This is a genomic window from Paenibacillus diazotrophicus (assembly GCF_042610465.1).
The window spans coordinates 1-84,822 of record NZ_JBGJZN010000012.1 but is presented as its reverse complement, the minus strand read 5'-3'; the positions used below and the strand labels follow the sequence as shown (position 1 = coordinate 84,822).

General features: G+C 50.7%; 70 protein-coding genes, 15 tRNA genes and 1 rRNA gene. 65 read left to right on the top strand and 21 right to left on the bottom strand.

The annotated features are described in order from the left end of the window. The 17 genes from rrf to ACAN54_RS28350 form a co-directional block, all read left to right on the top strand. Window positions 1-82 (top strand): 5S ribosomal RNA (gene rrf, locus ACAN54_RS28430); the annotation flags it as partial. Between the two features lie 55 nt (window positions 83-137). Then, a tRNA-Ile gene (locus ACAN54_RS28425) sits at window positions 138-214 on the top strand. A gap of 3 nt (window positions 215-217) precedes the next feature. Further along, window positions 218-293, top strand: a tRNA-Asn gene (locus ACAN54_RS28420). Window positions 294-297: 4 nt separating this feature from the next. Beyond that, window positions 298-387 (top strand) — tRNA-Ser (locus ACAN54_RS28415). Window positions 388-436: 49 nt separating this feature from the next. Further along, window positions 437-526 (top strand) — tRNA-Ser (locus ACAN54_RS28410). Window positions 527-572: 46 nt separating this feature from the next. Next, a tRNA-Glu gene (locus tag ACAN54_RS28405) sits at window positions 573-647 on the top strand. Window positions 648-674: 27 nt separating this feature from the next. Continuing rightward, a tRNA-Val gene (locus ACAN54_RS28400) sits at window positions 675-750 on the top strand. A 30-nt stretch (window positions 751-780) separates the two neighbouring features. Continuing rightward, window positions 781-857 (top strand) — tRNA-Met (locus tag ACAN54_RS28395). A 4-nt stretch (window positions 858-861) separates the two neighbouring features. Further along, window positions 862-939, top strand: a tRNA-Asp gene (locus ACAN54_RS28390). A 97-nt stretch (window positions 940-1,036) separates the two neighbouring features. Further along, window positions 1,037-1,111 (top strand) — tRNA-Gln (locus tag ACAN54_RS28385). Between the two features lie 40 nt (window positions 1,112-1,151). Next, window positions 1,152-1,227, top strand: a tRNA-Lys gene (locus ACAN54_RS28380). Between the two features lie 17 nt (window positions 1,228-1,244). Next, window positions 1,245-1,328, top strand: a tRNA-Leu gene (locus ACAN54_RS28375). A 7-nt stretch (window positions 1,329-1,335) separates the two neighbouring features. Further along, window positions 1,336-1,410, top strand: a tRNA-Gly gene (locus ACAN54_RS28370). A gap of 10 nt (window positions 1,411-1,420) precedes the next feature. After that, window positions 1,421-1,497: transfer RNA gene (locus ACAN54_RS28365), tRNA-Arg, on the top strand. Window positions 1,498-1,524: 27 nt separating this feature from the next. Next, a tRNA-Pro gene (locus ACAN54_RS28360) sits at window positions 1,525-1,598 on the top strand. Window positions 1,599-1,610: 12 nt separating this feature from the next. Next, window positions 1,611-1,681, top strand: a tRNA-Gly gene (locus ACAN54_RS28355). A 166-nt stretch (window positions 1,682-1,847) separates the two neighbouring features. After that, the gene (locus ACAN54_RS28350) at window positions 1,848-2,801 is read left to right on the top strand and encodes a helix-turn-helix transcriptional regulator (protein ID WP_379163749.1); all 954 of its coding nucleotides are present in this window, start codon (window positions 1,848-1,850) and stop codon (window positions 2,799-2,801) included. 148 nt (window positions 2,802-2,949) lie between these two features. On the opposite strand, the gene katA is transcribed toward ACAN54_RS28350, so the two are convergent. Beyond that, entirely contained in the window at window positions 2,950-4,407 is a 1,458-nt protein-coding gene (gene katA, locus ACAN54_RS28345; RefSeq protein ID WP_379163746.1) for a catalase KatA, read from the bottom strand. A gap of 218 nt (window positions 4,408-4,625) precedes the next feature. Here katA and ACAN54_RS28340 point away from each other — a divergent pair, with 218 nt between their 5' ends. After that, on the top strand, window positions 4,626-5,867 hold the full coding sequence (locus ACAN54_RS28340) for a GGDEF domain-containing protein (protein ID WP_379163743.1): 1,242 nt from the start codon (window positions 4,626-4,628) through the stop codon (window positions 5,865-5,867). Between the two features lie 162 nt (window positions 5,868-6,029). Here ACAN54_RS28340 and glgP read toward each other — a convergent pair whose 3' ends face one another. Beyond that, the gene (glgP, locus tag ACAN54_RS28335; RefSeq protein ID WP_379163740.1) at window positions 6,030-7,646 is read right to left on the bottom strand and encodes an alpha-glucan family phosphorylase; all 1,617 of its coding nucleotides are present in this window, start codon (window positions 7,644-7,646) and stop codon (window positions 6,030-6,032) included. 365 nt (window positions 7,647-8,011) lie between these two features. On the opposite strand from glgP, the gene ACAN54_RS28330 reads away from it, so the two are divergent. The 3 genes from ACAN54_RS28330 (at window position 8,012) to aroD (ending at window position 10,849) form a co-directional block, all read left to right on the top strand. Then, the gene (locus tag ACAN54_RS28330) at window positions 8,012-8,941 is read left to right on the top strand and encodes a stalk domain-containing protein (protein ID WP_379163737.1); all 930 of its coding nucleotides are present in this window, start codon (window positions 8,012-8,014) and stop codon (window positions 8,939-8,941) included. A gap of 168 nt (window positions 8,942-9,109) precedes the next feature. Next, on the top strand, window positions 9,110-10,042 hold the full coding sequence (gene rbsK, locus ACAN54_RS28325; RefSeq protein WP_379163767.1) for a ribokinase: 933 nt from the start codon (window positions 9,110-9,112) through the stop codon (window positions 10,040-10,042). Window positions 10,043-10,084: 42 nt separating this feature from the next. Beyond that, window positions 10,085-10,849: a type I 3-dehydroquinate dehydratase gene (gene aroD, locus ACAN54_RS28320; protein ID WP_379163734.1), complete on the top strand. Its 765-nt coding sequence runs from the start codon at window positions 10,085-10,087 to the stop codon at window positions 10,847-10,849. A gap of 177 nt (window positions 10,850-11,026) precedes the next feature. Here the strand turns inward: aroD and ACAN54_RS28315 are convergent, their stop codons facing one another. Then, entirely contained in the window at window positions 11,027-11,416 is a 390-nt protein-coding gene (locus ACAN54_RS28315) for a carboxymuconolactone decarboxylase family protein (protein WP_379163732.1), read from the bottom strand. Between the two features lie 103 nt (window positions 11,417-11,519). Here ACAN54_RS28315 and ACAN54_RS28310 point away from each other — a divergent pair, with 103 nt between their 5' ends. Further along, on the top strand, window positions 11,520-11,906 hold the full coding sequence (locus tag ACAN54_RS28310) for a MerR family transcriptional regulator (protein WP_379163729.1): 387 nt from the start codon (window positions 11,520-11,522) through the stop codon (window positions 11,904-11,906). A gap of 80 nt (window positions 11,907-11,986) precedes the next feature. Beyond that, the gene (locus tag ACAN54_RS28305) at window positions 11,987-12,352 is read left to right on the top strand and encodes a nuclear transport factor 2 family protein (RefSeq protein WP_379163726.1); all 366 of its coding nucleotides are present in this window, start codon (window positions 11,987-11,989) and stop codon (window positions 12,350-12,352) included. 38 nt (window positions 12,353-12,390) lie between these two features. Here ACAN54_RS28305 and ACAN54_RS28300 read toward each other — a convergent pair whose 3' ends face one another. After that, on the bottom strand, window positions 12,391-13,158 hold the full coding sequence (locus tag ACAN54_RS28300) for a MerR family transcriptional regulator (protein WP_379163764.1): 768 nt from the start codon (window positions 13,156-13,158) through the stop codon (window positions 12,391-12,393). Between the two features lie 240 nt (window positions 13,159-13,398). After that, window positions 13,399-14,151, bottom strand: a complete 753-nt coding sequence (locus ACAN54_RS28295; RefSeq protein ID WP_379163723.1) for a 3'-5' exonuclease — start codon at window positions 14,149-14,151, stop codon at window positions 13,399-13,401. 257 nt (window positions 14,152-14,408) lie between these two features. Between ACAN54_RS28295 and ACAN54_RS28290 the strand changes: the two genes are divergently transcribed. The 7 genes from ACAN54_RS28290 to ACAN54_RS28260 all read left to right on the top strand — a co-directional run bounded on the left by ACAN54_RS28290 (window position 14,409) and on the right by ACAN54_RS28260 (window position 23,907). Then, the gene (locus ACAN54_RS28290) at window positions 14,409-16,532 is read left to right on the top strand and encodes a LuxR C-terminal-related transcriptional regulator (protein WP_379163720.1); all 2,124 of its coding nucleotides are present in this window, start codon (window positions 14,409-14,411) and stop codon (window positions 16,530-16,532) included. Window positions 16,533-16,829: 297 nt separating this feature from the next. After that, a complete protein-coding gene (locus tag ACAN54_RS28285) occupies window positions 16,830-18,404 on the top strand; it encodes a methyl-accepting chemotaxis protein (RefSeq protein WP_379163717.1) in 1,575 nt (524 codons plus the stop codon). Window positions 18,405-18,416: 12 nt separating this feature from the next. Next, window positions 18,417-18,845, top strand: coding sequence for a chemotaxis protein CheW (locus ACAN54_RS28280; RefSeq protein WP_379163715.1), 429 nt, complete (start codon window positions 18,417-18,419; stop codon window positions 18,843-18,845). A gap of 22 nt (window positions 18,846-18,867) precedes the next feature. Beyond that, a complete protein-coding gene (locus tag ACAN54_RS28275) occupies window positions 18,868-21,399 on the top strand; it encodes a chemotaxis protein CheW (RefSeq protein ID WP_379163712.1) in 2,532 nt (843 codons plus the stop codon). 2 nt (window positions 21,400-21,401) lie between these two features. Next, on the top strand, window positions 21,402-21,743 hold the full coding sequence (locus tag ACAN54_RS28270) for an STAS domain-containing protein (protein ID WP_379163710.1): 342 nt from the start codon (window positions 21,402-21,404) through the stop codon (window positions 21,741-21,743). After that, window positions 21,740-22,156: an ATP-binding protein gene (locus ACAN54_RS28265; protein ID WP_379163706.1), complete on the top strand. Its 417-nt coding sequence runs from the start codon at window positions 21,740-21,742 to the stop codon at window positions 22,154-22,156. Before ACAN54_RS28270 ends, ACAN54_RS28265 begins: the two co-directional genes overlap by 4 nt. Then, a complete protein-coding gene (locus tag ACAN54_RS28260; RefSeq protein WP_379163703.1) occupies window positions 22,156-23,907 on the top strand; it encodes a SpoIIE family protein phosphatase in 1,752 nt (583 codons plus the stop codon). Before ACAN54_RS28265 ends, ACAN54_RS28260 begins: the two co-directional genes overlap by 1 nt. On the opposite strand, the gene ACAN54_RS28255 is transcribed toward ACAN54_RS28260, so the two are convergent. The 6 genes from ACAN54_RS28255 to ACAN54_RS28230 form a co-directional block, all read right to left on the bottom strand. Beyond that, window positions 23,904-24,650, bottom strand: a complete 747-nt coding sequence (locus ACAN54_RS28255; protein WP_379163700.1) for a spermidine synthase — start codon at window positions 24,648-24,650, stop codon at window positions 23,904-23,906. The genes ACAN54_RS28260 and ACAN54_RS28255 overlap by 4 nt on opposite strands. A 5-nt stretch (window positions 24,651-24,655) precedes the next feature. Then, the gene (locus tag ACAN54_RS28250) at window positions 24,656-26,152 is read right to left on the bottom strand and encodes a response regulator transcription factor (RefSeq protein WP_379163697.1); all 1,497 of its coding nucleotides are present in this window, start codon (window positions 26,150-26,152) and stop codon (window positions 24,656-24,658) included. 26 nt (window positions 26,153-26,178) lie between these two features. Continuing rightward, window positions 26,179-27,936 (bottom strand): cache domain-containing sensor histidine kinase, encoded by a 1,758-nt coding sequence (locus tag ACAN54_RS28245; RefSeq protein WP_379163694.1) that lies wholly within the window; start codon window positions 27,934-27,936, stop codon window positions 26,179-26,181. An 88-nt stretch (window positions 27,937-28,024) separates the two neighbouring features. Then, window positions 28,025-28,858, bottom strand: coding sequence for a carbohydrate ABC transporter permease (locus ACAN54_RS28240; protein ID WP_379163691.1), 834 nt, complete (start codon window positions 28,856-28,858; stop codon window positions 28,025-28,027). Between the two features lie 2 nt (window positions 28,859-28,860). Next, complete coding sequence (locus ACAN54_RS28235) at window positions 28,861-29,754, bottom strand: carbohydrate ABC transporter permease (RefSeq protein ID WP_379163689.1); 894 nt, start codon at window positions 29,752-29,754, stop codon at window positions 28,861-28,863. 106 nt (window positions 29,755-29,860) lie between these two features. Next, on the bottom strand, window positions 29,861-31,207 hold the full coding sequence (locus ACAN54_RS28230) for an ABC transporter substrate-binding protein (protein ID WP_379163686.1): 1,347 nt from the start codon (window positions 31,205-31,207) through the stop codon (window positions 29,861-29,863). Window positions 31,208-31,490: 283 nt separating this feature from the next. Here ACAN54_RS28230 and ACAN54_RS28225 point away from each other — a divergent pair, with 283 nt between their 5' ends. From ACAN54_RS28225 to ACAN54_RS28145, 17 genes are all read left to right on the top strand, one after another. Next, the gene (locus ACAN54_RS28225) at window positions 31,491-34,040 is read left to right on the top strand and encodes a beta-mannosidase (protein ID WP_379163683.1); all 2,550 of its coding nucleotides are present in this window, start codon (window positions 31,491-31,493) and stop codon (window positions 34,038-34,040) included. Between the two features lie 32 nt (window positions 34,041-34,072). Then, entirely contained in the window at window positions 34,073-36,226 is a 2,154-nt protein-coding gene (locus tag ACAN54_RS28220; protein ID WP_379163680.1) for an alpha-galactosidase, read from the top strand. Window positions 36,227-36,535: 309 nt separating this feature from the next. Then, window positions 36,536-36,880 (top strand): DUF2294 domain-containing protein, encoded by a 345-nt coding sequence (locus ACAN54_RS28215; protein WP_379163677.1) that lies wholly within the window; start codon window positions 36,536-36,538, stop codon window positions 36,878-36,880. Window positions 36,881-37,181: 301 nt separating this feature from the next. Further along, window positions 37,182-38,282 (top strand): ABC transporter substrate-binding protein, encoded by a 1,101-nt coding sequence (locus ACAN54_RS28210; protein ID WP_379163674.1) that lies wholly within the window; start codon window positions 37,182-37,184, stop codon window positions 38,280-38,282. Between the two features lie 2 nt (window positions 38,283-38,284). Further along, window positions 38,285-39,247, top strand: a complete 963-nt coding sequence (locus ACAN54_RS28205; protein WP_379163671.1) for a nucleoside hydrolase — start codon at window positions 38,285-38,287, stop codon at window positions 39,245-39,247. A gap of 1 nt (window position 39,248) precedes the next feature. Next, window positions 39,249-40,067, top strand: a complete 819-nt coding sequence (locus ACAN54_RS28200) for an ABC transporter permease (protein WP_379163668.1) — start codon at window positions 39,249-39,251, stop codon at window positions 40,065-40,067. Between the two features lie 4 nt (window positions 40,068-40,071). Further along, window positions 40,072-40,860 (top strand): ABC transporter permease, encoded by a 789-nt coding sequence (locus ACAN54_RS28195; protein WP_379163665.1) that lies wholly within the window; start codon window positions 40,072-40,074, stop codon window positions 40,858-40,860. A 34-nt stretch (window positions 40,861-40,894) separates the two neighbouring features. Then, the gene (locus ACAN54_RS28190) at window positions 40,895-41,959 is read left to right on the top strand and encodes an ABC transporter ATP-binding protein (protein WP_379163662.1); all 1,065 of its coding nucleotides are present in this window, start codon (window positions 40,895-40,897) and stop codon (window positions 41,957-41,959) included. Window positions 41,960-41,980: 21 nt separating this feature from the next. Next, on the top strand, window positions 41,981-43,702 hold the full coding sequence (locus ACAN54_RS28185; protein WP_379163659.1) for an adenine deaminase C-terminal domain-containing protein: 1,722 nt from the start codon (window positions 41,981-41,983) through the stop codon (window positions 43,700-43,702). A gap of 269 nt (window positions 43,703-43,971) precedes the next feature. Continuing rightward, window positions 43,972-44,517 (top strand): hypothetical protein, encoded by a 546-nt coding sequence (locus ACAN54_RS28180; protein WP_379163656.1) that lies wholly within the window; start codon window positions 43,972-43,974, stop codon window positions 44,515-44,517. 69 nt (window positions 44,518-44,586) lie between these two features. Further along, on the top strand, window positions 44,587-45,081 hold the full coding sequence (locus tag ACAN54_RS28175; protein ID WP_379163653.1) for a CYTH domain-containing protein: 495 nt from the start codon (window positions 44,587-44,589) through the stop codon (window positions 45,079-45,081). A gap of 197 nt (window positions 45,082-45,278) precedes the next feature. Continuing rightward, complete coding sequence (gene thrC / locus ACAN54_RS28170) at window positions 45,279-46,667, top strand: threonine synthase (protein ID WP_379163650.1); 1,389 nt, start codon at window positions 45,279-45,281, stop codon at window positions 46,665-46,667. 261 nt (window positions 46,668-46,928) lie between these two features. Next, window positions 46,929-47,915: a Gfo/Idh/MocA family protein gene (locus tag ACAN54_RS28165; RefSeq protein WP_379163647.1), complete on the top strand. Its 987-nt coding sequence runs from the start codon at window positions 46,929-46,931 to the stop codon at window positions 47,913-47,915. Window positions 47,916-47,953: 38 nt separating this feature from the next. Further along, complete coding sequence (locus ACAN54_RS28160) at window positions 47,954-48,829, top strand: radical SAM/SPASM domain-containing protein (protein ID WP_379163644.1); 876 nt, start codon at window positions 47,954-47,956, stop codon at window positions 48,827-48,829. A 38-nt stretch (window positions 48,830-48,867) separates the two neighbouring features. Then, window positions 48,868-49,542 carry a response regulator transcription factor gene (locus tag ACAN54_RS28155; protein WP_379163761.1) on the top strand — a complete coding sequence of 225 codons (675 nt, stop codon included), beginning with the start codon at window positions 48,868-48,870 and terminating at the stop codon, window positions 49,540-49,542. Next, window positions 49,539-50,906, top strand: a complete 1,368-nt coding sequence (locus ACAN54_RS28150) for a sensor histidine kinase (protein WP_379163641.1) — start codon at window positions 49,539-49,541, stop codon at window positions 50,904-50,906. The genes ACAN54_RS28155 and ACAN54_RS28150 overlap by 4 nt, the downstream gene beginning before the upstream one ends. Before the next feature lie 231 nt (window positions 50,907-51,137). Continuing rightward, on the top strand, window positions 51,138-52,076 hold the full coding sequence (locus tag ACAN54_RS28145) for an alpha/beta hydrolase (RefSeq protein WP_379163758.1): 939 nt from the start codon (window positions 51,138-51,140) through the stop codon (window positions 52,074-52,076). 110 nt (window positions 52,077-52,186) lie between these two features. Here ACAN54_RS28145 and ACAN54_RS28140 read toward each other — a convergent pair whose 3' ends face one another. Beyond that, on the bottom strand, window positions 52,187-53,098 hold the full coding sequence (locus ACAN54_RS28140) for a DUF1963 domain-containing protein (protein ID WP_379163638.1): 912 nt from the start codon (window positions 53,096-53,098) through the stop codon (window positions 52,187-52,189). Between the two features lie 219 nt (window positions 53,099-53,317). Here ACAN54_RS28140 and ACAN54_RS28135 point away from each other — a divergent pair, with 219 nt between their 5' ends. Further along, complete coding sequence (locus tag ACAN54_RS28135; RefSeq protein ID WP_379163635.1) at window positions 53,318-55,441, top strand: class I SAM-dependent methyltransferase; 2,124 nt, start codon at window positions 53,318-53,320, stop codon at window positions 55,439-55,441. Between the two features lie 148 nt (window positions 55,442-55,589). Next, complete coding sequence (locus tag ACAN54_RS28130; RefSeq protein WP_379163632.1) at window positions 55,590-56,030, top strand: hypothetical protein; 441 nt, start codon at window positions 55,590-55,592, stop codon at window positions 56,028-56,030. A gap of 138 nt (window positions 56,031-56,168) precedes the next feature. On the opposite strand, the gene ACAN54_RS28125 is transcribed toward ACAN54_RS28130, so the two are convergent. Continuing rightward, window positions 56,169-57,053 (bottom strand): AraC family transcriptional regulator, encoded by an 885-nt coding sequence (locus ACAN54_RS28125; protein WP_379163630.1) that lies wholly within the window; start codon window positions 57,051-57,053, stop codon window positions 56,169-56,171. 126 nt (window positions 57,054-57,179) lie between these two features. Here ACAN54_RS28125 and yicI point away from each other — a divergent pair, with 126 nt between their 5' ends. The 3 genes from yicI to ACAN54_RS28110 all read left to right on the top strand — a co-directional run bounded on the left by yicI (window position 57,180) and on the right by ACAN54_RS28110 (window position 61,289). Further along, window positions 57,180-59,501, top strand: a complete 2,322-nt coding sequence (yicI, locus tag ACAN54_RS28120) for an alpha-xylosidase (RefSeq protein ID WP_379163627.1) — start codon at window positions 57,180-57,182, stop codon at window positions 59,499-59,501. Between the two features lie 225 nt (window positions 59,502-59,726). Next, on the top strand, window positions 59,727-60,893 hold the full coding sequence (locus tag ACAN54_RS28115; RefSeq protein ID WP_379163623.1) for an SGNH/GDSL hydrolase family protein: 1,167 nt from the start codon (window positions 59,727-59,729) through the stop codon (window positions 60,891-60,893). A gap of 72 nt (window positions 60,894-60,965) precedes the next feature. Next, window positions 60,966-61,289, top strand: a complete 324-nt coding sequence (locus ACAN54_RS28110) for a hypothetical protein (protein WP_379163613.1) — start codon at window positions 60,966-60,968, stop codon at window positions 61,287-61,289. A 61-nt stretch (window positions 61,290-61,350) separates the two neighbouring features. On the opposite strand, the gene ACAN54_RS28105 is transcribed toward ACAN54_RS28110, so the two are convergent. The 3 genes from ACAN54_RS28105 to ACAN54_RS28095 all read right to left on the bottom strand — a co-directional run bounded on the left by ACAN54_RS28105 (window position 61,351) and on the right by ACAN54_RS28095 (window position 64,992). After that, a complete protein-coding gene (locus ACAN54_RS28105; RefSeq protein ID WP_218619217.1) occupies window positions 61,351-61,446 on the bottom strand; it encodes a YjcZ family sporulation protein in 96 nt (31 codons plus the stop codon). A 142-nt stretch (window positions 61,447-61,588) separates the two neighbouring features. Beyond that, a complete protein-coding gene (locus ACAN54_RS28100; RefSeq protein WP_379163610.1) occupies window positions 61,589-63,220 on the bottom strand; it encodes a helix-turn-helix domain-containing protein in 1,632 nt (543 codons plus the stop codon). After that, window positions 63,217-64,992: a sensor histidine kinase gene (locus ACAN54_RS28095; protein ID WP_379163607.1), complete on the bottom strand. Its 1,776-nt coding sequence runs from the start codon at window positions 64,990-64,992 to the stop codon at window positions 63,217-63,219. The genes ACAN54_RS28100 and ACAN54_RS28095 overlap by 4 nt, the downstream gene beginning before the upstream one ends. A 199-nt stretch (window positions 64,993-65,191) precedes the next feature. On the opposite strand from ACAN54_RS28095, the gene ACAN54_RS28090 reads away from it, so the two are divergent. The 4 genes from ACAN54_RS28090 to ACAN54_RS28075 all read left to right on the top strand — a co-directional run bounded on the left by ACAN54_RS28090 (window position 65,192) and on the right by ACAN54_RS28075 (window position 70,428). Next, window positions 65,192-66,073: a carbohydrate ABC transporter permease gene (locus ACAN54_RS28090; protein WP_379163604.1), complete on the top strand. Its 882-nt coding sequence runs from the start codon at window positions 65,192-65,194 to the stop codon at window positions 66,071-66,073. Then, window positions 66,073-66,906, top strand: a complete 834-nt coding sequence (locus ACAN54_RS28085; protein WP_379163601.1) for a carbohydrate ABC transporter permease — start codon at window positions 66,073-66,075, stop codon at window positions 66,904-66,906. The genes ACAN54_RS28090 and ACAN54_RS28085 overlap by 1 nt, the downstream gene beginning before the upstream one ends. 56 nt (window positions 66,907-66,962) lie before the next feature. Further along, window positions 66,963-68,270, top strand: a complete 1,308-nt coding sequence (locus ACAN54_RS28080; protein WP_379163598.1) for an ABC transporter substrate-binding protein — start codon at window positions 66,963-66,965, stop codon at window positions 68,268-68,270. 154 nt (window positions 68,271-68,424) lie between these two features. Then, complete coding sequence (locus tag ACAN54_RS28075) at window positions 68,425-70,428, top strand: beta-galactosidase (protein ID WP_379163595.1); 2,004 nt, start codon at window positions 68,425-68,427, stop codon at window positions 70,426-70,428. A 23-nt stretch (window positions 70,429-70,451) separates the two neighbouring features. Here ACAN54_RS28075 and ACAN54_RS28070 read toward each other — a convergent pair whose 3' ends face one another. After that, window positions 70,452-71,288, bottom strand: a complete 837-nt coding sequence (locus ACAN54_RS28070) for an AraC family transcriptional regulator (RefSeq protein ID WP_379163592.1) — start codon at window positions 71,286-71,288, stop codon at window positions 70,452-70,454. Between the two features lie 119 nt (window positions 71,289-71,407). Here ACAN54_RS28070 and ACAN54_RS28065 point away from each other — a divergent pair, with 119 nt between their 5' ends. After that, window positions 71,408-73,435 carry a beta-galactosidase gene (locus tag ACAN54_RS28065; RefSeq protein ID WP_379163589.1) on the top strand — a complete coding sequence of 676 codons (2,028 nt, stop codon included), beginning with the start codon at window positions 71,408-71,410 and terminating at the stop codon, window positions 73,433-73,435. Between the two features lie 163 nt (window positions 73,436-73,598). Next, window positions 73,599-74,156, top strand: a complete 558-nt coding sequence (locus ACAN54_RS28060; protein WP_379163586.1) for an SLOG family protein — start codon at window positions 73,599-73,601, stop codon at window positions 74,154-74,156. 106 nt (window positions 74,157-74,262) lie between these two features. On the opposite strand, the gene ACAN54_RS28055 is transcribed toward ACAN54_RS28060, so the two are convergent. The 4 genes from ACAN54_RS28055 to ACAN54_RS28040 form a co-directional block, all read right to left on the bottom strand. Continuing rightward, the gene (locus ACAN54_RS28055; protein ID WP_379163583.1) at window positions 74,263-75,720 is read right to left on the bottom strand and encodes an amidase family protein; all 1,458 of its coding nucleotides are present in this window, start codon (window positions 75,718-75,720) and stop codon (window positions 74,263-74,265) included. A 198-nt stretch (window positions 75,721-75,918) separates the two neighbouring features. Then, window positions 75,919-76,407: a hypothetical protein gene (locus ACAN54_RS28050; protein ID WP_379163579.1), complete on the bottom strand. Its 489-nt coding sequence runs from the start codon at window positions 76,405-76,407 to the stop codon at window positions 75,919-75,921. Between the two features lie 79 nt (window positions 76,408-76,486). Then, entirely contained in the window at window positions 76,487-77,932 is a 1,446-nt protein-coding gene (locus tag ACAN54_RS28045; RefSeq protein ID WP_379163576.1) for an ATP-binding protein, read from the bottom strand. Further along, complete coding sequence (locus ACAN54_RS28040; RefSeq protein ID WP_379163755.1) at window positions 77,920-78,600, bottom strand: response regulator transcription factor; 681 nt, start codon at window positions 78,598-78,600, stop codon at window positions 77,920-77,922. The genes ACAN54_RS28045 and ACAN54_RS28040 overlap by 13 nt, the downstream gene beginning before the upstream one ends. Before the next feature lie 164 nt (window positions 78,601-78,764). On the opposite strand from ACAN54_RS28040, the gene ACAN54_RS28035 reads away from it, so the two are divergent. The 7 genes from ACAN54_RS28035 to ACAN54_RS28005 form a co-directional block, all read left to right on the top strand. After that, entirely contained in the window at window positions 78,765-79,487 is a 723-nt protein-coding gene (locus ACAN54_RS28035; protein ID WP_379163573.1) for a YceI family protein, read from the top strand. A 148-nt stretch (window positions 79,488-79,635) separates the two neighbouring features. After that, the gene (locus ACAN54_RS28030) at window positions 79,636-80,022 is read left to right on the top strand and encodes a (deoxy)nucleoside triphosphate pyrophosphohydrolase (protein WP_379163569.1); all 387 of its coding nucleotides are present in this window, start codon (window positions 79,636-79,638) and stop codon (window positions 80,020-80,022) included. 49 nt (window positions 80,023-80,071) lie between these two features. Beyond that, window positions 80,072-80,401, top strand: a complete 330-nt coding sequence (locus ACAN54_RS28025) for a phosphoribosyl-ATP pyrophosphohydrolase (protein ID WP_379163752.1) — start codon at window positions 80,072-80,074, stop codon at window positions 80,399-80,401. Between the two features lie 47 nt (window positions 80,402-80,448). Next, window positions 80,449-80,799: a DUF1648 domain-containing protein gene (locus ACAN54_RS28020; RefSeq protein ID WP_379163566.1), complete on the top strand. Its 351-nt coding sequence runs from the start codon at window positions 80,449-80,451 to the stop codon at window positions 80,797-80,799. Between the two features lie 86 nt (window positions 80,800-80,885). Then, a complete protein-coding gene (locus ACAN54_RS28015; protein WP_379163564.1) occupies window positions 80,886-81,884 on the top strand; it encodes a Gfo/Idh/MocA family protein in 999 nt (332 codons plus the stop codon). A gap of 96 nt (window positions 81,885-81,980) precedes the next feature. Then, complete coding sequence (locus tag ACAN54_RS28010; RefSeq protein ID WP_379163561.1) at window positions 81,981-82,907, top strand: ADP-ribosylglycohydrolase family protein; 927 nt, start codon at window positions 81,981-81,983, stop codon at window positions 82,905-82,907. A gap of 360 nt (window positions 82,908-83,267) precedes the next feature. Beyond that, a partial coding sequence (locus tag ACAN54_RS28005) for an FG-GAP-like repeat-containing protein (RefSeq protein WP_379163558.1) occupies window positions 83,268-84,822 on the top strand: 1,555 nt, incomplete at its 3' end.

Genomic DNA, 84,822 nt, shown 5'->3' with positions numbered 1-84,822 from the left:
CATCCCGAACACGACCGTTAAGCCCTCCAGCGCCGATGGTACTTGGACCGAAGGGTCCTGGGAGAGTAGGACGCCGCCAAGCGGACAACCACACTCTGTGGTATTTTTTTTGCCCATAACAATTACATGCGATAAAAGGGCCTTTAGCTCAGCTGGTTAGAGCGCACCCCTGATAAGGGTGAGGTCGGTGGTTCGAGTCCACTAAGGCCCACCATTTTCCCTGATAGCTCAGTTGGTAGAGCACTCGACTGTTAATCGAGTTGTCACAGGTTCGAGTCCTGTTCGGGGAGCCATTATGGAGAGGTGTCCGAGTTTGGCCGAAGGAGCACGATTGGAAATCGTGTAGGCGCCATAAGCGTCTCGAGGGTTCGAATCCCTCTCTCTCCGTAGCAATACCTCCCTGAAAAGGGATGAGAATTAATTTACACAGTNTTATGGAGAGGTGTCCGAGTTTGGCCGAAGGAGCACGATTGGAAATCGTGTAGGCGCCATAAGCGTCTCGAGGGTTCGAATCCCTCTCTCTCCGTAGCAATACCTCCCTGAAAAGGGATGAGAATTAATTTACACAGTATGGCTCGTTGGTCAAGGGGTTAAGACACCTCCCTTTCACGGAGGTAACATGGGTTCGAATCCCATACGAGTCACCAATTTATTTTTTTGAATGATTTACTTATGGAGGCTTAGCTCAGCTGGGAGAGCATCTGCCTTACAAGCAGAGGGTCGGGGGTTCGAACCCCTCAGCCTCCACCATATTTTTTACAAGAATATTATTTTTACTGACGCGGGGTGGAGCAGCCCGGTAGCTCGTCGGGCTCATAACCCGAAGGCCGCAGGTTCAAATCCTGCCCCCGCAACCAATTTGGAACCGTGGTGTAGTTGGCCTAACATGCCTGCCTGTCACGCAGGAGATCGCGGGTTCGAATCCCGTCGGTTCCGCCATTATCATGGCAGCAAGGTAAGGTATCAGGGATTGAGAATCCTATATCTCGAAGTATAGAGTATCCACCCGATTCCGTGATTTTGCTAATTATAATATTGGGGATTAGCCAAGCGGTAAGGCAACGGACTTTGACTCCGTCATTCATAGGTTCGATTCCTATATCCCCAGCCATCTTCACACCACAAGGTGAAGTTAAGATTCATTGTATTGAGAGCCATTAGCTCAGTTGGTAGAGCACCTGACTTTTAATCAGGGTGTCGAAGGTTCGAGTCCTTCATGGCTCACCATTTTTCTTCTAAAGTGTGCGCGTGTGGCGGAATGGCAGACGCACCAGACTTAGGATCTGGCGTTTTACGACGTGGGGGTTCAAGTCCCTTCACGCGCACCATGTTTTTGCGGACGTGGCTCAGCGGTAGAGCATCGCCTTGCCAAGGCGAGGGTCGCGGGTTCGATTCCCGTCGTCCGCTCCATATAGATTTTGCGCCCTTAGCTCAGCTGGATAGAGCGTTTGACTACGAATCAAAAGGCCGGGAGTTCGAATCTCTCAGGGCGCGCCATTTATACTTTCAATATCATTCTATTAACGGGATGTAGCTCAGCTTGGTAGAGCACCTGGTTTGGGACCAGGGGGTCGCATGTTCAAATCGTGTCATCCCGATTTTACACCTATGCGGGTGTAGTTCAATGGTAGAACTTCAGCCTTCCAAGCTGATAGCGTGGGTTCGATTCCCATCACCCGCTTAATTGTTAACGATTAAACCCTTGTGAAGCAAGGGTTTTTTTCTGTTTTTCAACTTGTTTTTCACCTTGTTGTGTTTTTACACGCAGTCTGAAGTGAAGAGAACTGATATTATTATGATGGCGAGCACAATAGTATGAATACCATGAAATTAAGGGGCTTATATCAATGACTGACAAAGTAATTCGGATCTTCAAAATCATCAACGCCATTCAGTCCAATCCCGGGGTTACAGCCTCGGATCTGGCGATAAGATGTGATGTCAACCTAAGAACCATTTACAGGGATTTAGAGATGATTAGCCATTTTGCACCTGTAACCAACGAGGGCAGAGGTACGGGCTATAGGTTTATGGGGAAGTTTTTTTTGTATCCGCTTGATTTCTCCGAGCAGGAAGCAGTGGCTTTTTCACTATTACCTTCAATCTTGAATCCGGATAAAATCCCTCCAGGTTTCCATACAGCCTATGATAAGGTCATGGGCACCCATCTGAAGGAAAAATCCAAATCCAATGGAATACTTGAGAACATAGCCGATATTATTCAAATGGGCAAACCTGCTTACCGCAAAGAAAGCCGAAACTTCCTGCAGCCGATAATCGGAGCGATTGTGGAGCAGCGCAGCATTCGGGCTATCTATCATTCCCAGTCGCGCAATGCTGTTACTCAGCGTGAGATTGATCCATATTACTTGATTCCGCGGGATCAGCGTTTTTATCTGATCGGCTACTGTCATCTTAAGGAGGCTATCCGAACGTTCCGTATCAGCCGTTTTCAGGAGGTAGAGGTGACCGATAAGGGCTTTGATAAAGGTGATTTTAATATAAAAAAATATCTGAAGAATACCTGGTCCATTAACCGTGGACATAAAAGTATTAAGTTCAAGGTGCGTTTTCATGCTGAAATTGCCCGATACATAAAAGAAGAAGAGCTCTTTGTTCATCCATGGATGAGCGATATGCAGGACGGCAGTCTTCTGTTTGAAGTGACTGTCAATAATGAAAAGGAATTTACCAAATGGATTCTGCAATATGGACCACACGCAGAGATTCTGGAGCCGGCCTCGGCCAGAGAAGGGCTGAAAGTGCAGCTTACCCAGTGGATGGAGCTTTATCAAAAGTGAGCTGCGATGCTGACAGAAATTATTGAGTAGAATTCACCTTGGAAACGGTGTTGCCCCGAAGAGCATGTATAGCATTCTTTGAATAATTCAATTGTTAAAATAACCCCGGCCTCATGGCCGGGGTTTATTCATGCTGAAGGAGGCGGTCTTACTCGCCCTGTGGGACAGTCAGTCCCAAGCCTTCAGCTACGCGCTGGCCAAATTCGGGGTCTGCCTTGTAGAAGTGCCCAATCTGGCGGAGCTTGATCTCATCTTTATCAACTGGGGTCATGGCGCCTACAATATTTTGGATGAGACGGGCACGTTCTTCTTCACCCAACAAACGGTAGAGGTCACCTGGCTGGGTGTAGTGATCGTCCTGATTATAGGGTACACTGTCGGCTTTTCCGGTCACTTCAAAGGCTGCCGGCCGATGCTTTGGTGATTCTGCCGCGCCACCAAAGCTGTTCGGCTCATAGTAGACCGAACCGCCGCCGTTATTGCCGTGAATCATGGCACCGTCACGCTGGTTATTGTTCACTTCGGCAACAGGCCGGTTGATCGGCAGCTGGTTATGGTTCGCACCTACACGGTAGCGGTGGGCATCGCCGTAGGCGAAGAGACGGCCCTGCAGCATTTTATCAGGGGAAGCCTCAATCCCGGTGACAAACGAGCCAGGAGAAAAGGTAGCCTGCTCCACTTCCGCAAAATAATTCTCGGGATTACGGTCCAATACCATGCGGCCGACTTCAATGAGCGGATAATCTTTTTGCGACCATACTTTGGTGACATCGAAGGGATCAAAACGGTACGTATCCGCATCTTCTACAGGCATAATCTGAACATGCAGTCTCCAGGCAGGGAAATCTCCTGTATCAATCGCATTGAACAAATCCTCTGTATGATAATCCGGGTTTTCACCGGCGATTTGCGCAGCCAGGTTCACATCTAGATTCTTTACGCCCTGCTCTGTTTTGAAGTGGTATTTAACCCACACTGCGGTTCCTTCGGCATTTACCCATTTGAAGGTGTGGCTCCCAAAGCCGTGCATATGACGAAGTGTTGCCGGGATGCCACGGTCGGACATCAGAATCGTAACTTGATGCAGCGACTCCGGGGAAAGGGACCAGAAGTCCCAGACGGCATTGGGGTTTTTGAGATGGGTCTGCGGATGGCGTTTCTGGGTATGGATGAAGTCCGGAAATTTGATTGCGTCACGGATAAAAAAGACGGGCGTATTATTGCCGACCAGATCGTAATTGCCTTCTTCTGTATAAAATTTCACGGCGAAACCACGCGGATCACGTACGGTATCTGAAGACCCTAGTTCTCCGGCTACTGTCGAGAAGCGGATAAACGTCGGCGTACGTTTTCCTATCTCTGACAAAAAAGCCGCCTTGGTATATTTGGACAAGTCCTGAGTGACTTCAAAATAACCATGGGCACCGGCTCCTTTGGCATGAACCACACGTTCGGGTACGCGCTCCCGGTTGAAATGCGCCAGCTTTTCCAGCAAATGCACATCCTGCAGCAGTGTAGGTCCACGGGTACCGGCAGTCATAGAATTCTGGTTATCCCCTACAGGGGCACCCCAGCTTGTTGTAAGTTTATTATGGTTCTCATTCATGAACAATTCCACCTCGAATTAGGATTTGGTATTAGATTAAGTATAAATACTATAATATCAAAAGAAAAAATAATATCAATCCTAAATTATAATTATTTTAAATAAGCTGAAGAAATGAGCGGGGAAATCTACCTTTTTCTGTTGTGCTATGGGTAAAGAATGAACGATAATGATTCTGTTAGATTTTCATGGAGTTAAAGCGACTAGGAGGATACAACATGCTGGATCGACTGATTAGGCTGCCGTTCACGATGACGGACGAGGAGTGCCGGGAGCTGCGTATACATAGGTTTAGTGAGAATGTTTCCAGAGGCAAGCTGTTTGCCAAGATTTTCATAGGCATTGAATCGGTTTTGGCCGCGATTGACCTGACAGCTTCCATTACCAAAGTACACGAGAGCTTTCATTTCAGCTTCTATTTTGCAATGTATGTCTTCATGATCGGATTGAATGTAGCCTTTCTGCTGGGGGCGGCCGCCTATGAGAGAGAAGCCAAGTCGCTAAAGGGAAATCATCGCCTGTATGAGAAGCTGTTCACGTTATATACGTATATTTTTGTGCTGTGGGGTTGCGTCGTAACATTGTCGGATCAGTGGCTCTATGGGCAAGTGATGGCTTTTGTAATCAATCTGGTATGTATATCCGTCATTTTTTATTTCGATAACAAGGTGATGCTGAGGCTGTATGGAGTGTCAGCGGGGCTGCTGTATATTGGGCTTCCCTTTTTTCAACTGTCACTGAACGTGCTGATTGGGCATTATGTGAATCTGACGTTGTTTCTTTTCTTCACTTGGGTGGCGTCAAGGATTCTGTATGTGAACTATTGCAGCAATCATTATAACCAAATTCTGTTAAGAGGCAGCCACCGGAAGCTGGAGGAACAGATTACAAGAAATGAAAAAGTATATCAGGAGTTAGCACGGGCCAACGGAGAACTGCAAAGGTTATCACTCATTGATGCGCTTACGGAAATTCCGAACCGCCGTGCCTTCGACCAAAGAATGCAGCAGCAGTTACGCTTAGACGAAGAAGCAGGTAAGAGGGTTGCCCTGCTAATGATTGATATTGATTATTTCAAAGCTTTCAACGATAACTACGGGCATGCTGAAGGGGATCGGATTATTAAAGAAGTGGCTCAGGTGATCCAGTCGGAAATGGAGGGGGAACTGCAGTTTGCAGCCCGGCTTGGGGGGGAGGAGTTCGTAGTTGCAGCTTTTGATACCGGAGTGAACGGGGCAATGGAGCTTAGTGAAAGAATCCGTGTGCGTGTTCAGCAGATGTCCATTCATCATGATTATTCCGGAGTCAGCTCCTATATTACGGTGAGTATTGGCGCCGCCACAGGTGAGGTGACGAATCCGGAGGAGATTGCGGGACTAATGGAGCTTGCAGATCAGGGGTTATATTTGGCAAAAACGAGCGGCCGCAACAGAGTATCTACCGCAAGCACCAGCATGTAAGTATAAACAGCTTTGTTGTTCCTGGAAGAACATAAGGTTCCAAGTAGCGATACGATACATTACTTTCAGGAATATTAAGCAGATAGACCCTGGGGGAGAAACTATAAAAAATCCCGCCTGCAGCACAGAAGCTGGAGGCGGGACAGTTACATAACCAACCTGTTAACCTTTGATATACATCCGGTTGTAATATTCCTCAAGCATCCGTTTGCTCGCGAATTCGGTACGGGTAGTCTCGATGCTCTTACGCATCATCTGTACCCACTTCTCCTTATCCTCATAGAAGGTTGGGAGGACGCGGTTCAGGAGAGTATCGTAGAGGGCATCGCTGTCATGCTGGTCAAGCACAGCAAAATCGTCCGTCTCGAAGCCATCACCAATCTGCCAGCCATTCTCGCCGTCGATGCAGGCTTCCGGCCACCAGCCGTCAAGGATGGAACAGTTCAGGACTCCGTTCATCGCGGCCTTCATGCCGGAGGTGCCGCTGGCTTCCAGCGGACGCCGCGGATTGTTAAGCCAAATGTCCGAACCACGTGTAAGCATCGCACCGATCGTCATATCGTAATTTTCGAGGAAGACGACACTTTTCGGATACTTCTTCATCATCGACACGAGGTTGCTGACAATCTTCTTGCCGTTGTCATCCAGCGGATGGGCTTTGCCGGAGAATACGATTTGGATGCGGCCGCTCTCCAGGTAAGGCTCGATAATCTCGGGCTGGGAGAAAATCAGGTCGCTGCGTTTATAAGGGGCAGCCCGTCGGGAGAAGCCGATCAGCAGATTGTCCGCGTTCAGTGAAATACCGGAGCGTTCTTCAATAAAGGTGATCAGCTCGTCTTTGATTTCTTTGTGTGTTGCCCATAGATCGCTGTCTTCTTCATAGGCCTGGATCATACGTTCATCGACCCAAGTCGGTGTATGAATAGCATTGGTGATGCCGATGATCTCCGAACGGCCGGCGACTTCCTTCCACATTTTATTCGCGGTATCGGCATGAAGCTGAGCCACAGCATTGGAGATACGCGACAGACGAAGGCCAGCTACCGTCATATTGAACGGATCGCCGCCGATGCGCTCCATCTGATCACGGGTCAAGCCGTTAAAAGCGCTCATATACTCCAGACGATCCAGCGGATGTGTCTCATTGCCTTCCTTAATCGGTGTATGTGTAGTGAACACAACCTCTTCCCGGGTAGCTTTCCAGGCTTCTTCAAAGGTGCTGCCGCCGGACATTTTTTCACGGATCAGTTCGATGGCTGCGAGCGCCGCATGCCCCTCGTTGAAATGGTAGACGTCAATCGGAATCTGCAGCGCACGCATGGCTTTTACCCCGCCTATCCCGAGGACAATTTCCTGCGCGATCCGCTCTTCCCCAAACCAGCCGTACAGCTGGCCCGTAATCCAGGCATCGCCATTCTCGGGAATATCCGTATCCAGCAGATACAGGGGATTGTTGCCGAAATGATCGGTTTTCCAAACCTTGCAGACTACATCGATCTTGCGGACCTTAACGGTGACCTTCACGCCTGTATCCTCCAGGAAATCATAGACGTAATTGTGGTAGGAGTCGTAAGGATTGCCGTTAGCGTCAATCTTCTGGTCCGTGTAGCCCTGCTTCCATTTCAGGCCAATGGGGATAATCGGAGCGTCGATATCCTTGGCACCCTTGATATAGTCCCCGGCTAGAATGCCCAGGCCACCGGCGTACATTTTGAAGTCGGAGTGCAGCCCGTACTCCATGCTGAAATAAGCTACTGACGGTAATGGATTCTGGTTCACTTGATAAGCCTCCTAAATACATAGTAGATTAAAAACTGGCGTTACTGCAGGCTTAATCTAAGGTGCAAACGTTTGCCCAAACGGGCAAAAAAAACTTTTCGTGGAAGCGATTGCACACTTATTCTAGCACATTTGCAGAAAAAAAACATACTGAAGTTTAGAAAAAATACATGCTCCGATGAAAGGAATAATTATCCTTATAACTTGGATGCCCCCTTGAAGTAGGTCCGGTTAGCTAGGACTAGGGTAGCGTTGCAATCTTCGGCCCGAGCTGTTTATCCTAAAAACTTTTTTTCACTCATAAAATGAGGATCGGCAGCCGAAATAAATAAAGAATTATTACAACCTAAGGGGGAACCGAACACATGAAAAAAATCTTCAGTATCCTTGCAAGCTGCTTTCTGGCCATCAGCATGATGTCAGGAGCGGTACAAGCCAAGCCCGCAAACAATAATGGTAAGGGTAACGGTAAAGCAGAAGCTACAACTGCGGTACCTGCTAATGGACCAGCGCCAACAGACAAAGACAAAGACAAGGATAAAGACAAGGATAAAGGTAAAGAGACTAACAAAGGTAAAGAGACTAACAAAGGCAAGGATAAAGAAACCGTTACTACAGTTACATATGCTACATATGGAAATAAGGGTCACAATGGTTACAAAGGTCTTCTGAATGCTATCGAAAACGTGAAGGACAAGCCGGCAGGGGCAGTGATCGCGGAGCTTCTGTTGACCAAATATAATACTGAACTGACACCAGAAATGAAGGCTGAGCTAGAGGCCATTCAAGATAAGGATGCAGCGTTGTCGGCGCTAGCGGAAATGCTGAACGAAAAAGGCAGTGTAACCGATGCAGTATACGTTCAGAAAGAAGCGATTCTGGCTAACGTAAAAGATCTGAACTCATATAAGAAGCTTGGCAAGCTATATGCGCAAACCGGCAAAAAAGGAGTGAAGCTCTACGTTAACGGCGAAGAGTCCACCTCTGGTGTTGCTCCGATTGTTACAGCCGGCAGCACATTGGTACCATTCAAAGCGATTGCTGAATCCTTGCAGGCTGAAGTGGTCTGGAATGGTAAAGAGCGCTCGGTTACCATGACCCGCGACGGGATTACGGTGAAGCTGTATATTGATAAAAAGACGGCTTATGTCAACGGTCAGGCTGTCACTCTTCAGGTTGCGCCGACTATCGTGAAGGGCAACACAGTTGTACCTGCCCGGTTTGTCAGTGAAGCTTTGAGAGCTACTGTGAAATGGGAGCCGGAATCCCAATCGGTTGTCATCTACGAAGAGTAGTAGTCTTCAGGAGCACCGGGCTGTATCGCAGTACTTTTTCACAATAGAGTAAGCTCGTATGAAGGAGAAGACACGGCAATCACTGCTGTGTCTTTTTTGGTTAGGGAGAACTGGGGTTTGATAAAACCGGGTAAACCCGAGTAAGATAGAGTGGAACAAGTTAGGATGGTGAACAAATTGGGTATAGTGATAATCGGCAGCCTGAACATGGATATGGTGGTACGCACCAATCGGGCTCCCGATGCCGGAGAGACGCTATTCGGAGAGGACTTTACCTTGTCTCCAGGCGGGAAAGGCGCAAATCAGGCAGCAGCGGCAGCGCGCCTTGGTGCAGAGGTAACGATGATCGGAAGAGTGGGGAAAGATGCTTTCGGCAGTGAGCTGCTTGAGGTCATGCGCCAGGAACAGGTCCATACCGGGTATATTGGACAGAGTGAAACACTTGGTACAGGGATTGCTTCCATCGTTGTGGACGGAGAAGGAGAGAACCGTATTATCGTTGTGCCTGGGGCGAATATCGAGATGAGGCCAGCAGATATTGCCGCACTTGAACCGGTAATCAGCCAGGCGGAAATGCTAGTCATGCAGCTGGAGACGGATCTCCCGATGTGTGCACATGCTGCTGCCATAGCTGCTAGACAGGGAATTCCGGTGATCCTGAACCCTGCGCCGGCCCGGGCTCTTGAGGATGAATTTCTCCAGCATGTTACCTACCTGACTCCCAATGAGACGGAAGCGGGCATCCTGGCAGGAATGGCCGTAAACAGTATTGATGATGCAGAGCAAGCGGCGCGAATACTGTTGCAAAAAGGCGTTCGGAACGTTATCGTGACTCTTGGCCCCAAAGGGGCGCTAATTGTGAATCATGCCGGAAGCCTGCATATTCCGGGTTTTCCTGTACAAGCTGTTGACACAGTAGCCGCCGGTGATTCTTTTAACGGTGCTCTGGCCTGGCAGCTTACCAAAGGCAAGACACTGGACGAAGCGGTCCGATTCGCGAATGCTGTCGGTGCGCTTGCTGTAGGCAAGCAGGGTGCGATTCCATCGCTTCCGTACCTGGCAGAGGTTGAACAATTTCTTCAGGGTGCTGCTGAACAGTAAGTTAATCATAGCTGCACGTTATTACATAAGGAGCTGAAGGAAATGAGCGGCACAGTAACCGTTAGAAATGTAACCCTCGGTGAGGGTGTTCCCAAGATTTGCGTTCCCCTGGTTGGAGCTACAGTGTCTGAGCTAGTGACAGAAGCAAAGTCACTGAAGGAGCTGGCACCGGATCTGGTGGAATGGCGGAGCGACTTTTTTGCACAGGTGGAGGATCTCGCGGCTGTACAGCAAACCTTGTCCGAACTCTCCTCTGTCCTTCCTGACATTCCGCTGATCTTCACGTTCCGCAGTAAACAGGAAGGCGGCGAGCGGGCGATTACGGAGGAAGATTATATCCGGCTGAATCAAGCGGCTGCCGAGAGCGGCCACGTAGATATTATAGATGTGGAGCTGTTCAAGGGAGACGATCTCGTTCGTGACTTAATTGCTGCAGCGCATGCCTGCGGTGTGTTCGTAATCGTCTCAAATCACGATTTCCACGGCACGCCCTCCCAGGAGGAGATTATCTCACGGCTGTGCAAAGCTCAGGAGCTTGGCGGTGATCTGCCCAAAATCGCTGTTATGCCGCAGCATGCGGGTGATGTGCTTACTCTGCTTGCTGCTACCCATACGATGCGTGAGCAATATGCAGACCGTCCGATCATTACAATGTCCATGGCCGGAGAAGGGGTAATCAGCCGTCTGGCTGGTGAAATCTTCGGTTCGGCGCTTACCTTTGGCGCCGCACACAAGCCATCAGCTCCGGGACAGGTGGCGGTAACCGAACTGCGAGGTGTACTGGAGCTGCTGCACCGAAGTCTGTAGAGCTGTAACTCCGCAAGAGACAAGCAAGTTATTCCAAACTCCCCGGCTGCTGGCGTATGGAGTCTTTTGTAAGTGGTAGCTATAAGAAAACCGTCATCCATTCTGCTGGAATCCTCAGAGGATATTCCGGGCAATGGGTGACGGTATTTTTTTGGATAAGAAGAGAGTTGCCTCGGCCTAGTCCTGTGCCGTAATTCCCCGGGACTGAAACACATCCTTGGCCACAAAGGTTGCATTCAGCACACGCGGAAATCCGGCATAAGGGGCGCAGTGCAGGATGGCCTCCACGATTTCTTTAGGAGCAAGTCCAACATTAAGTGCTGCATTGATGTGAACAGTGAGCTGTGGTTCACAGCCGCCAAGAGTGGTAAGCGAGGATATGGTGATGAGCTGGCGCTGCCGCAAATCCAGTCCACCACGGGTATAAATATCGCCAAAGGCAAACTCGATTACAAACTTGCCCAGATCGGGAGAGATGTCTTTCAGCGATTCGATTACTTTTGCTCCCCCGGTACCGTCTACCTCCATCAGCTTCTCCCAACCGCGATCATACCGTTCCGTTGTCATGAGTTAAACCTCCATTAGAATTTTGATTTTATGCTCTATATCCAGACTACAGCTTAGAGCGCGCTCTAATGCAACGGTTCATTTGCTGTGGTATGATTTCAGCATGAATAACCTACTTACAATTCAGGAAATGTCCCGGCTGACGGGACTGTCAGCACATACGCTGCGTTATTATGAGAAAGTCGGTATGCTGGAGGGCGTGTCCAGGAATGAGCAGGGCTATCGTACTTATTCGGAAGCCGATGTATCTTGGGTACAATTCCTGGTCATTCTGAGGGAGCTGGATATTCCTATCCGCGAAATGAAGCGTTATTCCGACCTGCGCAGCCAGGGTCCCTCCACCGTCCATGAGAGAAGACTGATGCTGGAAGCCCACGAGAGCAGAGTCCAGCAGCAGATGCGAAAGCTTGGTGAGAACCTCGGGAAGATTGCCGACAAGATTCAGTACTATAAAGGAATGGAGGAAGAGGCGGAAGCAGAACTAAAATAGAGCGGCAGCGGGATGACCCGCTACCGCTCGAGGGCTTGCCAGGTGTTGACCTAAGAAAGAAGACTAGGAGGATCATCGTTATGCCAGAAAAGGCTTCACTGAAAAAACAGATCTGTGAGCTGGAAAATCGGCTGCTTAGTGCGGAGGTCCGGACCTCACGTGAAAAGCTGGCGCTTTTGCTCACGGATGATTTTATTGAATACGGAAGCTCCGGAAGAGTATGGCATAAGGAAGATATGACTGGAGAAGGAGGGGCGGGTGTGGTAGAGATGACTCTGAGTGAGTATGAGTTATACCCGCTGTCCGAAACTTCTGCGCTTGCCACATACAAGACCCTCGATGCAACCACTGGAAGGTATACCCTCCGCAGCTCTGTGTGGAAGTTCAGGGAAGGGCGCTGGCAAATGTTTTTTCATCAAGGGACTCCAGCCTGGATCAACGATTGAATAGAAGCGCCCGCTGATCCTTAGATCCGCAATCAGGTTTACTCGTGCTCCGTCCCGGTATACACATGAACCGCATCCCTCAGGAATGTGGCCGCGCCGGGACGGGTTTTGTCGTAGTAGGCGGTGAACCTCTCATCATCGACATACATTTGCGCTACTCCGGCATGGGCTTCCTTGGTATAGGTATCCCAGTAGAAGGTCAGCCATTGACGGTGCAGATCGGCGGCTTTCTGGGCCAGCACGCTTGCCGGATCACCGTCCTCCATGGCCTGCTCCAGTGCGGCGAACATCTCTGCTTCGAGCTGTTGTACCCTGTCGTGTTGCTCCTCCGTCATATCTCCCAGCTTGCGGTTCGATCTGTCTACAGTCTCATCGCCATATTTCCCGCGGATTTCTTGCCCATACTTCTGCTCGTTATCTTCGATCAGCTTTTGCTTAAAGCCTGCGAATTTCTCTTCATTGCTCATGGTTATTCTCCCTTCGGTTTGTGCCAATGTCCGCTCGACGTTCTGGATCAGTCTGTCCAACTGCTGTCTCCGCTGAAGGAGCTTCCCATGATGCTCGCGCAGGGCCTGGGCGCCGTCAAAGGACGGTGCGGTTACAAGCTCTTTGATCCCTTCAAGGCTTAGACCCAGCTCCCGGTAAAATAGAATCTGCTGCAGCCGGTCGACCTCGGCCTGGCCATAGATACGGTATCCCGAGGAGTTGATTCTCGCCGGCTTAAGAATTCCAAACTCATCGTAATACCGCAGGGTCCGAGTGCTGACTCCCGCAATCGCCCCTAGCTTCTGCACTGTATACTCCATCTTTTCTTCAGCCTCCAGCTCATTCTCAGCATGTATTTGAATGGATCGCATCACGTCAGCGGTTTGCAATTTTGCAATACAGCTGCTTGCAGAATTAATGTACACCTTTACGCAGCGGCAATGTCAAACATTAATTACCGGAAGCATCCCCATGCCTTTAGTTGAAAAAAAACAGCGGAAGTCTCCCTAGTATACCCACTAAGGGAACTGCCGCTGTCGTGTGACGATCACGAAAGGATGTTACTTTTTACCGAGCTGTGCCGCGAAATAGGCCTGCAGCTCCGCCAGCTTGCGTGGATCAGCCAAAGCGTCTTCGGCCGGGAAATAGTGCTCGGCAACGAGCTCCCAGGTGGGAACAACCTTTTGTGCGTTCATCGCTTTGATCGCGATCTTAACCGTCTTGCGTTCTCTGGCGTTGGAGAAGGTGTCCACATAATGCTGGGAGCGCCCAAAGTCGAGCTCCGGGAAGACGGCACGGAATATTTCCGCGGTCATCTTGGCATCGTCCAGTGCGCGGTGCGCAGATCCGGAAGGCTCCAGCTCGAAGAGGGCCATCGCCCCTTCAACGCTGATATCGTTGCTGAGGCCGCGGGCGCGCAGCACACCTTTGAGCAGATCGAAATAGGTGGCAGACAGCCAGTAGGCATCGTCCATTTTGTGCATGCGGATATCCTGAATGATCCGTTTCATATCCTCACCGCCCCAGGTCAGAAGCAGCACGCCGTCCACGCTCTGATCCAGCCAGGATCGAAAGGCCGTAATCACCTTAGGGAACCGGTCGGCTACGTCGATATCCTCTTGGGGAATTCCGGTTTTTTTCTTAATAAATGAATTCAGGGTAGAGAAGTATACAGGTTTGATCAAAGCTGAGAATTCATCCTTATATTGCAATGAAGCGTCTAACCGGACGGCTCCAATCTCAATGACCTCCATAGGGTGCTCGCTGGCAAATTTGCGGCCGTTGAATTCGATGTCCAGAATAATATAATCCACAGGTAATGCCTCCGTTTCAGTGACTGGCGCTAGGATTGCCTTAAAATACGCCGACTATTCTATTTTAGCAAAAAAAACGCAGGAATGGGGGGTTCAGAGGGAATCCGCTAGTTGCAACACCGTTCTTACGTATTCATGCATGTTTCTTTCTGAAGATCAGGCAAAAACACTAACTTTGTAAAAATATAAGAGGGAAAATGCAGGAGAAAAGTCGCGGTACGGCGAATTTCCAGGGAGAAGGAAGAAAGGAATACAACATGAAGAACAAGCTGAAATTGGATTTGCAGACATTACAGAACGCTTACTCTTCTTTATGCGGATTATCGATTATAATTACCAACCATGCGGATGAACGGTTAACAGAACCCTCAGGTTTAACGGATATGGCACGACTTCTATTGGGTTTTGAGAGTAAGTCTGCGGAAGATACAATTGTTAGAATTATTGAAAAGGTTAGTGGCATTCCAAAGCCGATCGTATATGAAACCGCCTCTGGATTTAAGCTGCTGGTTGCCCCTGTAAATCTGGATAAGCAGTCTGGCTATTACATTATAGCAGGTGTATGTATAGAAGAAGGCAGCAAGGATCTTATCTCAGCACGAATATATGAAATGATTGATCCCAGGGAATGTGAGCGCTGGATTCATGCTCTGGACAGTGTGGCAACGTATAATATAGAGCACACTGCAAGTATACTTCACCAGTTGGAAACTTTGGCAGATACGATTAGTATTCTTCTGGAACGGGAGAGGCGGGAAAATAATACTGCATACAAATTGCAGTTGTTGAACCTTACCCATCTGATTGACTCGAAAAGCCCGGACTGGCTTAAAGGCGTGTTGGGTATATTCGCACGTGTTATGGGGCTTGAATATGCAGGATATGCCGGCAGGATCGACGAACAAGGACAATTTACGATCATGGAGACAACTGGCATGCCGGAAGAACACTCCTTAACAGGCGCTTCCTTTTTCCCGGGTGAAGGTTTCCTGGGGCGGGTGGCGCTTACCAAGCAGATGGGGTATTGGGAGAATTCTAACCGGGACCCGAGAAGCTACTTCTTTACGATGCGCGGAGTCCAGCTCAAAGTACTCATTTGCTATCCTATTAAATATAAAGATCAATTCTTCGGGTTATTATTTGGCGGAGATGCTTCAAGAACGGAAATATCGGAAGACGAGGCGGATATGGGGTTGCTGGCAGCCCATCAAATCTCATCTTCTATGTACTACTTGGATGGTGAAAATGTTATCGAACGGCGCAGTCAGCGGATTAAGGCTTTTCAAGAATTATCTCAGGCATTTGTTGCTGTCCAGGACTGGGAAGACTTTCTGCATATGTTTCTTGAATTCATACAGCAGCAGATTCACAGCACTTTTATTTGTCTGTTGCTGCATCAACCCGAAAACGATGGAATGAAAATATATACTTCGCTCACTGCTCCCAATGAACTGTACTCTGGATATGCTGCAGAGGCGGAGAATGCCTATTTCGGCGATGGGATGCCTGGTTTTAGCATGCTGCATAGACCATTGGAACGTGAATGGGAAGGCATGGATGTAGTGGAATACCCTTTGGTTTCCGGCCAAAAACTGCTGGGAATCGTTACTATCCATTATAGAGATGATAGACAGCACCAGGAATATGATACGTTCATACAATCAATGAATAGTTTTATAGTAGCAAAATCACTGGTCTCGCAACAAGCGGCACCGTTAATGAATATAGACATCATTCACCTGCTTCAGGATGCTTTGTTCATGTGGAAACCGGAAGCGCATCAAAAGGCGATTCAGATAAAGGAACTCGCGGCTGGATTGTTACAAGAATTAAAGCGTGATCCCGAAGAGATTGAACTGAGCGCACAGGCAGGCCTGCTCTTCGAGTTTGACAAGGATTTGCTTGCCGGCTACTTTGGGGAGGCCCCGCTGGTTATACTATTGCGTCAACTGCAAATGTACAGGTCAGGCCTAGATGAGGATATAGGAGAAATTTCCTATGCCTTACTGGGAAAAGTGCTGTTGATCGTTATTATGTTTTTGGAAAAGGGGTACAAGGAGTGGAAGGAAGCTCTTCCTATTCCTGTAGATGAGTCAATCCTGAGCACTGCGGAACAATTCTTACACACCCGGAGTTTATCCGCGGCTGCCCAGGTTCCGATGGAGAATAAAGAAAGTCTGACTTCAAGAGAAGAAGATATCCTTAGTTATTTGGTGCAAGGAATGAATAACAAACAAATCGCTGAGAAGCTGTTTATCAGCACACATACTGTCAAAAATCATATCACCAAAATATATGAAAAGCTTGGCGTAACCGGCAGGGCCCAGGCAATTTCACAAATGTATCAAACCTCCATAAGCCGCACGATGAAAAAGCAGTGATCCCATATTTTAGGGGTTCATTGCTTTTTTTTTGCTCGGAAAAGGGAAGGGATTCCTGTGGAAATTAGGAATAATTTGTCGATAAATAGGAACTAGGAACCATAGGCACAAGGAACTAGTCCGCTCATAATGAAAGGGAAATATTTCACAAACATCTTCATTTAGAGATAAGGAGTTTTCCGAATGCAATGTATATAGGGTGGAGGATGGAACTCGGGGAATCACATATCGGGGAGAGTAGTCTGCGGAGGGTCTGAAAGCGCACATTATCAGCAATCACTTAAAGGAGTGTTTCAATTGAAATTAAATATCCGAACCAAATTAACAGGCAGCTTTCTGCTGGTTATAGCGTTGCTATTGTTTATTAGTGGCTTGTCCATTGTTAAGATGGGGCAAATGAATGACAATTCGTTGCAGATGCGCGAGTATAACTTCCCTGGATTAGTTCAAATGGAGAATATTCGTGCTGACCTGTATAAACTCCGGGGCGATCTGATGAAAATTATCCTGGAAACGGATTCTACTGAATTCGACAAGATTAAAGCAACGATCCAGGAAGATCAGGAGAATCTTGCCGTCAATATTAAGGCCTACGGAGAGCTCTCACTGGATACCGAACAAAGGGCTTCCCTGGAGATCGTCAAACAAAATGTGGAAAACTATAATACAGCGGTTCCTAGCATCATTGAGCTCGGAATCAATAATGAAAGTGAAAAAGGATACAAAGCAATGCTTGATGCCGTTCCTTATCTGCAAAAGGCGCAGGATACGGTGAACCATGAAGCCCAGAATGTAGTGAATGACGCGAACAAAAATATAGAGGCCAATATTGACAGCTACACCTCCGGGAAAAATACTGTTATCGTCTCTGCGTCAGTAGCTACAATAGTGGCCCTTGTGCTCTCCTTCTGGATCTCGCAGAGCATCGTTGGTCCTGTGTCCAAAATTCTGGCGGTCATGGTCAAATTAGCCGGGGGGGATCTTAGAGAGCAGCTTACCCTGAAAAGCCGGGATGAGCTCGGCAAGCTTGGCACTGCCGTAAATGAGATGATCATCAGCTTAAGGAATCTCATTGGCGGGACGGCTGAATCTGCTCAAAATGTAGCGGCTTCCTCCGAGGAAATTTCGGCAACCACTGAACAAATCGCTTCCGGCAGCCAGTCTCAGGCCCAGGCGGCACAAAATATCAATCATTTGATTCAGGATCTGGTCAAAGGTATCGATGAGGTTGCAAAGAATGCTGAGCAAGTCTCGGAGCTATCCATTCTGACACGTCAGGGTGCTGAAGAGGGAAGTAATGCCGTAAGAGAATCCAGTCTGGGTATGAACGATTTGTCGGAAAAGATGGAACTTCTTGAGCAGGACTCCCAAAAGATCGGGGAAATTATTGAAGTCATTGACGAGATTGCCGAACAGACGAATCTGCTTGCCCTAAATGCGGCGATCGAAGCGGCGCGTGCAGGAGAGCAGGGAAGAGGTTTTGCCGTTGTGGCTGATGAAGTACGCAAGCTGGCAGAACGGAGCAGTGAAGCCACGAAGCAAATTGCTCATATAATCCGGGGGATGCAAAAGAATACAGTACTCAGCGTGCAGGCAGTTAGCGAGGTATCAGCACTGTCAGACCGGACAGAGGGGCTGATCAAGGGAATCGTTGATCGTGTGAATGAAACCACCCAGCAAATTACCGGTATTGCTGCGGCATGCGAGGAGCAGGCAGCGCAAACGAATGAGGTCCTCTTCTCCATTGAGACTATAGCAGCAGGAAGCGAGGAGTCAGCAGCAGCAGCGGAGGAAACAGCAGCGTCCTCGCAAATGCTCGCCGGATTAGCCGACGAATTAAATAACTCCATCTCAGCCTTCAAGCTGGCGTAGGGAGGATCAACTATGCAGGCAACGAGTACTGAACAATATGTAGTATCCCGTCTGGGCAGCGAGAAACATGCTATCAATATTCGTGATATCAATGAAATCATCAAAATGGAGCATATCACAGGAGTACCCAACAGCAAGCCATTTATTAGAGGCGTTATTAATTTGCGGGGCAGGATTGTTCCGGTGATCAGCCTGTGCATGAGATTTGGCATTCCCGAGACGCCTATGGGCGCACAGTCACGTATCATTGTGGTGCGGTATAAGCAGGAGGCGATCGGCATTATTGTCGATGCGGTAGAAAAGGTGACTTTTTTTCAGGAAATAGAGCCTCCGCTCGAATCCCACGAAGTGCAAGGTGCCCAATATTTGGAGGGGATAGGCCAGAGTCCGGACGGGTTGATCAGCATATTGAATGTAGAGCGGTTGTTTGGTGAAGGGTGAGGCATGAAGGAGAGCGAAAACGATGAGTGAGTTTCATAATTCTGCATATTTGGGCGTTTTTTTAGATGAGATGGAAGAGCAGCTTCAACTTTTGGATGACTCCTTGCTGGTCCTGGAAAGCGTGGGTTGTCAGCAAGATACCATTCAAAAAATTTTCCGGGCTGCGCATACCTTAAAAGGATCTTCGGCCGTAATGGGTTTTAAGCAGCTCAACGGGCTAACCCATCAGATGGAAAGTGTATTTGAGCTGATCCGCTGCGGGCAACTGGAGGTGACCTCCGAATTATTGAACATTCTATTTGACTGTATTGATTTCATTAAGGAGCTTCGCCGTTCCATCCTTGGCGGTGTAATGGAGGAAGGAGACACAACGATTCTAATGGACCGGCTGGAAGGAATCCGGGATTCGGCTTCCAAGATTCCGCCACTTCATGAACAGTCAGTCAAAAAGCCCGCACCAGCGCTGCATATTGTCTTTGATGATAGTCAGAAAGGGAAAATACAAGCAGCCTTGGACAACAGCTACGAGGTTATGGCGATTCATGTTCATATGGCAGAAGAAGAATCCATGAAATATGTTCGGGCCAAGCTCGTGGAAATCAATCTGACAGAGCATGGGGAAATCGCTGCCTGCTTCCCGAAGCTGGAGTTGATCGAGAAGGATGACTTGTTTGCCGGAACTATAGTGTATGTTCTGATCACAAAACAAATTCAGCAGGACATTATCCGCAGTCTGACACAAATCTCCCAAATCGAATCCGTACGGATTGAATATATTACAAAATTGAATCTGGTCGGAACGGCCCCTGAGCCAGAATCCCGAAAGGCTGCAGCCAAAACCAAACAGGTCCCGGTAATTTCCGAGAAAAAGGTACAAGTGGCGCAGACGGTTCGCGTGGATGTGGAACGCCTAGAAAGTCTTTTGAATCTGGTGGGGGAATTGATCATTGATAACACCAGGCTTCGGAGTATACGCGCGAAACTAAGCGAACAGTTCAAAAATAATGGCGATATTAATGTCCTGAATGACATTGCGGGCCATTTAAACATGGTCGTATCTGATCTCCAAGAAGGAATGATGAAGACACGGATGATGCCGATTGAGCATTTGTTTGGCCGCTTTCCGCGAATGGTCCGTGATCTGGCCCACAAATCGAAGAAAGAAATCGAATTCATCATTGAGGGCAAAGAGACTGAACTCGACCGTACCCTGATTGAAGAAATCAGCGATCCGCTCATTCATATCCTGCGTAATTCGGTAGATCACGGACTGGAGCTGCCGGAAGAACGTAAGGCTATGGGGAAACCGCCCAAAGGAAGCATAGTGCTCCGGGCCAGCCACCAAGGGAATATGATCGTGATTACCATTGCAGATGACGGTAGAGGCATAGATGCGGATAAAGTGAAAGAAATGGCGGTTCGCAAAGGATTCGTTACTGCCGAAGAGGCCAGCCATATGACGGAAAAGGAACTTGTAATGCTGATTTTCCGTTCAGGCGTTTCCACAGCCCAGAAGGTTACCGATCTGTCCGGGCGCGGTGTTGGAATGGATATTGTGAAGTCGCACATTGAGAAGCTAAACGGGGTTATCGATATTGAAACGACCCGGAATGAAGGGACCGTATTTACCATAAAGCTTCCCTTAACCCTTGCCATTATCCGGTCGTTGCTGGTGAAGCTGGGTAAAAGTACATTTGCGGTTCCATTAGTAAATGTGATTGAAATCTTCAGATTGAAGACAGAAGATATACTTACTGTACAAGGGAAGGAAGTCTGTAAATTCCGCAACCAAGTGCTGCCTCTGGTGCGTCTCCACCGCAAATTGCAGGTGCAGGAGGAGATGGAACCGGTTAAGGACCGCTTATTCGTGGTGATCGTCGGATTGGCGGATAAACGGGTCTGTCTGGTCGTCGATCAAACCATTGGCAATCAGGAGATCGTAATCAAATCGCTTGGTAATTATATTGGCAATGTTTCCTATATTGCCGGATCAACGATCCTGGGGGACGGCCATGTAGCACATATACTGGATGTTGGCTTCATTGCCCGTGAAACAGGTTCCTTTTATGAAGCATTGATGCCTGTAGACACAGATAGTGAACAGGTGGATGCCGAAAGTGAGAAATATGTGACCTTCAGGCTGTCGGGCCTGGATTTTGGAATTCCGATTGTGAAGATGAAAGAGATTGTTCCTGTACCTGAGATTCATCCTCTTGCCTCAGCGCCTTCACATGTACTGGGGATGATTCATCTGCGGGGAATCCTGTTTCCGGTGTATGATCTACGGCCCCAGTTGGGAATGGACTCCTATGAGCGAACTGCCGGCTCACGGATTATGATCTGCGAAGTAGCAGGGCACGAGGTAGGAATTGTAGTCGATGAGGTTGCGGAGGTATGCCCGCTCTCCAGAGCATACATGGAAGAGACACCGGATTATATGCGTCTGAATTCAGATATGCTTGATGCCATATACAAACAAAACCAACAATTTATCCATTTGCTGAATTTGGAAAGAATGCTGAATTTAGAAACTAAACGGAAAGAGGTTGGTTGACTATGGAGGATGTCTTGAAGAACCAGGTACAGCTGCTCCACTGGAGTACAGATGTAACGTTAAAAAACGTGGACGAATTCCGCGGAGCAGTTCAGAAGCTGGTCGATGGGGAGAAGGCGAAGCTTATACTTGAGCTCACAGAGGTAGCTTATCTGAATAGCGCGGCCCTTGGTGTTATTGCGGATGCCGTACTTGGCGCGGGGCGCACAGGCAAAGAGCTCATTATTGCAGGAGTACAATCAACAGTAGGTGAAATATTCGAAATTGTCCACTTCAGTTCACTGATGAAAATATTTACGGAAATAGACGAAGGCTACATCTATTTTGCAGGTGAAATGGAATGAACAAGCTGAACGATAGGACTTACGGGCAGATCCTGGTCATTCATACAAGAAGCGATATTGCTCTTGCTATGGAGACAACCAGAAGGATTGCACTGCTTACAGAATTTTCAGAGCATGAATCCATACTCTTACAGTTGGTCACTGAAGAAGCCTGCATGAATGCATTTGAGCATGGTTGTCCCTCCGGTAACTGTGAATTTAGAGTGTCGTGGCTGGTTGAATCCGATATCATGGAGATCAGGGTTTGTCAGAATGGAGAGTCCTTTGAACTGGAGAATGAACAAGCCCAGCCGGTCAAAATAGGATCACGTGGTAGAGGACTGGTCCTGATTCAAGGCATTATGGATGAAGTGCGCTTAATTCCTACGGGTCCTTACATAACTCTCTCTATGCGTAAGAAAAGGAAAGTGTAATGAACAAAAGAATATTTGGCTTTGGTTTGTGGAGAGAAAAGACCGCCAAAAAATGGGCTTTTGTTATTCTTATCCTTCTTGTCGTATTGAATGTATATAATCTTGTATTTGTTGATAAAAAATTCGGGTATGAGTTTATCGTCGATCTGCTGACACAGTGTGTTATTCTAACCCCGCTGTACATCATGTTTGGACAGCAGAAAGGCCATACGAAGAAACTTAGAGAAAGTGAGCAGCGGTATGAATCGTTATTTCTCTATAATAATGCCGGGATATACGTCGTTGACCTCAGTGGTTACATCAACAGTGTAAGTCCCAATCTTCTGGACCTTCTCGGATATACAGAGGTGGAGATTAAAAAGATTACATTTACTGATCTGTTTCATCCTGCGGATATCCCGTTGATTCAGGAGACCTTTCTCGATATTATGAACGGGACTATTTTGTCCTCCTCCAGAAAACTGCAGATGCGTCATAAAAAAGGAAGATATCTTATCTTTGAATTGTCGAGTGTTGCCCTTATGGCCGATGGGGAAATCCGGGGCGTTATCGGTTTTGCCAAGGATATTACGGAATTTCAAAAGGTACAGGACAAACTCGGGGAAATCCAGACACAGCTCAATAATATTTACGGGAGTATTGATATTATTTTATGGTCGTTTGATGTGCCACAGAATAAGCTGCTTACCATCTCGCCGGCTTGTGAGAGAGTACTCGGCTACTCTGCAGAAGAATACTATCAATATCCTGATTTATGGTCAGCACAAGTCTATGATGAAGATAAGGATTTGGTGAATGGCAGAATGTCCTCCGTTGTTGAAGGACGCCCCTATAATCCTACGCTTGAGTACCGGATTGTTCATGCAAGCGGAGAAATCCGCTGGGTGGAGAGCCGGATGTTTCCTTTAGTGGACTCCAGAAATGGAATCACGGGTGTAAACGGAGTAGTGCTGGATATTACCGATAAGAAACAGATTGAAAAGGATAAGCAGATCGACCTTGATTTGGCCAGAGAGGTTCAGAAGAGCGTACTTAGCCAACCGATCGATACCCCTTCTTTATCTATTAACGCGAAGTACGTTCCCTGCCGGAACCTTGGAGGAGATATGTACGCCTGGTACCGCTTGAATGAGCACCGCTACGGAATTCTGATCATGGATGTCATGGGACATGGGGTTTCTTCAGCACTCATTTGTATGTCCATCCGTTCTTTGCTGAGGGGGATTATTAAGGCCCATCTAAGTCCGGAAGAAGTCATTAATGAATTAAATCATCATATGAACAAGCTGTTCAGTGTGTCCAAGGGAACCACGAATTTCTTTTTTACAGCCATTTATTTGATTGTGGACACAGAGAACCAGACGGTTGAATATATCAATGCGGGACATCCCAGCGGACTGCTTATTGATGAGAGCGGAGAAGTATTTCACATGAAATCATCCAGTCTTCCTATCGGCTTGATTCCCCAAATGAATCCTCAAACGCAAACTCTTTCTTTCAATGGAACAGTACGGATACTCTTATATACCGACGGGTTAATTGAAAAAACGGGGAGTTTACTGAAGGATCAGGTAGGTCTATTGCTTCAGGTTATGGAAGCAAGCAGACTTGAGCCGATTTCGGCGGTTATGGACAATCTGCTTGCATTCAATAAAGTAAACCAGCAGGGGGAGCAGGAGGAGCAGGATGATATCTGCCTCATCTGCATGGAGGTACGCGGTAATACAGCCGTGACAACGGATATACCTTAATCCCGGATCAAATGGCCCTGTCCCAGTGTGATCTCCACAAATCCGGCCATGTGCCGGGCTTGATAACGGATGGGCTTAACGCTGCCCATGATGAGGATATTGCGGACATCGGCTGTGCCTTCAGAGGGAAGAGCGAAAGCTTTGATATAGGGGAACTGCCCGCTAAGGGTCGTGTGGATGGCGCCCATCAGGCGGTCCTTTTCGCTTCTGCCCATCAGGTTCATAATCATAGAGCCGCGGCTGTTCAGCTTGGAAAGGACCAGAGCGAAAAACTCGCTGGAGAGCAAATGCCGGGGAGTACCTTCTGCCGTAAAGGCATCCAGGAGGATGTAGTCATACCGGTGGTCCGGCTCACCTTCCAGAATGCTGCGCCCATCCCCGACAATAACATTGTCCTGGCTGCAGCCAAAATGCTGCCTGCTGAGCGCTACAATCTCTGCACTGATCTCTGCGGTCTTAAAGCGTTTCTCTGCAAAGTAACCGGCAATCGTCCCGATGCCATGTCCAATGACAAACACATCTTCGAACAACGAACCGCCCGCCTCCATTAAGTGGATCATTGCCCTTGGATATTCGAAGACCACCCGGCGGGGGTGGTTCAGATCAAGCGCGCCCTGAATGGCGTCTCCCGAAAACTGCAGCACGCGGAATCTACCTCTCTCGCCATACAATTCTGTGGTGTCGTAAACCTGGATTTCATGCCCTTCTCCGGTGGTGCTTAATCTTGGCTCCAAAGCGATCATTCTCCTTAAACAAGTGAAATACGTTTATATTCATTCGGCGTGATGCCGACCATTTTTTTGAACAGCTTATTGAAATAGGCGGGGTCCGGGTAGCCGACCTCGGCTCCAATCTCGTGGATCTTCAAATCATGCGCATTCTTCAGCAGCTGCTTGGCCCTGCGGATACGGATTTCAATTACATATTCGGTCAGGGTCAGCCCGGTTTCCTGCTTGAAGAGTTTGCTCAAATAGCTTGGTGTCAAAAAAACCATCCCTGCCAGCATATTCAAATCGGCGTGCTGATTATAGTGGGCCGATACCCAGCGCTTCACGGTTTCGACGGCGGTGCTGGGCAGCTCCAGACGGTGGGTGCGGATTATGTCTAATGCGTCCGAGAAGGCGGAGATGAACATCTGCTCGATCTCTCCAAAGCTCATGCAGGTCTCGATCTGTTCCTCGAGAGAAGGTCTGCTGCCCACTCTGTATACGGCTCCGAATTCCTGCAGTTCCTTGCGTGCTGTGTCCTCAACTTCCCGGCAAGCCCGCAGAATAAGTTCTGGGCAAGCCCGCTGCGATTCCAGCAAAGAGAACATGGAATGGATGTGTTCCAGAACGCCGGACATATTCAGAATCTGTAGTTCGTGGATGAGCGGCTCGCGCACAGGCGGAAAGGGATCACTCAGGCATAGATCCGCAGCCGTAAGCTCCTGAGCAGTAATATAATGCAGAGGCTGCGAATTGTAAATCCCCGCATCACAGGCCAGCTTGGCTTCCAGATAGGCGAATCTAAGTTTGGAGGGAGTGCTGTACGAGCCGCTGACTCCGGCATGGAGGGGTTGTCCGCAGCTTGCCGCCCGGATAGAACCGCCGATACGATCCAATTCCGCAGCAGTTAAAGGCTCGGCAGAATACCAAATCCAGACATATAGACCCTTTCGGATTTCCAGGGGGTCAAGCAATGATTCCTTCTCTTGCCGCAGACTGTCTGAGCAGGCGCAGACGGTTTCCGGGGGGCTCCCTTTAAGTACAAATACGGAGAAGTAAGGCTGGGGCAAGGTAAGGCTGCTTAGAAGGATCTCGGATGGCTGCTCGACATGCAGCAGCGAGAGCAGAAGCCCGGTACGCTGGCGTTCTTCTTTTTCCCGCAGCAGCTTCTGCTCTTCATCCAGACGATAGAGCACTTCAAAAAGCTGCTCTTTATTGATAGGCTTCAATAAATAGTCTACAGCGGAACTGCGGATGGCTTCCCGGGCATAATTGAATTCCACGAATCCGCTCATCAGCAGCGTGCGTATCCGGGGATGACTGCTTTTGAGCGCTTTGATCAGCTCCAGACCATCGACATGAGGCATCCGGATATCTGTAATCACCACATCAATCTGAAGGGACGGTAAGGCGTCGAGCAGCTGCTTGCCATCGGCATACGTTCCTGTGACAAGAAAGCCGCTGCTCTCCTTGTCAATCATCCGGGCCAGGCCCTCGCGAATCAGAATCTCATCATCTACAATCACAATTCGCAGCACGGAATCCCTCCTTAAGATAACTATTATTATTCCTCCCGGGGAAGGCTTGAGAGCGCATCAATACGCAAGATGACACGAGTGCCTCTGCCGGGTTCGCTGCTTACGCTTAAGCCGAGTTGAGGGCCATAATGCAGGCGAATCCGCTCGTTCACATTCCTTAGCCCTATGCCGAACATTTCACCGTCTGCTCCGCTTCTCAGACTGTCGTTCAAGGCACGCAGCGTGTCCGCATCCATGCCCACACCATCATCCTCTATGCAAAACACCGCTTTACCATCCTCTTCCCACCCGCTGATGCTCAGTGTACCGGGACCTTCCTTCGGTTCCAGGCCGTGGAAGACAGCATTCTCGACGATCGGCTGCAGAACCAGCTTAATGACAGGAAGGGGTAGCAATGCTTCCGGCACTGCAACATCCAGCCTGAATTTGTCCGGAAAGCGGATCTGCAGGAGATGCAGATAATTCCGCACATGGTCCAGCTCGTGGCGGATCGTAACCATCTCTTCGCTGCGGACAATGCCGTAGCGCATTTGCAGTCCAAGCAGATAAGTCAGCTGTGCGACCCGCGGGTCCTCACTGCTCTCAGCCAGCATGCGGATCGATTCCAGGGTGTTATAAATGAAATGCGGGTTGATCTGGTTCTGCAGCGCCCGCATATCGGCTTTCTGTTTTCTTTTCTCCGTCATGGAGACTTCCTGCAGCAAATCTTTGACCCGGACGATCATCCGGTTAAAATGGCTGCCAAGCATACCGATCTCGTCATTGTATTTGGGATGCAGCCAGACCTCCAGATTGCCATGCTGGACCTGCTTCATCAGCCGGACCATCGATTTCAGCGGTTTTGTCAGGGCATGTGAGATGAACGTGGCGACGAACAGAGCAAATGCAATAATCGCGAGTGTGGTAATGATTAACGTGTTCCGGGTTTTCTCGACCGGTGACAGAATACGGTCGAGCGGAATAGAAACAAGGGTCGTCCATCCGGTTTCCTTGGAAACGGTATATACGGCGAGATAATCCTTACCGCCCAGTTGGATCTGAAAATGGCCTGCATCCCCATTCATATGCGGCAGAAATAATTGTATATTGTTCTCCTGCTGCCCGGATTTTTGGTCATCGAGTTCATCACTTGCATAGACCAGTTCGCCCTTGTCGTCCATTATCATCGTATTGCCCTGGGTAACGGTATTGACTGGGTCAACGATGCCCTTGAACAAGCTGATGTCGATATCGAAAACGATAATGCCGATTCTTTTCAGAGTACTGACGGAAGTGACCGTGCGCAGGACGCTGAAAACCTCGCGGTGAGCGCTGGCGCCCACCCGTATAGTATGCCGGCCCTGAACTACGGGAGCAACTCCCGCCGTTTCGCTGAGACGCTGCCATTCCGGCAGCCATTCCGCAGGGAACAATTCATTGATGTTAGGACTTGTGTTATAAAATACCAGCCCGTATTTGTCCACTAAGTATACGGCAATAATCTCTTCCTTCGTATGGCTCAAATAGCTTAGGAACATGGACATGCTCGTATTCTTATCCCAGTCTGTATTTTTCTCCTCCAGGTAGAATTGAACATCGGTGTTATACAGTGGCAGCGTTGTATTGCGCTTAAGATCGGCCACATACCGGTCAACAGTATCTGAGGCGCTGTCAGCCATCTGGCTGGCGCTTGCAGTAGCATGCATCAGTACCGAATTGAAGGTAGTGTGGGAAGAGAGATAGCTGACATAAGTGATAGGCATAGAGATCAAGAAGACGAATACCACAATAAGCTTCCGCTCCATGGGCAGATTGGCCAGAAACAGCCATAGTTGATGCAAGATTCTCCGGATGTGTGAAACCACGATTGTTGTTCCTTTCCGTACATCCGCCTTATTTGACCGCCCCGCTAGTCACGCCTTCAAAGATGTACCGCTGCAGGAAGAAGTATAAAATGACCGTTGGCAGCAGAATGAGCAGAATCGCTGCACAGATCAGGTTCCATTCGCCCGAATTCACCCCTTGGAATCGTATTAGGACAGTCGTCACGACACCAAGACTCTGTTTGGGCATGTATAGGAAAGGGATGTACATGTCATTGTAAATGCTGATCGTTTTCAGTATCACCAGCGTAGCTGTCGCCGGGGTCAGGAGCGGGAAGATGATCGAACGGTAGATTTTGAATAGAGAAGCCCCTTCCACCATGGCACTCTCATCCAGGTCCACCGGAATGTTGCGGATGAACTGCAGGTACAGAATGATCTGGATCACATCTGCGCCGATGTACAGGACAATTGGGGCGCCGAGGGTGTTGTAAAGGCCCATATTTTTAATGATACCAAAGGTGGCAACTTGAGTAGTGATGCTGGGAATAATGGTGGCTACCAGATAAGCTCCGAATACAACCGGTTTCAGCTTAAAAGAGAAGCGGCCAAGTACATATGCTACCATTGTCCCAAACAGAATGTTCAGGGTCAATGTAATAATAATGATGACCAGGACATTGCTAAAGCCGCTGAGGAGATCCCCGCGTTGAAACACTGTAATAAAGTTGTCAAAGTTGAAAAAGCTCTTAGGCAGAGCCATGGAACTGCTGGAGTTGAACTCATCCGTCGACTTAAAGGCATTGACAATGACTACGTACGGAGGAAAGATGACGACAAAGACCCCGATCAGGAGCGAGACGTATTTGATAATATCAACAAAACGAAATTTGGTGTGTGCCATGTTTACTTGTCTCCTCCCCGGTTAAGAACCAGCTGTTGAACCAGCAGTACGATGACGACAAAGAATAGAAGAATGATGCTCATTGCTGAAGCCAGGCCGTAATTGTTATATCCGAAAGCCGTCTCGACCACACGCTGCACATAAGTTTGGCTGGCACCCGCCGGTCCGCCTTTGGTGAGTACGAACGGAAGGTCAAATACTTCCAGCGCTCCCGTAACAGTCAGGAACAGATTCAATTGAATAACGGGCTTCATATTTGGCAGGGTCACTCTCCACAGGGTCTGAAAAGAGCTGGCGCCGTCGATCTTGGCCGCTTCATAAATATCGCGCGGAATGGCCTGCAGGGAAGCGATGTAGATAACCATGTTGTAGCCCATGAAGCGCCAGAAGCCGGTGGACGCGAGGGAATAGTTAACGAGCCCTTCAGTCCCGAGCCAGCTGGTCTGTGCCAGAGATGAAAGCCCGATGTTGTCCAGGAACAGATTCAGCGAGCCGTTGGTAGTATCAAAAACATAGCCGAACATAAATGCAACGGCGACCCCGTTCATAATGTAAGGCAGGAAGAGCATAATTCGGAAGCCGTTACGTCCCCGCAGCTTGCTGTTCAGTACGACTGCGAAATAAATAGCAACAATATTCTGGAAGATCCCCATTACGAAGTAGGCAAAGTTATGGGTGAATACCTTGAATATATCGGGATTGCTGAAGACCTCACGATAATTATCAAGGCCTACCCAAGGCTTCTCTGGGCTGTAGCCGTCCCAGTTCGTGAAGCTGTAGTAGATGAGGGTGAGGGCCGGATAGTACGTGAATGTAGCCAGCAGTATTAGCGGAATAAACAGAAAGGATACGATAATGATCGTCTTCTGTTTGTTGTAGGATAACGTTCCAAACATGGCTTGACCTTCCTTCCTTGAGCTGTTGACGGCAAAATGGATTATCCGTAAAGGCGATAATCCATTTTGCGCCATATTTATGGAGTTTATCAGTTACAGCCTGAACTCAATAGCCGAGGTCTTTTTTAGCTTTGGCCCACGCTTTGTTCCATTTGTCGAATACAGTCTGCGGATCTTTGGCAAGTACAAACTCTTGAGCCATTGCCGGCAGGTCGAGCTGTGCTTTGTTCGTTATTTCGATTACTTTTGCATTATCCACAGTGCCCTCTTGAAGCGTTACACCGGTGGACTGGAATTCTTTAAGCTGTGTCAGATTGGATTCTCTGTCTTTCAACGGAGAGATAAATCCGGCGAAGTCTTCATAACCGGAATCCTCAATCATCCATTTGACGAAGGCTTTAGCTGCATCTACATTTTTGCTGTCCTTAGCAACGCAATAGAAGAAGTCAGGACTGAGCGGAGCGGTAAGAGTCCCCGAGTTGTCATATGGCAGCGGGAAGAAGCCGACGTTGTCTGAGGTTCCACCTGCTCCGATGACTTGATTGATGACCCAGTTACCCAGGAAGTACATGGCGAATTTGCCGGATGCGATGTCTTTCTTCGATTGTTCCCAGTTGGTGGAGTTGATGTCTTTTTCCAGGTAGCCTTTTTCGTTAAGCTCTCTCAGGAGGCTGAGTGACTTACCGTATCCATTATCCATAGTAAAAGGAGTGTCCGAGGTAAGTTTCTCATTAGGGAAGTCGGGTTTGCCTTCAATGATACGTGGAACAGCATAGACCCAGTCATTCAGCGGCCATTTGTCTTTGAAGTTGGAAGCGAGCGGAATGATACCTTTAGCTTTGAGTTTTTCACAGGCGGCCAGGAATTCATCCCAGGTTTTGGGAGTTTCCGTGATTCCGGCATCGGCGAACGCTTTTTTGTTGTATACGATACCGGAGGTGGAGTTACCCGTTGTAATTCCGTAGAGCTTGCCATCATAGGATTTGAAATCTTTAAAGGTAATTTGATCGTTCAGGCCAAGATCGTCCAAGGAAGCGAAATATTTTGGCAGATCGGAGTTAGGAATGGCAGGAACGAACATGACATCAGGCAACTCCCCGCTAGCCATTCTTACTTTGGCCTGCTGGTTGTAATCGGTATTGGAGGCTTCGAACTCAACCTTGATGTTGGGATACTTTTCATTAAAACGCTTTGCATATTCGTCATACTCTTTGCCGATCATGTCGGTTCTGTTGGTCAGGAAAGTGATTTTGCCGCTGATGTCGGTGCCGCTTGCGGCTGCCGGTTCAGTGGTTGCTGCTGCATCACCACCGGTACTCTCTGGCGCCGTAGTCGCTGCTGGCTCGTCTGTGGCTGTAGCAGCATTCTTATTGTTGTTGGAGCCGCAGCCTGTCAGGGATAAAGAGAAAATCATGATGATAACAAAACATAACGAAAATAACTTGTTTCTCATTGCGTTGTCCCCTTTTCGTTTAATTGTTAGCGTTTACACGACTTATTATAGCGATAAACCTCGTATCGAGAAATGGATTGAATTATTATTTATTGTCTTTATTTATTCTGTTTAAATGAATATAATTAGCCTGTTGCTAACATTAGGATAACAAAATACAATGGAAATGAACATTATTCGTGAAAGCGCTAGCTTACAATCATTTAGGGTGCATGCTTCTGAAGCGAGTCTTGTACGAGGAGATTACAGGAAGTCTATGCCCACAAAACTTTTAGGAGGTTCCATGAAGCACATACAACTGAATTTGGACCATTGGCAATTTAGAGCTTGTGGAGAGGATGAATGGCTGCCGGCGGTCGTTCCGGGAACGGTGCATACTGATCTGCTCCGCAATGAACGAATCCCACACCCTTTTTATGGTAAGAACGAGCATGAACTGCAATGGATCGATAAGAAAGACTGGGAATACCGGACCGTCCTGCAGCTGGACGGGGAGTGGCAGGACTTGGATTGTACCGAGCTGATCTTCAAAGGACTGGATACCTATGCGGATGTCTATGTAAATGATGTGCATGCGCTCTCGGCGGACAACATGTTCCGGGCCTGGACCGTGGATGTGAAAGGGCTGCTGCGGACCGGGGATAATGAGATTCGCGTAAGATTCCGGTCTGTCGTGAATGAAGATCTGCCGAAGCTGCAGCAGCTGGGCTATGCGCTGCCGGCACCTAATGACCAATCCGAGCTGGGCGGACTTGGGGAACAGCAGATCAGTGTATTTGCCCGCAAAGCCCCGTATCATTACGGCTGGGATTGGGGGCCAAGATTCCTGACGAGCGGCATCTGGCGTGAGGCTGTGCTGGAAGGCAGGGATACTCTTGCTATTACAGATTTGTATATCCGGCAGAATGTGGTGAACCGGGAAGAAGCCCGGGTGACTGTGCTCGTGGAAGTGGATGCCCCCTCCGGCTGGAAAGGTCAAATGCGGATCAGCAGCGGTGGTCAGGAATGGATGCAGTCCGTTACAGTACAGCCGGGCAAGCAGACATTGGAGCAGGAGGTCGTCCTGAACCAACCCCGTCTATGGTGGTGTAATGGCCTTGGTAAACCTGAGTTGACTGCTTTTCGGGCAGAAATGCTGCAGGAAATGAAGGCCGTGTCGCAAGCTGAAGTTACCACCGGGCTGCGGGAGATCAAGCTGGTCCGGAAGCCGGATGACCGTGGCGCTTCCTTTTATTTTGAGCTGAACGGTGTGCGGGTCTTCGCCAAAGGTGCCAATCATATTCCGAATGACAGTTTTTCTACGGAGGTTACGGAGGAGCGTTATCGTCACGAGATTGCTTCGGCAGCAACTTCTCATATGAACATGCTGCGTGTATGGGGCGGCGGCATTTATGAAGAGGAAACCTTTTACCGGCTGTGTGATGAGTATGGGCTGCTGGTCTGGCAGGATTTCATGTTTGCCTGCAGCATGTACCCTGGGGATGAGCTTTTCCTGGAGAATGTGCGTGAGGAGGCTGTCTATAATGTGCGCAGATTGCGCAACCATCCGTGTATCGCTTTGTGGTGCGGCAATAATGAGATGGATTCGGCGTGGTCTCACTATGAGGACAACATGGGCTGGGGCTGGAAGGAAAAGTATAGTCAGGAGATCCGCGAAAAGCTGTGGGAGGATTATGAAGCGGTGTTCCACCGTATTCTGCCGGAGGCTGTGGCCTCCTGTCACCCGGAGGTGGACTACTGGGCATCTTCACCGATGCGGGATCTTACTCATGACCTGAATCAGCATGCCACACGCATTTCCGGGGAAGGGGATGTGCATTACTGGGGAGTATGGCATGCGAGCGAGCCTTTTGAGAACTACAATGTCAAGGTTGGCCGCTTCATGAGTGAATACGGCTTCCAATCCTTTCCGGAGCTGAAGTCTGTACTGAGCTATGCGGAGGAGAGCGATATGGCGCTGGAATCCGAAGTCATGCTGGCTCACCAGAAGAACGGGCGCGGCAATCTGCTCATTAAGGAATACATGGATATCTATCTTCCTGAGCCAAAGGATTTCAGAAGCTTCCTCTATATGAGCCAGATCCTTCAGGCGGAGGCGATGCGGATCGCAATTGAAAGTCACCGGAGAAACAAGCCGTATTGCATGGGTACGCTGTACTGGCAGATGAACGATTGCTGGCCTGTGGCTTCCTGGGCGGGAATGGATTATTACGGCCGCTGGAAAGCGCTGCAATACACAGCTCGCAATAGCTATAAGGAGCTTCTGCTCTCCATTGACAGCTCGGACGGGGACAGCCTCAAGGTCCATGCCGTATCTGACCGTCAGGAAGCGGTTGAAGGCGAACTGCAGGTCCGGCTGCATGACTTCAGTGGTGCTGTGCTGCAGGAATGGTCACAGCCCGTGACCCTGGCAGCGGACTCCGCAGACATCGTATTTACAGCCGGACTTGCCGGACTGCTTGAAGGACGTGAGCCAGGCAATCTGCTGCTGGCTGCATCTTTGCGGGTTGACGGCGAACTGCTGGAGCACAAGTATCATTATTTCGCGTCCGCCAAAGAAATTGTACTTCCCCGGGCGCACTTCACGGTGGAAGAGGTTCCTGGTAGCGGCGGACTAAGCTTCAATGTAACCAGTGATGTGCTGGCGAGAGGGGTATATCTGACTGCAGAAGAGGAAGGGATCTTCTCGGATAACTTCTTTGACCTGCTTCCGGGTGAGGCTATGACTGTTGAATTCTTCCTGCGCGGCAGCGGGGAAGCGGACTTCGTTCCGGCTGCTCCGAAGGGTCTTGAGATCCGCTCGATGGCAGATTATGTGGAACAGCGCCTTTAGTTAAAACTTAGAAGAGAGAAGGAATTAGGGCCATGGCGATATGGATACAGGAAGACAAGGGGATATTCCATCTGCAGAGCAAGGGTATGAGTTACATCATCCAGCTGGTCAATGATTATCCGGCGCATGTCTACTGGGGGAAAAAGCTGCGCCACGGCAGCAATCTGGAAGGATTGCACCCGCTGGTGACCGGTGGCTCGCTTGACCGCCTGCCGCAGGAATACCCGCAGTACGGTACAGGGGATTTCCGCGTTCCGGCTTATCAGGCCAAGCTGGAGGATGGGACCCGGGTTACGGAGCTGCGCTACACCGGTTACCGGGTGCTGGCAGGCAAGCCGAAGATTGCCGGACTTCCTGCGGTGTACGTGGAATCTGAGGAGGAAGCCGATACCCTGGAGCTTATGCTGCGCGACGAGTATGCCAAGCTGAACGTTGTCCTCCGATATACCGTGTATAACGAAATGGATGTCATTGCCCGCTCTGTTGAATTAGTGAATGACGGGCAGGCTCCTCTGCAATTGCTGCGGGCACTGAGTACCTCCGTGGATTTCCCGTCCGCAGATATGGATATGATCTACCTGTCCGGTGCCTGGTCGCGGGAAGGCCGTCTCACCCGCAGACAGCTAGAGCAGGGCAGTATTTCGATTGAGAGCCGCCGGGGGATGAGCAGCCATCAGCATAACCCTTTTGCCGCGCTGGCGAAGCGTGGAACGGATGAGCGCCAGGGCGAGGTGTATGGCTTCTCCCTGGTATACAGTGGGGGCTTTGAAGCCGTGGCGGAGGTGGATTCCTTTGGAATGACACGGCTGGCTATGGGGGTCAACTCCTTTGACTTTTCCTGGTTGCTTGCGCCGGGGGAGAGCTTCCAGACACCGGAAGCGGTAATGGTCTACTCGGCAGAGGGTCTTGGCGAAATGTCGAGAACCTATCACAGGCTATACCGGACGCGGCTCAGCAGAGGCGAGTACAGGGATAAAGAACGGCCGATCCTGGTGAACAACTGGGAAGCGACCTATTTTGACTTCAACACCGACAAGCTGGAGGCGATTGCTGCTGAAGGCGCGAAGCTCGGGATCGAGTTATTCGTGCTGGACGATGGCTGGTTCGGCAAGCGCGATGCCGATAACTCCTCACTTGGCGACTGGGTGGAGGACCTGCGCAAGCTGCCGGGCGGCCTGTCCGATCTGGCAGCACGGGTGAACGGCCACGGGCTGAAGTTCGGCCTATGGGTAGAGCCGGAGATGATATCACCGGACAGTGATCTCTACCGCAGCCACCCCGACTGGTGCCTGCATGTCCCGGGCCGCCGCCGCAGCGAACTGCGGTGGCAGCTGGTGCTGGATTATACGAGAGAAGAGGTGCGGGATTATATTTATGAATCCCTCAGCCGCATCTTTTCCAGTGTACCGGTAGCCTATATCAAATGGGATATGAACCGCTGTTTGACAGAGATCGGCTCGGCGCAGCTTCCGCCTGAACGTCAGGGTGAAACAGCGCACAGGTATGTGTTAGGACTGTACGAGCTGCTGGAACGTCTGACTTCGGCATTCCCGCATATTTTGTTCGAGAGCTGCTGCAGTGGTGGCGGGCGCTTCGATCCAGGCATGCTCTACTATATGCCTCAGACCTGGACCAGCGATGATACGGATGCGGTGGAGCGCTTGAAGATTCAATACGGAACCAGTCTTGTCTATCCGGTAAGCTCCATGGGGGCCCATGTAAGTGCAGTACCGAATCATCAGGTGGGACGAATCACTCCATTGTCCTTCCGGGGAGATGTCGCCATGTCCGGCAACTTCGGCTATGAGCTCGATCTGACCAAGTTCACTCCGGAAGAGAAGGAACTGGTGAAGGTGCAAGTGGCTAAATATAAGGAAATCCGCAGCCTGGTCCAGCAGGGCAACCTGTACCGGCTGCAGAGTCCGTTCGAGGGCAACGAGACGGCCTGGATGTTCGTCTCGGACAATCAGCGCGAGGTGCTGGTCTGTTACTTCCGGGTGCTGGCGGAACCGCACCCGCCGCGCCGGACGCTACTGCTCAGCGGCCTGAACCCGGAGCTGGACTATCGGCTCGCGGACAGCGGGGAAGTCTATGGCGGTGACCGCCTGATGCAGGCGGGGCTGACGCTGCCCGATATCCAGCGCGACTTTGTGAGCGGATGCTTCCGGCTGCAGGCTGAGGCATAAACGGTGTTATAGCAATAGGGGAGGCCAGGGAGACTTGGCCTTCCCTATTCGTGCATATGAGGAAATAGGCAAGGTGATGATTGGGGATAGCTGTTAGAGCGGCTTAGTAACGGCAGAAATGCCGTTGTTGAGGCCCAAGCGGCGGGTTCTGGTACGAACAATCTTTTGGACAAAAAATTGTCATCGTTCGTGTTTGGCGTTACTTTCATGTGAGATGTGGATTTTTTCTTGCCCGAAATACAATAAATATGTATAATAGCAATTACTATCGATGTGATTGTACGATATTCTGTTTCTGAAGGTGGTTTCATGGCAGAACTGGAAAACAACGAGCAGAAGAAGAAGATGTGCCAGATCTACAATGAGATCTCCAAGGAATTGTTTGGTTTTGGTACGACCCTGCTCCGTGTTACTGTTGATTCAAGGGTCATTACCTTTCACGCCAAGCACCGCAGATCTCCCCGATCTACCGCATTGGAAGGCGAGGCGCCGGAGCTTAAGCAGGAAGTGGATTTTCGGATGTCGCTGCTGTTCAAGAAGAGATTCAGGGAGAGGCTTGAAGCAGACATGGGACTGACGATTGAGGTTCTGCTCAGGGATTACGACGCACCGACGGGTTGGGCTTTTACGAACATGATATTAGCCGGAGAATGACAGATTGAACATGATATTCGCGGATTTTCGTTTTTGATCTATCTTAAGCGAAGACCGTCCTTCTATAACGGGTAGCTCTTTTGCTTTGTTTACACAAAGAAAAGTGTTCTTGTTCCTACAAGAATGCTTTTCTTTTTTTTGTGAAAAATAAGGGGATTCATGATTTTATTACCAATAGGAGGTGCTGCGAACCCCGGCTCTGATGCCATGCTATTTTGAAGAGAGACTGAACCTGCACTTCTGGAACCACCGCATTACTGCTGAAATTGTACCGCAAATTAATCTGGGAGGTTATTTACGAATGAAAAAAATGATGACTGCGGGCCTTGCCCTTACACTGACTGCTGTGCTTGCTGCTTGTGGAAATAACACTGCCTCGAACAATGCTGCTACGAATGACGCTGCCACCAATAACGCGGCTGCGCCGGAAGCGACACAAGCGGGTGCTCCCCAGGAGCTGGTGATTTCTACATGGGGCTTCTCAGAGGATTTCTTCAAAGAGTCGGTGTATGCACCGTTTGAGAAAGAGCATAATGTGAAAATCGTTGTGGAAATCGGCAACAACGCTGAGCGACTGAACAAAATCCGCCAGGGCAGCTCCGATGTGGACGTAGTGTATCTGTCGGATTATTATGCGCAGCAGGCAATTAATGAAGGATTATTTGAGACGATTGACCGCAGCAAGATCCCGAATGTCGAAAAAATCTATGATATTGCCAAAGCACCGCTGGGTGCAGAATACGGTCCTGCGTACACAGTAGGCCGACTGGGCATTGCGTACAACCCTGCCCTGGTAAAAGGTGAAGTGAAATCCTGGAGCGACCTGTGGACCCAGTTCGACAAGAACCTTGCGCTTCCGGCTATTACGGCTACAGCCGGTCCGATGATTGTAGATGCAGCATCTCTAGTCGCAGGGGGTACGGAGTTCAATGAGGATCAGGCCTTCACGAAGCTGAAGGCGCTGGACAGCAATGTTGTTAAATATTACAGCCAGACTTCGGAGTATGTGAATATGTTCGGCCAGGAGGAAATTGCCGGTGGTCCGATCATGGAAATGTACTTCAAGGATCTCCAGGCTGCTGTGCCGGATGCCAAGTTCGTTGCACCGTCTGAAGGTGCGTATGCTGTAATGAACACGGTCAACGTGGTCAAAGGAAGCAACAATAAGGAGCTTGCCGAAGCGTTCATCAACTGGCAGCTCAGTAAGGAAGTACAGGAGAAATCCGCCAAAGCCAAGGTTGATTCCCCTGTGAATACTGAAGTGGTGCTGACAGATGAAGAAGCAGTGGGCGTAACCTACGGTGCGGATGTAATCAGCAAGCTGCGCAAGCTGGATATGTCCTTCGTGAACGATCACATTACAGAGTGGACGGACCGCTTCAACCGTGAGATTGGCGGCTAAGGATGACTGGACTTCAAAAAGTCATTCTGGACGTAGATACGGGTGTAGATGATGCCTTGGCGATCATGCTGGCGGTGACAAGCGGGAAGTTTGATATTCTCGGGATCACCACGGTCAGCGGCAACGTCTCACTGGATCAGGCAACCCTGAATACCTGCAAAATTCTTGAACTGCTCGGCGTATCCGGGCAGATTCCGGTCTACCGCGGAGCTGATAAGCCGCTGGTCCGTGATGTGGTGTTCGAGCACCGTGTACACGGATCGGACGGTATCGGGGGAGCCCTGGGTGAATGGACAGTAACGAAGCAGGCGGAGGCCGAAGCAGCAGAGGACTTCATAATCCGCCAGGTGCTGGCACAGCCCGGGGAGGTCACACTGATTATGACGGCGCCGCTGACCAATCTGGCCCATGCGCTGCAGAAATGTCCAGAGCTTGTGCATTATACCGCCGAGGTGATTGTGATGGGCGGTGTGGTGCAGGGCTGTGGGAATATCACGCCAACGGCGGAGTACAACATGTACGTTGATCCCGAAGCCGCAAAACAGGTGCTCGCCGCAGGGTTCCCCCGGCTGACACTGGTGGGGCTGGATGTTACCCGCCAGGCGCTGCTAAGTGCGGAGGATATTCACAAGCTGCGCATTCCTGCGATCCGCGATTATGTGGAGACAAGCACTGCCGGCTACCGGAAGCGTTACTATGAGCGCAACGGTGTCCAGGCTTGTGCCCTGCATGATCCCCTGGCGGTTGGCGTGGCGCTGAACCGTGAATGGGTCACCGTGCACGATTACTACGTGGACGTGGAGACCCGCAGTGAACTATGCGACGGGCAGACGGTCTGCGATTTCCAGAGCCGGCTGAACCGGCCGCCGAACGTCAGTGTCTGCCTGGAGGTGGACGCACCCGCTTTTCTGGAATACTTCATTAAAAGTCTGAATCAAGAGCCGAAGAAGGACGGGAGTCGTTAGAATGAACAAAAAAGCGATGGTTCTCCTGCTGCCGGGACTTCTGTTCCTGGCAGCCTTCATGCTGATACCTATAACGCTGACTATTGCCTCAACTTTCGTGCAGGACGGAAAGCTGACACTGGAAGGATATTTGCATTTTTTTCGTGACGGGTATTTTAACCGCATCCTGCTGACTACGCTCCGGGTAAGTGCCGTAACCACGCTGGTCTGTATGGTGCTTGGATATCCGGCGGCTTATTATATCTCGCGGACGAGTGCGCGCAAGAAGAGTATTCTGCTGGCGCTGTCGATTTTTCCGCTGCTGACCAGTCCCGTTGTCCGCTCCTTCAGCTGGATGATTATTCTCGGCAAAAAAGGGCTGATTAACTCTTTTCTGGTGAATATCGGGCTGATCGATAAGCCGCTGGACATTCTCTATACACCGGCAGCCATGATGATCGGGCTTGTGCATCTGTTCCTGCCGCTGATTATCATCACGCTGCTCGGGGTGATGGAGAATCTGGATCATGAGCTGGTCCGGGCGGCACGCAGTCTGGGGGCCTCCCCGTTCTCGGCGTTCCGCAAAATCACCTTTCCGCTGACCCTGCCGGGTCTGATTATAGGCGGTATTCTTGTTTTTGTCGGCAGTCTGACGGCTTATACTACACCGGCGCTGCTGGGCGGCAAGGAACGGGTGGTCTCGACCTTTTTGTATCAGAACGCCATGACGCTGAACGATTGGCAGGCAGCTTCGGTGATCGCTGTGATCATGATCGTTATTACATTTGTGGTTGTGGGGCTGATGAACGCCTGGGCCAACCGATTAAATCCGAAGGGGTGAGAAGATGAAGGAAGGAAACCGCGCGCTGTCCTTGTACACGCTGCTGGTCTTTATTTTTTTGCTGGGTCCGCTCGTCATTATATCCATTACTTCCTTTGAGCCGGGCACGGTCCTGAAATTCCCCCCGGAGGGCTTATCGTTGCGGTGGTACCGCAATATTTTCGAGGTCAGCGCGTTCATGGAGACTTTTAAAACCTCAATAATGATCTCGCTGCTCGGCAATCTGCTGGCACTGCTCCTGGGGGTTCCCGCTGCTTATGCGCTTAGCCGCTACCGGTTCCGCGGGCGGGATACACTGAATGCAATATTTCTCTCGCCGGTACTGATTCCCGGGATCGTGCTGGGCTTCACACTGCTGCGCTACCTGATTGTGGTGTACCATTTGCCGATTGTGGCAGGACTCCTGATAGGGCATACCGTGATCATGCTGCCTTTTATTATCCGGGTGATTGCTTCAAGTCTGGAGAATTTCGATTTTGCCGTGGAAGAGGCGGCGCAGAGCCTGGGGGCTACAAGATTGTTCACCTTCTTCAAAGTGGTTCTGCCCAACATCCGCTCAGGCATTCTCGCGGCGGTGCTGATTGCTTTTCTGGAATCCTTCAATAATGTGGACATTTCTGTGTTCATGACGGGTCCGGGGATCAGTACCTTGCCCATCCAGATGCTGACTTATGTACAGAATTATTTCGATCCTACGATTGCTGCGATTTCGGTCATTCTGATGGTGCTGACGGCAGCCCTGATGTTCATCATCGAACGGCTGATGGGATTCGCCTATTTCACCAAACGGTAGTGTATTTCACCAAACGATACGGAGGCATAACGCAATGGCGCTCTTAAGTCTGGAACATATATCGGTTGCTTATGACAACCGTCTGATCCTGGAAGATTTCAATCTGTCGCTGGCCAAGGGGCAGCTTCTGTCCCTGCTCGGACCGAGCGGGTGCGGCAAAACAACCACGCTGCGGCTGATCGCCGGATTCCTAGGCGCGGAAGCAGGCAATTTCATGTTCTCCGGAAAGGATTACACCAAGGTTCCGGTAGAAAAACGGAATTTCGGCTTTGTGTTTCAGAACTACGCGCTGTTCCCGCATCTGTCGGTATATGACAATGTGGCGTTCGGCCTTAGACTGCGCAAGCTGAAAGAGGCGGAGGTCAAGAAGCGGGTTACGCGGATGCTGGAGATTGTCAGTCTGGGCGGCTTTGAGAAAAGACTCCCGGCTGCACTGTCGGGCGGACAACGCCAGCGGGTGGCAATTGCCCGGGCGCTGGTGATCGAGCCGGATCTGCTGCTGTTCGATGAACCGCTCAGTAATCTTGACGCGAACCTGAGGGTCAACATGCGGGTGGAAATCCGCCGCATACAGCAGGAACTGGGTATTACGACAGTCTACGTCTCTCATGACCAGGAAGAATGCTTCTCGATCTCCGATCAGGTCGCTGTCATGAACAACGGCAAGATCGAGCAGCTGGACCAGCCGCAGGCGATCTTCAAGTATCCGGCCAGCGAGTTTGTGGCGCGGTTCATCGGGTTCGGGAACTTTATCTCTTTTGACGGAAGGAATGACGAGGGGACGGATATTGAGCTGCGCCGGGGCGCTATGAGTTTTCTTGCGGTCAAACGCCCGAGTGGGGAAGGCAATACCGGACTCCTTGGAGCTATCCGTCCCGATGATCTGCAGCTCCTCAGAAGCACGTCGGATTCCGCTACCACAGGCAACACCCTGCCCGGCACTGTGCAGGTCAGCACGTATCTGGGCCGCAGCTATCAGTATCAGGTAGAGACGGAGCTCGGCGTATTCACCGTCAATCAGGAGATGGAGCATCCTTTTGCGCAAGGGGAGCAGGTCACGGTTTATTTTCCAAAAGAGAAGCTGGTGCTGGTGCAGTAGCGCTTATAAGGAGCATACATGATGATTACAGATCAACTTATATTGAACGCTAAGGTGTATAACAGTTACTATAAACGGTTCGACCCGGCGAATGTCGCTGTGAAGGACGGGCGGTTCCTCTATATCGGGCCGCTTGGAGCGGAGACCTTTGAGGCGAAGGAAATCATTCAGGCAGACGGGCAATATATGGTCCCTGGCCTGATTGATATCCATCTGCATATCGAGAGCACGATGATTACTCCGGAGACTTTCTCTTACGGCATCCTGCGGCACGGGGTAACGACGATTGTCCCTGAGCCTCATGAAATGGCTAATGTATTCGGGGTAGAGGGTGTGCATGAGATGATCCGGGCAAGCAGGGAATGCGCAGTGGATATGTTCTATTCAATACCGAGTTCGGTTCCGGCTACTACGCTGGAGACAACCGGGGGCTCGATTGAAATCAAGGATATCGACGAACTGATGGAGACGGAGCAGATGATCTGTCTGGGGGAAGTGATGAATTATGTAGATGTCATCCGTGATCCCGGGGGCAAAAGCAACCGTATTCTCCAGCATGTCCGCAGCCGTTATCCCGGTCTTGTGATTGAGGGCCACACGCCGAAGCTGCTCGACCTTGACCTGCACCGCCTGATCTATGCCGGGATTGATTCGGATCACACCCATCAGAGCATTGAAGGCCTTAAAGCACGGATTGCAGCGGGCATGTTCATCGAGATTCAGGAGAAATCGATGACCGCGGATGTGGTGGATTACCTGATTAAACATGCTGTCAGCGAGCATTTCTGCTTCGTGACCGATGATGTGATGACGGATTCGCTGGTGCAGACCGGACATCTTGACCATCTGGTGCGCAAGGCTGTCGCCATGGGGATGGCCCCGGAGGACGCGGTCTATGCGGCTACGTTCACCCCGGCCCGCCGGATGAAAATGGTTGACCGCGGCGTGATTGCGCCGAACAAAACCGCTGATTATCTGCTGCTCTCGGATCTGGACAGCTTTGTTATCGAAGCCGTCTACAAACGCGGTGCTCAGGTCTTTGACCGCAAGCTTCAGCTTCCGCAGGCAGAGACCGGTCCGCGGTTCCCGGCACATTTCTATACAAGTGTACAGCTGCCTCCGCTGACTGCCGCTGACTTTGCAGTGCATTCAGAGCTGCCGGATGGCCGTTACGGCTCCAGGGTGATGATGGTCAACAGCATCTCCACCTTTACCGAGGAAAAGCATGGGAAGGCCATGGTTAAAGACGGAATGCTTGAGTGGCAACAGAGCGGGTTCGGCCTGATCGCGACCTTTGAGCGGTACGGCAAGAACGGCAACCGCGCCTATGGCCTGATCGGCGGCGATACGATTAAGCGCGGCGCCATTGCAACGACCTATTCGCATGACAATCACAATCTGCTGGTCGTGGGCCACAACCCTGAGGATATGGCTATGGCAGCTAATACAGTGATTGCTGAACAAGGGGGATTCTGTGTCGTATTGGATGGCAAGATTATCGCTTCGCTGGCTCTGCCCGTTGGCGGCATCCTGACCGAAGCACCACTCGAAGAGACAGCAGAGCGCGTGCTTGGACTGCGGACCGCGATGGAATCGCTGGGCTACAATCATTACAATCCGATTATGTCCATCAGCACCCATTCCCTTCCGGTCAGCCCGGCGCTTAAGATCACGGATCATGGTCTGATCGATGTAGGCAAGGGCTGTGTCGTGCCGCTGTTGTTCCCGCTTGGGGAAGAGTAGGCTGCGTTTGGAGCGAGAATAGGCCATAAATTTTGCAGAGCAGGGTATCCCGGTAGGGGGTACCTTTTTTCTGCATCTGGTGGGGGTTCTTCACGGTTGTAATGGGTTTATGAGCTTCCATACGAAGCCGATCCCATAGCACCCTTGCCCTCCCTTCCCAATCTGCTTACTTTGTCTCAAGTAACCTTCGGTTTCGGCCAAAAAGTTTTTTGTGCTGCCTAATTTGTATATAATGGAAGCATTGCTTGATTTCGGAGGAGGCAGAGCTGATGACGGAGGTGGACCGGATGAACGAGGTGGACCATGTGGAAAAGCTGAGGGAGCAGAAACATCAGGGGAAGAGGAAGAAGCCAAACCTGACGCAAATATTTGTTTTTATTTTCCTGTTAGGATTAAGTGTGTTTGTCGTGGGGACGATCGTGCAGTCCTTCACCTCTTTCGAGAAACGTGTGTCCGGACGGATCCATCTGCAGGATATAACCTCTATTGAAGTCATCCAGTCCCTGCCGGTAACGACAGATGAGGTGACAGTCACTGTAACTGATCAAGCGGAGATTGCTAGCATTATGAATGCTTTTGCCGGGGTGAAATTGATGAGCTCTTACGCTTCCCACGATTTCAGCAGAAGCTACTGGATTAACATCTTTGTAGACGGTCATCCAAGATTCGGGATTAGACTGGATGATCAAAAGTATATCTCCATCCACGACTCGGCCAGAAACGATAAGTACAGCAACGGATCTTTTAAAATCATCAATGACTATGACATGCAGTCTATCGACCGCCTGTTCGACGGAGTTGGCAGATTCCATTGACTTGCGGATGACCCGCACCTATGATGATAAATAATATAAATGTTCATACGAACAGAGGAGCGAGACAGTATGGCTATGGAGATTGAACGCAAATTCCTGCTGCCGGAGTACCCGGAGCGGTTAATTCAGGAAGGTCATGTGCAGGTACTCACCCGGCACAGCATCGACCAGACGTACCTTGCGATTGAGGACGGGCAGGAGCTGAGGGTGCGCAAGATCACCGACCTGGATTCGGGCGAAATCACGTATACCCACACCTTCAAGGACGGCAAGGGGATCAGCCGCCAAGAGATTGAATATAACATTTCGGAAGGTTTGTATACTCAGATGATCGAAGTGGTACAAGCTGTGCCTCTGGTCAAGACGCGCATTACCGGTATTTGGAATGGCACGACTGTGGAGATTGACTTGTACACTCAGCTTGAGCTTGCCGTGCTGGAGGTTGAATTCGATTCACTGGAGGAAGCGGAGAGCTTCACGGCCCCCGAATGGTTCGGCAAGGATGTAAGCGTGGAGAAGAAGTATAGTAACAAGACTGTCTGGAAAGAGCTGCAGAACCGCTAAACGCCAGGCGACGGACCCTACGGATTTTATCACAAAAGTTGACACAGAAGTAACGGACTTTAACGCGTAAACGTGTTAATATAGAGTGAGTTTACAGCTGGTTCAGTACGGCTTCATTATCAGCATATAGAATGTGAACTTATAGACCAGCCTGTATGAAGGATAACTAAAGAGGGGTTCAGGAGGATGAGAGAGGTATGGAGTATATAAGCACAAGAGGCAATGTGAAAGCTAAGGGCTTTATTGATACGGTCCTGATGGGGCTGGCGGATGACGGCGGGCTGATGGTGCCTTTTCAGATTCCGGTGATTTCCCCCGAGAAGCTGGCAGAGTGGAGAAGTCTTAGCTTCCAGGAGCTGTTCCTTGAAATTTTTTCTTACTATACCAATGATGAAATTCCCTATAATGATCTGAAAGAAATGGTCTACACCAGCTACGGCAACTTCCGCGCGCCGGAGGTGACGCCGCTGCACCAGGTGAATGATTCGCTATATGTGCTGGAGCTGTTCCATGGTCCTACCTTTGCCTTTAAAGATGTGGCCCTCCAGTTCATGGGTGAGCTGTATTCCTATATTGCCAAGGTGCGTGGCGAGATCATCCATATTCTCGGCGCAACCTCAGGGGATACGGGAGCGGCGGCGATTCAAGGGGTGCGCGGCAAAGAAGGCATCAAGATCTGTATTCTTCATCCGCACGGCAAGGTCAGCAAGGTACAGGAGCTGCAAATGACGACAGTCGACGACAGCAATGTGCTGAATCTATCGGTTGAAGGCAACTTCGATGACTGCCAGAAGGTGATTAAGGAGCTGTTCGCCGATCTGGATTTCAAGGGCCGGTATCACCTGCGGGCGATCAATTCGATCAACTTTGTGCGCATTCTGGCGCAGACCGTCTATTACTTCTATGCCTATCTGCAGATTGAGGGCAGCGATGAGAAGAAGATCAACATCAGTGTACCTTCGGGTAACTTCGGTAATATTTTCTCAGGCTATCTTGCCAAAAAAATGGGGTTGCCGATTAACAAGCTGATCATCGCCACCAACGAGAATAACATTCTCGAACGTTTCGTGCTGACCGGCGAATACAAACCAGGCAGCTTCACGGGAACCTACAGCCCGTCCATGGACATCCAGGTAGCGAGCAATTTCGAGCGTTATCTGTATTATCTTCTGGATGAGGACGCGGTAAAGCTGTCCGCATATATGGCGGAGCTGCAGACATCAGGCAAAATCACTGTCGAAGGCGAGGCTTTTGCCCAGGTGCAGCAGGACTTCTCCGCGCTGGGGGTCAAGAATCAGCAGTGCCTGGATACGATCGGCAAATATGAGCGGAAATACGGCTATCTGCTGGACCCGCATACAGCCTGCGGTATTGCAGCCTATGAAGCGTTCAGTGGTCCGCAAGACACGAATATTACCTTCGCTACGGCACATCCGGCCAAGTTCGATGAGGCGATCGCCCTAACCGGCATCAAGCAGGAATTCCCTGCTCCCATCTCGGCCCTGTTCTCCATGCCGCAGTTTATGACTGTGGTGGAGCATGACAAGGCGGAGATTGTGCGTCAGCTGGTGAAATTCTACGAATAGAATGGAAAGAGCAGCGTTGCCGGACATCCTCCAGCAGGCCGCTTGAATGTAACTTAATGCATATAGCCCTGTTCCCGCAAAGGACAGGGTTTTGTTATGTAAACGGCAGGTGCTTTTTTTCACAGCTTTAGGTTTGCGGAATTTGTCGGAAATTACCCTTGAAAAGTAGACATTGCTATCCCGGAATGAGAAAATAGCAGGAAGAGACTCCATATGCTAAGCCGAAGCGGCTTTTATATTAATCAAAGGACGGGATCATTCATGACTATTCGATTCGGAGTCGTAGGGACCAACTGGATTACAGACCGCTTCATTCAAGCGGGTCTAGAGAACGAGGAATTTATTCTCACTGCCGTATACTCCCGTACGGAGGAGAAGGGACGCGATTTTGCTGCTAAATATGCAGGTGCCTCCATTTATACTAATCTTGAGGAAATGGTAACCAGCGGGGAAGTGGATGCGGTGTACATTGCCAGTCCCAATTCGATGCACGCCGAGCAGTCACTCATCTGTTTGAACCACGGGATGCATGTGATCTGTGAAAAACCTGCGGCCTCCAACAGCGCGGAGCTGCGTGCAGTTCTTGAAGCGGCCCGCCGCAACGATGTGCTGTTCCTGGAAGCCATGAAGTCTACCTTCATGCCCAATTTTGGCGTGATCAGAGACAACCTGTACAAGCTGGGCCAAGTGCGCCGTTATTTCGCAAGCTATTGTCAATACTCCTCGAGATATGATGCTTACCGCCAGGGAACGGTGCTGAATGCCTTTAATCCGGTCTATTCCAACGGTTCGTTAATGGATCTTGGCATCTATTGCCTGTATCCGATGGTAGCGCTGTTCGGCAAACCGGAAGCTGTTCAGGCTGTTGGCCTGATGCTCCCTTCGGGAGTAGATGGCGAAGGCAGCATCATCATGCGTTATCCCGATATGGATGCCGTGGTCATGCATTCCAAGATTGCCGATTCGTATCTGCCTGCTGAGATTCAAGGCGAGAACGGCACGATGGTTATCGACAAGATCAACCAGCCGTACCAGGTCAAAATCCACTACCGCGACGGAACGGTCGAAGAGCTGACCCTCCCGCAGGTATTTGAGCCGATGTATTACGAGGTTGAGGAATTTATCAGCCTGATCAAGAGCGGGCAGCGCGAGAGCAGCGTGAACAGCCACGCTAATTCACTAGCGGTCTCCGAGGTGATGGAGGAAGCCAGAGCACAGATCGGCCTCCGCTATGCCTCGGACCTGTAGCCCTTAGCACGGATGAACATTGAAATGGGGAGCGGAACTTGAAAACTTTTAAAAAGGTCTACATCGAGATTACAAGCGTCTGCAACCTCGCCTGCAGCTTCTGCCCGCCTACCGAACGGCAGAAAAACTTCATGAAGCTGGATACCTTTAATACGATTCTTGACGAGATTAAGCCGCACAGCAATCATATTTATCTGCATGTCAAAGGCGAGCCGCTGCTGCATCCCAAAATCGGCGAGTTGCTCGACGCTGCCCATGCCAAAGGGTTCAAGGTCAACATTACAACGAACGGAACGCTGATCCACAAAGCAGGGCCCAAAATTCTCGGCAAGCCGGCGCTGCGGCAGATGAACTTCTCCCTGCACAGCTTTGACGGTCATGCGGGCTCGGAGAACCGTGAGGGGTATGTGTCGGAGATTATTTCTTTTGTGCGTGAGGCGTCTGCCCAGGGCGTCATTATCTCCTTCCGGCTGTGGAATCTGACCGAGGACAACCGGACGAATCTGGAGAAAAGCCGCAACCGCGAAACGCTGGCGCTGCTCGAAGAAGCCTTCAATCTGGACTTCAAGATTGAAGAAAAGGTTGTGCCGGGCAGCGGGGTGAAGATTGCACCCCGGGTGTATTTGAACCAGGATCACGAGTTCAAATGGCCGGCCTTACACGAGCCGGAGGATGACGGCAAGGGCTTCTGCCATGCGCTGCGCAGCCAGGCGGCGGTGCTGGTCGACGGCACGGTGGTGCCGTGCTGTCTGGATGGCGAGGGTGTAATTAACCTCGGCAATATCCATGAGAAGCCGTTCTCGGAGATTGTCGAGGGCGAGCGCGCAAACAATCTGTTCTATGGTTTCTCCCGCCGCGAAGCGGTGGAAGAGCTGTGCCGCAAATGCGGGTACAGACAGCGGTTTGGGACGTAGTAGGGGAAGGTAAGCTTGAGCTGGAAAAGAGGGAACGGATGCCTACTGTACTGGTAGCGGACGACGATGCGAATATTCGCGAGCTTGTCTGTTTATTTCTGCGCAACGACGGATTCACAACTGCCGAAGCTGCGGACGGCAAGGAAGCACTGGCTGTCTACGCCTCCACGAATGTCGATCTTGTCGTGCTCGATATTATGATGCCGGTTATGGACGGCTGGACATTATGCAAGGAGCTCAGAAGAGCCAATCCCGATCTTCCGTTACTTATGCTGACGGCAAGAGGCGAAACCTGGGAGAAAGTGAAAGGGTTCGAGCTGGGGACGGACGATTATATGACTAAACCATTCGATCCGCTGGAGCTAACCGCCCGTGTCCGGGCATTGCTCAAACGATACCGGATGGGGTCCACGCAGACGATCCAGTTCGGCAACGTCACCCTTGACCGGCAGACTTATAAGGTGATGAGAGGGACGGAGCCGCTCACATTGCCGCTTAAGGAATTTGAATTGCTGTATAAGCTTGCTGGAACACCAGGACAGGTCTATACCCGTGAGCAGCTGATCGACCAAATCTGGGGGATTGATTACGCTGGAGATGACCGGACGATAGACGTGCACATTAAACGCCTGCGCGAACGGTTCGCGGCGACACCTGATTTTCGGATTGAGACGGTCCGCGGGCTGGGGTACCGGCTTGAGGTTTACGAATGATCAGATCCTTATATACACGTGTCGTTCTGACATTTCTAGTCTCCGTAATCGGAGGCACGATCATTGCTTTTTTTGTGGCAACCTGGATATTTAAAGATCAATTGAACGACAACCTGCAAGTCACGTTACTTGATTTTGGACAGGACATTGCCCGGATGTACGAGACCTTACCTGTGAGTGAAGCAGACGCGTACGTAAGCGGTATGAAACAGCTTAATTCCTATTATGTTCGAATCTATGATGGGAAGGGGCAACTCCAGTCTTTGGGAGTGCTTCAGGAGCATAATCCGATCACTGTGACTGGGGAACAAATACAGGAAGTGCTTGAGGGTAAAGTTTTTCAGGGCAAGACGAATGGCATTAATCCTATCCTCTTAGGACTGCCGTTACACACAGAAACGGGAACAAAAGCGATGTTTGTAGAGCAGCGTGCCTCCTCTTCCTCTTCTTTTATTATCAAATGGATCATAAACTTTTTGACCTATTCGTTGATTGCGGGAAGCTTGTTGATTCTGGTGGCCGCGATGTTCCTGATCAGTCCGATCAAAACACTGACTAAAGCGACCCGCCGCATAGCTGCTGGAGATTTCAGCGTCAAGCTGAATATTAAGCAAAAGGGTGAACTCGGTACCTTGGCACGCAGCTTCGAAGAAATGATGGATGATCTGCAGCGGCTTGAGCAGATGCGCAGGGAATTCGTATCGAACGTATCGCACGAAGTTCAATCGCCACTCACCTCGATATCCGGTTATGCCCTGGCGCTCAAGCAACCAGGCATTGCAGAAAACGAGCGGAGCCGTTATCTCGATATCATCATCGCTGAAGCAGACCGGATGTCTAAGATGAGCGACAGCCTTTTAAAACTGAGTCTGCTTGAATCACAATCGCAGCAGCTGCAGTTCACCACGTTCAGCCTCGATGAACAGATCAGACGGGTCATCGTCGCAATCCAGCCGCAATGGATGGCCCGCAACATCCGTTTCGAGCTTGATTTGAAGGCCGTCCGGCTCATGGCTGATTATGATCAATTAAATCAGGTATGGACGAACCTGATCGGCAATAGCATCAAGTTTTCTATGGACGGCGGCGTTATTCATGTCAGCATCAGGCAAGATGGTAACAATGTGACCATCTGGATATCCGACAACGGTATTGGTATTTCTCCCGAGGACCAGAAGCGTATATTCGAGCGGTTCTTTAAGGCCGACCGCTCCCACAGCCGTAAATATAGCGGCAGCGGGTTGGGACTTGCCATCGTGAAACAAATTGTATTGCTGCATCAAGGCGATATCCGGGTGGAGAGTGAGCCCGGCCGGGGAACCACCCTTATGGTCACCTTGCCAATCCTAATGAAGGCTGATTAGCAGGTGCATTGTCCAGGTTACGGCATGATCTTCAAGCCCTGTGCTTGCTGCGCCGTAGCTTTTTTTGTCTGTTCATCTTCCGTTCATATTGTCGTCACGGGGAGTACATCTTCGTTGCATAGACTTGCCTTAACGGATCGTTAAGACAACCGGAATCACCGATGAGGACAGGAGAAGATACGAGTGAAACCAGGAGAGGCAAGGGTAACGAAGGCGGGCACGGGCAAGGGAATGAGAAAAATACTTAGAATTGTACTGAAATTTTTAGCAGGATTAGTTATAGCAATAGCCCTTTTTTTAGCCATTGTATATGTAGTTAATCTGATCAGCAATAAATCGGAGCAAGGTAAAATCCAGCCCTATGGCCAGTTAGTCCCTGTGGACGGGAAGAACATGAATGTTCTGATTCAAGGAAAAGGTGAAGAAACTGTCGTACTGCTGCCCGGTTATGGGACAGGAGCGCCGGCACTTGACTTCAAGCCGCTGGTAGAAGAACTGTCACCCTTTTACAAGGTTGTTGTGATTGAGCCGTTTGGTTATGGATTAAGTGATAGAACCGGTAAAGAACGAAGCACAGCGAATATTGTAAGTGAGATTCATGCGGCTTTACAGCAGCTTCAGATTGACCATTACACCCTAATGGGGCATTCCATTGCAGGCATTTACGGACTGGATTATGTGAACAAATATGCCGATGAAGTGAATGCATTTGTCGGGATCGACAGCAGTGTTCCCACGCAAGGCGGTATGGATGAGGAATTACCGGTGAAAACGTTGGAGCTTCTCGACAAATCGGGTCTCATGAGATTGCTGAAGAAAATAAGCGGTGATCCCTATGCCGGACTTCCATTCGATACTGAAATCAAAGAACAAATGAGAATGATATCGAATAAAAACTCCAGTAATGCCACAGTGATGAATGAAATGGAACACATTTCTTCTAATTTTGAAGCCGCTAAAGCGTTGACATTCCCGAAGAACCTTCCCCTCCTTCTATTTGTACAAGCGAATAATACAGACGTTGAAGGATGGCTGCCGCTGCATGAAGGGCAAGTCAAAGATTCTGTACATGGAAAAGTGATCACACTTGAAGGAGGGCATTACCTGCATCATACCAGATACAAAGAAATCGCCCGGGACTTCAGAGCGTTTATGGAGGAGTCCCAATAAGAGATTGCTCTATTCCCCAATCATAGAAACAGCGGCAGCCATGGACGATAATCAAAGTCCTGGGTTGCCGCTGTTTATTTTCTTGCTAAATGCAAGTCGATCCTCCCTCCTTAAGTCCCCACCCGTTCCGTATAGACATTCTCGAAAAATGCCTTTTTGAAGTCATCCTCCCGTATGAAAAAGTATAATAACCCGGACAAGTCCCAATTCATCCCGATCTCATCACTAGAATCCGCTTGAAACAACAGGAGTTGATCGCTGGGGTGGCCTCCGTATTGCAAAGGCGTCATGTGGCCCAAGAAACGAAACCCGATCTCCCGATGATAGGTTTCCATGAAGTCTGTCCAGAATCCCAGCGAGTATTTATCTAAATCTCCTTTGTTTCGGATCAGCTTGTTCTCTGCCACATAATCGCTGTCGGGGATAGTTAATTCAAGCTTTTTCTTGAGCAGGGCAGATTTGAATATTTCGGGGTCCAGCAGCCCTTTTGGCGGTTCCATTCTTATCAATTCTGAAGTGTCGGTGGTATAATAAACCAAATTGTTCTTCATTTTGTCGTTATCATATCGCGGGTCGTCGTACCACAGGTCAGGGTCATACACATAAAAGAAGTACAGAATGCCGCTTGCGGGATACTCCGAATCTATCTCATTCATCGGGAATTCTGCAAGATTGATTTGAGCGACAAAGGACATGGGATGATGCTTCCAGGAGGGCCACTGAAAGGTGGAGGGGACATCAGGATGTCCGCCGATTTTGCTGGTTCCAAGCTGAATGGCGTCTTCGTCCACCATCGTGGGTGCCATATAGAATCCGGGCCTAATGTGCTTTTCTAAGGTGCCCCAATAGTTGCCCAGACCTGCTTCTTCCAGCATCGAACGGATGTCACCCATGGAGGGTTCTGCCATCTGACCGGCCAGTGGGGGTTTCACTTGGTTCGAGCCTTCGTGGTGCTCTGCTGAACCCGTTGTTAATGAGATGAGAAATATGAGGCATGCACTTATCATTTTGAATATATTCACGATTCATATCCTGCCTTTCAAAATGCTTATTCTACAAGTGCTCTTGTCCCCATGTTATATGACTTATCCTCCAGTGACTACCGATATATTCATTCAGAACAGATATGCCAAAAACCTTATGTCTCCGTGCGGCAAGTCTGTTGTTTGATGGAGTTACGGTTCGTTTAATTCGTACTAATGAGAGGTTCGACACTTATACATACTTTAGGAGGAATCCGCATGCTGAAATCCCTGCAAGCCATTGAAGAATACAGAGAAATTGGACAGCTGTCCGGCGGGGGCTTTCCCTGGCTGGAATATATTGTTCAAGCAGAAGAAACCATTGTCAACCTGGAACGTGTGGACTCGCTGCATGAGCTGGAATACATTAATCCGGTGCTGGATTACGTAGAACGGAGCCTGCGTCTGCTGGACAGTCTGCCGCTGTCCTACTGGATCAAGGAGCTGGCGGAAGAGACGCTGGTCTGGTCGGAGACGGCGAAGGGTGGCACCCTGCGGCAGCGCAGGCTCTGGCAGGCGGAAGGCATTAATATTTTTGTGCATAATATCGGTTCGGCCCAGCTGTATTTGAGGCATGCGGGGGAGTATGGTCTGCATTCTATTCGTGGGATGGAGGCGGGCGGTACCGAAGCCGAGAAGCAAGAGATTGTGCATCGGCTGATTGAAACGCATGGCCTGATCGGCCAGCAGATTCGCGGTGAAGTGCCGCCATCTGTCAACCGCCCGCTTGCGTCGATGGTAGAAGAAGGACTGCTGACCGCTGATGAGCTGGAGCGCCTGCTGTTCGCACTGAATCACTGCATTATATCCGCTGTATCCCCTGAGCTGTGGCAGGAGGTGCGGACCCAGGTTATGGAGCTGATCGCCGTGATCTCGTCGGGGGATCTGCAGCATGCCGAAGTACCGATGAAGGAGCGCTTGCAGAGAATGCGTGTGGGGGCGATTGCGGCAGGTGAGGATTATGATACTGAATGGAGCAGCCTGTTGCAGGAGGGATTCAATCCCGATGTTCTGGAGCCGATGCAGCCGATCACATTCTGGTATGTGGAATCAGCGCTGCAGACCTTTTCGCTGGAGCAGTTTCTTAAGGTTATGACACTCACCGCCTGCGGCAGTAAGCTGTCCGGCCTGAACCATATCAGCTACGAGGCGGTAATGAACAGCATCTATTATGATTACAAGGGTGCCAAGAAGATCAATGTGTACAAGAAGCGGATTATTGAAAAGTATTTGTCCGGACTGTCCTGGGAGGATATTCTGGACGGTTCTACCCCTGCGGGCAATCCGCATCTGATACACCGGCTGCGGCGGGAGGAACACCTGCCGGACACACTGTTCTTCCATTTCGAATTCTCTCCGGCAGCGGAGAAGCTGATTGAGTTCTGTATGGAAGCAGAGAAGTCGGCACTATATGAACGGGCCGTGCTGCTGCTGTTCGATCTGTTTGAGCTGCGACGGGATGCTTTTGACCGGTTCCACAATGAGGATACGTACTTAAGCCAAATGAATGAGACAGCAGACTATAAAGCGGTCATTCTGGAGTATGTCACTGGACAGAAGGTGCTGGACATAGGTCCTGGCGGCGGTGTGCTGCTGGATCTGATCGAAGAGCGGATGCCGGGAGTGATTCCTGTGGGCATTGATATCTCCAGCAATGTGGTGGAGGCGCTACGCCAGAAGAAGCAGCGGGAGGGGCGGCGCTGGGAAGTGCTGCAGGGCGATGCGCTGAACCTGAAGGAGTATGTGGAGCCAGGAACGGTGGATACCGTGATATTCTCCTCCATTCTGCATGAGCTGTATTCCTATGTGCCGCTGAACGGGGTGAAGTTCAACCATGAGACCGTAGCTGCGGCGCTGGCAAGCAGCTTTGAGGTTCTGGCAGAGGGCGGCGTTATTATTATCCGTGACGGTATTATGAGCGAGCCGGTGAATCAGCGGCGCAGGGTGCGTATGCTGGAGGCGGACGGGATGGCGGCGCTGGAGCGCTATGCCAAGGATTTTGCCGGACGGGATATTCAAGTTGAGCGCGTAGGCGAGCAAGAGGTGCTGATGCCGGTGAACGATGCGATGGAGTTTTTGTACACCTACACCTGGGGAGAAGAAGCCTATATCCATGAGGTCCAGGAGCAGTTCGGCTACTTCACCCCCTCGCAGTATAAGGCGTTCATTCAGCAGACCCTAGGGGAACGGGCGAAGATTGAGGTCTTCCGCCATTATTTGCAGGAGGGCTATACGGAGGCGCTGCAGGACCGGGTAGTGGTGATGGATGAGAGCGGACAGGAGGTCCCGCTACCTGACAGTACCTGCTTTATAGTGATTCGGAAGGCTGGAGAGAGTCATTGATCTGGAATAATTGTAATAAGGTTAAATAAAATTTCTCCCATGGAAATATTTATGAATAGGTAGATTCCGCCGATATAAAATAAGAATTATCCAATATTGGCGGCATATTGCCGAATTAGGCAAATGATACATATTCAGGAGGGACGAAATGGGAGAGAAAAGCAGGATTGTATTGCCGATACTGGGGGCATTATTGGCAGCGATTATAGGCGGTGCGGTATGGGCTGCCCTTGCCATCCAAACCGATTATGAGATTGGTCTTTTGGCCTGGGCCATCGGTGGATTAGCCGGATTTGCGGTTGTGAAGCTGAGCGGAGGCCGTACGAATGTAGCGCATCAGGTAATCGCGGTGATCGCCAGCTTGTTGGGGATTTTCCTCGGAAAATATTTCATCTTCAGTTATTTAATCAACGAAGGTCTGGACGGAATGTTCGCGAGTGATCTGATCACGCTGTTCATGGACAACATCAAAGAGTTCTTCGGTGCGATGGACATTGTGTTCGGCATTCTGGCCATTCTTACCGCCTGGAAGATGCCGGCCCGTCTGGCCAAACAGCCTGCGGCTCCGGACCTGAACCTTCCTTCTTAAGCTTCGCGGAAGTAATTAGAAAGTGAACCAACCCATCAGCAATCAGCACACCTGCAACCCCTTAGGCCATCGCCTAAGGGGTTGTTGTATATCCAGTGCAGGCGGAGAGATCAAGGGGATCAGCTCCCATCCGCCAGCTCAACAGCGCTTGCGGAACTCCGAAGGGGAGCATTTCATCGACTTGCGGAAGACTTTGATGAAGTAGCTGACGTTGTCGAAGCCGACTTCGAGGGCAATGTCGGAGATTTTGCGTTCGGTCTGCTGCAGCAGGTCTGCTGCCTGGCGAATCCGGTAGGAGTTGATATAGTCAACGGGCGTTTTTCGGGTCATGGCCTTGAAGAAGCGGCAGAACTGACCTTCACTCATGGGGATCAGCTCCGAGAGATCACGGGTGCGGATCGGTTCCTGGTAGTTGTCCTGGATATAGAGAATGACTTTTTTGAGCCGGCTGATCTTGGTGGTATCGGCGCTCTCCGACTGGCTGTGATTCACTGACCGGCCCTCAATGGCGATCTGGGAGAGCATGATGAGCAAAGTTCCTTTTATAAAGGATTCGAATCCGGGCATTTTAAGATCATAGGCCTCCATCATGCGCTCCAGATGGCGCAGCAGCTCCAGCTGCCAGGGGATATCCGGCGACAGCTGCCGCGGGAAGCTCTGGCGTTTCTCCAAAAGCGGCTGAATCACAGTCTGCTGAATGGTATCATATTGAGCGCTAGCCAGGAGATCGGGGTGAAAGACCAGCGCACAGAAGCGGCAGGGGCTGTCATTCAGCGTATATGCTGCATGGATATCGCCGGATTCTATGAATACGGCTTCGCCCTGGCGGAGCGTGAAATAGTCGGTATCGACCTGGAACATAATCTCTCCCTCCAGCAGCAGGAAGAACTCGGCTTCCTCATGCCAGTGTGTATCAAGGACAGGAGTTCCGGCGGGAAGTTCGATCCAATAGGCGGAAAGCGGGAACATGACATCGCCATGAACACGGTCTTCTTTGAGTAGACGCTGCGAGGTGCGGTCCATTAGAGGCCTCCTTTTCGAGAAAACATCAGAATAATGTTATAAATAAGCTATAATATATTAGTTTTGTAGAATTATTATCGTTATAATGCAACTATAAACACCAAATTGAAGGGTGGCAAGTACCACATGAAATTTACAGACGGCCTCTGGCTGGTTCGTGACGGAATCAACATCAACGGTGCAGTTCAAAACTATGTAGTGGAAAAAACAGCTGAGGGATTAACGGCTGTTACACAGACGACTCCAATTACAGGACGTTCAGCAACCCTGAACTCTACGCTCCTGACCGTGAAATTCCATTCTCCGCTTCCGGGCGTGGTGGGCATCAAAATCATTCATAATGATGGCGTATTGGACCGTGGTCCAGCCTTTGAATTGACTAAGGGAACCGGCGACCACGTTCAAATCGAAGAAACCGATGCACAGACCGTGCTCATCAGCGGCGGACTTCGCGTTGTAATCAACAAAGGGGCTCAATGGTCCGTAGACTTCTTCCGGGGCGACGAGCGTATTACCGGCAGCGGTTACAAATCAATGGCCTACATTACCGACCAGGACGGCAACACCTACATGCGTGAAGAGCTGGATATCGGCGTAGGCGAATTCGTCTATGGTCTGGGCGAGCGCTTTACCTCTTTTGTCAAAAACGGACAGGTAGTAGACATCTGGAATAAAGATGGCGGCACCAGCTCCGAGCAGGCTTATAAGAACATTCCTTTCTATGTTACAAGCAAAGGCTATGGCGTATTTGTTAACCATCCCGAACTGGTATCGTATGAAATTGCTTCAGAAAAAGTGAAGAAAGCGCAGTTCAGTGTAGCCGGCGAAAGCCTGGAATACTTCATCATCGAAGGGCCTTCCATTAAAGAAGTCATCACCAAATACACTTCGCTAACCGGCAAGCCAGCGCTTCCGCCGGCATGGACCTTCGGCCTGTGGCTGACTACTTCGTTCACAACCGACTACGATGAAGCGACTGTGAATTCCTTCGTTGAAGGTATGGCTGAACGTGACCTGCCGCTGCATGTTTTCCACTTCGACTGCTTCTGGATGCGTGAATACCAGTGGACCGATTTCCAGTGGGACCCGCGCGTATTCCCGGACCCTGTCGGCATGCTGAAACGCCTGAAGGAAAAAGGCCTGAAAATCTGCGTGTGGATCAACTCCTATATCGGACAACGTTCGCCGCTGTTTGAAGAAGGCAAGAAAAACGGCTATCTGATCAAAAAAGCAAACGGCGACGTGTATCAGACAGACCTGTGGCAAGCAGGCATGGGACTTGTAGACTTTACGAACCCTGCAGCTTGTGAATGGTATGCCGGTTACCTGCGTGACCTGGTGGATATGGGTGTAGACAGCTTCAAGACCGACTTCGGCGAACGCATTCCTACCGATGTCGTGTACTTCGACGGCTCCGACCCGCAGAAAATGCACAACTATTACACACAAATGTACAATAAAGTGGTCTTCGAAGTACTGGAAGAGAAGCTTGGCAAACATGAAGCTGCTGTATTTGCCCGTTCAGCTACGGCTGGCGGACAGCAATTCCCGGTTCACTGGGGCGGTGACTGCTACGCAGATTATGAGTCGATGGCAGAAAGCCTTCGCGGCGGGTTGTCCCTGGGCTTGTCCGGCTTCGGATTCTGGAGTCATGACATCGGCGGGTTCGAAAATACAGCTCCTGCGCATGTGTTCAAACGCTGGCTGGCCTTCGGCTTGCTCTCGAGCCATAGCCGTCTGCACGGCAGCACCTCGTACCGCGTGCCTTGGGCATATGATGATGAAGCTGTGGATGTTACCCGCTTCTTCACCAAGCTAAAATGCAGCCTGATGCCTTATCTGTATGATGTGGCCGGACAGGCGCATGAGCTGGGCTGGGCTTCGATGCGTGCAATGGTAATGGAATTCCCGGAAGATCCTACATGTGAAGTGCTTGACCGTCAATATATGCTCGGCGATAAGCTCCTTGTGGCTCCAATCTTCCAGGAAAACGGCGAAGTGAAATACTACTTGCCGGCTGGACGCTGGACTCACCTGCTAAGCGGTGAAACGGTTCAAGGCGGATCTTGGCGCAAAGAAAAACATGATTTCTTCAGCCTGCCGCTGTTCGTACGCCAGAACTCGCTCTTGGCTACAGGCAGTGTGGATACCCGTCCGGATTATGATTTTGCCGATGGCGTGAAATTCGGTCTGTATGCTCTGGAAGACGGGGCAGTAACCACTGCAACTGTCCGTGACATGAGCGGTGCGCCTGAACTGACCGTGAAGGCTGAACGTAAAGGCAGCACCATCACCGTTAATGCAGAAGGAAGCGGCAAGGCATTCACACTGGCTGTGAAAGACCTGGGTGCTATCGCTTCTGTCGACGGAGCGGAGCAAGCAGACGATACAACAGTGAAAGTGAACGCCGGCGCCAACTCCGTATCGTTCACCATTACCCTGAAATAAGAATAGGATTCTGCACCCTGGCAGAATGACACAGAACCTCTCTGTACGACATGGCTGTGAAGCATCCATGAAGTCAGGGAGGTTTGTGCTGTGAGGGGATCTGCCGGGGGGATCCCATAATCAGAATTGTGTTATAGATCGGCTGATTCGTATTAGTGTTACGCCGGTAATGTCCGTATACTGTGATTGTTTACAGATTCGTATGAACGAAGGAGCTAATTCACTATGCATAGTCAAGAGAACCAAGCCGGAGTGTTCAGCCAGTCTGAGTATTCCTCGGCCACGGCGCTGTCCACGGCCGCCAATTATATTATGAACTCGCAGGAGCCATTTACTCATACTTACCGGACGTTCATTCGGCTGCGGGAGAATGGAAGCCTGACCCTGAAATTCTGGCACAGCAATGCGGTGGATTCGACCTGGGATATGGGCCTTGAAGCGAGAGGCAGCGAACCGGGAGGCCAATGGAGTATTGAGGCGGCTTATATTGCCGACGGAGGTCTGGAACCGGATGGTACGGTCGCGGCAGGCACTCAGGTGCCCGTGACCTTCTCGGGAGGAGCAGCGAAGCAGGTTGCCCCAGGCGAAACCTTCTGGAGTGATGAGGCTTCCCTTACACTGCCGGAGGGTCACTATCTTGCTTTTACGTGGACGATTAGAACGGCTTCACCAGGCAAAAGCTTCCCGTACAACGTGGAAGGTATCCTGGTCTCTGCCTACGATGGCCCGGGGAATCTTGCCGCTCAGGAATCAGATGTATCTTTCAGTGTATCGGACAAGCTGCTGGTATTGCCAAGCTACATCGGCTACAAGAAACGAGTATCCAAGAAGCTTGTATTCCTGGGTGATTCCATTACGCAGGGGGTGCGGACGGCAAAGGACGAATATTCCTATTGGGCTGCGCGGATTGCCGAAGGACTGGGAACCGGTTATGGGCTATGGAATCTCGGGTCCGGCTGGGGCAGAGCTTATGATGTGGCAACGAACGGCTCATGGCTGAATAAGGCCAAGCAGGGGGATGAAGTGCTGATTGTGCTGGGCGTGAACGATCTCGATATCGGCAGACGTTCAGCTGCGGAATTGCTTGAAGATCTGGCGCACATTATTGCTTTGATCAGAGAGGCGAATCCGGAAGTGAAGATTATTCTGGGCACTGTGCCGCCGTTTAATTTTGAGGGCGAGCGTGAGGAGGCCTGGCGGAGTGTGAATGCACAGATCCTTACAGCTCCCCCTGCAGGGGTCAGCCGCGTATTTGATATCGCGGCCGTACTGTCGATGCCGGCTCCGGCAGACCACCGGGTCCGCGCGGAGTATATGAGCAATAGTGACGACCCGCATCCGAACGGCACGGCCGGCAAGGCGGTGGCGGAGGCTTTTCTGGCGTGGTATTGAGGAAGAAATAAAGAACACCCAAAGCACACTAGGCATACTATGTATTACTTTTATAGGGAGGTAATGCATACTATGGGTATCCAGATGGGATCACAGCAAAAAGTGTTGTATCAGGCAGATCAACATTATGTCCAAAACTTGAGATCGGTTAGAGATCATTTACACGGCATATGCAGACAACATGTCAATCAGTTTGTTCAAGTGCAAACATTAGACGGTCAAGTGTTCACCGGGAGAATTATGGGATGTGACAGAGGGTTGTTTTATTTGAAGGTACAGCATCATGAGGGACAACATCATGGGGGCCAACGCGCTTTTTACGGAAGTAGTATTAATGATACAATATTAACCCTTGTGCTGTATGAAATACTTGTGATCACTCTTTTGTATACTTAAACTTCAAAAAAGAGAACCTACATGTTGGTAGGCTCTCTTTTTTTTTGGGGCCTGTGGTTGATTAGAATGTCCGGAGAATAATCACCAGCAGAATGTACAGTACCAAGATTGTAGTAGTGGAAGTAACAAGACCTCCAATATTTCCGCAACCGCTCATTGTATTCCCTCCTCCGCAGGATGATCTTACAGATCCATGATATGCATCTTGCTCCATCTCTGTATGGACGTTTGACCAGCATTGGGATGTATATGATCAAAGATGAGGGAAGGTGATGTGCGGGCAACTGGTCCTCTTCGTATCAGGGGGTATGCTGCATCCGGAAATCCTTGGGAGAGCTGCCCACCTGTTTTTTGAACACTTTGCTGAAGTATTTAACATCATGAAAGCCGACCATCTCGGAGATCTGCGACAGCTTCAGGTTGGGATTCTGCAGCAGCAGTCTGGCTTTGTCGATTCTGACACTGGTGATATAATCCGAGAAATTAATGCCATACTCCTGCTTGAACTTGCGTGAAATGTATTCGCGGCTAACGTAGAATTTGCCGGCCACCTCCTGCAGCGACAGGTCGGACGGGTAGTTCTGCTCAATATATTTCACAATATCCGTCATCGGATTGCGTTCCTTGACTACTCTGGCGGCAAGCTCCTGCGAGAGCTGCTGCAGCATGGTAAAGGACCAGTCGCGCCAGGCGAACAAGGAGAAGGAATAGCCGCTTGGCAGGGGGGCAGGATTCCGTGTATCCGCCCGCTCAAGCTCTGCCAGCGCACTGTCTGCCTGTCCGCCTAGAACTTCACGTACCAGCCGAGAACGGAAGAGCAGGGCGTCGGCCTTCCATGAATTCAGCATCTCCGGGGTAACCACACCCCGCCGGCTGAGCTCATTGGTCCAATGCTGTGCAGCGGCTGACAACACCTCTGTGCTGCCGCTGATTACAGCCATTCTCCATTCTTCCTGCACGTCTGCAAAGATCACCGGGGCTCCGTTCCCGGTATCTACAGCTTCAGAAGGCGAGGAGAAATGGCAGTAATCATCATGTCTTAACAGATTGCGCCGGAGCAGGGCTTCGGCGGCTTCTGCGCGTTCTGCGGGCAGTCCTCCAGGCAGGCTGCCGACGGAGCTGATGCCAAAGTGCATCCGGAACTGCAGGGTCAGGTAAATTCCCTGGTTGATCCGGTTGACCAGCTCGACAACCGACTCCTGAACATCCCACAGGATCATTGCGATTTCGGGCGGTCCGCCCCAATAACGGAAGGCAATCCCTTTGCCCTGCTGCTGCAGAAATTCATTGCAGATATTAACGATGGCATAATACATCAGCTCGCTGTCTCCGCCAAACCGTTTGATCAGCGGATTGTTGCCGGGATCGGTCTGGACCAGAATCAGCCGTGAGACGGAGGTATTAGACGGTACCACTCCCTCATCCAAAAGCCTGCGCAGCGTAGCATCCGCATTGAGCGGATCATCGATCAGTGCCGACAGCAGCTTCTCCCCATAGATGGGCTTGATTTCATTCAGTCTTATGCTCTGTTTCTGCCGGTGGCTGCGCTCTTCTTCTTCGGTCCGCCAGGAGGCAACCGCTTTGGATACAGCATTATTGATCATTTCCGGCTCAATGGGTTTGAGAATATAGTCAATCCCGCCATGACGGACGGTCTGACGGACAAAGTCAAAATCATTATGGCCGCTGACCACAATAAATTTGGTGCCCCCGGCAAATTCATTCACCCAGGTCATGAGCTCGATCCCGTTCCCCGACTCCATCATCATGTCCATAATGACCAGGGCCGGCTTTTCCCTGCGGATCAGCTCTATGGCTTCGTTGCCGTTTCCGGCTTCGAGAATCTCTCCGATCTGATGCGCGTCCCAGTCGACCAGAAGTCTGACCGCCTTGCGTACTCTGGCTTCGTCGTCAACAATCAGCGCCTTCATATCTCTTCACTCTCCACTACAATGTCAAATTCCAATCTGATCACTACTCCGCCTGCTATATGATTATCGGCAGTCATCACAGCACTGTCCCCGCAGACCAGCCTTAGCCGGGCGAGAACGTTGGGCAGGCCGATCCGGGCGCCCGGGGCATCCCTTGTGCTGTCTGCACTGTCTGCGCTGTCCGCATCTTTCAGGGTGTTAATATCCAGCTGGCTGGGATGCTGAAGCTCCTGCTGCAGAGCCTCCAGCCTTGCTGCCGGAATGGAACTGCCGTTGTTATGGATAATGATCTCCATCCGCCCGGAATCCAGCCGGGCCGCCGTAATCTCGATCAGCCCGTCGGTACGGGCGAGATTGAAACCGTGCTTGAAGTAATTCTCCACAATGGGCTGGAGGATCATTTTGGGCATCAGCGCCTTCAGCAGCGATTCTTCCATATCGTAGCGGAAAGTGAACTTGTTTTCAAAACGCTCCTTTTGCAGCTCGATGTAGGCTTTGACATGATCCAGCTCATTTTGAACCGTAACAATCTTCTCATCATTGTACATGCTGTAGCGCATCATCTTGGCGAGTGCGGAGAGCAGGGCATAGATTTGCGGCACCTTAAGCTCCAAAGCGAGCGTACCGATAATCTGCAGCGTATTGTTCATAAAGTGAGGATTAATCTGCGATTGCAGCGCCCTCAGCTCATTGGTTTTGTTCGACAGCTCCAGCCGGTATTCACGCAGAATCAGATTGTTGATCGTATCCATCATACTGCGGAAGCGCTCAGTGACGAGGCCGATCTCATCCTTACCGGTTGGTCTGATATCAATCTCCAGATTACCCGTCTGCACCTGATTCATGTACCTTGTCAACTGCTTAATCGGAGCTGTAATCCGGAAGGAGATGAGAATCGTCAGCGCAATAATCATAACCATCAGCAGCACCAGCAGCATGATGTTGATCCGGGCTGATTCGTTGGCTTCACGGTACAGGTAAGAGACCGGAATCTGCTTCACCAGCGTCCAGTTCAGTCCGGAACTTTCTATCCTCTGATAGATAAACACAGCTCCATCCTCTTCAAAATATCCCTGGGACAGCCCGCTTCCCGCGATTTGCTTGTCATACCAAGAGGCATTCAGCGGTTTGCCCAAGGTTGCTTCATCATGGCTATATACCACTGTGCCGCTGCCATCCACCAGATAGATATTCTCCTTACCCCGTTCATACAGCTGGTCCATAATATCCGTAAACGCCGTCAGCTTCACATCAATAGAGAGATAGCCAAGCGCATCGGTGGAAGGAATTCTCTCAATCCTTCTGTGCAGGGTGAAGACCGGCTCGGGGCTTAACTGCGGAATCACTGAATTCATACCGTAGCTGTTGCTTATATGTGTGCTCTGAAAAGAGAGGGGATACGGATCCGTGATCCGGGAGTCAGCATAGAGCGGAATTCCCTGCCACCGCTTGGGCGTGGCGTTGTGGGCTACGAGCGTGGCTTTACTGTCTTTGACACGGTAGAGATAGACCTGAAAGATGTCAGGCATAGATGTCAAAATATAGTTCAGTGAAGAGTAAATCCGGATATTGGCCGTCATATCGTCGTAGCCCGCTTCGAGCTGTCTATAGAAGTCCGAGTCCGAGTAGACCGTCAGGGAGAGCCGGTTTACCTCCTGGATCAGGCTGTTGATATTTTTGTAGCCTTGGTATAGCAGATTTTTATTCTCATCCACTGCCCGGGTCCGAAGAGACTTCGTCGTGTAGGAATAGCTGATAAACATCGTCGCCATAATACAAATTAAGGTAGGAAGGAGTAAAAATACAATCAATTTAGTGCGAATACTGTTCCATTTCATCGATTCTTGTCACATCCGATCAATATTTTACACCTTAACGATCACATGAGTAGGTGTAAGCAGTCCTTTGAAAAATAGATAATATGTTTAGATCATAAACAAGTGAGTGAGTAAAAGAAAGGGGGACGGGTGAATGCGCGGTTCGAAGTTGTCCCAATTTGGTCAACAGACTTTTTTTGTGGGTCCGGCTTTATTGTTTTTTACCCTGATTACTATTATTCCATTTCTAATGGGGATGTACTATTCCTTCACGGACTGGAACGGCGTATCGGGTAACGTAAGCTGGGTTGGCATTGATAACTTTAAAGCGATATTTACAAATGATCCGGATTTCTGGTCATCCTTCTGGTTCACCGTGAGATTTACTGTGCTGGGAGTTGTTTTGACCAATGTAGTGGGCTTTTTCCTGGCCTATCTGCTGACAAAACCATTGAAAACACGCAATATGCTCCGTACCATTTTCTTCATGCCGAATGTGATCGGGGGATTGCTGCTCGGGTTTATATGGCAATTTATCTTCATCAAGGGTTTCGCCACGATGGGCGATATCACCGGCTGGTCTTTCTTTAACCTTCCATGGCTGGGTGATGCAACAACCGGTTTCTGGGCCATCGTCATGGTGTTTATCTGGCAGTCTTCCGGTTATCTGATGGTAATCTATATCGCTTCACTCAGCAACGTATCCAAAGAAGTGCTCGAAGCTGCTGAGATTGATGGCGCATCCCGGATGCAGGTGCTTCGCAATATTATCGTTCCTTTAATTATGCCTGCAGTGACCATCGGGCTGTTCCTGGCGATTTCCTGGTCCTTCAAAATGTTCGACCTGAACTTGTCCCTGACTAAAGGCGGACCGTTCAAATCGACGGAGTCTGTGGCCATGAACATCTATAATGAAGCCTTCCTGAACAACCGTTACGGTCTGGGTACGGCCAAAGCGCTGCTCTTCTTCCTGATTGTCGCGATTATCACTATCATTCAGGTCCGTGTGACGAAGAGCAAGGAGGTAGAAGCTTAATGAATGCAAAGTCCAAAAGCAGATGGAATATCGGAATTGAAGTAATCATGATTCTTTTGGCGCTTCTATTCCTCTCGCCTTTCTATTTCCTGCTGGCGAACTCGGTGAAATCCTTCGGGGAGATCCTGAGCGATGCTGCAAGCTGGCCGCAGCACTTCATGTGGTCGAACTACTCGAACGCATGGCGGTTGGCCCGCTTCTCTGAAGCGTTCCGCAACTCGCTGATTGTCACCATCATCAGTGTGGTTCTGATCTCTTTGTTCAGCGCAATGGCTGCTTACCGTATGGTTCGCTCCAATAGCCGGTTCAACCGGGTGCTGCTGCTGCTGTTCGTAGCCGCTATGGTCGTTCCGTTCCAGACCATCATGATTCCAATCCTAAAGGTCGTTAATGTACTAGGAGTGAATAACTCCTTTGTGGGTCTCATTATTTCCAACCTGGGACTCAGTATTCCGATGGCGATCTTCCTGTTCCACGGCTTCATCAAGTCCGTACCTCTTGAGATTGAAGAGGCGGCAACGGTCGACGGCTGTAATCCGATCTCTGCGTTCTTCCGGATTGTACTTCCTCTTCTGAAGCCGATGCTGATGACCATTATCGTTCTGAATGCTCTGGGAATCTGGAATGACTATCTGCTTCCGTCACTGATTCTACAGGCACCTGGACTGCGGACCATTCCGCTGGCCACCTTCTCGTTCTTCGGCCAATATACGAAGCAATGGGATATGGCACTCCCGGCACTGACCATCGGGGTTGCTCCAATCGTGATCTTCTATCTGTTCATGCAGCGTTACATTGTTGAGGGAATTGCGGCCGGCTCGGTGAAAGGTTAATACCCGGGCCCCCGTTCCACATATTAATCAGTTAAATTATACAAGGGGGAAATAAAATGTTTAAGAAACGTTCTGCGCTGTTAATGTCATCTGTAATGCTAATGTCAGTAGCACTCGCGGCTTGTGGCGGAAATTCAAATAATGCCGCATCAAATAATGCATCAAGTGGAAACGCTGGCAACAAATCCGGTGAAGTGAAAACGGTTAAAATCTTTCAATTCAAGACTGAAATCGTGGAAGGCCTGAACGAGCTGAAGGTTGAATTCGAGAAAGAATATCCTAACATCAAGCTGGATATCCAGACTGTCGGCGGCGGTGCTGACTATGCGGCAGCCCTGAAGACTAAATTTGCTTCCGGCGATGCTCCTGATATTTTCTCGAACGGCGGTTATGCTGAAATGGCACTATGGGGCGACAAATTGGAAGATCTGTCCGATCAGCCTTGGGTGAAGGATCTGATTCCTTTGGCTGCTGAGCCAATGACCAAAGACGGTAAAACCTACGGAATGCCGATGAACCTTGAAGGTATCGGTTATGTATACAATAAAGACCTGTTTGCTAAAGCAGGCATCAAAGAAACTCCAAAAACTATTTCCGAGCTGGAAGAAGACGCTAAGAAGCTGCAGGCGATCGGTGTAACTCCATTCGGCAATGCCTATCAGGAATGGTGGCTGCTGGGGATTCAGGGCATTAGCGTAGCTTTTGCACAACAGGATAATGTGGATGAGTTCATCAAGGGCCTGAATGCCGGAACTTCCACAATCGTGGGTAACGAGAAGTTCAAGGATTGGAGCAACCTGCTTAATCTGACTGTGAAATACGGACAGAAAAATCCTTTGACTACAGATGCTAATACTCACCTGGCTTTGTTCGCCAAGGGCGAAACAGCTATGATGCAGGAAGGCAACTGGGCACAGACTCTGGTTGACAACATCACTCCTAACATGAACATTGGTATGTTCCCTATGCCAATCAACGACGATGCTGCGATGAACGATAAGCTGTCTGTAGGTGTTCCTGCGAACCTGGTTGTGAACAAGGATTCCGGATCGAAGGAAGAAGCAAAAACCTTCCTGAACTGGCTCGTAACTTCAGACATGGGTAAAGAGTATATCGTGAAAAAATGGAAGTTCATCCCTGCCCTGTCCACCATTCCAGCAACCCCTGAAGATATTGGTCTTCTTGGTGCCGATGTATGGAACTATGTTAAAGAAGGTAAAGTATACGGTTTGCAAGCTTCCAAATTCCCTGATGGTGTAACCCAGGAATTCGCAAGTGTGATCCAAGAGCTGATCGCTGGTAAAACTGACGAAGCCGGCTGGGAAAAAGGCATGCAGGCGGCTTGGGACAAGCTGAAGAAATAATTCGTTAAACAGAGAGTCCGAAGCACGGACCAAATTAGTATTTAGCAGTTGGATAAAGTGGATTAACAAAAGGCGCTCCGTCTATCTCATCTTTGATGTGAGGCGGAGCGCCTTTAATTGTTTTACAATAAGAAAGAAGAAAGGGAGTGGGAGAATGGCCGGAGAAGGTTATGCTAACGTTCAAGTCGGTGTTGATTATTATCCGGAGCACTGGGAGGAATCCATGTGGGAGCCGGATGTTAAGCTAATGAAGGACAGTGGGGTCAAAGTGGTCCGGGTGGCAGAGTTCGCCTGGAGCCGTCTGGAACCGGTGGAAGGGGATTTTCAGTTTGACTGGCTGGACAGGGCGATAGATCTGTTTCACAAGTATGGCCTGCAGGTTGTGATCGGGACGCCCACGGCTACACCGCCGCGCTGGCTGACACAGAACTACCCGGATGTGCTGCCGGTCTTTGCGGACGGGCAGACATTTCATGAAGGGGTGCGGGGGCACCGCTGCTACAACAGTACCTCCCTTCGCCAATTTGGAAACCGTATCATTGAGCGCCTGGCTCATCACTATAGCAGCCATCCGGCTGTAATCGGCTGGCAGACAGATAATGAATTCAGCATGCTGGACTGCTGCTGCGACCGCTGCAATGAAGAATTCCGGGACTGGATACGGGCGAAATATGGGACTCCCCAGCATTTGAACCAGGAATGGGGAACCGTTGTCTGGAGCGGGGAATACAGCAAATGGGAGGAGGTCACGGTGCCTTACGGCGGCTCGCTGCATCAGAATCCTTCGCTGCTGCTGGATTACCAGCGGTTTCAGTGGGATTCAAGCATAACCTTCCAGCGATCCCAGGTGGAGATTCTGCGCCGGGTCTGCCCGGAGCATTTCATTACCCATAATTTCCACAGCTATCCGCAGCGGCTGAACATGCATGGGCTGGCCGAGGATCTGGATGTGGCAGCCTTCGATTATTATCCCAACCCGTCCCCGCAGAAGCAGTCAACCGCGCCGTACAGCGGGGCGCTTTCTCTTGATCTGACCCGGGGGATCAAACGCCGCAACTTCTGGATCATGGAGCAGCTTAGCGGACCTCCGGGCTGCTGGTTCCCGATGTGGCGGACACCGCACCCGGGACTCATCCGCGCTTATGCCTGGCAGGCGATTGCACGCGGAGCTGATACGGTCGTGCATTTCCGCTGGCGCAGCGCCACAGCCGGAGCGGAGCAATTCTGGCATGGGCTGATCGACCACAGCAATGTGCCTGGGCGGAGGTTCGCCGAATTCGCACAGCTGTGCGGTGAAGTGAACCGCTTGTCCCCGGTGCTGGAGGGGACGAAGGTCATCAGCGGGGCTGCTATCCTGTATTCGCATGAGCAGCTGGCAGCACTGCGTATCCAGCCCCAGGCCGAAGGCATGGACTATTATGAGAACATCAAGCTGTACCACCGTGCGCTCACCAAGCTTGGCATCAGCTGTGATGTCATCGACTGGCGGCAGCCGCTTGAAGGATACAAGCTGGTGATTGCGCCCAGTCTGTACCTGCACGATGAAGAAGTCTCCCGGTCCCTGGAGGCCTGTGCATCAGCCGGGGGGACGGTGATCCTTACGAACCGCAGCGGCGTGAAGAATATGAACAACATCTGCGTGATGCAGCCTCTGCCCGGATTATTCTCACATGCAGCAGGCGTTACCGTGGAGGAATATGACCCGGTCGGAAGCGAAAATCACGTGCTTCGTGACCGTGAGGGGGTCCTATATGAATGCAGCCAGTGGTGCGACATTCTACGGCCGGAGGAGGCAGAGCCCATTGCCTGGTATGGCGACGATTTCTTCGCCGGAGCTCCTGCAGTTACCGTGAACCGCTTCGGAGCAGGCAGGATTTATTACATCGGAACTCATGCCGGGGAGGACTACTGGCTGAAGCTTCTCCATGATATCGCGCTGGAGGCAGAGCTGAGCCTGTTTCCGGGACTGCCGGACGGCGTGCAGGCCTTCTCGCGTACCGGAGAGGCGGGAGATCTGCTGTTCCTGCTGAATCTTACCCGGACGACACAGACTGTCGGGCTGGACAAGCATTACCGCAGCGCTCTAACCGGTGCCACACGATCCGGAATGGTTGAGCTTGCTCCGTATGCCGTAGAGATTCTGAGGAAAGAAAGCTGAACCATCCTCCAGCATCTGAGGAATCAGTGTAGCCGCCGGAATTGTTCTGGCGTTGTCCCGGACTGTTTGCGGAAGGTGGCTACGAAGTGGCTGACATCGCGGAAGCCGACACGCTTCGAGATGGCTTTTACGGTGAGATCCGGCTGGCTGACTAGCAGCTCCTTGCTCTTGCGGATACGCAGGCGGACGAAATAGGCATAAGGCGAGAGGCCGAAAGTTTGCAGGAAGAGGCTGTTGAGGTACCGTCCCGATACCTCGAGCTGCATGGCAAGATCGTGGAGACCAATATCGGGATCGCCATAATGGCTGTCCATCCATTTCAGCAAAGGCTGCACTTTGTCCACATTGCGGGAAATGGCGGTATTATTGTGCAAATATCCGTATTTGTTCAACGTAAGAAGGAAACGATAGGCATCGGTAGAAGCGCCAAGGCTGAACAAATCCTCTGCGGCATCATGGCGGTCGAGCATTTCCTTCAGCATTAGAGGCAGCGGAGCCCCGCTCTCCCAGCGGTAGAAGGAGTTGGCATTCATCCCCAGTGAATCGAGAATATGCCGGGCGGAGCTTCCTCCGAAGGTTAGATAATAAGTGCACCAAGGTTCAGCGGAGAGTGCTTCATAGCGGTGTGGAGTGCCCGGCTGCAACAGCACGCCGCTGCCTTCGGGTAGCGTAAGCTTTTTATTCTCGAAATGGATCAATCCTTCGCCTTGCGAAGTCTGAAGCCAGTGATAGACATGATAACCTTCCGGCCGTGATACCTTTTCCTGGTCCGGATTATAACCCATACTGTCCAGCGTAATCGGAAGATGATGTCCGCCTTCCTGTCCGAATACAATTCTTTGCGGTGCTGCCACGAACATAATGATCGACTCCTGTAAGTTCCATATTATTATATGACACAGCGGTAATATTATATTTAAAGGGGATCGGCAAACGGTTACAATATGAATATACTTATACTATAAAGGATGTGCGATGCTTGATCAACGATAAATTACCGAAAATTTGGTATGGCGGAGATTACAATCCGGAGCAGTGGGACGCGCCTGTATGGGCAGAGGACGAACGGATGTTCAAACTGGCGGGGATTGATGTCGCTACGATTAATGTATTTTCCTGGGCGCTGATTCAGCCGTCTGAGGATATCTACGATTTTTCCGGACTTGATGAATTAATGGACCGCTTATATAACAATGGAACCTATGTCTGCCTGGCTACGAGCACCGGGGCGCATCCAGCCTGGATGGCTCACCGTTATCCCGAAGTAACCCGGGTGGATGTTCAGGGCAGAAAACGCAAATTCGGAGGACGCCACAACTCCAACCCGAACAGTCCGGTTTACCGCAAATTTGCTGCCAAGCTTGCAGGCAAGCTGGCAGAACGCTATAAAGACCATCCGGGACTGGTAGCCTGGCATATTTCCAATGAATATGGCGGTTACGATTATTCCGAGCAATCCGCGGCAGCTTTCAGAGTCTGGCTGAAGAACCGTTACGGCTCGCTGGATGCTCTGAATAAAGCCTGGAATACCCGTTTCTGGGGACATACCTTCTATGATTGGGAAGAAATTGTTGTGCCGAACGAGCTGAGTGAGGAATGGAATGGCAACCGGACCAACTTCCAGGGAATATCGCTCGATTACCGCAGATTTATGTCCTTCAGTCTGCTGGAATGCTACAAGCTGGAGTATGATGCGATCAAGGCGCACAGCAAGAACGTTCCGGTCACCACGAACCTAATGGGCTTCTTTCCGGAGCTCGATTATTTTGAATGGGCCAAGCATATGGATGTCATCTCCTGGGATAACTACCCGTCTCTGGATACACCGGTCAGCCATACGGCCATGACGCATGATCTGATGCGCGGTCTGAAGCAGGGCCAGCCGTTCATGCTGATGGAGCAGACGCCAAGCCAGCAGAACTGGCAGCCGTACAACTCGCTGAAGCGTCCGGGCGTGATGCGTCTGTGGAGCTATCAGGCGGTAGCGCGCGGTGCGGATACTGTGCTGTTCTTCCAGCTCCGCCGTTCCATCGGTGCCTGCGAGAAGTATCATGGTGCAGTCATTGAGCATGTGGGACATGAGCATACCCGGGTATTCCGTGAATGTGCGGAGCTCGGCAAAGAGCTTGAGCTTCTGGGTGATCAGCTTCTGGATGCGCGCAGCGCAGCACAGATTGGTATTATTTACGACTGGGAAAACCGCTGGGCGCTGGATCTGTCGAGCGGACCTTCCGTAGCACTGGATTATGTAAATGAAGTGCATAAATATTACGATGCCTTGTACCAGCAGAATATCGAAGCCGATATGATCGGTGTGGAAGAGGACCTGCTGAAGTATAAAATTGTCATTGCTCCGGTGCTGTACATGATTAAGCCTGGGTTTGCCGAAAAGGTTGAAGCCTTCGTGAAGGCAGGCGGCACATTCGTTACGACTTATTTCAGCGGAATCGTGAATGAGAATGATCTGGTTACCGTAGGCGGCTATCCTGGAGAACTGCGCAACGTACTCGGCATCTGGGCTGAGGAAATCGATGCGTTGCTGCCGGGAATGAGCAATGAAATCGTGATGAGTAAAGAGTGGGGAGCGCTGAACCGCACCTATCCATGCGCGTTACTGTGCGATCTGATTCACGCTGAAGGCGCAGAAGTTCTGGCAGAGTATGGCACTGACTTTTATAAAGGCATGCCGGCTCTGACCGTGAACAGCTTTGGCGAAGGTAAGGCCTATTATGTGGCAACTAGTCCGGATGCGGCTTTCCTGCAAGGGTTCTTGTCGAACCTGTGTGCAGACAAAGAGATTCAGCCGCTTGTCAGTGCACCGGAAGGCATTGAGTCCGTACAACGCGTTAAGGACGGTGTATCCTATCTGTTCCTGCTGAACCATACAGAAGGTGAACTCAGCGCCGATATCGGTTCTGTGCAGCGTACCGATCTGCTGACAGGTAAGAGCTTCAGCGGTACGGCTGTTGTTCCGGGGCGTGGCGTACTGATTTTGTCAGACAAGTAATCTAGTAATCTAAAAGGACGGTTTTCCAGGCTTCATAGCCTGGAGAATCGTCCTTTTGTATGCTGTGGAACCCGCCGTTATGGTCACGACCTATAGAGAGGCCAAAATGGTATAATGCAGGATAGAGCATAAGAAGATTAACGGTTCAGAAGAGAGGCAGCACATGACAACCTTACTGGTAACAGGCTACCGTGCGCATGAGCTCGGGATTTTTGACAGCAAACATCAAGGGATTCCCTATATCAAAAAAGCGCTAAAAAACAGATTGATCCCTCTGATCGAGGATGGAGTGGACTGGATCATCACCCCCGGACAATACGGGGTGGATCTCTGGGCATGCGAGGTAGTGCTGGAGCTGAAGCAGCAGTATCCCGGACTGAAGCTGGGCATTATTACTGCACATGCCGCCCCGGAAGAGAAGTGGAAGGAAGAGAAGCAGAATGAATACCGGCGGATTGTTGCCGGGGCTGATTATTACGGTGCGGTCAGCAATGCTCCGTACGACGGAAGCTGGCAGTTCCGGGCCAGAGATGACCTGCTGCTGCGCAAAAGCGATGGGATTCTGCTGTTCTACGATGAAGATGCAGCGGAAGGAAGTCCGAAATTCTTGAAAGACCGGGTGCAGAAGCTGCATGAAGAGGGGCACTATAACCTCTATCTGATGCATGCCGAGGAAATCCAGAATATTGCGGATGAGGAAAGTCAACGCGGATATGAATGAGGAGGACAGACCCATGAGTTCTGTTCGGGAATCGCTGAAGAATAGAAAAAGCAGCTTATCCCGCAAATAAAGATACCGTCCCGCAGAAGGACGGTATTTTTGTTTTTTATATGAAGCTTTGCAGGGAAGGAGCTTTGCGGACCTTGGAGTTCTGCTCGTAGGCATACGCCAGGCGGATCAGCACCGGCTCCTGGTAAGCCTGCGCCGAGAAGGTTACCCCAAAGGGGGCACCGGCAGAAGTGTAGCCGGAAGGCACGACGATGGAAGGATAACCTGCTCTGGAGGTGATCCTTGCCCCGAAATCCGCGGGGAACAGCAGTGCATCAAGCTGATGCTCCTTCATGGTTGCGTCAATGCCAAGCTCCTTGCAGAGCCTGAGATCCGTTGCCCGGTCGCGGAGGTATTGCGGTTCCGTTAATGTACCGGAAGAGGTATATTCGGCGTCGAGCAGTGTGGCCTGGCCATATTTCAGAGTCTCCATCGGATGGGCATGATTGAAGTCAATAATATCCTTGAGTGTGCGTATCCGGGCTCCAGGTCCAAGGGCAGCCAGATATGCGTTCAGTGAGGTTTTGAATTCATTCAGCACCACGGAGGAATAACGGATCTCGCGTGCGGTCCGGATCTCTGCCGGATCAATGATGGTTGCGCCAAGCTCGCGCATCCGTTCCACCGAAGCGTTGAACAGCGCAAGCTGTTCGTCCGTCAGTTCTTCAAAATAATAATCCCGCGGGATGCCGATCCGCGCGCCTTGCAGCCCGTTCGGGTCAAGGAAAACTGTGTAATCCTCATGCAGACGGCCTGTGCTTGTGCCCATGGCGGCGTCGCTGTCATCCTTGCCCAGCATCGCGTTCAGCAGCAGTACCGCATCGCGGACCGTGCGTGCCATGGGTCCGGCGGTATCCTGTGTATTCGAGAGCGGCAGAATACCCGAACGGCTGATCATCCCCACGGTCGGCTTGATGCCGATGATTGAGCCGAGATTACCGGGGTTCAGAATCGAGCCTGAGGTTTCAGTTCCCACGGATACTGTGCAGAAATTGCAGGCCACAGCTACCGCAGAGCCGGCGCTGGAACCGCCTGTAGGTGTAGATATATTATAGGGATTCAGCACTTGTCCTCCGCGTGAGCTGTATCCGGACGGCATGCCATTTGTCATGAAGTTGGCGAATTCAGTCATATTGGCTTTACCCATAATGACCGCTCCGGCTTCGCGCAGTTTGGTGACCAAATAAGCATCTTTCCCGGCAAAAGAATCCGCCAACGCCAGCGAACCGGCACTGGTGTGCATTTTATCCCCTGTATTAATATTATCCTTCAGCAAGACCGGAATTCCGTGCATGGGTCCGCGCGGTCCTTGCAGGGAACGTTCCACATCCAGGGATTCGGCAATGAACAGGGCATCGGGATTGATCTCCAGCACGGAGTTGACTGTCAGTTCGCTTTTGTCATGCTCGGCGATACGTTCAAGATACATGAGAACCAGCTGTTTCGATGTGATATCACCGGTATCAAGCAGGGACTGGATCTCCGGAATGGTTGCCTCCACGATTTCAAACTGCATACGGGTTCACGCTTCTTTCCGTTTAGGAGTGGACTTCTTCTCCATCTAACCACAGTTTTCGGTGTCTTGATAGTTATCTTTTCGCCGGTTCCGACTAGAGTTACATCTATAGAGGTCAAAAAACCTGCACGCAAGCACTGTCATGCTTCATGCAGGTCTAAGTAACGCAGGGGATCCAAGGTAGTCAGCCAGCTATTATCAGGCTTTCGTGAAGCCTTCTTCCGCGAGGTATTCCTCGGCTTCTTCAAGTGTCTCGAACGCCATCTCCAGCTGAAGCCCGGCATAGAGATACCATAAATCTTCCTCAAACTTCAGACTGAGTGTATTACCCTCCGCGTTGTTCCACAGGGATTCGCTTTCTGCAGCAGCCTTCTTCTTGCGTTTGGCGGGAGCAGGAGCTTCCGGGATATACATAGACAAGGAGGTGATGGAAGCATCCAGAAGACTCCGCAGCTCAGCCTCAGAATAGTCGCGGATGTTAACCAGTCCCTTGTCATCTGTCTCATAGCCCCGCAGCAGCCCTGCGTAGACAAACCCGTTTCCGTTAGGATGCAGATGAGAGGCAACGGTCTTTTTGTCATGTCTGCTCTGCTCGAAGTGATAGTTTACACGCCCGAGTGATACGTTGCGGCGTTCAAGCTGGTCATAGGAATCAAGAATCGCCAATTTTTGTTCAAAAGTAAGCATAAACAGCCTCCGGTTCACGGTTTCATTAAATCAGGTGTACATGTGATTATATCACGGAGAGGAGCCGCGGCACTACATGTTAAGCCGTACGGATAGAGCTGCTCTGCGGCGGGGACAGCGGAAGGGCGAGCACAAAGGTGCAGCCCTGTTCCGGCCCTTCGCCAAGCTGCAGACTGCCGCCCATGGCTTCGGCGAGCAGCCGGCTGAAGGTTAATCCAAGCCCCAGCCCTCGCAGCGTGCTTTGCTTGTCACTGCTGCGGAAGAAGGCCTCGAAGACTCGCTCGCTGCATTCTTCAGGGATGCCCGGTCCATTATCAGTGACGCTAATCCTGGCATGTCCCTGCGGACTCTCCTCCAGGCGGAGGGTCAGCTGAAGGGGGTGTCCCGGCAGCTTGGCCTGTACGCTGTTGTTGAGCAGATTGACGAGAATCTGCTGGATGCGCAGCGGATCGCCCCGAAGGAACAGGGACCGTACCGGCAATTGCAGTATCGGCTCACATACCTCTTCGCTCTGAGTCAGCTTCCACTGGTAGACAACCTCCTCCAGCAGCGGAACAGCATCCAGCCGGTCATGACGGATGGCGACGATGCCAGCAGCCAGGGCGTTGTAATCCAGCAGATCTGCGACCATACGCTGAAGCCGCCCCGCCTCCATCAGAGCAATGTCGAGGAATTCACTGGCTTCCCCGCCTTCCACAATACCCTCACGCACGGCATGCACCAGCCCCTTAATGGAGGTAACAGGAGTCTTCAGTTCATGGGAGACCCCGGCCAGCATCACTGCCCGGGACTGCTCAAACTGCTGGAGCTTGCCCGCCATCTCCTGGAAGGAGACCAGCAGCTCGTGGATTTCCCTCTCCTTGGCCTCCGTCTTCAAGATGATGTTGTATTCACCGCCGCTGATCTGCGAAGCGGCGGCGGCCACCCGCTGAATCGGCTTGGCCAGCTTAATGGACAAGAGATAGATGGTCAGCCAGCTTAAGATGATCAGGAAGACGATCAGAATCGAGAAGAAGGTGATCTCCTCCCGTGGGATGAACCGCAGGGATCGTACGGACTGCAGCACCACTACCTGTCCGAGTGTCTGGCCGTTTCCTTGAATCCAGGCGCTGGCCGACTTGAACTCCGGGCTGCGCGCGGCATTCAAGCTGTCGTTAAGCTCGTAGCGCATCTCTTTGTCAGTCATAGCCGGCTGTGAGTACAGCAGCTCACCATTCTGTCCGGTGATAATGACGCACATTTCCTGCGTCAATTTGAAGAACCGTTTGCGGTCTTCAATCAGCTGATCCAGGGTTGGGGAAATAATCAGGCTTCCTTCCGCATTCACGCTACGGTCAGCAATCTCCTGCGCGAGCAGACCGGTGGTCTGCATCCGGTTGTTCATCGCTTCCTGCTGAATCCACCAAAAGGTCACCAGCGCGGTGAGCAGGAGACCGGTGCCGATAATCAGCAGATACCGGACCGTCCAGTAGGAGAGGATGGAGGTATGTGTCTTGCGCTGTTTCATCAACTTCAGGTGGTCCATAGTTGATACCCCGTTCCTCTAAGCGTACGGATTTCGCCTTCTTCAGCAGGCCAGTGGGACAGGGCCTGGCGCAGCCTTTTGATCGACAGATCCACTGCCCGGTCGCTTCCCTCATAATCCATCTCCCATACCTGCTCCAGCAGCTGATCCCGGGTACAGATCTGATTCGGGCGCTCCGCAAGGAAGAGCAGCACCGACATATCACGCGGGCTCAAGGAAACCTCGGCTCCGTTCAGAAACACTGAGTGTGCGCCAAAATCAATAAACAGGCTGCCATAATGGCGTTTGCGGCTGCCATCAGACCAATGGGAGGGGCGACGCAGCACCGCATTTACACGGGCCACTACCTCATCGGGGATGAACGGCTTGGACATGTAATCGTCGGCCCCTCCGTCCAGTCCGGCCAGCCGGTCGTGAATAGAGTCTCTGGCGGTCAGCATAATTACGGGACAGCTGCTTCGCTCACGGATCAGACCCAGCAGCTCGAAGCCATCCATATTCGGCAGATTGATATCGAGCAGAACCAGGGAGGGCGGCGCCATCCCGAAGTTCTCCAGCGCGGTGCGTCCGTCTGCAGCGCGTGTGACCTGAAAGCCTGCTTTTTTGAGATAAGCGCCAAGTACGCGGGCAATGGCTTCCTCATCTTCAACAATCAGAATGGATTTCATCATCTATTGGCAGTCTCCTGACAGCTTTAGGATTAGTTAAAATTACGACAATTTTATCATAATACGGATGGGGATGCTTTGACTTATTCCCGACATATGGCTTTGTTACAATGGGAACCAGGTCATATCGGATCACATAGGAAAATAGGGATGGAGGAATCAGGATGAAGAAAAAAACAATCGCTATAGCCGCAGCAGGAGTCGTTATCGTAGGGGCCATCACCGCATTTATCTTTTTGAATAACAGCTTGGGCAATAAGGTTGAAATTGAGTCCGTCATTCCGGCCCAGGAGCAGGAAACGGCAAACGGCACGAATACCGCGAATGCGGCTGCCGCTACAGAAGGGGCAGGAGCAACTGTTACAGCGGAGCAGCTTAACGGCGCCTGGAACATCGCCGGCACTTCGAAAGTGTACTGGTCGGTAACGACCTCCAAGGAAACTGTCAATTTCGTGGACCCGTCGGTTACGGGAACCTGGAATGTGAACCTGGACGATGCAGGGGCGATGACCGGCGAGGGCACCGTGGAGATGAGCGCGCTTGATTCCGGCAACGGCCAGAGAGACGAGCATGTGAAGGGAGCGGACTTCCTTTCGGTAACAGAATTCCCGCAGTCCACCTTTGCTGTGAAGTCTTTCTCGGAGCTGCCCGCGGAATGGACGGAAGGCACGGCGGTACCCGTTCAGCTGCAGGGCACGATGACAGTCAAAGGCATCTCAAAGGACGTCACCTTTGACAGTCAGGCCGTATATAGCGGCGGACAGCTAATGCTGTCAGGCACTACTACCGTAACATTTGAAGATTTCGGCATGATCAATCCTCACTCGATTGTATTAGACACCGAGAATAATCTGGAGGTCCGGCTGGAGCTTGTACTGTCGAAATAACAGGAACACTTCAATAAAATCATGACAAGACTCTTCCCGGCAGCTGCACCTTTTGCGGTTACCGGGAGGAGTTTTTTTTTGTTTTTCGCTGGATATCCATCCTGCGCAGCGGTATATTTTTACTTATAGCCTGAAGGAGGGAAGCTTCATGATTGAAGTAGCGGCAGCGATTATACATAATGCAGATGGACAGATCCTGATCGCCCGCAGGCGGGAGGGCAAATCGCAGGCTGGATTATGGGAGTTCCCGGGCGGCAAGCTGGAGGCAGGCGAAGAGGTGCCGGACTGCCTGCGCAGAGAGCTGATGGAGGAGATGAGCATCGACATTCTTCCTTATGCGGCTTTTGGAGTGAATGAGCATGATTATGACGGATTCCAGATCCGGCTGATCGCTTGGGAGGCCGAATATCTGGCAGGCCCAATCCGACTGAGTGACCATGATGATGCCCGCTGGGTGAGTGTGAATGAGCTGGAAGGGTTTGCTTTTGCCCCTGCGGATATTCCTTTTGTGCACAGATTGCTGGATTCATTATAGTAAGCTGGACAACAGACGATAGAATATACATAGGAAGGAGCTGTTTGATCTGCCTGAGTATCATAAGCTTGTGCGTGACGGCATACCGGAGCTGATTGCTGCCGGGGGGCATGTCTGCGTGACAAGAGTACTGGAGCAAGAAGAGTACATTACCCAGCTGCGTGCGAAATTGCGTGAGGAAGCCGAAGAGTATCTCCGTGAGGACAACGACAGGCTGGCACTCGAAGAACTTGCGGATGTGCTGGAGGTTATTCGGGCCCTGGCAGATATACACGGGGCGAGCCCCGAGATGCTGGAGCAGATTCGTGCAGACAAGGCAGGGCGCCGCGGCGGATTTCAGGAGCGAATTTTACTGTTACGGGTAGAAGATGGCAGCTAGCTGTGTACCGTGTTTTTCTCGTTCAAGCAATAGGAGGTTGACCATTGATGTTCAAAAGCAGACTGACACTGTTCTTATGCAGTGCTGCCGCAATTGTACCGATCGTGCTGTATTTCTATCTCTACCCGCGGATGCCGGATTTTGTGCCGATTCATTATAACGGGACCACGGCTGACCGGTTTGTGGATAAATGGAGTGTGGATGTGACTCTGCTGTGCATGCTCAGCTGGATCGGCTTCGGATTTATGCAGCTGCTTCAATATGTGTTACGAAAAATATTTCTGAAGAGCTATATCCATAATGTGGCGTTCATTCACCGGATCTGGAATGCGGCCACCCTGCTTGTGACGGCCGGGTTCGCTGCAATCAGCGTGTGTGCCTTGCTTGCTATGATATAGCAGACTGGCCTGCGCTGACTGTACTCAAAGATTATAGTTTGATAGAATCAAAGGGAATTTAGCCCAATATCAAGGAGGATTCATGAATGACATTCGATAACGCTTACAAGGTGAAGTGGGGAATTCTCAGCACCGGCTGGATTGCGCACCAGTTCGCAACCGATCTGGCCCATGCCTCGAACGGGGTTGCCTACGCTGTAGGCTCACGCAATCAGGAGAATGCCGATGAATTCGCCGCAAACCACGGGATTCCTGTAGCCCATGCCTCCTACGAGGATCTGGTCAATGATCCGGAGGTGGATGCGGTCTATATCGGGACGCCGCATCCTTTTCATAAAGACAATGCGCTGCTTGCTCTGCGTGCCGGCAAGGCGGTGCTCTGCGAGAAGCCGTTCACGGTGAACAGCGGTGAGCTTGAAGAGATCGTGTCCTATGCCCGCGAACATAAGCTGTTCCTGATGGAAGCGATGTGGAGCCGCTATATTCCCGCCAACGTCAAAGTCAGGGAATGGGTTGCCGCAGGGCGGATCGGAGACGCTAGGATGGTGAAAGCAGACCTGGGCTTCCGTGCCGACTGGAACCCTGAGGGCCGTCTATTGAACCCGGCACTGGGCGGGGGGGCGCTGCTGGACGTCGGCATTTATCCGATTTCCTTTGCATCCATGATCTTTGGACCCCATCCCGAGAAAGTAGCCAGTACGGTATCCATGGGGGAAACGGGGGTAGATGAACATTTCTCACTGCTGTTGTCCTATGGTGATGGCAAATCGGCTTCCTTGAACGGCGGGATACGCCTGAATATGCTGCAGGAGGCTTATGTGTACGGCACAGAAGGTCATATTGTGGTTAAAGGTTCTTTTGTAAACCCGAAATCGGCCGAGCTGTATGTTGGCGGCGAGCTGGTGGAGACCTTTGAAGATGACCGTGCTTCGATCGGATATGCTTTTGAAGCTGAGGAAGTGGGACGCTGCCTGAAGGCGGGACTTACGGAGAGCCCGGTACTGACGCTGGATGAATCGTTAGCGATTCTCAGGCTTCTGGATCAGGTGCGTGCGGAGTGGGGGCTAGTCTACCCCGGTGAATAAACGCCGGAGGTAGGCGTTAGCATACCTGCTCAGTAGGGTAGATGCTAAGTAATCGGCTATTTACAACGCTCAGGAGAGAAATGCAGGAGGTGTAACATGGCACTGGATATTGACCGTTATCAAGGCTGTCTGCAAGGGCTGGCGGCGGGTGATGCGCTGGGGACCAGCGCCGAGTTCAAAGCCCCGGGGACCTTTGTGCCGCTGGAGGACATTGTGGGCGGCGGGGTGTTCGGGCTGCAGCCGGGACAGTGGACGGACGATACCTCGATGGCACTGTGCCTGGCGGACAGCCTGCTTGCGTCCCGGGGATTTGATCCCGCCGACCAGCTTCGGCGGTATGTCCGGTGGTTCCGTGAAGGCTACCTCAGCAGCACGGGAGAGTGCTTCGACATCGGGAACGCGACACGCTCCGCGCTGATGCATTTCGAGGCCAGCGGCGAAGCCTGCAGCGGATCGGAAGATCCGCGGGCTGCCGGGAACGGCTCGATCATGCGCCTCGCTCCTGTGGTCCTCTATTATGCAGAGGACCCGGCTGCTGCCATAGCGTACGCTGCGCTCAGCTCGCGGACGACCCATGCTGCTGCGGAATGCGTGGATGCTTGCCGCCTGATGGCAGCCTACATCCTAGCCGGACTGCAGGGCTGGAGCAAGCAGGAGATGCTGGCCCCTGATGCCTTCGGCGGCTGGCTGCGGGAGGATATGCTGTCCGGCAGCATCGTGGACATTAAGCGCGGTTCCTACAAGCGCAAGGCTCCGCCGGAGATTCAGGGTTCCGGCTATGTGGTGCAATCTCTGGAAGCGGCCCTATGGGCGTTCCACCAGTCAGCCAGCTTCGCCGAAGGTGCGCGGCTGGCTGTGAATCTGGGCGATGATGCCGATACTACCGGCGCCGTCTACGGACAGATTGCCGGAGCTTACTACGGCATCGGCGGCATTCCTGCGCATTGGTCAGACCTACTCGCCTTGCGGGGGCTGATTCGTGATTATGCCGGGCGGCTGTATATGGAGCGGGCGCGGACATAGGATACCATTGTAGAAGGATATACGGCAATCTCAGGCAGGGTCTTGTGAGAAAGGAAAATGGGTCATAACATTTTTGGTATGAACATACAGAGACATCCGGTATATTGCCGGATGTTTTTTTTTTTTATGGAGAGGGCATGAGATATCTTGAAAAAACAATGTAATAAAGTGATTAAAGAATTCCGATAAACAAGAATATTGTCGTTTTTTGTAATAAGGAATTTCAGTTCCCTTAATAGGGGGCGCATGGGGGCAGGCATTATGTCTAGAAGATACATAAATTCATTATCACAGCGCAGAATTTTGGCCGGCCTACGAATTTTTTGCTGTGTTTTATTAGCGGCAGGCAGTATCTATCCATTGCATGGGCAGAAAGCCTGGGCCACTGCTTCAGGTAAATTCACGGTCGTGTCGGGAGGGAGTAATCCGTTGGATGCCTTCGGTACGTATGTGGGTGTTGGAGATAATAACTTTGCGGTGGGTGACTTTGACAATGACGGTTACGACGATTTAATTACCCATACTACAGTTTATAAAGGAATCCGGTTTTGGAAGAACAACCACAATGGTACATTTACCAGTTCTGAAACCACAGGGCCTTTCAAAAACATATCGTTTTCATCTTCATTCTCTAACTTCTCCTATATGATACCGGGAGACTGGGATGATGACGGGGACACGGATCTGTACAATGTTTACTTTAACGAATATTACCGTAACGACAGCGGTCTATTTGTAAAAGCTACAGGCGCGGATAACCCGCTGAATGCGTTCGGTCTTGATGTCAAACCGCTATACACCTCATCCAGCATTCCCCGTAATTTTGTTGCTGCTGATTTTGACGGGGACGGGGATACGGATATAGCAAGCCGCAAGGCCAGTGACACGGGGATTAACCTGTGGATGAATAAGGGACAGGGACAATTAGCGAACATGACAGGAACGGCCGATGATCCATTCGCCTCCATATCCTTTGCGGCTGATCCGAACAACTTCACTAAAAACCAGCTAGTCCTGACAGATATGAACAGCGATGGAACAGTAGACATCTATAATGCCAAACTGAATGACGTATACATAAGCACACCGTCCGGCTTCCGAAGCTGGAATTCAATAAATGGGAATACCAACCCGTTAAAGTCTACCTATTACAGCAGTTCACTGCCTTATTTGGTGGCAGGCGATTTTGATGCGGATGGTAAAACCGATGTATTGCAGAGGCTGCTATACACGAGTACAAATAAATTGGATATTATTTTTTGGCAAAATGAGGGCAATAATACCTTCCTTACAAATACCGCCCTCCAGGATTCAATGGCCGATATTGTCAGTTCATTCGGAACTTCTATGGACCCGCCGACGTTTACCCCGGCCAAGATTGCAGTACTGGATATTGATGGGGACGGAGATTTGGATATATTCAATGCTTATAAAAATGTCTCATATCTAAATCCAGCTGCACCGCCCAAGCTTATTTCTGCCTCTCCCCCGAATGGGAAAACGGATGTGGACTTATCCAGTGGAATAACGCTTCACTTTGACCAAACCATTACGACCGGTGGAGATAGCGGGTATGTGACCGTACGCCAATCAACAGATCACTCTGTGGTGGCTAAAGTCCGTGGGGATGATGCTTCTGCCGTGTCGGGACTGGGAGCAGGGGCGGATATTCATGTGGCCTTGCCGGTTCATCTCAAACCCGGTACCACCTATTATGTCACGATCGATAATGGCACCTTTTATAATGCTCTTAATCAGACCTACGCCGGCCTGACCAATAAGTCGTTGTTACAATTCACGACTAGATTGCTCACAGATGCGGAGGCAGTATCGGATGATCTGGCGTGGCTGCAGGTGGGTTACGCTCCCGGAGACACTGCGTCCAGTGTGACCCAGAATGTGAATTTATCTGGAA

Excerpts from the sequence above, each read along its gene's own strand:
- ACAN54_RS28350 (WP_379163749.1), top strand. The coding sequence starts at position 1,848 with ATGACTGACAAAGTAATTCGGATCTTCAAAATCATCAACGCCATTCAG.
- katA (WP_379163746.1), bottom strand. The coding sequence starts at position 4,407 with ATGAATGAGAACCATAATAAACTTACAACAAGCTGGGGTGCCCCTGTA.
- ACAN54_RS28340 (WP_379163743.1), top strand. The coding sequence starts at position 4,626 with ATGCTGGATCGACTGATTAGGCTGCCGTTCACGATGACGGACGAGGAG.
- ACAN54_RS28330 (WP_379163737.1), top strand. The coding sequence starts at position 8,012 with ATGAAAAAAATCTTCAGTATCCTTGCAAGCTGCTTTCTGGCCATCAGC.
- aroD (WP_379163734.1), top strand. The coding sequence starts at position 10,085 with ATGAGCGGCACAGTAACCGTTAGAAATGTAACCCTCGGTGAGGGTGTT.
- ACAN54_RS28315 (WP_379163732.1), bottom strand. The coding sequence starts at position 11,416 with ATGACAACGGAACGGTATGATCGCGGTTGGGAGAAGCTGATGGAGGTA.
- ACAN54_RS28310 (WP_379163729.1), top strand. The coding sequence starts at position 11,520 with ATGAATAACCTACTTACAATTCAGGAAATGTCCCGGCTGACGGGACTG.
- ACAN54_RS28305 (WP_379163726.1), top strand. The coding sequence starts at position 11,987 with ATGCCAGAAAAGGCTTCACTGAAAAAACAGATCTGTGAGCTGGAAAAT.
- ACAN54_RS28300 (WP_379163764.1), bottom strand. The coding sequence starts at position 13,158 with ATGGAGTATACAGTGCAGAAGCTAGGGGCGATTGCGGGAGTCAGCACT.
- ACAN54_RS28290 (WP_379163720.1), top strand. The coding sequence starts at position 14,409 with ATGAAGAACAAGCTGAAATTGGATTTGCAGACATTACAGAACGCTTAC.
- ACAN54_RS28280 (WP_379163715.1), top strand. The coding sequence starts at position 18,417 with ATGCAGGCAACGAGTACTGAACAATATGTAGTATCCCGTCTGGGCAGC.
- ACAN54_RS28275 (WP_379163712.1), top strand. The coding sequence starts at position 18,868 with ATGAGTGAGTTTCATAATTCTGCATATTTGGGCGTTTTTTTAGATGAG.
- ACAN54_RS28270 (WP_379163710.1), top strand. The coding sequence starts at position 21,402 with ATGGAGGATGTCTTGAAGAACCAGGTACAGCTGCTCCACTGGAGTACA.
- ACAN54_RS28265 (WP_379163706.1), top strand. The coding sequence starts at position 21,740 with ATGAACAAGCTGAACGATAGGACTTACGGGCAGATCCTGGTCATTCAT.
- ACAN54_RS28260 (WP_379163703.1), top strand. The coding sequence starts at position 22,156 with ATGAACAAAAGAATATTTGGCTTTGGTTTGTGGAGAGAAAAGACCGCC.
- ACAN54_RS28255 (WP_379163700.1), bottom strand. The coding sequence starts at position 24,650 with ATGATCGCTTTGGAGCCAAGATTAAGCACCACCGGAGAAGGGCATGAA.
- ACAN54_RS28245 (WP_379163694.1), bottom strand. The coding sequence starts at position 27,936 with ATGGAGCGGAAGCTTATTGTGGTATTCGTCTTCTTGATCTCTATGCCT.
- ACAN54_RS28240 (WP_379163691.1), bottom strand. The coding sequence starts at position 28,858 with ATGGCACACACCAAATTTCGTTTTGTTGATATTATCAAATACGTCTCG.
- ACAN54_RS28235 (WP_379163689.1), bottom strand. The coding sequence starts at position 29,754 with ATGTTTGGAACGTTATCCTACAACAAACAGAAGACGATCATTATCGTA.
- ACAN54_RS28230 (WP_379163686.1), bottom strand. The coding sequence starts at position 31,207 with ATGAGAAACAAGTTATTTTCGTTATGTTTTGTTATCATCATGATTTTC.
- ACAN54_RS28225 (WP_379163683.1), top strand. The coding sequence starts at position 31,491 with ATGAAGCACATACAACTGAATTTGGACCATTGGCAATTTAGAGCTTGT.
- ACAN54_RS28220 (WP_379163680.1), top strand. The coding sequence starts at position 34,073 with ATGGCGATATGGATACAGGAAGACAAGGGGATATTCCATCTGCAGAGC.
- ACAN54_RS28215 (WP_379163677.1), top strand. The coding sequence starts at position 36,536 with ATGGCAGAACTGGAAAACAACGAGCAGAAGAAGAAGATGTGCCAGATC.
- ACAN54_RS28210 (WP_379163674.1), top strand. The coding sequence starts at position 37,182 with ATGAAAAAAATGATGACTGCGGGCCTTGCCCTTACACTGACTGCTGTG.
- ACAN54_RS28205 (WP_379163671.1), top strand. The coding sequence starts at position 38,285 with ATGACTGGACTTCAAAAAGTCATTCTGGACGTAGATACGGGTGTAGAT.
- ACAN54_RS28200 (WP_379163668.1), top strand. The coding sequence starts at position 39,249 with ATGAACAAAAAAGCGATGGTTCTCCTGCTGCCGGGACTTCTGTTCCTG.
- ACAN54_RS28195 (WP_379163665.1), top strand. The coding sequence starts at position 40,072 with ATGAAGGAAGGAAACCGCGCGCTGTCCTTGTACACGCTGCTGGTCTTT.
- ACAN54_RS28190 (WP_379163662.1), top strand. The coding sequence starts at position 40,895 with ATGGCGCTCTTAAGTCTGGAACATATATCGGTTGCTTATGACAACCGT.
- ACAN54_RS28185 (WP_379163659.1), top strand. The coding sequence starts at position 41,981 with ATGATTACAGATCAACTTATATTGAACGCTAAGGTGTATAACAGTTAC.
- ACAN54_RS28180 (WP_379163656.1), top strand. The coding sequence starts at position 43,972 with ATGACGGAGGTGGACCGGATGAACGAGGTGGACCATGTGGAAAAGCTG.
- ACAN54_RS28175 (WP_379163653.1), top strand. The coding sequence starts at position 44,587 with ATGGCTATGGAGATTGAACGCAAATTCCTGCTGCCGGAGTACCCGGAG.
- thrC (WP_379163650.1), top strand. The coding sequence starts at position 45,279 with ATGGAGTATATAAGCACAAGAGGCAATGTGAAAGCTAAGGGCTTTATT.
- ACAN54_RS28165 (WP_379163647.1), top strand. The coding sequence starts at position 46,929 with ATGACTATTCGATTCGGAGTCGTAGGGACCAACTGGATTACAGACCGC.
- ACAN54_RS28155 (WP_379163761.1), top strand. The coding sequence starts at position 48,868 with ATGCCTACTGTACTGGTAGCGGACGACGATGCGAATATTCGCGAGCTT.
- ACAN54_RS28150 (WP_379163641.1), top strand. The coding sequence starts at position 49,539 with ATGATCAGATCCTTATATACACGTGTCGTTCTGACATTTCTAGTCTCC.
- ACAN54_RS28145 (WP_379163758.1), top strand. The coding sequence starts at position 51,138 with ATGAGAAAAATACTTAGAATTGTACTGAAATTTTTAGCAGGATTAGTT.
- ACAN54_RS28135 (WP_379163635.1), top strand. The coding sequence starts at position 53,318 with ATGCTGAAATCCCTGCAAGCCATTGAAGAATACAGAGAAATTGGACAG.
- ACAN54_RS28130 (WP_379163632.1), top strand. The coding sequence starts at position 55,590 with ATGGGAGAGAAAAGCAGGATTGTATTGCCGATACTGGGGGCATTATTG.
- ACAN54_RS28125 (WP_379163630.1), bottom strand. The coding sequence starts at position 57,053 with ATGGACCGCACCTCGCAGCGTCTACTCAAAGAAGACCGTGTTCATGGC.
- yicI (WP_379163627.1), top strand. The coding sequence starts at position 57,180 with ATGAAATTTACAGACGGCCTCTGGCTGGTTCGTGACGGAATCAACATC.
- ACAN54_RS28115 (WP_379163623.1), top strand. The coding sequence starts at position 59,727 with ATGCATAGTCAAGAGAACCAAGCCGGAGTGTTCAGCCAGTCTGAGTAT.
- ACAN54_RS28110 (WP_379163613.1), top strand. The coding sequence starts at position 60,966 with ATGGGTATCCAGATGGGATCACAGCAAAAAGTGTTGTATCAGGCAGAT.
- ACAN54_RS28105 (WP_218619217.1), bottom strand. The coding sequence starts at position 61,446 with ATGAGCGGTTGCGGAAATATTGGAGGTCTTGTTACTTCCACTACTACA.
- ACAN54_RS28100 (WP_379163610.1), bottom strand. The coding sequence starts at position 63,220 with ATGAAGGCGCTGATTGTTGACGACGAAGCCAGAGTACGCAAGGCGGTC.
- ACAN54_RS28095 (WP_379163607.1), bottom strand. The coding sequence starts at position 64,992 with ATGGCGACGATGTTTATCAGCTATTCCTACACGACGAAGTCTCTTCGG.
- ACAN54_RS28090 (WP_379163604.1), top strand. The coding sequence starts at position 65,192 with ATGCGCGGTTCGAAGTTGTCCCAATTTGGTCAACAGACTTTTTTTGTG.
- ACAN54_RS28085 (WP_379163601.1), top strand. The coding sequence starts at position 66,073 with ATGAATGCAAAGTCCAAAAGCAGATGGAATATCGGAATTGAAGTAATC.
- ACAN54_RS28080 (WP_379163598.1), top strand. The coding sequence starts at position 66,963 with ATGTTTAAGAAACGTTCTGCGCTGTTAATGTCATCTGTAATGCTAATG.
- ACAN54_RS28075 (WP_379163595.1), top strand. The coding sequence starts at position 68,425 with ATGGCCGGAGAAGGTTATGCTAACGTTCAAGTCGGTGTTGATTATTAT.
- ACAN54_RS28070 (WP_379163592.1), bottom strand. The coding sequence starts at position 71,288 with ATGTTCGTGGCAGCACCGCAAAGAATTGTATTCGGACAGGAAGGCGGA.
- ACAN54_RS28060 (WP_379163586.1), top strand. The coding sequence starts at position 73,599 with ATGACAACCTTACTGGTAACAGGCTACCGTGCGCATGAGCTCGGGATT.
- ACAN54_RS28055 (WP_379163583.1), bottom strand. The coding sequence starts at position 75,720 with ATGCAGTTTGAAATCGTGGAGGCAACCATTCCGGAGATCCAGTCCCTG.
- ACAN54_RS28050 (WP_379163579.1), bottom strand. The coding sequence starts at position 76,407 with ATGCTTACTTTTGAACAAAAATTGGCGATTCTTGATTCCTATGACCAG.
- ACAN54_RS28045 (WP_379163576.1), bottom strand. The coding sequence starts at position 77,932 with ATGGACCACCTGAAGTTGATGAAACAGCGCAAGACACATACCTCCATC.
- ACAN54_RS28040 (WP_379163755.1), bottom strand. The coding sequence starts at position 78,600 with ATGAAATCCATTCTGATTGTTGAAGATGAGGAAGCCATTGCCCGCGTA.
- ACAN54_RS28035 (WP_379163573.1), top strand. The coding sequence starts at position 78,765 with ATGAAGAAAAAAACAATCGCTATAGCCGCAGCAGGAGTCGTTATCGTA.
- ACAN54_RS28030 (WP_379163569.1), top strand. The coding sequence starts at position 79,636 with ATGATTGAAGTAGCGGCAGCGATTATACATAATGCAGATGGACAGATC.
- ACAN54_RS28020 (WP_379163566.1), top strand. The coding sequence starts at position 80,449 with ATGTTCAAAAGCAGACTGACACTGTTCTTATGCAGTGCTGCCGCAATT.
- ACAN54_RS28015 (WP_379163564.1), top strand. The coding sequence starts at position 80,886 with ATGACATTCGATAACGCTTACAAGGTGAAGTGGGGAATTCTCAGCACC.
- ACAN54_RS28010 (WP_379163561.1), top strand. The coding sequence starts at position 81,981 with ATGGCACTGGATATTGACCGTTATCAAGGCTGTCTGCAAGGGCTGGCG.